This is a genomic window from Echinicola vietnamensis DSM 17526, from assembly GCF_000325705.1.
Lineage (GTDB): Bacteria > Bacteroidota > Bacteroidia > Cytophagales > Cyclobacteriaceae > Echinicola > Echinicola vietnamensis.
This window is the reverse complement of sequence record NC_019904.1, coordinates 356184-471526: the sequence shown is the minus strand read 5'-3', so window position 1 is coordinate 471526 and position 115343 is coordinate 356184. Positions and strand designations below refer to the sequence as shown.

Here is a 115343-nt window from a genome sequence, read left to right as displayed (position 1 = left end):
ATTGTTTAAACTTAACTAGAGCATTATGATCAATATTCAAAAAGACGAGCTTATCATAGAATTGATCCGTCAAGATCTAAAGCATAACCAGCTGATAAAAGGCTTGGATATTTTAGACTTGGATGCTGGCCATCGCCATCATCTAGGGATTATGGATTTGGTTAAGCGGCTAATGGAAGTACCAGCGATTTTGGAGAATGATTTTTTAGATACCTATATGGGCTATATGGATAGATGTCTAGAATATCCTATTTCCAGTTTAGGCGAAGAGTTAAGTAAGTTGGCGGAGGAGTGTTTTAATGATGTGAATAAAATTGGGGTTGACCAAAAAAAATAGCAATTTTTTATTTCTATTTTGTATGTAAAATATCACCATCAAGTTCACAATTTAAGTTATTAAAATCGACCTTGATTTTTATGTTAGGGTCGAACTTACTTGTGTTGGTATGTTTTATTATGATTTGATCAGTTGGGTTCATTTTGGTTTTATATGGGTTATGCCTATATTTTCTTTCAGGGTTTGGGACCAGCTCTAAAAAACTGAGTTCTTTCCAAAACAATAATTTTAGTTTGTCTCCAATTATCATATCAAGCGCCCTGTCCCCAATAAATCTTGGGCTAATCTTTTTTTGATAAATGTATGGTCGAATTACCTCGATTAATTTCTTCAGTTTACTCACATTGTTTACTTCACCTAGTTGGTAAAGTTTTGAAAAGATTATTCTTGTGTCATTATTCATTTTTTTTATGTTTTTTTAATTCTTACGTAAAAATTGCGAATCTGTTAAGGTTGTGTTTAAAAAACACTCATTTTTCCGTAGTTTTAAGCTTTTCAAAAGACGACTCACCATGGCACTTCTTATAGGGTGGCAAAGGAGTATATAAAAACATTTTATTACCTATTTAGATTAATGATCACTGGAGAATTAAAATCACAAGTAGATAAAATTTGGAATTCCTTCTGGACGGGAGGGGTGGCTAATCCACTGACTGTCATAGAACAATTGACTTACCTCATCTTTATCCGTAGGCTGGATGAGATGGAGACATTGGAAGAAAAAAAGGCCAATCAAATGGGGATTGATAAGCAGTTGGAGTTTTTCAATGCTGATCAGCAAAAATTCCGATGGAGTCATTTCAAAGATAAGGATCCAGAAACGATGTTCAATCTGTTCACTCGACCTGATTCCAATGGTCTGACAGTTTTTGAGCATATGAAGCAAATGGATAAGAAAGCGGGTGCTTTTGCGGAATTTATGAAGGGGGCCACTTTCATGATTCCTACTCCCAGATTGCTTGACCAGGTGGTGCAGATGATTGATAAAATCAATATGCAGGATCGGGATACAAAAGGAGATCTCTATGAATATTTATTATCCAAAATTGCCACTGCTGGTACCAATGGGCAATTCCGAACACCACGTCATATTATCCGCATGATGGTGGACATGATGCAGCCTCAACAAGAAGATACCATTTGTGATCCTTCTGCAGGATCGGCTGGTTTTCTCGTTTCTGCAGCCGAATACATGTATCAAAATCACCAAGATTGGTTTTTGGATGCAAAATTCAGAAAGCACTTTCACAACCAAATGTTTACTGGGGTGGAATTTGATGCGACCATGCTTCGAATAGGAGCAATGAATTTGCAACTTCATGGGATAGAAAGCCCCAGGCTGATCGGGAAGGATGCGCTGAGTGAAGCCAATGAGGATCAAACTAATTTATATTCGCTTATCCTGGCCAATCCTCCTTTCAAGGGAAGTTTGGATTATGATGTGGTGGAAAGTTCCTTGCTGAGCGTGACCAAAACCAAAAAGACCGAGCTGCTTTTCATCTCTCTGATTTTACGCATGCTAAAAGTTGGAGGAAGGGCAGCTGTGATTGTTCCCGATGGGGTGCTCTTTGGTTCTTCCAAAGCGCATAAAGAACTTCGGAGAACCTTGGTAGAGGAACAGAAGCTCGATGCCGTTATTTCCATGCCTTCGGGAGTATTCAAACCCTATGCAGGGGTGAGTACGGCGGTACTGATCTTCACTAAAACCAATAGTGGTGGCACCGATCAGGTTTGGTTTTACGATATGCAGGCAGATGGTTTTAGTCTGGATGATAAGCGTACGCCCCTATTGAGTAAAAATGAAACGGTAGAGGAGGAGATAGAGAATGCCCTGGGGCATGGTATCGCTGCTGAGGAAAGTGCACCTTATGGGCAAAAGTCAACTGAGGAAGCACATGCCAACAACAATATTCCGGATATTCAGAATCGCTGGCAAAATAGAGATCAGGAAGCTGGTCGTGCCCGTACCGATCAAAGCTTTTTAGTTACTAGATCAGAAATTGCTGAAAATGACTATGATCTAAGCATTAACCGCTACAAAGAGATTGTTTATGAAGAGGTTGAATATGAGAAGCCGGAAGCGATTATTGAAAGTATCAACTCTTTAGATGAGGAAAGAAAGTCATTATTACAGGAATTGAAAACACTTCTAAAAAGTTAATATGAAATCTGTTGAACTAGGTGAAATTTTTGATATTACCTCTAGTAAGAGAGTTTTTCAAAGTGAATGGAAAGATAAAGGAATCCCATTTTTTCGAGCAAGAGAGATTGTGAAAATTTCTAAATATGGTTTCGTAGATAATGAATTATTCATCTCAGAGGAGATGTATGAAGATTATAAATCTAAATATGGTGTTCCAAAAGAGGATGATATTTTAATTACTGGTGTGGGAACTCTTGGAATCACATATAAAGTAAAAAAAGGTGATAAATTTTATTTCAAAGATGGGAACATTATTTGGTTTAAAAAGAAGTCTGATGTTGATAGTAAATTTGTTCAGTACTGTTTTCAGTCTCAAGAAGTTTTGCGACAGGTTCAAAGCGGTGCAAATGGAGCTACGGTTGGTACTTTTACAATAGAGAAAGCCAAAAAGACTAAGATCCCCCTCCCTCCGTTAGCCACGCAAAAGAAGATCGCAGCCATCTTGGATGCAGCGGATGCCCACCGCCAAAAAACCAAGCAGCTTCTCGCCAAATACGATGAATTGGCTCAAAGTATTTTCTTGGATATGTTTGGGGATCCGGTGACCAATCCGAAGGGGTGGAAAAAAAGGACCTTAGATAAACTGCTAACTCGGAAAACTCAAAATGGTCATTATGCTCCAAAAGATGTTTATTCAGAAGAAGGAGTTCAGATGGTGCATATGTCAGATGCTTTTTATCAGATTTTAGAACCTGGAGAGTTTAAGAGAGTATTGGTTTCTGATGGACTCAGGAAAAAATATGAAATAAATGACTCTGATATTTTAGTTGCTAGAAGATCCTTGAATTATGAAGGAGCCGCAAAACCATGTATGGTGCCAAAATATTCTGAACCTCTAATTTATGAGTCTTCATTGATTAGGTTGACTCCTGATCAAAAAGTATTAACTCCAATTTATTTGTTTTATTTCTTGAATAATGATCGAGCAAGAGGGGCATATGTATTAAAGCATGTAACCAAGTCAACAATTTCTGGAATTAATAATAAAGGTCTTAATGCAGTGGAAATTGTTTTGCCCCCAATAGAATTGCAGAAACAATTTTTAAATATTGTAAAGGTTATTGAAATGGAAAAAGTAATAGCAAAGCAAAGTCTTGAAAAAGCAGAAGAGCTTTTCCAAGGTCTATTACAAAAAGCCTTTAAAGGAGAGTTGGTGGAATAAAAAATGAGCAACTTCCAGTTTATATCGACCGAATTCCCCGAGATAGCCAATCGGGCCATCAAGGCAGAGCAGTTTGCCTTGACCAGTCCCGTGGAATCGTGCTTCAATGCCCGTGCCGCATTGGAATTGGGCGTGAACTGGATGTTTGAAAATGATGCTGACCTCGAGTGGCCGTTTGATAAGAAGTTGGCAAGTCTCATGCATGAACCTGGTTTTAAAGAAATCTTTGATTCCTATGGTGACCTGTATAGAGAACTGCATCTTATTCGAAGAATCGGAAATAATGCCGTCCACAATCAGCGGATCAAACAGGAGGATTCGATTCATTTGTTAAAGTGCCTATTCCGCTTCGGTGTCTTCTTGATGGCTGCTTATGGGGAGGAAGAAGTACGGGTTCCGGATTTTAATGATTCACTGATTCCTACCGGTGATGAACTTAAAAAGTCCAGAAAGGAGATTGATCTGCTGCGGGAAAAGTTGGCGCAACTTGAGCAGGAAAATGAGAAAAAGCGTGCTGAATTAGCAGAAAAAGAGGCCGCTAATGATTTGTTGCGAATTACCCACGAGAAACAACATGAGCAACTAAAAGAACAGCGGAAGGCCCGGGAGGCAGAAGCCATACCCAAGGCTTTACCTAGACCTCCATCTGAAGCATTTACGCGCAAATTATACATTGATTCCGCATTGAAGGATGCCGGCTGGACTAGACTTCGGGAAGGATATGAGTTGGAGTTTGAAGTAAGCGGCATGCCTTTATCCACCAACCCTTCAGGAGTAGGTTTCGTGGATTATGTGCTCTGGAGTGACAATGGGTTGCCATTGGCCGTTGTAGAGGCGAAAAAGACAACCGCAAATTCTAGCAAAGGAAGACACCAGGCTTCGCTCTATGCAGATTGTCTAGAAAAGAAATTCAAGCAACGTCCATTGATCTACTATACCAATGGATTTGACTTTTACCTTTGGGATGACCTGTTTGCTCCTGATCGAAAGGTGAGCGGATTCATGACCAAAGACCAGCTGGAACTTGCGATTCGAAGGAGAAAAGAGCGAAAAGATTTAAGGGATTTCAAAGTGAATCTTGCCATCACCGGTCGGCCATATCAGACAGAAGCGATCCAGCGAGTTGCTGAAAACCTATCGGTGATCAAAGATGGGAAGATCAAACAACGTCATCGAAAGAGTTTGTTGATCATGGCCACAGGTAGTGGAAAGACCAGAACTTCAGCTTCGATAGTTGACATGATGGTGAAGTGCAACTGGGCAAAGCGAATCCTTTTTTTAGCAGATCGAAATGCCTTGGTGACTCAGGCAAAAAATGCGTTTACGGAACACCTTCCAGACCTGACCAGTATTGATTTGACCAAAGAAAAGGAAAATGATTCCACCCGATTGGTTTTTTCAACCTATCCTACCATGATGAATCAAATCGACCAAGCTAGAGATGGGGAAGGTCGATTTTATGGTGTTGGACATTTTGATTTAATCATTATTGACGAGGCTCACCGATCTGTCTATCAAAAGTACAGGGCAATTTTCCAGTATTTTGATGCTTTTATTTTAGGATTGACTGCTACTCCAAAGAAAGATGTGGATCATAATACCTATGAGCTATTTGAAATCGAAGACGATAATCCCACGTTTGCCTATGAATTGGATCAGGCCGTAAATGATAGTTTCCTGGTGCCACCTCGGGCGATCAGCGTTCCGTTGAAATTCATGCGAGAAGGCATTAAATATTCGGAATTGTCTGAGAAAGAGAAGTTAGAATATGAGGAGAAGTTCGGGGATCCCAGTAATGAGGAAGCAGAAGACGGCATTGATAAAAGCCAATTGTACAAATGGCTATTCAACTCCAATACCGTAGATCAGGTATTGAATCATTTGATGACTTCGGGAATCAAAGTGGATGGAGGAGACAAAATTGGGAAGACCATCATTTTTGCCAAGAACCATAAGCATGCCGTTTATATCGAAGAGCGGTTCAATAAAAACTATCCAGAGTATTCAGGGAAGTTTTGCAGGGTCATTGACAATCAGACCGAGAAAGCCCAGGATATTCTAGAGCGCTTTGTTTTGGACAAAGAAGAAAAGGAGCCACAAATAGCCATTTCAGTGGACATGATGGATACCGGAGTGGATGCGCCAAGAGTAGTGAACTTGGTTTTCTTCAAGCCTGTTAGATCAGTCGCGAAATTTTGGCAAATGATTGGCCGGGGGACTCGATTAAGGCCAAATTTATTTGGTCCCGGCCAGCATAAAGACAGTTTTTTGATTTTTGACTACTGCGAAAACTTTGAGTTTTTCGAAGTCAATCCAGAAGAGAGCAAGGGTAGCTTAGGGCTATCCTTGACACAGCAAGCATTCCAATTGAGACTAGACTTGGCATTAGCTCTGAGAGAATCCAATAGCAAAGAGGAAAATGAATTTGCAGAGGAGTTGATAAGTTTACTTCATTCTCAAGTTGCAGCACTTAATCAGGAACGATTTGTAGTCCGACATCACTTGGAATTTGCAGTAAAGTTCAAGCAAAAAGATCAATGGGCAGATCTAGGCCCTTCGAAACTGCAGGAAATCGGAACTCATATTGTCCCGCTCATTTTGTCGGAGGACGATGATGATGTGTCTGCTAGAAGATTTGATGTGCTGATGCTGAATTTCCAACTGGCATTGAAAGGGGGAAGAATGACGAGTAGGTATCAGAACAAAATTAGTGGAGCTTGTAAAGTGCTGGAGCGAAAAGGTAATATACCTGTGGTAAGTGCAGGAATGCCTATGATCAAGAAAGTGCTTGGAGGCTTCCTACAACATGCCAATGTAGTTGACTTGGAAGATGTACGAGAATCACTTCGGGAATTGATGCAGTTTCTTGATGCGGTAGATCAGCCTTTAGTTGAAACGCATTTCCAGGATTATCTGGATCTTACAAAAATAGAAGAAAAGAGCTTGGTGAAAGAAGCCCCTTTGGAGCCCTATAGAAGACGAGTGGAGCGGTATATAAATGACCATAAGGATCATTTGGTCATTAGCAAAATCAAAACCAACCAACCTATTACGGAAGCCGAACTAGCACAATTGCAAGAGATTTTCTTTAATGCGGATGAGGTAGGTTCGAAAGAGGAATTTGAAAAAGAAGGTAAGGGTAAACCCTTAGGTCTATTTATACGGGAATTGGTTGGTTTGGAAAAAGAAGCTGTTCAATCAGCTTTTGCGGAGTTTATCCAAGCTCAAAACCTAAACGCGGAGCAGATCAAGTTTGTGGATTTGATCATTGGTTACCTGACTCAAAATGGAGTGATAGACAAAAGAGCCTTGTTTGAATCACCGTTTAAAGATATCAATGATAGCGGACCTTTTGGGCTATTTGATGACGCACAGGTTACCAAGATCATTAGCATTTTGGATAGGATTAATGGGGGTGTTGATGTGGGGTGACTTCTGTTTAATTGAAACTAGAATGGAATACTTACATTTTTAAAAGATGAAGAGAAAAGCGATATCGCAACCTGTACAAAAAAAACTATTTGCGCTTTCAGGAAATGAATGCAGTTTTCCAGGTTGTAACGAACGTCTTTTTAATCTAGAGGAGAAAGTATTTCTCGGAGAAATGTGCCATATCAGAGCAGTAAGTGCTACTGGTCCTCGGTATGATTCGAACTATCCTAAGAATGATGTGGACTCATTTGAAAATTTGCTTGTAATGTGTCCAAATCATCATACGACAATTGACGAAAATATCGAAAAATATACCGTAGAAGTTCTGCTTAACATGAAATCGGAGCATGAAAGAAAAAACTATGAGTTAGTAGGGGAACATATTGGGGGAAATCAAATAGGTGAGATTAATTCTAAAATTCTAGAAATGTTTGAGGCAATTGATAAATTTAAATTATCAAATGATCAAACTATTGATCAAACCGACCAACTGCCTAAAAAGATTACTTACCCAGCTCCTCAAAATTATATTCATCGATATGTTCGCCCCACTCGTGGTGATATTTTAGAGTTTGGGGTTGAATCTAAATCACTTCCAAATCTAATTCTTGAGGAAAAGAGGCTGACAATTTTAGGTGTGGGTGGTTCAGGAAAAAGTATTGAATTGGATCAGTTGGCATATCTACATTCTAATCAGGAATCTGATCTTTTTCCAGTAAAGATTAGGTTAAATATTCTTTCTACCCAAGATCTTGAGGAACTTTTGAGGCTTGAGTTTCCTGAAATTGATCAAGTACCGCAATCCCGCCTTTTAATCCTTTTGGATGCATTGGATGAGGTCCATTCTTCATACATAGATGTAGCTTCCACTAAAATTGAAATATTAAGTAAAAAGTACCGGGATTCTAAAATTGTGGTGTCATGTAGAAATAATTTCTATATCATTGAATCCAATAAAAGAAAGGCTAAACTTGATGGATTTAGCTCCTATTTAATTCAGCCATTAGACTTCTCCTCTATTTATTATTATTTACAGAATAAGATAGATGTTCCAACTGAGAAGTTTATTTTCAATATTAGAAAGAGGAAGTTTTATGACTTGCTTTATTCTCCATTCTTTTTGGTGTATATAGTCGAAATTTTCGAAACAAAAAAAGAATACCCTTCATCAATAAAGTCTGTTTTTGAATATTTGATACAACAGCGAATTGAAAAAGATTACGAAAAATATGCTAATTCTGGGATAAACATCGAAGATTATTCTTACCGCATAAGCCAGGAAATAAAGGGATTAGCAATAATTGCCGAATGTCTTGGAAGAAACTATTTAGATGATAAAACTGAAGTTCAAAGACTCATTAGAGACCATGATTTTTTGGAGGTCATTAAGCGAACCTTTCTATTTAATAAATCTAATGAAGGGTTGCGTTGGGAATTTGAGCATAATAACTTTCAGGAGTTTTTAGCAGCACAATTTTTATCCGAACTAAGCTTCGAAGAAATTCAGGGATTTATATCCTTTAGACCTGATTTTAATAAAGTTAAACCGGCTTGGTTAAATACTCTTTCTTTTCTTTTTAGCCTTATAGATCCGGAAGATGAAAAACACGATAAATTAGTTGACTGGATTATTAAAGTTGAGCCAGATGTTTTGGTTCGATTCGAAAAGGATAAACTTGAATTAGGGTTAAGAGAAAGGCTATTTCGAGAAATTTATGAGGACTTTGAGTCCAAACAAATCATCATCCGAAATGAGAAATTTGAATCTGATGATTTAGCGAACTTTGTTTCCGATAGTAAGAAAATCGTTGAATTCCTTATTCAGAAAATCAAGCAATCCAATGATAGACTTGTGATTACTGAGGCAGTTCGAATTTTACATTATTTTGAGCAAATTGGGGAATATTTAATAGAAATCCGTGAAGAAATAAAAAGAATTATTATTAGTACTGATTTTTCAGAAGAAATTAAATATGAATGTTTTAATGCCCTATCCAAACTTAAAATCAATGATGATCTATTAACAGATTTAATCCTTGAAAATAATGACCTGGAATCTAGTCAGTACATTAGAGCGGGTTTTTATAGGTATTTGGAGACTTCAAGTCAACCTGAAAGATATATCAAAATAATCCTGCGGGGTATTGAAATTTTAGAGAATATAGGAGTTACAGTTAATGGTATTCCGAATAGAGGTAAGCCTTTTCTATCAGACGAAAAATATATTCTAAAAAGGCTTTTTGATAGAATTAACACGAGTGAAAATGTTATCCCCATCATAAAATGGGCATATGAATTAGATTCGCCTACTTCCTTACATTCTGAGTTTTTTGAGTTCGTAAAAGATTTATTGGCTAAAGCGGCTGAGGATTACAAAAACAATCATGAAATTTTTGATCATGTTTTGGAATTACTAAGATCATTCTCACACCGCTATTATAAGGAGGTGGGAGGTTATTTTCGTAAATTCTTTAATGATACCGACACCACCGCTAAAGCATTTAAGTGCCTTTATACAGATTGGTTGATTGAGGAGGATAGAGGTTTTGATTTGACTTATGGAATGGCTATTGTTTGCGATGAGGTATGTTTAAATTTTATAGTTGGTGAAATAAATTCTGGAAATTTTAAGGATCCAAAAACTTGGCAATTCAGAAATATACTTGGAGTGGATGGTAGCAGAGAAGTGTATGATCTGTATCAAGAAGAATTGTTGAAAATTGATCCCGAAAAGTATGCAATTAAAGTAATAGACTATCAAGCAAAGAGACAGTCTAGGCGAAAAAGAGATGTAGAATTGTTGTTCTCTAAAAAAGAATTCCTTTCAGAGGTGACCAATATTTTTAAGGAAGAAGGTGAGATCAAGTTTATAAAAGATGATTTATATGATTGGAAAAGAAGGAATTTCAATGATGAAGAAATGACAAACAATATTGTTGTTGAAACTTTAAGGGATTTTGCCAGAAATAAAGAATTCGTTAAATTAACTGAAATAGAAGATTTGGTTAATAATAGTTTCAGATGGCGATGGTTCCAAATTCATAATATAGTACAGTATGATAAGGGGATAGAAAAATTTGAATTTACTCCTGATGTCACCAGATTTATTTTCACATGGGTGGAAGATGAGTTAAAGACTGCGAACTTTAAAACCGCAATAGAGCACAGAAATAATAACTCTTATAGTTACCGGTATGTAGAACTATATATATCCTATTTAATTCAACGCTTTGATATTGAAGTGTCTCCGCCAATCTTGTTAGACTTACTCAATTTAGAATGTTTTTTGTTGCCAGGTAAAATCAACAAGGTAAACTTAAAAGGAGATGAGAGGGAGCCAGATACTTTTGATTATGTTGTTGAAAAATTGGGGTTTGAAAAAGTTAGTGAAAGAGCCCTAAATAATTTAAGGAATAGCGTTATGGTTCCTGTTGTCAGACAAAGCCATATTAAATTTTGTCATGATTTTAAAGTTCGAGAAGCTGCCCCAATGATTCTAGATGAAATTCTGAATGATAATTGGGAAGGTTATTATCAGCGTGAATTTATAACTAAGTATATAGAACTGAGCTCAGATTTAGACTTGCTTCTTGACATTTTTGAGGTATTACCTCAGGAGTCGCAAATTCATGCTTCGAGGTTGATGGCGGAAGCAGGATATTTGGAATTAAAAGAAACTTTGGAAAGGGAAATCTTAAATGGAGATGATGAAGAAGCGAAACTGATGTTTATACAGAATCTCGAGATTCTAAATGAAAGTGTTGCGTTTGAATATGAAAAAGAATGGATATTAAGAAATAAAAGAATTCCTGACAGACATGGGAAATCAATCAATTTGAAGTCAGCTCCAATAGATGGTTTAATTGAAATTTTAGAAGATTCGATCAAGTTTAATTATGGCTCAGGAATGTGGTCTAGCCGAAATGATTATTTAAGCGCACTGATAGAAAAAGGAGCGCAGCATGAGGTAAGTTATTTGATGGTCCGAGATAAGATAAAGAAATGGCTTCAGGAATATGACAACGTGAAATTCCTTCATTATCAACTTCAAAACCTTGAACAAAAATACTATTCAAATATTCCCCAAACTTTGACCTTTGAAGAGGCGGTCCAACTAGTTCGTCAATATCAGTCTCCAAAGTTGTAGTAGGAAGCTAACTGATGGAGCTGAGGGCGGTACCAGAGAAGATTATATCGGGGAATATAGAGATTAACCTTTGGGCAAGTTTATTCGAAGCATTAAAGCCTTGGATACCCAGGCTGCCCAAAAGGCCTTTAGCGAATTCATCCAGTCAGGCAATCATAAGGTCGACCAGATCATCTTTATCAATAATATCACCAAGTTCGTCACCATACCAACGGAATAATCGATAAAAAGATGCTCTTTTGAGCCACCCTTTATCGACCTAAACGAACAGGGGGTATTATGTGTATTTGATGGTGCTGATGCTTATAAAATCATTGATGAGGAGGATTATATCCACAAGAAAATGATATTTGAAATCGATAAAAAATATTAATGCTTTTAGGAGCTCATATATGTGTGGAAAATAGTAAGGCCAACTTGTGAAAGTCAGCCTTTTATCTATTTAATCTAAAAAGATTTTTTTGAAAGTATTGCTTCTAAATAGTCTTTTCCTAATTCCTTTTCCCTGTAAGAGTGTAAAGAAACTACCTTTGTGCATTTTTCTTTCTTTTCTTTAATGTCAAATTCAATTAACATTTGAGAATTTGTACAATTAGTTATGTTATTCTTCTTTTTCATTATTTTCAAAGAATTTCAAATCATTGAGTACATGAGTCGTTTGATGCTCTAAAACATCTAAGGCCTGCAAAGTTAATCTATTTTTTGGTTTTAATGTGTTTAATTTTGGCTTGATTAAATCTCCATTAGAATTTTTTCTCTCAAGCTTTTTAGTGAAAAATTCTAAAAATCTTCTTGGAGCTACTCCATCATATATTAGAATTCTAACTTTTTTATCATCCTTTTCATCCTCAGTTATTGCATCTTCATGGAGTTTGGTACATAAACTTTTTATATATGGTTCAATATAATAAACTTCTTTTATTCCGGCAACAATAATATGTCTTGCACAATTGTGACATGGATAAGTAGTACAGAAAAGCTTGCCATTAACCATCCTATTACTACTTATTTGAGATCCTGAAATAATTGCATGCATTTCCGCATGAACAGATCTTGAAAATTCTAATAAATCTTTAATTTTAGATTTACGGATTACATTTTCAAGATTGTTTTGTTGTTTAGCTGAAAGATCTAATCCCGATCTGTTAAGCTCATCTGCAATGGCTTTTGCTAATTGATCTTTTTCTTTATCATTACTGCAAACTCCTGAAAGGAAACATCTATGGTCGATAGAACTCCCCTCGTTATACAATCCTCCTCCATATTTTGGAACATCATTCCATCCTTTAGCAATTATTTCACCTTTTTCATCGGTGATACTTGCTCCTACTTGACGAGATAAGCATGAGGAATTCCCTGCAACTGATTTAGCTATATACATAGCTTGTTCGTGTGGCAATGGAGTTACTACTTTGCTGTTAAAAATCAAGTGCAAATATCTTTCTATTTTTTCTTTAATTTCTTCTTTATTAGCGGAAGATACTCTAAAGAAAAAGTCTGACTCAATAAAAGTTTCTCTTACATTTTGACCATTTTGTCTATTTTCGAACTCATCTTTGTCGATAAGTTCTATAGCTTCGTTGTGGGAAAGCTCATTTCCCTTTAGTTTCTCAATTCTTTCTTCCCTGGAGGAAAAGATGCTAAAAGAGTAAAAAATACTTCTGTAAATTTTTCTAAACAAATATAGTTCTTCTAAATTTTTAAGAGAATCAATTACATAACAGACTCTATTGCCTTTAAGTTTTTCCGAATAATTTCCATTCTTTACTTCACTGGGGGATATGTTACATCTTTCATACCTGTCACGGTTTATTTCTTGTATTGCTAGATCCGCAAGTATGGATCTAGTGTATTCTTCTCTTAGTCTATTTCCCTCATTTATTTTGTGTAATAAATCTGAATATTTTTGAGTTTTACCAGTAAGGCTTTTACTTGGTCCAAATTGGTGTTTTATTATTAAATCGCTTAATTTAATTGTTTTTACTTCATACCCATATACATATGATAATGTGTTTTTTAATTCTTCAATAACTTCAATTTTAAGAGAACCAATTGGGGAACAAACTCCAAGAACGATTTCTTCGGTTTCAGTATTCTCCACCTTTTCTCTAGAGGTAATACCTTTTTGTTTATCTTTATTTTCTTCTAAATCATCTTGAATCTTCAGAGCAGGTTGTCCCATAATATTAATTTAGATTGTTACAATCTTTAAAAATAGCTGAATTATTGAAATAATTTTGCGATAAACTAAGAAAAAAAGACCTGTTAGAACAGAATGGGATGTTTTAAAAATAAAAACATCCATTGATGCTTAAGTTGTTTTTTGATAAATCAATGTTAAGTAGACTATTATAGATCAAGCGGAAAAGTTGGGGGGTATTTGAATACCGATTACTTTTGAGGAAAAAGAAAGACAGTGAACAAGGACTTTTTAGGTTTGTTTTTGCCAGCAGGCATACTGGAATATTTTGAGATCAGTTCGATAGATAATAGGCAGGATGCCTATTACATCGGTCTGGATGAAAATAATATCTTTCCGGAAGAGTATTCATCCCATAATCTGGAGTCAAAAGGGTTTTATGAAGCTTCAACGGTACAGGATTTTCCCATCCGTGGAAAGGCCTGCTACCTGAAGGTCAGGCGCCGCAGGTGGAAGGCAGTGGCCAGATAGTTTCCCGTAACTGGGGACTAGTGGCAAAGGGAACGCGAATGACCAGGGAATTCGCGTCTTTTTTAAAAGCACTGCATAGATTCCAGGCCGGTAAGCTGTAAAGGCCTCGGGGAATATTATCGCCTGAACGGCAAACTCCTGGAAGAACTATATGTGAGCCATTTGAGCGATTATACCAGCTGGGACCAACTTGACCATGCCGAAGACCATATCGTATTCCCCGACAACATCGGAACAAATATCAGTATAGATGAGACCTCCCTTTCGCAGGGAGAACTCTACACGGTGGTCACCAACAAAGCCGGTAAGGGCCGGAAAGGAACTTTGATAGCCATGATCAAAGGTACTGACAGTGAAACGGTCAAGAAGGTGCTTCGCCGCAAAATCCCGTTCCAAAAACGCAGAATGGTAAAAGAGGTGACCCTGGACATGGCTGCCAGTATGGGGCAGATTGTCCGCGGGACCTTTACGGCAGCTACCCTGGTGACCGACCGCTTCCATGTACAGCAACTCGCCTACGATGCGGTACAGGAAATGCGGATCGCCTACCGTTGGGAGGCCCTGGGCCGTGAAAATACCGAAATGGAATTGGCCAAGAAAGTGGGACGGCCCTTTGTTCCCGATCGTTTGGAAAACGGGGACACCCACAAACAGCTCCTGGCCAGGAGCCGTTACCTGTTGTTCAAAAACAAGGGCAAATGGACTCCTTCCCAAATCTGGAGGGCTGAACTGCTTTTCCGCTACTATCCTTCATTAAAGCAGGCTTATGAACTGGCACAAAGCTCGGGGCATATCTACCATACCGTCAAGGACAAGGGAGCGGGCTTTACAAGACTTGCCAAATGGTACAATGAAATTGAAAAGGCAGGATTTAATAGTTTCAATACCGTCTCCAGGACTGTCCAGCAACATTACCAGACCATCCTCAACTATTTTGAAAGCAGAAGCACCAATGCTTCAGCAGAATCCTTTAATGCAAAGATCAAGGCATTTAGAAGCCAGTTCAGAGGCGTTAGAAACGTAGCCTTCTTCCTGTACAGACTATCTAAAATCTATGCTTGAATTCCAAGCCCCCCAGAAATATTGCTTGATCCACTATTATTAATTTATCGCTACTAAAATCGCTACTAAATTAAAAACAAAAACCCTAACTCACTACTTTTAAGCGAGTTAGGGTTTGTTTGTGCAGAGGAGGAGGAAAATGAACCTACTATTTAGTGTTTTGCACTAATTGATGTAAGTTGCATTAAATCAGTTGTTTGTGTATGTTTGGTGTGAATATTTGACAAGCTGTGATAGTCTAAATTTGGCTTTCGGGACCCTGAAAAGGACCCTGAAAAGGACCCTGAAAAAGACCCTGACTTTTCGACTAACTCCTTGATATGAAAAACTATACCAAATGGAAGCATCATTAAGATTTACGCTTAGGAAGGACTTGATCAACAAAAGAGGTGAAATGCCGATTTCCCTTATAATTGCATTGAATGGCCAGAAAAGAAAGATATCTACTGGTATATCAATAATTCCTGAATTGTGGTCTGAGGCGGCTAGAAATATTATGCCCCTGACTTTAAAGCAAAGGAATCAATTAGAAAAGACCCACGGAGATTTAGTCCCTCCGAAAGCAGTACTTATCAAGTACGAGTCTGAACTAAACGAGCTTAAATTCAAGATTCAAAAAATTGAGGAAGAATTTAGATTCTCTGGGGTTCCCTATAGTGCATCAAAAATAGTAGATAGTTACAAGGAGTCCAATGAAGAGAAGGTGGAGAAACCTGAGCCGGAGGGTTTGGTTTATGATTTTATTGATCAATATATCCAGGATAATGAATTGATCAGGGCTAAAGGCAGTTTGGTGGTGTATAAATCCCTGCGAAAGCACCTAAAAAATTTCCAGAAGAAATCCAGAAAGAAAATCCGGTTCGAGAACATGGATTATATTTTCATGCAAGCCTTTCAAAATTACTTGGTAGGATGGAAAGAAGTGAATAATAAAACGGGAAGGGTGACCACTCTTAACAATGTTTCCATTGGTAAACAACTAAGTACCCTAAAGACCTTTTTAAGTTATGCCAGGAGAAGGGGTATCAAAGTACATGATGGCTACAAAGAGTTTACCATTAAGAAAGAAAGGCTTGAAGTAATTGCCCTTAACCAAAGGGAGTTTGATGCACTGTATAATTTGGACTTGGGAAAGCATAAACGACTACAGCAGGTGAAGGATATTTTCATTTTTAGCTGTGCCACGGGTTACCGATATTCTGATTTGAGGCAGTTGAGAAGAGAGCATATCAAGGGAGATGAGATACGCCTGACCATTACCAAAACCAAAGAACCTTCAGTAGTGCCTCTGAATAGGTATTCTAGGGAAATCTTAGCTAAATATGAGGAACGCGTAGAACCGTTACCCATCATATCCAACCAAAAGTTCAATAACTATGTAAAGGAGCTATGTAAGCTTGCTGGCATTGACGAGCCTGTAGAAATCATCAGGTACAGGGGAGCAAAAAGAGATGCGAAAGTGTTCCCCAAGTATGAATTGATAAGTGCCCATACCGGGCGAAAAACTTTTGTGACATTGTCTTTGGCCAAAGGGATTCCGGCCGAAGTTGTGATGAAAATTACCGGGCATTCTGATTATAAGAGTTTTAAACGTTATATTGAAGTGGATGAACAGCGCAAAAGAGATGAAATGACGAAAGCTTGGAGCTAACTAATGTTTTTGATATGCATAATTTTAATAAAGGGATTGGGCTTAAAGGATACATTTTTGGAGAGTTATTTTTACATTATGATGGCCGACCCGGGGTGGAAAGAATTTGGATTTACAGATTTGGGTTTGATATCTTCCAAAAAGAGGATGTTCTACGATCCTGGTACCCAAAGTTGTGTGGATTTAGGCTGGTTTTTTTACCACTTCTTATTTTTTCCTTGCTTATAGGGGCTTTTGGATTGGTGTTTTATGCGTTGGCTCAATTGGATATACCAGCATGGTCCTATCTTTTTGTGTTCCTTGGTGTATTCATATGTCCGGTAGCATTTTTAATGGTTTTAATGTTTGGAAAGTCTGCAAAGAATTTGGTAGAGACGGTCTCGTTTTTCAAGTATCTAAGAGCTGGAAATAACCTAAGTAGATTCTTGTTACTGGATTTAGACGATATGGAAGGATTTGAGGAATTATATGGTGAATTTTTGAGCCCCGTTTATAGGGGCGATTTCAAGAGGGATAAAGCAAATGAGAATACGCTTAGACAGAAATTAGTATACCTTCATTTGTTGACCTATGAATTCAATAATCTTCATGGTTTGGTTCAATATGTAGCAGACCACAGTGAGAATAAATGGGGTACCGAAAAAATATATCGAGTGTTGCAGGAGATACTGGGTGCCAATAAGGACAATATCAGAAAGGCCCAAGGAAGGATCCATCAGCACCTTGATGAATTTGGTGAGGGTGTTTATAACAAGGATGGAGAGAAAACTAGAGAATGCCTGGAAATTGCTAAAGCCTTCTTCTCATGCACGGATAAAAATTATGCTAATGGTGTTAATATGCCTCTGATAATTGAAAGAATTGACAATATGCTGGAAAAATATGGAAATGAGTTATGAGTGAATATCTTATGCTGGGGAAGAATAGTTTAGAACTGTGTATTGGCCGAAAATCACGTTCTAAATTTTTCTTAAACATTACCTAAACAATTAAATGGAAAAGCAAATAGAAATTTATCAAGGAATCGACGGGGAAACTCAGATTGAAGTTAATTTTCAGGATGACACGGTGTGGTTAAACCAAAAACAAATGGGAGAGTTATTTGCCAAAGATACAGATACCATTGGTTTACATTTAAAAAATATTTTTAGTGAGAAGGAACTTGATGAAAACTCAACTACCGAGGATTTCTCGGTAGTTCGTCAAGAGGGAAAACGCAATGTAAGAAGAACCATAAAATTTTATAATCTTGATGCAATAATCTCTGTAGGATATAGGGTCAACTCCAAAAGAGGCGTCCAGTTTCGGCAATGGGCTACCACCAGATTGAAGGACTATCTAATTAAAGGGTATGCCATTAATGAAAAAAGACTAGCACAAAAGCAACAAGAGGTTCAGACCTTGAAAAATGGGATTCGGATATTAAGCAGGGCAATTGAAGAAAAAATAGATGATACCAACTTCCAATGGCTAGGCCAGTTTGCGAAAGGATTGGAGTTATTGGATGATTATGACCACGAGAATCTTGATCAAAAGGGGGTAAGCAATATTCAAGCTATTTATCCAACAATGTCCGAGTACCAAGAGGTTATTGAAATGATGAAAGCAGATTTTGATTCATCCGTTTTTGGAAAGGAAAAGGATGCTTCTTTCCAAAGTGCCGTTGCCCAGATTGCAAAAGGATTTGGAGATGAAGACTTCTATCCGACGCTAGAGGAAAAGGCTTCCACATTGTTATACTTGATTGTTAAAAATCATGGGTTTGTTGATGGGAATAAGAGAATTGCAGCAGCGTGTTTTTTACTGTTCTTGGAGAAAAATGGACTTCTACAAAACGAACAAGGACAATTAATCATCAGTAATGAAGCGATGGCCAGTTTGACTTTATTTATTGCGTCCAGTAAGCCGGAAGAGGTTGATGTAGTGAAAAGGCTTGTGGTGAGTGTATTAAATAGAAATGGGGAGAGGGATCGCTAATCTAAAGGTATTATTATCATAATTGTAGTAATAATCCAACCCCTAAAAAGTTGTATGGAGGGGGCTTAAGCATTTCATTACTTATATTAAATAAAATGGCTGAGACGGCATAAAACTTACATTTAATCTCTTAGGGTCAAATTCCCCGAGGCTTGCCTCGTTTTACTATCTTGTGACTCGATGTTTCAAGATAGTAAGTATATCCATAAGAGTCATAATGTTTCAGTTTTGCTGTATCAAGTGGTTTGCGCAGCAAAATATAGACATATAGTGTTCAACAATGAGGTTGATAAAATTCTGTCATCGACCTGTGAACAGATAGAACTAAGATATGAGATTAAATTTCTAGAAATCGGTACAGATGCTGACCATGTACACTTTCTGATCCAATCGGTTCCAACGTATAGTATAACCAAGATAGTGAGAACGATAAAGAGTTTAGTGGCTCGAGAGGTGTTTAAAGAATGCCCTGAGGTGAAAAAGCAGCTCTGGGGTGGGGATTTTTGGGGAAAGCATATTTTGTCAATACGATAGGCCAACATGGAACTGAGTAAAAGATCGATAATTACGTAAAGAATCAAGGGCTGCAAAAAAGAACACAAAAAACTGAAGACCAATTATCAACTAAAAATATTCGACTGACCAACAATGCCTCGTGGGCTTTCCCCGAGGATTATTTACTTGATGTTGTATCAGACTAGACTTTTGATTAGTTCTCGTGATTCAATCATGACGGCGATAATCGCTGTTATATTTATTGGTAGCAAACTGAGTATTTCAAGCTATATTATGGCGGTGCTCTGAGGTAAAGTATGTCTCGTTTTGAAATAATGACAGGATTTCAAATAACACCTAAATTCTTTTATGATTTGTGGATTTGATCTATCTAATGCATTTAGATGCTTCGGAAATAAGCATGGTCTAAGGGATAGAACTCTGAAAGTTTGAGGCTATTATCCTAATTTGAATTATATACAACATCCTATTTTGATTCATTGTTGTCCGGTAAACCCGGATATTAGTTAAATTCAATTTTCAACCTCTTGATTACAAAGTGGTTATTTATTTTTCGTCAGGGGCAAGCCCCCCTCATCTCAGGGAACAGTGTGTTTTGATTTTTCAAAATATCTTCTTGTATGATGGCTCTCCAGCTTCCTTCCGGATCCTCCAGGAACCTATACAAGCTGATATAATTCATTAATTGCTGTCTGACCAGGGATACCAAGTTGGAGAAAGCCCATTTCCTTTTGACCTGGCTTTTGATCAAGGTCAAAAGGAGATTGGCCAACATGGCCGACCATATCTGTATTTCTATGGCATTTTCATTGTCGCCCAAGAAGTACTTTAAAGGGAAGTTCTGCTTAAGCTGTTTGAATAATAGCTCTATCTGCCAGCGTCTTTTATAGATGAGTGCTATCTTCTCTGCTGCCATCTCAAAATTATTGGTAATGAACTCAAACAGGCGTTCACTTTTGCTGTCCCAATAGGCTATTCTCCTGGAACGGTGCTCCTGTTGCTTGTTCTTGCCATATCGTAAGATGATTTCTTCATCCTTGAGTACTCCGGAATCTGCCTGATCAGGAATATTAAACTCCTTTCGGGCCTGATAGACAGCATTGTCTTTTAACCTGGTCACATACCATATCCCGCTTTCGGTCAGGACCTCATATTTTCCATAATCCACATATCCCTTATCAAAAGTGATGATAGAGCCCCCGGGCAGGTTGAAAACCTCATTCAGGAAGGTATGGTCATGTCGGACAGCCGCACTGTAACGGACAAGATAAGGAACATGGTCACTCGCCCTGATGATGGTGTGGGCCTTAATACCTCCTTTCTTTTTGCCCGTTTTCGGGTTCCTGCCTACTCCCTTGAGAATATCCTTGAACAGACTAATGGTGGTAGAATCCATAATATAGAGCCTCTTCATATCAGCATCCTTCAACCGGCTGTCCGTTAAACTGTCACCATGCCTTTGGTACACACTCATGTATATATCGGCGAACACATCGCTCACACGTCGTTTGTTGGCTTCTGATAACGTACTCCGCCTTACCACATAGTTCAGACCCAAATGGGCCAATCTATGGGCATTGGCCAACAAACCGACAAGTGTCTCACGAATGGAATGATAGCCCTCAAATGCTACAAACAGCATTACTATCAAGTGGTTATAAGTCGTGAACTTCTTCACATAACGCTCCGCATTATGCCTGCGGGCTATCTCCCTTACCTCCCCCTTGTCAATGAACTTTATTAACTGATTGAATATCGGCTGTCCGCTAAAATTACTACTTTTGCCCATGGCTTAACTTTTTTGTGTCGTAACTCAAAAGTAGCCACAATGGGCTGGTTCAGCAATGGACTGGCCCTCTTTCATTTATTTTTTACCGGACACCAATGATTTTGATTATATTCTTTACTTTCGTAGTCAGGCAATCCGAAAAAAAATGTTAAGTTAGTGCGGTAGCATTTTGAAAATATCGATAACATGAAACCAAAATTCATATCTATAAGTGAAGATATCATTGAGAAAATAAAATCTGGAGAATTACAACCAGGAGATAGGGTGCCCTCTGAGAATGAACTGATAAAACAATATGAAGTAAGCAACACTACTGCCCGCAAAAGTCTTCTGGAAATTGAATCTAGAGGTTGGGCCCAGCGAATAAAAGGAAAGGGGACTTTTGTTTTGAACAGGACCGAAGATCATCATATCCTTCGCACCCTAGGTTCTATTGATTCTACTCGGCGGGGCTTCAATGAAAGTTTGAAGGCAGAAGGATTTAATCCGAAAAACATCGTATTAGAAAAAACAATATTACAGCACGGTGTATCCTCTGAAATAAGTGGAAAGCATTATATCATGGAAGGCCCTATCCTCAAAATACATCAAGTGCGCTACGCCGACGATATTATACTTAAAGATGAAATTAAATACATCTCTCTCAAGCTTTGTCCTAAGATCAATATGATGTCTACCGAGATTTCATATTTCAAGATTTACGAAGACAAATACAATCTTAAGATCTCAGATATTAAACAAAACCTTAGCACAATGATCCTTATGCCGCAAGCCGAGGAAAATAATTTTGAAGTATCGGATCCTTTGCCGGCATTTGTGCTTGACAGTGTAGTTTTGTGTTGTTCTGATACAGTTGTTGAAATCGAAAAATCCTACTATCGTGGAGACAAGTATAAATTTGCCATTGTCGCCAATCCCGAATATTATGGAAATTCAGTTAATACTGAAAGAAAAATATAAAGGTAAAGAATAAATAATTTATTTTTTAATAGATTTTCTTAGTGCGTTAAGTTTGGTTTTTTTCTATACTCGATTTGAGTATTGGACCATATCAGGATAATAAATATCCCATGTTTACAACTTTATAGTTGGCTGTTTCTCTTTCACGAAAAAATATGTTAAAATATTTGCTTTTATTAAACTATACTTCTATTATTGAGCAATATACTTAGTGCGTTAAGATTATGAAGGGAAAAATTAGATGGTTTATTCTGGCCTTGGTATTTGTGGCTACAGGTCTTAGTTTCCTCGACAGACAAGTATTGTCAATGACCATTATTAAGATACAGGAAGAACTGAACATTACTGATGTACAATACGGAGTGATCAACACGGGTTTCCTTATTAGTTACGCTTTGATGTTTACCATCGCGGGCCGATTGATTGATAAAATTGGGGCAAAGCTTGGTCTTACACTTTCTGTAGCAATATGGTCAATAGCTAGTGTGCTGCATGGGGTAATGAGTGGCTTTTATCACTTACTCATGTTCAGGTTTTTGCTTGGAGTGGGAGAAGGAGGGTGTTTTCCAGGAGCGGCAAAAACTGTTTATGAATGGTTCGGAAAAAGAGAGCGCGCACTGGCGAATGGGATTGCCATTGGTGGTTCTGCAATCGGCGCAGTAGTGGCTCCGCCACTTACCATTATTATTTCCGGTAACTATGGTTGGCGATGGGCTTTTATTATTCCAGGAGTGTTCGGCGTTCTGTGGGTGTTGGTATGGGGGACAATTTCATGGAGAAAAAAGCGAGCCGACAAACAGCAGCGAGAGGTAAATGTTCCACTCAAACGGGCAGAAGGAATATCATTTCTTGAGATCATCAAAAACAGATCGGCACGAGTCTTTGTTTTAATGCGTCTATTATTGGATCCAGTATTCTATTTTCTCATGTTCTGGGTGCCCAAGTATTTGAGTGAGGAACGTGGACTGTCCTTTGATAGGATCGGGGAGCTTTTCTGGATACCATTCATGGCTCTGGGCATTTCTAATATCATAGGGGGGTGGATATCCGATACATTGATTGCGAAGAACCTTTCGGTAAATGCTGCCCGTAAATGGGTGATGGGAATTGCTGCCCTGCTCACGCTGATTGCACCTTTTATTACCCGAGTGTCGTCGGTGGAACTGGCTGTTGGGTTCATGGCAATTATGATGCTTGCCCATGGTTTCTGGATCACCAACTATGTCACAGCTATCTCTGATATATTTGGAAAATATGCGACCTCAACGGTAGTGGGACTGTCTGGAACTGCCGGAGCAATAGCTGGAATGCTGGTAAATCCAATAATCGGAATGGTCGTGCAAAAGTATTCCTATGCCCCTCTGTGGTGGGTTGCAGGGATCATGTACCCGCTTGCTTTTATCATTATGGTCATGTTTATTCCTAACTTGAATCCGATAACAGTCCGGCATTCTATTAAAGTAAAAGCATAAGAAGTTTTGTAATATTTAACTTAGTGCGTTAACATTGAATTTTATTATTGAAGCTATGAAACATTTCTACAAACTATTCTTTCTGATGCTGTTCTTCATATGGGCATCAGACGGATTTGCCCAGGAAATTATCCTGAAGGGTACAGTCGCCGACGGTGAAAGCGAAGAAGGCCTTCCTGGCGTAAGTATTTTGTTAAAAGGAACCACTATCGGTACTGTAACGGATGCCATGGGGAACTACAATATAAAAGTACCTGATAGTACCGGGACACTTATATTTTCATTTATAGGGTACCGTACACAGGAAATACCCATCGACGGCCGGGCAGTCATGGATATAGTCATGGAGCTGGATGTTGCCTCTCTTAGTGAGGTAGTAGTGGTAGGCTACGGGACAACAACCAAAAAAGACCTGACAGGCTCCATTGAAACCGTTGAGATTGAAGACGTACAAAAAGCACCTGTCAAGTCTTTTGATGAGGCACTGGCCGGAAGGGTAGCAGGGGTGATGGTTTCAGGTAATGACGGTCAGCCTGGCTCAAATAATAATATAATCATCCGGGGTGTCGGTTCCATCACCGGTTCTACCGCACCACTATATGTAGTTGACGGTTTTCCTATGGAAGATTCCTATGCTAATACGTTGAATATAAATGATATAGAGTCAATGACGGTGCTCAAGGATGCCTCTGCAACAGCAATTTACGGTGCACGTGGAGCCAACGGTGTTATCATTATTACCACCAAGAGAGGAAAGCAGGGAGCTCCGGAGATTTCATACAATATGTACTACGGGATTTCACAAAACCCAAAGCCCATCAAGCTGATGGATGCTTACCAATTCGTAAAGTACCAAAGCGAGTTGAATCCTGAAGTTGCCGACAAAATTTATTTCACGAATGGAAAATCGCTAGAAGACTATCGCAACGTCGAAAGTATCGATCTGCAGGATCAGATTTACCAAAATGCTCCCATCCTTAATCATGACATTTCCATTCGGGGTGGAAACGGCAAAACGAACTATTCTCTTTCCGGAAATATACTCAACCAAGATGGTATAGCTGTCAATTCAGGCTTCAGACGTTACTCAGGAAGGATTACCTTAGATCAGGAGGTCAACAAAAAAATTAACGTTGGAGCAGATATAGTCTACAGCAGCGAGAAGACACACGGAGCTATCATGACCCAGTCTTCTTCCAATTCCCTAACTTACGGAAATTTGAGCCTGATGGCTGCGGTATGGGGATTCCGTCCGGTGGCCGGAGAAAATGAAAATGTAATGGATGAACTATTTGATCCTACCATTCCTTCTACGGATTTCAGGGTAAACCCGATATTATCGGCAAAGAACGAACATCGCATAACGGCAGTTAATAGCTTTAGAGCCAACGGGTTCCTTGAATATGCGATTGTTCCTGAACTTACCCTAAAATTGGCCGGTGGAATTAATAATATTATGGTTAGAAGGGAGGGGTTTTTCAACTCGTTAACAACTGCCGGAAACGATAGAAGAGATCAGAAGCAAAACGGATTCATTTATTTCCGACCGGTAAGCAACTGGAACAATACCAACACCCTTACTTTCAAGAAAACCTACAACAATATTCATAGCCTCAATGCAGTGGTCGGAACGGTGGTACAAAAGCAGGGGGATGGGAATTACGGATTTTCGGCCATTCAAGTCTTAAATGAAGGTACGGCAATAGATGGCCTAGATGAAGCTGCTGAGAATTTTGGGACTTCGGGCAGTTCGAGCTGGGGGCTAGCATCTTTTCTTGGTCGGTTGAATTATAGCTATAAATCGAAATACATGCTTACTTCATCGGTGAGGTATGATGGATCATCAAAGTTTGCACCTGGAAACCGTTGGGGATTTTTCCCTTCTGCAGCTCTGGCATGGCGTATGTCGGAGGAGAATTTGCTTAAGGGGATCAGCTTTATCTCAGATGCCAAATTGAGGTTGAGCCATGGTGCTACTGGGAACAACCGGGTATCAGATTTTGCCTATTTGTCCACGCTTTCCATTCCAAGATCGGGTGGATACTCATTTAACAATGGAAAACCGACTAGGGGAGCTTTGCTTGAAAATTATGGCAATCCAAATCTTAAATGGGAAACTACCGTGCAAACGGACATAGGGTATGACCTAGAAGTATTGGAAGGCAGGGTGGAGATTACCTTGGATGTTTACCGTAAAATGACCAAAAATGTCCTGCTGAATGCCGATCTGCCTTATTCTACGGGTTTAACGAATATTTATAATTCGGCTTCAGCGTATAAGAATATAGGTAAGATCAGGAACGAGGGGCTGGAGTTTACACTGAATACAATCAACATTCATAAAGATGATTTCGAGTGGAGAACTAATTTCAACATCAGCTTCAACCAAAATGAAGTGATGGAGCTGAACGAAGGGCAGACGTCGCTGCTCGAAAACGTAAGGTTCGATCAGTATTTCAGTAACACACATCCTTACATTGCGCAGGTAGGGCAGCCCATCGGGCAAATGTATGGCCTCATATGGGACGGCGTGTACCAGTATGAAGATTTTGACCAGGTGTTGGGGGAATACGTGCTGAAGGATAATATTCCTTCCAACGGTCAACCCCGCACAAATATTCAGCCGGGCGACATCAAATACCGCGACATCAACGGAGATCTTGTAGTAAATGAAATGGATTTCGCGGTGATAGGAAGAGGAAATCCTATACACACGGGCGGTTTCAACAACAATTTCAATTACAAAGGTTTTGATTTGAATATTTTCTTCCAGTGGTCGTATGGCAATGACATTATCAACGCCAACCGGTTATTTTTTGAAGGAAACGCAAGAAACCTGATCTCGCTGAATCAGTATGCGACCTATGAAGACCGTTGGACTCCGGAAAACCCGACTAATGAGCATTTCAGAACGGCAGGAAAAAAAGATACCTGGTATACTAGCAGGGTTGTAGAAGATGGTTCGTTCCTGAGACTGAAAACAGTTTCTTTGGGATATAACTTCAACGACAGGGTGCTGAACAAGATCAGGTTAAAAAGCCTGAGACTTTATGCATCAGCGCAAAACTTGTATACTTGGACCAACTACTCAGGTTCAAATCCGGATGTTTCCACCAGACATTCAGCGCTAACGCCCGGATTTGACTTCGCCTCTTATCCACTGGCAAGAACACTTACCGTCGGACTATCCACTACATTCTAATTTTTAAATAGAAAAGTCATGAGCTATAAATCATATATTTTCATTTTCCTCCTAGGGATACTTGGCACGTCGTGCGAAGATTTCCTCAGCACGGAGCCTACCAATTTTATTGCGCCCGAATACTCCACTATAGCGGAGCTCGAAACCGGTCTGGCGGGTGTGTACGATGTACTGGGGAGCCAAGCTACCTATGGCGATGTAATTCCCTACTGGCTAAATGTGAGCACTGATATTGGGTACACTAACACCGGTCAGCTCAATACCACGGCGTACATTTATACCGCTACAGATGCGCAGATCACCAATCTTTGGAAAACCCTTTACCAGGGCATTTACAGGGCAAACCTGGTGCTGGCCAAGGTAGACAATCCTGAGCTGGATGAGGAAGCCAGAAATAGGATCAAAGGCCAAGCTCTGTTCCTTAGGGGTTATTATTATTTTTTGCTGGTAAAAAACTATGGCAGCGTACCTATGCTGCTTACAGACAAGCCAGACATCAGTAATGTAAACATTCCAAGATCACCGGTGGAGGATGTTTACACACAAATACTGCAGGATATGAAGGAGGCAGAGAGTCTGGTGGAGGAGGCGGAGCACTTGAGCGGAGGAGGGAGAATTTCCCGCTCGACTGTCCAAGGTATCCTTGCTCGCGTGTGTTTAACGATGGCCGGCCATCCGCTGAAAGACGAATCTAGGTATGCCGAAGCACTTGAGTGGGCCCAGAAAGTGCAGAAATCGAAAATGCATGAGCTGAACCCAGACTATTCGAATGTTTTCATCAGGTACGCCAGAGATGAGTATGACATCAAGGAAAGCATTTGGGAGGTTGAGTTCTATGGACTGTTGTCTTCGGGTTCCCAGGAGTATACCTACTATATCGGAGCACGGGGAGGTATAAGAAGCGGCGACGAGCAAATCGGATACAGTGGTGGTGCCGTGCTGGCTACCAAATGGCTGTTTGATTTGTATGAAATCGATGAAGGAAGTACCGAAACGCCGAAAGAATCTCCTGATTTGCGTAGAGACTGGAACATAGCTCCTTTTACTTATGTAGGCGTGCCCGGTGTACAGACCTACAATCCGGATTTGTGGAGAAGAACCATGGGTAAATGGAGGAGAGAATATGAGACGCTCACACCAAAAGACAGAGTGGTTTCCGCACAGAATTTCCCGATACTCCGGTATTCAGATGTGCTGTTGATGATCGCTGAGGCTGAAAATGAAGTAAACGGTCCTACAGATGTAGCTTATGAGGCCATCAACCAGGTGAGAAGAAGAGCTTACGGCCTGCTGCTTCCGGCTCCTCCCAATCCTGATGTGAATGCGGATCTGCCTCCAGGCCTGAGCAAGGAAGAGTTTTTTCAGGCGATTGTAGACGAGCGCGCAAGGGAGTTTTGTTTCGAAGCTTCCAGAAGGTCCGATTATATCCGTTGGGGTACTTTTGTCGATCGGATGAAGGAATACAAGGACTGGGCTCTGGCCAACGGCGCCGTTCAGGGGCACGTACTGGCCCAAACCAATATTTCCGAACGGAATTATCTACTGCCCATTCCTACAGCAGAAATGGCTTTAAACAAAGCACTTACTCAAAATCCAGGTTATTAAAAGATTATAGTTATGAAGTTTGTATATTTAATAGTACCGTTGATTTCCATCTTATCATCCTGTGAAAGCCTAATAGAAGTGGATACTCCCGACTTTGACGTAATGCTGGAGAAAGGACTTACTTATAATGTGGGCGATACGGTAAAATTCGCATTTACAGGATATGCTGGAAATATTACTTTTTACTCCGGTTTGCCGGGATCTGATTACGAATTCCGTGAGAGAAAAGAAATTGATGGTGGTGTTCCGCAGATTGAGCTCGTAACACAGTACGGTGGCGGCGGTACACAAATCAATTCCCTGAGACTGATGGTAACGACAGATCTGATGTCAATGGATTCCGCCGGAGTGGTCAATGCTAATTGGACGGACATTTCCGATAAAGCGGACATTGCTCCCAACACCACGATAACTCCTTCCGGTGTATTGGATCTCAGTGAATATGTTGAGTCCGGGAAGCCGTTGTTTTTTGGGTTTAAATTCGTGGGAGAAACTAGCGCTACACATTTACCCGGCAACTGGATCATCCACGATTTTGTGGCAAATACGGTTATGGACGATGGGAGTGCGTTGCCGGTAGTGACGATGCCTACAGCAAGCTGGTCTACGTTTAGCATTCTCAACGATGCCTCTAAATGGATCTTCAGAAACAACAATACCCAAGCCTACATTATCGGTGGTGGGTACAACGCGCCGCCAAGCGAAGACTGGATGATCACCAAAGGACTGAACTTCACCAAGGTTCCACCGGATACTGGCCTGCCTATTCAGAATATAGGCTCGAATGCGCTGAAAGGGTATGAATTTGTATATAATACTCCGGGTACATACACAGTGACATTCATCGGATCAAACTACACAGTAGATGACCATAAAGAGGTGATCAGGCAGTTTACGATCGCGGTCGAAGAGGAATAATGCAAGGGTACTATATGGTAAAGTTCATCCAGGTCGCTTTTTTTCGCTTGCAGGAAAGTCATCTAAAAAAAACAAACTGGGTGTTTTAAAAAATACCATAACTAATATGGAATGAAATAGGAATGTAGAATAAGACTTAGTGCGTTAACAATATAAAAATATCTTAAACAAAGAATTATGAATGAACTACTAAAAAGGGAACAGGTTGTCATGAACGGACAGGTGGTAAGAAGGGAGGAAACTGTTCCCAGAATAGGTGTTTTTGGGGTCGGATACTTCAAATACTGGGAGCAATTCGACGGTCTTTTAGAAGATTTGCTGGAAAAGCAAAACGTATTTGTAGAGAAATTAAAGAGAAATAAAGTAGATACAATAGAATTTGGGTTGGTCGACGACGCAAAAAGCGCTTATGACCTGGTGCCAAAGCTTAAAGCTGCCAATCTGGATCTTATCTTTTGCGACATGCTTACTTATGCCACGTCCAGTACATTTGGTGTCATCATCAAAAATCTCGATGTACCTATCGTATTGGTGGCCTTGCAGCCGGATAAAGCGATGGACTATTCAAAGGCTTCAACCTACATGCAGCTTTACAACGACGATGTTTGCTCGCTGCCGGAGTTTACTGGTGTTGCAGTAAGAATGGGGAAAAAAATTCCTGATGTCATCATTGGTACCCTGCACGATGATCCTCAGTCGGAACAGGAGATCAGAGAATACTGCAACATTGCGAGGGTTTTACATGGATTGAAAACAACACGCATCGGTCATATAGGACATCCTATTGAAGCTATGCTCGATATGCACTCTGATTCCACTATGCTCACAGCGCATTTTGGGGTGCACGTTGTGCAATGCGAGCCCCACGAGATCGTTTCCAAATACCAGAAAGAGGTAAATGAACGGGAAATAAAGAGTGAAGAACAGCGCATCCTCGCATTTTTTGACACGCCCGATCCGGTTTCCGATCCGATTTCCGAAAAACTTAAACCGGAAGACCTTGAGGTTGCGGCAAGGGTATCGGTAGCGTTGAAAAAATTTGTGGAAGAAAAGGAACTGGATGGACTTGCCTATTATTACAATGGAGAGGAAAACAGCGACACCCAACTGGTAATGTCCAACCTTATCGTTGGCAACTCCTTGCTGACGAGTGCCGGCTTCCCCATGTGTGGTGAATCTGACCTGAAATGCTGCCTGGCCATGTTCATTATGGACAGGCTCGGCATCGGCGGAAGCTTCGCGGAATTTCACCCGGTAGATTTTAAGGAGAACTTCATATTGGTAGGGCACGACGGCCCGCATAATATTTCCATTGCAGAAGGTAAACCAGTGTTAAGAAGTTTGAAGAAATACCATGGCAAGCCGGGCTTTGGTGCCGGAGTGGAGTTTAAGATCAAAGAAGGCCCTATTACCATGCTGAGTATCACTTCCACGTATGAGGGAAAGTTCAAGTTTGTGATAGCTGAAGGAGAATCGGTGGAAGGCCCTATCCCGCCCACCGGAAACACGAACACCCGGGGTTACTTCAAGCCGGATGTAAGGACGTTTCTCACGAAGTGGGTGAAGGAAGGGCCCACCCATCATTTCGCTTTGGGAGTTGGTCACCATGCGCAGACGATCCGGAAGATCGGCGAGTATTTAAACATTGAAGCGGTAATAGTTGAATAGCATATTGTGAAGACGAAAGCAGTTCTTAAGGCTGAACCGACCTCATCTTTAAGGCAGGCTTTCCTTCCTACATCAAATTACTTAAACATGAACACAGTTCGCATCTTTATTTTCCTTGTCCTTACCATATTTGCCGGCAATTTAGTCGCAGGCCATGGCGATGCGGAAAAACCCTTGCAAAAGCTGTTTTTCCTCGATTTTGAAAAAGGCTTTTCGCCCAATGCAATGGGAGAAAACAACCCCTTGAACAAAAATTTTCCCGAACTGATCTCAGGAGTCGGCGGCAGTGCAGCCTTTTTTGAAGGCGGAAAAGTGTTACAATATCCTTCACCCAAAAACCTGAATAAAGAAGAAGGTACGATCAGCTTCTGGCTGAAGCCCGGAGACGAAATGCCGAAGCAGGGGCCGCTGACGCTATTTGCGGAAAACGGGCCGAAAGATGCAGGCGAAAACAGTTTCCGGATCGAGCTCTTTCCAAACCGTTTTATCCGTTTCAGCCTGAAGGACTCCAGGGATTCCTACATTTATTATCACAAGATTGGCGCCTGGAAAAGAAATGAATGGCATCACCTGGCCATCACCTGGAATGTGAAGAAAGGTGCTTTTATCTACGTAGACGGAAAAGCCGTGTCTACCGGGTGGATGCCCCAATGGGAAGCCAAAGTTTACGACAGTTTCTTTATCGGTGCAGGTAACGCCAACGGAGAAGAGGCATCACAGGTTGCCATCGACGAGTTTACCATTTACAATCGCGAACTTACAGAAGAGGAGGCAGGAAAAGAATTTCTTAAATATGGCCATTTCTCTGCCCAAATTTTGTTTAAAGATCCTTTTATTCAGGCAGGAAAAGAGAATATATTAATCGCAGAACTGGTCAACCCCACGGATCATCCGGTTGTGCTGAAGAACATCGTATGCATGCTCACCGATAACAAGGGCAACGAACTATTTAACGCTGGCCTGGGAGAGCAGTCGCTGGAGAAATTGAGTCACAAAACCCTACAGATCCCGATGAAAACAGATAAAAGCGGTACTTTCTCTTTTTCCCTCACATACCTTGAGAATAACGAAAGGAAGCGAGCCGTTACACCTCTTCATGTCTATGAAAGTAGAGAAAAGGCTGTAACGCAGGATTGGAGTGTTCAAATGGTATCTCACATAAAAGCAGCTGAAAAAGAACCCATAGCGGAAACCGGCGGAACCCTTGTTTGCGAAGCATCTTTTGGCAAATACCGGGAGGCGGGAAGCCACTTCAACGACCGGTTTGCGATGGATTTTGAAGTGGAGGCAGTGGGAGAGCCTCACCTGGCAATCGTGACTTATCCGGATGATAAACCGCGAACCATGGAAATTATGCTGCAACATTTCAATGGCGCCATAGACTTTCAATCGCATACCGGCGTCTTAACCGGTGAAGAATATCCGGTTACGAATGCTACTAAAGAATTTGAGATCGTGTTTTGGCCTCGTTCCAAAAAACAGGCATTTGTCTTTATGACTGCGGAAAAGAAGTATCCGGCGGCAGTGAAAGACATCAAAATTTATAAGATTGATAAATTTAAAGTCGCATCGGCTGAGAGCAATTTCCGTGGGAGCGTACCTTTCCGCAGTAGCGGATTGTATTATGAAGACCCTGTGTTGTTTCACAACTTCGGAACGGGAAGAGACCTTCAGGGATTCGTTACCGCTACCGATCGCCTGGTGCAATACCTGAATTCTCTGGGGCAGACGGAGTTTGAGTATCCACTGGGGTGGTATGCAGGGCCGTTATATGGAACGTCGGTCGAACCTTTCCAGCCAGACATCGATGGCGCACAAGGCGGTCAACGTCCTCATCCCGATGGCTACCCCGCATATCTGATAAATCGCCTGGGCGAGCAAAACATAAAATTTACGGCAGGTTTGCACATCCATACCCTGCCCAGCTTAAATAAATATGCATTGGCAGACTGGGAGAGAATCGACCACGGGGAAGAAACAGTTATCAACATCAACAAAGACGGAAAACTGTGGTACGGATACTGGCATGGCAACGACCCCAACTTCAATGCTGCAGATCCACGGGTCATGCATGCCGTAGATACCATTGTCATGGAAATCGCGGAGCGCTACGCGAAGGAACCTGCTTTTGATGGAATTTCCCTTGTTATGGCTAAACCAAAGCTTTTCACCTTTGGTTCGCTGGCTTCTGGTTATAACGATTCCAACCTGCAGCGCTTTCAAAAAGCTTCCGGTATTAAAATTCCCGGTTACGTTCCCGGCGATTCCAGCCGGTTCCGGAAAAGCTATGAATGGCTGATGGAAAATGCTGAAGCTAAAAAAGCCTGGATCGACTGGCGGTGCCAAATCTTATATGAACATTATGCTGCCATGGGCAGAAAATTGGCAGTTTATCGTCCGGATTTAAAGCTCAAGCTCAATATATTTGTCCACTTGATGCATAACCAGCGACTGGCAGACTACCTCAATGAACCGCCGGTAGAAGTTATGCGTGAAATGGGCATTGATCCTGCGCGGTATAAAAACGAAAAGAACATTGTCATTAATCATACGCTGGTGCCGGCAGATCTTAGGTGGAAGCGTTCTCATTATCCTCCCGCCATCCCCAATATAGACCGCACGATAATGACCGCTCCGGAGATGGTGACTTCCATGCAGGGCCTGGAAAACGTCCGCGTTACGATCCACGATCGTTATTGGGAAGACGCGGTAGGGCGGGAAAAACCAATGGAAGGCCTCACCGCAATGGGGGTAAGTGAAATGGTTTGGAGGGCATCAACCTTAAATGCCACCGGCTTTCACAGTCTGGAGCCGTATGTAATTGCGCTCAATCACCTCGATGCTGCGAGCATTGTGAAAGGAGGCTACGTGGTAGGTACTTTCGGCATGGAAAAAGAGCTGTCGGAATTTTCGAAAGCCCTTCAGGCTTTGCCGGCAACAAAATTTGAAGATATTCCAAGTCTTGCCGATCCGGTTCGGGTGAGGAAAAAGGTAGTGGACGGGAAGCTGTATCTCTATGTGCTGAATACTATTCCCGCTCCCGCAGAGATCAGCCTGAAATTAAAAGAACCGGGAGAACTACGGGAACCCGCGACAAATGAGGTTTATGCAAAGTCAAAAACATTAAACCTGAAGTTGAAACCCTACGACCTGCGGGTATTCGTCAGCTCGTCGGCCACCCAGGATATTGCCGGTGGTAAAGTAAAAGTGGATAAAGAGTGGCTGACCAGTCTTGAAAAGTCACTGACAGATATGGAAAACCAGGCAGAAAAACAGGAGAAGCTCTTCCGGAAGCACAAGCCTTATCTCGAGCTGGCAAGGGAACACTGGAGCAAAAAACATTTCTCGCGCGTGTACTTCCTATTGCAGGAGGGTTGGGGAGAACAAGAGGCTACAGCGGAGAAATAAGCGCATTTTCGAAGAATCATGAATCAATTAAGTTAATTAGAAGAAGGCAAAGACCACAGGACTAATGGCAGGGAAATGACGAGAAATGGTCGTTCTTCTCCAGATGATTTAGTATTTAGTTCCAACCCAAAATAACCTAATGTATGTTTAGAAAATCAGCTTTACTCATCAGTTTGGCACTGCTGACGGTCTTTTACGTTTGCAGGGCCCAAAGCACAAGCGATGTGGTCCTTAAGGACGGAGATAAAGTCAACTTTATCGGTAACAGCATCACCCATGCAGGTGAATTTCACAACTTCATCCTGCTTTATTATGCTACTCGTTTCCCGGAGGCGAATGTTACCTTTTACAACTCCGGCATCTGGGGCGACAATGCCAACAGTTTTCTTCGCCGAATGGATGAAGACATTCTTAACAAACCCGCCCATTATTCGGTGGTAATGGCCGGTATGAACGACGTAAACCGGGCGCTGTATGCGGCCGCAAACCAGGGAGATCCCGAAATTGAAGCAAAAAAGCAACGGGCTCTCAGCGACTATCGCGGCTACATGGAGCTCGTGATCCAGCGTCTCCAGGAGGCAAAAACGGAAGTAATTTTACAAAAGCCATCCATCTACGACCAAACGGGCGATTTGCCCGCTGAAAACATGTATGGGGTAAACGATGCATTACAGCAATGTGCCGTGATCGTTGACGAACTGGCCGCGGAATACAACCTGATGGTGGTAGATTACTGGACCATACTTAATACCCTGAATCAGCAGGTGCAGGCAAGCGATCCAAAAGCTACATTGATCAGCAACGACAGGATACACCCCGACACCCCCGGAAATTTCATTATGGCCTACCAGTTTCTGAAGGATACCGGGGTGCCGCGCACTGTGGCCGGCATTAACATCAGCGACGGAAAACTCAAACAGTCCAAGAACTGCAAGATCGACGACTTTCAGGCTTCAGATAGTTTAATTACCTTTTCTTATCTGGCCAACAGTCTTCCATTTCCGGTCGCTCCGGAGGCAGAGCCGGCCCTGGAATTGGTCCCTTTCATGCAGGAGCTCAATGCGGAAACCCTGAGGGTAAAAAAATTGCCCATTGGTGATTATGCATTGACGATCGACGACGTCTTCGTTGCTAACTATTCCAGTGAGGAGCTGGCGGCCGGAGTGAATCTGGCCCTTGAAAAAAATATGCCTCAATATAAACAGGCAGAGCAGGTAAGGGTACAAACGGTTCTCTACCGTTCGCTTCAGCGAAAGCTGCGCGACATTAAAAGAGTAGAGATCAACTACCTCCCCGATTCTATAAAAAATGGCACTTTTGAAGACATTAAAAACTATATAGAAACCCTAAAGAACGCGAATGATCCAAAATATACGCACAACAAAAATCTTTTTGACAATTATCTGATCAACAAGCCTGAGGAAAATGATATTGAGCAACAACTGCTCGCTGTAAACAACCAGATATATTCCATCAATAAGCCTGTCACACGGAAATTCCGCCTCAGCGCCGGTGCAATGACCGATCCTGACGCAGATATTACCCATGTCTGGGAATTTGAGGAGCCGGTGGTGAGCAACAAAGTAGAAGGGTGGACCATTGTCAACTATGGCAGCCCTGGCACCAGCAATGGAATTCTCAATCTTACAGGCATTCAGACCTACAACCACATCCGATACGATGTTCCTGCCGGTAATGCCATCGATCCTACTCAAAGCAAAACGGCCATTATCCGGTTGAAAAACGGTACGGAAGACACCAAAGCGCGATTTTATTGGTGGGGAAGCCAAGCTACCGCCGCATTTATTGAGTTCGATATTTCCGCCAATGATACTGAATTCAAAGAATACAAAATAGATTTAAGCAGGGATTCTCGATGGGATGGAACTATCAGCATTATCCGTTTTGATGTGCCTAGTCCGTTGCGTTCTTCCTCTTTCAGCAAGACCATCGACATTGATTATGTGAAAATGTCGGAAGAAGTTCTGGCGGAACCCGAACCCGAGCCGGTACAACCTATGGCGCCCCTGATCCCGTCGCCCTTTGGAGTAAATCTGGCCGGAGCGGAGTTTGGAAAAAACATGCCGGGTGTATATGGATCGGACTATACCTATCCTACAAGCGAAGAGCTCGATTATTTCAAATCCAAAGGTTTGAACCTGATAAGACTACCCTTTAAGTGGGAGCGAATTCAACATCAGCTCAACGGAACGCTTAATGTTGAGGAGTTGAACAGAATTAAAACCTTTGTAACTGCTGCTCGGGCCAGGGGAATGTGGGTATTGCTGGATATGCACAATTATGGCCGTAGGAAAATTGATACCACGGAGTATATCATCGGCGATCCGATTTTACCGGTTTCAGCAGCTGCGGATGTCTGGCGAAAACTTGCTGACGAATTTAAAACGAGTGAAAACATCTGGGGCTATGGCATCATGAATGAACCCCACGACATGTTGCCCAGTACCCCCTGGACTGAAATTGCCCAGGCGATCATTACGGAGATCAGAAGCGTGGATTCCACCACCACAATTGTGGTGGCCGGAGATAGCTGGAGTTCTGCGGAAAGGTGGCCTTCGGCGAGCGATAATCTGAAAAACCTCGAGGATCCTTCCGACAATCTGATCTTTGAAGGGCATGTCTATTTTGATGACGACGCTTCAGGAAAATATGATCAGAGTTATGACGATGAAGGGGCAGATCCAAACATAGGCATTACCCGGACAGCCCCATTCGTCAACTGGGTGAAACAAAACGGTTTCAGAGGGTTTATTGGAGAATATGGTGTGCCTGACGACGATCCACGGTGGTTGGTTACGCTCGACAACATGCTGGCATATCTAAAGGAAAATTGTGTCAACGGCACCTACTGGGCAGCGGGTCCTTGGTGGGGAAGCTACCGGCTGGCAGTAGAGCCTATAGGCGGCTCCGAACGGCCGCAGATGGCGGTACTGGAGCAATACAAAACAGCCAACTCGGAATGTGTGGCAGAGACAGACCCGCAAACGCACATTTGGGAGTTTAACGGAACGGTAGAAAACAACCGGATCGATGGCTGGACGATCGTTAATTACACGAACGCCAATTCCGCAGACGGAATTTTAAACCTGACGGTCTCGCAAACCTACCAGCATATCAAATACGATGTTCCTGCCAGCAACGCAATAGATCCCACCCACAGTAGGTATGCGGTAATTCGGTTAAAGAACGAGACCCCTGAAACCAAAGCCAGGTTTTACTGGTGGGGGCCGGTTGGCGACAATGTAGCCAATTTTATCGAATTCGACATTTCGGCTAATGACGCCGATTATAAAGAATACGTAGTCGATCTGAGCCAAAATACGGCCTGGACCGGCAAGAGCAATATCCGTATCATCCGTTTCGATGTTCCGGCTTTGGCGGGCGCCGCCTCTTTAGGTGAAAATGTACGCATAGACCAGGTGAAATTGCTTTCCTCGCTTCCGCAAATTCAGACTTATACCTGGCATTTTGACGAACCGGTGGTAAACAACAAGGTAGAGGGCTGGAATATTGTGAATTATACGAATGCCAGCACCTCCAACAGTGTACTTTCGCTCACAACTGCGCAAACCTACAACAACATCCGGTTTGATGTGCCGGTTGCGGAACCGATAGATCCTAGTGTTTACAAATATGCCACCATTAAAATGAAAAACGGAACTGGTGATTCGAAAGCCAGATTTTATTGGTGGGGGCCAGTAGGTGACAATGTTGCCCATTTTGTTGAGTTCGATATTTTAGCAAACGATACAGATTATAAGGAATATACCGTGGACCTGAGCCAGGAAGCGTCATGGACGGGAAACAGCCATATTAGGATTATCCGGTTCGATGTGCCCAGCCCGGTGAGTCAGGCTTCTTTTGGTAATGTGGTAGAGATAGATTGTATCACCCTGTCACCGGACAACCCGAAGATCGCTCAGGACAGTGTGCTTTTGAATCCTGTGATTACGGCGATGTTCGATGACAGCACGGAAAGCAAACTGACAGTTTACAAAAATGAAGGAAGAAACATGTCCATGGCCGTAGAGGTTCCGGAAGATACCCAGGGTAGGATTACGGTTACTGATATGTTTGGTAAAAAGCTTGCGGACGAATCTCGCTCTTTTACAAAAGGGCAACAAGCTGTTGAAATAGGGATAGAAGGTAGTCTTCCCGGATTTTATATTGTCACCTTTTATAACAACAAGAGAAAAGAAAAGGTTAGTAAAAAGTTCATGATACGATTACAATAAAGTTATGTTATCAATAAAGAATAGAAAAAAAATCTTAGGATGGGGTTGGATAACTCTTTGCTTTGCGGTATTGTCACATCAGCTCGCCGCGCAACCTACTGTCCGCGGCAGGGTAACCGACGCTATTGAAGGAGAGCCGCTCATTGGGGCCACCATAGTGCAGAAAGGAACCACGAATGGCACGGTCTCAGATGATTCAGGAGAATTCAGCATCTCCGTTCCCGCGAATGCCACTCTGATCTTTTCGTATATCGGATACCTTAGCAAGGAGGTACAGATCGGGAACCAGACTACCGTGGATGTTGCGTTGGAGGAAGATCTTAAGAGCCTGGAAGGAGTGGTGGTGGTTGGGTATGGAACGCAGAAAAAAAGCGATCTTACCGGTGCCGTAGGTACCATTTCCGGAAAGGAGCTTTTATCCATACCTTCTCCAAGTTTCGATCAGATGATGCAGGGAAAAATTGCGGGAACACAGATCACCCAAACAACAGGAGCTCCTGGCGGTAATGTAAACATTGTCATCAGGGGTGTTAGCTCGATTACCGGTGGCAACCAACCGCTGTATGTGATTGACGGTTTTGCCATGGGCGCAGGCGGATCAGGTTCGGATGTCAGCAGTTTCAATGGGAATTCATTTTCCTCCGGGGGGATGGCACAAAACACGGCCAGCAAGATAAATCCCCTGACCAATATAAACCCTGCGGATATCGAATCCATAGAGATACTGAAAGATGCTTCAGCAACAGCCATTTACGGATCCAGGGGGGCAAATGGAGTGGTCATTATTACCACGAAGAGAGGAAAGCAGGGACAATCTAAAATTAACTTCGATGCTAGCAATGGCGTACAAATGATAGCCAATAAGCTGGACATGCTAAATGCCCGCCAATTTGCTGAATTTGTGGCTGATGGAAGGGATAATGCCTGGGTGCTTTCGGGTGGCAACGCTTCAGATCCCAATGAAGTAAGATCTGCCGGTACAAGAGTAAAACCTGAATTCCGAAACCCGGAAGCCATCACCGTAAACACCAACTGGCAGGATGTTATTTTCCGTCCGTCGGTTGTCCAAAGTTACCAGCTTTCGGCTAGTGGAGGTAAGGAAGGGGTTGACTATTATGTTTCCGGTGGATACTTTAATCAGGAGGGAATCATTAAAGGATCGGATTTTAAGAAATTCAACCTGCGATCCAATATTGACGCTTACCTTACCAAAAGGCTCAAGCTGGGGATTTCTATAGCTGGATCGCATTCCTGGGGTAAGTTTGCCAGAGCGGAGGGGCATCTGGGCCAGCGCGGACTAATATCGGCAGCATTGGCCAGCTCCCCAGCGCTTTCGGTTTATGATAAAAACGGAAACTATACTTCAGAGCTGCTGGACCCGTTGGGCGTGCCGGTGGAAAATCCACTGTTGATCATTGATGAGTTTAGTGACACGCGCAGTTCTACCAATGTATTTACCAACAACTATCTGGAATATGAAATTGTCGAAGGCTTAACGCTTAAATCTTCCATAGGGATAAACTACATAGCCGACCATACCAGGCTATGGAAATCTTCTGAAATTGGTGAATGGGGTGCCAAGACCAGTTTGGCCACAGCGGGTGTTCACCAAAGAACAAATCTGAATTGGTTAAACGAAAATGTGCTTAACTACCGTCGATCGATCAATGGAGTTCACGATGTGGATGCCATTGTCGGTTTCACTGCGCAAAAAGACAAAACGGATTGGTTACAGGCAGGCGCCACTGATTTTCCCACCGACCATATCGAATACCTCGCAGGAGGAAACGTAAACGCCGGAACCAACTATGTTTCGGAATGGTCCATGCTTTCTTTGTTGGCCAGGGTAAACTATACTTACAAAGGGAAATACCTGGTTACCGGTACCGTGCGCCGCGACGGAAGCTCGAGGTTTGGCCCCAATAACCGATGGGGTACATTCCCTTCATTTTCGGTGGGGTACCGGATATCTGAAGAGCCTTTTATGCAATCTGTCACCTTTATCGATAATCTGAAAATAAGGGCCAGCTACGGAGTTTCTGGAAATAACCTTATCGGAAATTATGCGCACATCGGGTTGTTGGGCACTACGCGGTATGTTTCAAGCAACCAGGCAGCCCTAGGGATCATTCCCCAAAGCCTGGCAAATGAAAACCTCACCTGGGAAAGATCGCTGCAAACCAACATCGGGCTGGATGTCGCTTTGTTCGACAATCGCCTCACACTTTCTGTTGATGCCTATAAAAATCATAAAAAAGATCTGCTGCTTAACGCCTCTTTGCCAGCGATTTCAGGGTTTTCAGCGTCCACCCAAAACATTGGCGAGCTGGAAAACAAAGGGTTGGAATTCACATTGGATGCCGTTGTCGTCAACACAGGGAATTTCTCTTGGAACTCCAATTTCAATATCGGGGTAAACAAAAATAAAGTGTTGGTACTCAATTCAGATAATGCCAGAATTGAAAATTCTGCCTACCAGTTTACAGAAGTAGGAAGGCCGATTTCCAGCTTTTACATGCTGCATGCTATTGGTGTATTTCAGGATTGGGACGATGTGGATGCCCATCCGAAACAACATCCCGACGTGCAACCGGGAGACCTGAAGTTTGAAGACGTCAACGGTGATGGGGTGATCACCAACGACGACAAAACCTTTGTAGGCGATCCCTGGCCCGACTATACCTTTGGGTTCAATAACCGGTTGGAGTATGACAATTTCGCACTCAGCATAAGTGTGACGGGGTCTCAGGGCAATGACGTGTACTTCCAGGGCGGCGAGATCATCCTCAATGCGGCAGGCGTACAAAATCAATTGGCCGTTACCGATGAGCGTTGGAAATCTTTGGACGACCCCGGCAACGGTTTCACGCCCCGTGCCATCAGGAGTGATTACGCGAAAGGGATAAGCTCCAATTCGCGGTATTTGTTTGACGGATCTTATGTCAGGATCAAGAACATTAATCTTTCCTATACATTTCAGCGGCAAACATTGGAAAAAATTAACCTCTCCGGACTGTCTGTGTACGGAGATATCTCCAATGTCTATACCTTCACAGACTATCCCGGCTATGACCCGGAGGCCAGCTCTACCGGCGACAACATTGCAGCCAGCGGTATAGATTATTTCTCCTATCCCATACCGAGGATATTCACTTTAGGACTGAGGGTGTCATTTTAACCACAAAATATTAAGATCATGAAGAATTACATATTCATACTGCTCCTCTTGCTTGCCTTCACTTCCTGCGCAGATTTCCTGGAGCTGGAGCCGGAAAACCAGATCAATGACAAGAATTATTACCTTACGGAAAATGATTTTGAAACCTCGATGTTGGGAATATACGCCTCTTTCAAAGGCCTGTATACGTCCGAGATGTTTTATATCGGTGAGCTGACGTCAGACAATGCGGAGATTTCCATTTCTTCATCGTCTGCAGCCGAAGTGGAATTTGACGAAATGATCATCACTTCCGAAAACCCGATCATTGAAAATGCGTGGAACAAGGCGCTTTATACAGTTGCCCGGTGCAATGTGATCATCAACCGGCTGAATACGGCTAACATTGATCAGGAAGTAAACGACCGGATAATGGGCGAGGCGAGGTTCATCAGGGCTTTCTGCTATTTCTTCCTCGTGCAGACTTTTGGGAAAGCTCCCGTTGCCGACGTGGAATTTCGTAGTCCGGAAGAAATTTATGCCTCTGATCTTTCGCTGAAATCCAAGGAGGAGGTCTACACGATGATCGAAATCGACTTGAAGGATGCGGAATCGTTGTTGCCGGAAGCCATGAATCCCGACAAAGGATACGTCTCGGTCGGTACGGTGAAAACGCTCCTGGGAAAAGTTTATCTTACCCAAAAGAAGTACGATCTGGCCGCACCAAAGCTTAAGGAAGTGATCGATTCCAAGGATTATTCTCTGGTAGACGATTACAAAAGCCTGTTTTCCGCGGGCAACGAAAATCTTTCTGAATCAATTTTTGAACTGAAATTTATATCCGGAGATAACCTGGGCAATCAATATTCAGTGTTGTTTACACCGGCCACGGTAGGCTTGTTGGCCAACAACCAGCAGGGCTCCGGCAGGATCAATCCGACACTCGATCTGATGAATGCCTATGAAGAAGGAGAGAGAAAAAGAGCATCCGTAGGCGATACGATCGCCCCGGCTTCAGAAGAGAAATTTTACGCTCGTCACGGGTTGAAATTTGTGGACCTGAACTTGGAAAATCCCCGGGATGGTTCTATCAATTTTACGGTTTTGAGGTATGCCGATGTTTTGCTGATGTACGCCGAAGCGCTCAATGAGCAGGGCAAGCCGGAAGATGCCGAAGAATATATAAATGCGGTGAGGGACAGGGTTGATTTATCACCGCACCTTGGGCTTAGCCAGGAAGACATGCGGGAAGCGATAGCACACGAACGAAGGGTGGAGCTGGCTTTTGAGGCCCACCGCTGGTTTGACCTGGTGCGGACAGCGCGCGCGCAGGAAGAGATCGACGACTACTTTAAAAATAAAGGTGTAAATTTCTCAGTAAAAGATCACGAGTTGATAATGCCAATCCCGCAAAGGGAAATTGAGATCAATCCTGAAATGAAACAGAACCCCGGATATTAATCAGTTAATGATATGTTCCTCACCGGGATCAAATCCCGATGAGGAAGATTTTTAGAGAGCAGATAAATTTAAGATTACATATGTTTAAAAGTAAAATTTTAGTGTTGATTTCGCTGCTGCTGGTACTGGAGGGATGCAGCGGCATTTCTAATAAAACACCCGGGCAGGATCCTCGTCCGTTGGTGGAAACATCATTAAAAGGAAAACCGTTCCACAACATTACACTGGAAGCCTCTTTGAAGCCTTTCAAGCAAAACGATGAAGCCTACTTTAAAAAAGTAGCGTCGGAAATGTTTACCCAGTGGCATTCTTTGCTCAGGCACGCCGATACCGTTTCGGTGATGCTCTGGACGGCAGATGGCTCGGAAATACTCGATTATTCGGGAGATCTCAACCAGCCGCTGGAATGGTCCAAATATATCGGAAATCCAAACACAGAACATGAAGTGGGCTCCGGTCCTAAAGAGCTGTCGCTTCACGAGCGGGCCTATTTGTACATGGAAAATCCGCCGGATTTTACCTACAAAGATCTTAAACTTATTGTCAATACACTGAAAGAAACAGGAGAGGCGATTACCGGAAAGCCAGTGAGGATCGGGGCTACTTTCGATCCCGGGCCTGAATTTGCCAAATCGCCTTTCAAGTATGAAAAGCATCCGGAAATACTGGAAGGCAGTGCTATGGGGCACAAATCATTTGTGTTTAGCTATGCTACGCTGAATGCCGATGACGCTGCATACGCTGGGTTTCCGAACGGTATCCCCGGGGGTACGCCTTTTGGCACTTTCTTTGGCCGCCAGAGCCAGCATTTCCTGTCAGACCTGGATTTTGATTATATCTGGTTCAGCAATGGATTCGGGTTTGGCATGGAGCCCTGGGCGTCTACAGGAACTATTTTCACCGGTACTGGTTTCAATGCGGATAAGCTGGAAGATACCCGCAAAAAGATCATCGACTTCTGGAGCCTGTTTCGCAAGGAATGTTCTGGTTTCAGGATTGAAACCCGCGGCACAAACCTCTCCACAGGGGTCGACCTGGCCAAGGACGGCGTTGACCTAAAGGCCATTTATGAAGGTGATTTCAACATACTGCCGCCGCCCAATTCTCCCTGGGCGGCGCTCGACGGCGATTTCGGACTGGAGCTGGTCGGATACCTGTCGCGAATGGCAGAGCTGCCCGATGACCGTTATATTTTCCGGTACTATACACACGATCCCTGGTGGCTCAACAGCCCATGGCTTGATCGCTATGGCCGTGAGCCTCACGATATTTACCTGCCCATGTCGGTGGCCCGCATCAACGGGAAGGGAGAAGTGGCGCTACCCACACATTTGAACTTTTTAACGATAGATGATTCTTATGGGAATATGCCCACCCAGGTTCCGGACGAGGTAATACCGCATATCCTGAAAGCCAGGTACGATGCCCCCACGGCTCCGGGTCCCCTGGTCTGGGTATATCCCTTTGAAGAATACCATCAGTGGGCACGTATGCAGCCAGATCGCCTGTCAGAAATTTACTATGGCGATTGGTTTATCCGCCAGGCCATCAACAATGGGTTGCCACTGAATACAGTGATCTCCACCGGAAATTTTAAGTCTGCTTTACAAAATCAGCCGGATCTATTCGACGAATCGGTGCTGATGACCATTGTTCCCGATGCCGGATCGGAGTATGAAAAACAATTGATGGAATTTGTGAAAAGTGGTGGAAAAGTGATCATCTATGGGCCGTCGGATCGTGCAGGCGAGGAGTTTCTTTCGCTAGTTAATCTCAGGAATGATGACCCGCTGGAGGGAGAGTTTAGCATTACAGGGAATTATGAAAACGATATTTTGAAAAAGAAATATCCGAAAACGATCCGGCACGACGCCTTGTTTTCAGGCGGCGGTTTGAGAAGCCAGGTAAAAGACCGGAAGGATCCTTACACGCGTGTTTTGGTAAAAATGTCGCAGGGAAATCATTCGCGCGATGCGCTCTGGGTGAGGCAGCATCCCGGTTGGAAAGACGGGAAGGTCATTTATTTGCGCGGCACAAATTCCAGCCATTTTGAAGGGGAGCGGTTGCTGGAGCCCGACGATCCCGCAAAATATTTCACCGGGCCTTCTTATTTGCGCTATGCGCTCAAAGAGTGCGGGTTGGAATATGCCGTGGACAAACGCGATCCTGCGGTAAAAAGTCCGGTGCTGAGCATTTCGCGCAGCAACAATGGGTTTTTCTTTGCCGGATACGTGCCGAACACTACGGTGGATCACCGGTTTAAATTTGGTCAGGGAGCGCCAGTGTTGTTGGGCTACGACACGGAATTGCAAGACGGTTTTGCGACCTATTCTTTTCCTACGGCCTGGAATCGCGAGTGTCGCGTATTTGTGGAACAGCAAAATGGAATAGTATCCTGTAAAGAAATGCATTCGGGCGAACTGGGAATTACCCGGAGGTTGCAGGTTTCGGGACTTGAAAATGCGACTGTAAGGATATATCCCGACGAAGGAATTTCAGAAGATGAGATCAATTTCTACCTGAATAGCGGATATCCCTGGAAAACAGGAAAGATATCTTCTAAAAAAGGAGAAAAAGAGTTTGGTAACAGTTATGTAGTGGAAGGAGTGACCGGCGAGCTGGTGGTATCCTGGTAAATAATTTTAAAATGAGAGTTATAATTTTTGCATTTTCGATTTTCATGATGTCCACATGTTCCGTGGCGCAGAACCAGAAAGTGGCAGATACCGCCACCTATCTTTCAGACCTTAAAAAAGAGCTGACCACCCGCTGGCCCAATAACAGAACGATCAACCTGGTCTTTCACGGGCATTCTGTGCCGGCGGGTTATTGGCACAATTCTGAAGTGCACACCCTTGATTCTTACCCTAATATTGTACTTGCTAAAGTAAAACAAATGTATCCGCATGCCGTGGTGAATGTCATCGTGACGGCCATTGGCGGGGAGTATTCCGAAAAAGGGCAGCCGCGGGTCACCACTGATGTGCTGCCTCATAAACCCGATGTGCTGTTTATCGATTACGCGCTGAACGATCTGGGCATTGGTCTGGAAAGGGCCGGAGTGGCCTGGGAAAAGATGATCGGGGAAGCATTGGAAGCAAACTTAAAGGTGATCCTCGTTACGCCGTCTCCCGACCAGCGGCACGATATGCTGGCGCCGGGCAATCAGCTGGAGCAGCATGCGGAGCAGATCAGAAAACTGGCGGCCAAATATGGCGTCGGCCTGGCAGATCCGTTTGCGGAGTTTCAAAAGAAGGCTCGTGAAGAAGGAGATATTAAGGCCTATATGTCGCATGTAAATCATCCCAATCGCCGGGGGCACGAACTGATCGCCAGTGAAATTGTAAAATGGTTTTGAATGTGTCGGGAGCAGCAAAATTGGCTTCAAAATTTGCTGCTTCTGTCACCATCAACAAGAAATACCAACATGTAGTTTTCGAAGGATGGACTAACGCCATGTATTCCGGCCTTGAATCGAATACGTTCAAATGTTAGCATTTTAATTCACAGACTTGATCTTTCCAGAGGGATCCCTTCGGGGTTTGTTCCTTTTTTATCGAGAAAAAAGGAAAGCCTGTCGGGTTTGCGGACAAACGATAAATAGCAACTTACATCTTCTCTTAATCAGTAGATTCTAAATATTAAAAAATGAAATTTTCTAATCATATTAAATACTCAACCCTTTTACTTCTCTCTTCTTTCCTCACTATAAATCTATCCTGTACAACAGATAAACACCCCAGGCTGGGCGAAAGCCCGGTACAGGAAGTTATAGATGCTATGACCATAGAAGAAAAATCGCTGATGGTGACCGGCGCCAAAAGGAGGGAGGTAGTGCCAGTGCCCCTGCCGGGAAGAAAACAGAAAAATATAACAGCAGTGGGCGGTTACACCTATCCGTTTGTTCATTTGGGCATCCCTTCCATTATGCTGTCGGATGGCCCTGCAGGACTGCGCATAGCCCCACGCCGGCCGAACGATCCGGAAACCTACTATTGCACGGCATTTCCCGTGGGGACCTTGGTAGCGTCCAGCTGGGATCCGCAGTTGGTGGAAAAAGTGGGGAACGCTATGGGCCATGAAGCGCTGGAATACGGCGTGGATATTTTGCTGTCGCCAGCCATGAACATTCACCGCGACCCGCTGGGAGGGCGAAGTTTTGAATACTATTCCGAAGACCCGCTGATTTCCGGAAAAATGGGAGCCGCGTTGGTACGGGGTATACAATCGCAGGGAATTGGCACGGCCATCAAACATTTTGTAGCGAATAACCAGGAAACAAACAGGAGAACCATAGATGCGGTTGTAAGCGAAAGGGCGCTGCGGGAAATTTATCTGCGGGGTTTTGAAATAGCCGTGAAAGAAGGTGATCCCTGGACGGTAATGTCGTCCTATAATAAAGTCAACGGCACCTATACGCCGCAGAGCGAAGAATTGCTGGAAATCATTTTGCGAAAAGAATGGGGATTTGATGGATTTGTACTTACCGATTGGTACGGCGGTGATGATCCGGTGGAGCAAATGAAAGCCGGCAACGACCTGCTGATGCCGGGGTTGCAGGACTGGTCAGATGCCATCGCCGAAGCGCTGGAAAACGGCAGTCTTGAGAAGGAGTTGGTGGACCGGAATATCGCTCGGATTTTGGATGTAATCACCCGAACTTCTACTTATAAAGATTATCCTTACTCTAATAAACCAAATTTTAAAGAAAGTATAAAAATTGCCCGTGAAGCTGCAGGAGAATCCATGGTGTTGTTAAAAAATGATGCTGACATCCTGCCATTAAAGCCGGATATTAAAAAGGTGGCACCTTTCGGAAATTATTCCTACAAACTGACCGTAGGGGGCACGGGCAGCGGAATGGTCAACAACGAGTACAGCATATCCTTAGCTCAGGGACTGGAAAATGCGGGTTACGAAATTGATGCAGCGCTTCACGAAAAATACACCGATTACCTGAAAAAAGGAAAACCACAAAACCTTGAAGCGGATAGTTTGATCACCGCCATGCCAAAACCCGACAGCATTCTGGGCGAATTGCCGCTGGATGCGAGCCTGATCCGGCAGAATGCGGAGGAATCCGATATCGCCATGGTGAGCATAATGCGGGTATTTGGCGAAGGAGGAGACCGGAAGCTGGAAACTTTTTACCTGACGGAAGAGGAAAAGAACCTGCTGAAGAACGTATCTGAAGCATTTAGAGCAAAAGGAAAGAAAGTGGTGGTAGTGCTGAATATTGGCGGAGTAATTGAGACTGCAAGTTGGAGAGAACTGGCGGATGCGATATTGCTGGCCTGGCAACCGGGGCAGGAGGGTGGCAATGCTATGGCGGATATCCTCACCGGGAAAGTAAATCCTTCCGGAAAATTAGCGACAACTTTTCCCCTGGATTACCCTGACGTTCCCACTACGAAGAATTTTCCCGGCACACCTGCCGAAAATCCGGAGAAGGTGGTGCACGAGGAGGGGATTTACGTAGGCTATCGCTATTACGATTCGTTTGCGGTTAATCCCGCTTATGAATTTGGGTTTGGATTGTCTTACACCGATTTTTCTTACGACAACCTGAAACTGGGTTCAGAAACTTTTGAAAATGAAATTGAAGTAACGGCAGATATCAAAAACACAGGCAACAAGGCGGGACGGGAAGTGGTGCAGTTGTATCTGGCTGCCCCCGGCAAAGCTATGGACAAGCCAGTGAAAGAATTGAAGAATTTTGCAAAAACGAAATTATTGGCGCCCGGCGAATCGCAAACCATTACTTTCGTGCTGGATGCACGCTCGCTTGCTTCTTTCGTTTCGGAACGAAGTGCCTGGATAGCAGAAGCCGGAAAATATACCGTCCATGTGGGGGCTTCTTCCAGAGATATCAGGAAATCTGCCGGTTTCGATCTTGAAAAAGAACTGACGGTGGAAAAAGTGCACAAAGTGCTTGTTCCGCAGGAAAAAATATCGGAGTTCAAAAGGAAATAAAGAAAATTTGTAAGCAATCATTGATGATCAACAGGTTTATGAAAACGTTATTTTTCACCTTTTCGGCCCTTCTTCTTTCTCTTTGCAGTCTCGCCCAATCGGACCTGAGGGTGAGCGACAATGGCCGCTTTCTTGTCTACCAGGATGGGACACCTTTTTTCTATCTTGGCGACACGGCCTGGGAACTTTTCCACCGGCTGAACAGGGGAGAGGCTTACCTGTACCTGAAAGACCGAGCTGGCAAAGGATTTACGGTAATTCAGGCGGTAGTGCTTGCCGAGCATAACGGACTGGAAGAACCAAACGCCTACGGAGAGCTTCCTTTGACTGACAATGATCCCGCAAAGCCCAACGAAGCGTATTTCAAGCACGTGGATTTTGTCATTGAAAAGGCGGCTGAGCTGAATTTGCACATTGCGCTGTTGCCCACCTGGGGAGATAAAGTCTTCAAAAACAAGTGGGGTGTAGGTCCTGAAATTTTTAATCCGGAAAATGCTTATAAATATGGCAGGTTCATCGGCAACCGGTACAAGCACAATCGCAATATCATTTGGGTAATAGGCGGGGATAGAAATCCCAGAGAAGACAGCGACGATGTAGAGATCTGGCGGGCGATGGCCAGAGGGATTGTGGAAACTGTGGGCGGAAATGACAAGGCATTAATGACATTTCACCCGCAGACCGCGTCGTCGACCTGGTTTCATGAAGACGAATGGCTGGACTTTAATATGCTCCAGACCAGCCATTGTGCCGACACAAAAGTATGGGAAAAGATAAGCCACGACTACAACCTGAAGCCAGTAAAACCTACGATGGATGGAGAACCGATGTATGAAGAGATCCCTGTCTGCTTTGATCTGGAAAAAAATGGTTACTCCGATCCGAACGATGTAAGAAGAAAGGCTTATCTCAGCTTATTCGCAGGAGCACACGGTCATACTTATGGGTGCAACAACGTCTGGCAAATGTATGCCCCAGAGCGCAAACGCCACATTTCCGCTACCAGACCCTGGTATGAATCGCTGGATCTGCCTGGTGCCAGTTCTATGACTTTTGTAAGAAAGCTGATGGAGTCGCGCCCGATGCTGGACCGCATACCTGATCCATCTATGATCGTGAGCAGTTCTGATCATTACCGGGAGCGCGTTATGGCTACACGAGGAAACGACTACGCCTTTATCTATTCCTCTTCAGGACATCCCTTTGAAGTTGTCATGGGCAGAATATCGGGAAAAAGAGTAAAGGCCAGTTGGTACAACCCCAGAACCGGCGAAACAACCATCGCCGGAGTTTACAAAAACAAAGGCGTTAGAAAATTCACTCCACCTTCTCAGGGCAACGAGCACGATTGGGTGCTGATCATGGACGATGTAAAAAGGGCTTATTAAAAAAGTCAAATTCGACCCGTACTCACAGGATAAGAACTTAAGGTGGCTATTATTCGTTGGGGCAGAGTTTCTCTACTCGTGACCTTTCATTCGGTCCGTGGTAAGGTGCAGTGAAAACACGGGTCAAGGTTTGAAAATGATCAAATAATAAATTTTGTTTATATTAATTAATGGAAAATAGAGGACTTTATGAAGAACTTTGATATCAAAATCGATGAAGGTTCAAGAGTTCCTAAATATCAACAAGTAGCCAATAGAATTTATTCTCTTATTTACATTGAAGAAATATCCAATGGGGATAAACTTCCTTCAATAAACGAGTTGAGTGAGCGGTTATATCTATCAAGGGACACAATTGAGAAGGCCTATAATTGGCTCCGGAAGAAAGGCGTAGTGATGGCTGAACCTTCAAAAGGTTACTATGTGAATAAAAAGAAAGTCCTACATCAAGTGGGGAAAATACTCTATTTAGTCAATAAAGTAAGTCCTTATAAATTAGAGGTTTTTAAAACAATGCAGGAAGCTCTAAATAAAGATTATGATATTGAATTTCGTCTCTTTTTTAATGATGTCCATATATTTATGGACCAATTAGGAACTTCATTCGAAAACTATGATTATGTAGTGGTTATACCATTATTTCATGTTCCTAAGAAAGAACATTATGGGCTACCTAAACAAATCCTTGAACGTATAGAAAATATCCCAAGGGAAAAGTTGATTGTTTTAGAAAAGAAAATTCCTGATCTAAAAGAAAATTATAGTTGCATCTATCAGGATTTTGAAAAGGATATCAATTTGGCCCTTACTCAAGCGATTAATGAAATCAAGCGATATGGAAAGATCAATCTTATATACCCAAAAAGCTATTTTCATAGCTATCCCATAGAAGTGAAACAAGGCTTTATCACTTTTTGTAAAAAAAATGATTTGGCTTTCGAAGTGTTTGATGTCTCATCTCTGGATAGTTGTTTTAGTGCTGGCCAGGCTTATGTCGTGATTAGTGAAAATGATTTTTTAGAAGTTATGATTCGAGTAAAATCAAAAAAATATGCCTTGGGGCTAGACATAGGTGTAATCAGTTATAATGATACTCCAATTAAAAAATTGTTTAATGTTTCGGTATTGTCAACAGACTTTAAAAAAATGGGAGAGTTAGCAGCAAGATGTGTTTCTGAAAGAAAAATTATTCAATATAAAAATGACTTTTCTTTTATAAAGAGGAGCTCTATATGAAGATTGATTTAGTTTTCCCTTCATTATTTGGTCCAAAAGTTTAATTTATAAAGGCATTTTAGGAAGCCCTACTTTTTGTTGTGGGCATGGCTTCGTTTACAAATGCACTAATAGGTAAAAAAGTTTAGAATTCAATGTTAAGAGTAGATACTTATAGGACAATTTCAAAAGATTAGGGGCATAATTTATTCATTAATCAGATACAAAGTTAGCTTTCGGGCTGCTGTAGCGTGCCAAGAGCGTTCGGCATAAACACTGGGCTGCCCGCTAGGCCTTCATTTATTCCGTTGCCACTTGGCCTTGATTGCCCTCAAGCTGGGATGGTATCCAAATTAATTTCTAACCTTAAATTGAAATGTTATGGATACCCAAAGCAAAAACATCGTTTCCAACAAAGTAGCCGAAATCGTCCTTTGTTACCGGCCCAAAGTCAAGCTCTCCCAAGTCCCTAAAATCACCTCTTCCAAAGAAGCCTATGATGTCCTTTTGGAAAACTGGGATAAGTCAAAACTGCAGTTCGTAGAACAGTTTAAAGTGATGTTGCTTAATCGTTCCAACAGGGTTCTTGGAGTCGTTGATGTCTCGACGGGCGGAACCTCTGGAACTGTTGCTGATCCAAAAATCATTTTTGCAGCTGCGGTAAAATCGAATAGCTCAGGAATGATTTTGGTCCACAACCATCCTTCTGGAAATAGATTCCCAAGTAATGCCGATAACAATTTGACTGAACGAATGGTCAAACTGGGTAAATTGATGGAATTGCCGGTTCTGGATCATATAATTGTTACCAGTGAATCCTATTATTCCTATGCTGATGAAGGAGGGCTTTAATGGCCCTTTTTTTTCGTGTCATGAATTCTCTTTCCAAAATTTTAATACCATCTGTTCAAAAAACTTAAAGGGAACTTTCAAAAGAGGATCAAGCATGAGATAGGGATCTAGGTAGAAACCTAACTTTTTTGAAAACTTGGGTATACCCGGATTAACTACCCAAAAGATAGTTTTGGCAAGTTTGGAGTGTAATCAAACAGTTATGCCATGAACGATGTAATCTTAACACAAATTGAAAAGGAGGTATTGGTAGATGAAATCGCCGATGCGGTTGCCTCTCGGCTTTCGGACGTTTTACCTGCTCAAGAGCCGGATGATGAATTGATCCAAATCCCTGAAGTTATGAAGCTTTTGGGTAGGTCCCGAACGACGATCAATAATTGGCGAAAGGAAGGGTTTTTAAAGGAGCATGTCTTTAATACCAGGGTTTATTTCAAAAAGTCGGAGGTCATGAATGCGGGCAGGCAAAAGAACGGCTTTAAAAAATAGAAATTCAGGGTACTTCCTACTTCAAAGATTATAGCTATTAGATAGGATGGGCAACTAATAAGAAAATTAATAAAGCCTACCACACCCGCACTGGTAGTATCCGTAGTAATCATGTTTTACATTTTCACCATTTAACAACCTTACCATGAACATCAAACAAGCAAGTGAGCTTTCCATTATTGGTTTTCTGGAAAAGCTTGGCATCAAACCATCAAAGATTTCAGGGGACAGTTATTTCTATCATTCCCCATACAGGAAAGAAAACACACCTTCCTTTAAGGTCAGTGCCTCCAAGAATCTATGGATTGATTTTGGGGACAATAATTATGGCGGAAAGGTCCTTGATCTGGTCATGAAATTGAAACCGGGCATTTCGGTTTCCGATGCCCTTCATTACATCGAAGATATTACTGGTAACTCTTTTTCTTTTCACCCACAGGAACCCATGGAAAAGGAACAGGATCCAAAATGACCATCCGGTCGGTAAAAGCCATTGGAAGCAATCCGACCTTAACGGACTACCTTCTTCACCGGAAGGTAAGTGTCGAGACCGCATCCAGATTCTGTATGGAAGTGTATTATTCCATAGGGGACAAAAAGTATTTCGGGATCGGAAATAGGAACGAGAACGGCTGGGCCATTCGGAATGCCTATTGGAAAGGAAGCAGTGCCCAGGGTATTAGCTACTATCCAGGAGAAGGCAACAACCTTCATATGTTCGAAGGAATTTTTGACCTGCTCAGTTTCTACGAGCGCAACCAAAAAGAAGTGAAGCCAGATGACTTCTTAGTTCTCAATTCCCTGTCTAATATGGATGCGGCAAAGAAGATTTTGGCAGGATTTCCACGGGTCAACCTTTACCTTGACAACGATATACAAGGCAAGGCCTGGACAAAAAGATTGTTGAAAGACTTCAGCCAATGCACTGACCAATCGGGCAACTATTTGGGGCATAAGGATCTAAACGATTACCATCGAAAGTCAAAAAGCGTTGGCATGCGAAGGTAGGAACGTTTTACAAGTCGGAGCGAAGCAAGCCATGTTTTGGTCAGACCAAAACGGCTTGCTTCGCTCCGCTCAGGCTGAAATTCACTCCGTTCATTTCACTCATGGGAAGACCAAAGAAACCCGCAGACCAGAAGAGAAATATAAAGTTTACTTTCCGGATGACCGAAGAAGAGGTCCGGCTGCTGGGGAGTTTATGCGAGGTGGCAGCGATGCCGGCCGCTGACGTGGTCAGGGCTTGCGTGTTCAAAAACAGGTTGCCCAAGGCGAAGGTCCCCAAACTGGACAAACAGACTTATGTGGAGCTCAAAAGAATTGGTAATAATATCAACCAGATAGCCAAACAACTCAATTCAAAATTTGAGGTGCCAGCGGACAGGATGAAGGCAATTGACGCCATCTCTACAAAACTGGACCAGGTCATCAAACTGCTGCTTCATGATCGCTAAACAGTCCATCGGCAAAAACTTTATGGGAGCACTGGATTATAATCTCAAAAAGATGCTGACCAGTGATGAAAGCAAACGGGCGGAAGTACTGGAAACCAACTTCACCAGTTTGGACAGGGAAATGGTAAAGAAAGAAGTAGAGCTGATGAAGAGTATGAATCCCAGGCTAAAACGGAACACTTATCATGTCAGTCTAAGCTTTGGCAAGGAGGAAAAAATATCAAATGATAAAATGTTGGCCATAGGCAATGAATACCTGAAAGGCATGGGATTCGATGACAATGCCTATTTTATTTTCAGACATCATGATGCCGACCATCCCCATTGCCATTTGTTGGCACTGAGAAACCGATTTGATGGAACCGTGGTCTCAGATAGCAACAATTATAGAAGAAGTGAAAGCCTGGTGCGAAAACTGGAAAAGAAATATGGATTGCAGCAAGTAAAGAGCAGCAAGGAGGCCAAAGTCAAGGCGCCCAATAAGGATGAAATCGAAATGGTAATGAGAACCGGTAAACCCTCAAAGAAAATGGTGCTACAGCAAATAATATCAGAGGCCTTAAAGCGGACCAATACCATTGAGGATTTTATCCATCAAGTAGAGGCTTCAGGAGCCAACCTGTTGTTCAACCAGGCCAGTACCGGCAGGGTATCAGGAGTAGCCTATTGCTATGATGGTTTCAAGGCCAAAGGACAATCCTTGGGTAACCAATTCAAATGGAAGAACATCGCAAATACCTTACACTATGAGCAAACTAGAGATCGCCAAGCAATTGGCCAGGCAAACGCAAGAACAACATCAAAATACCCAAGAGGGCTATCAGGAAATGATGAAAAAACAACTCGAGTTCATGGGGTACATTCCCAAGATGCAGGACAGTCTCCTGCACATCAGCAGAAAGCAGGACAGACTGAACGATCAGATCGAGACCAATTATCAGTGCGGGATCAAAATGAATTCCAAACTCGAGGTGATAAAGATGGAGCTTCAATACCAGCACGAACAGCAACAAAAGATCGAAAAGAAATTTACCTTAGTCATCAAATTGTTGGTGGTACCATTGATATTCTTGATCTGCTGCTTAGGCCTGTTCCTGATACTGGGGAGGTAGGTCAAATTCCTAAGAAGAAAAAAAAGAGACGGAAAAAGGGTAGAAGTATTTAAATTAGTAATTTTAGGTAATGGTTTACATAATTAACGAGGGTAAATTAGATCATTTTTTTACCCTTGTTTTAATAACCAGTGTAAACTCAACCTTCGTTTAAGCTCCCTAATAAGACCATATAACTCCCGCATAAAACCTAACAATCCGCTTGATGTTGGCAAAAGTTCAGACCATGCATTGTAGCCTAGAATTTCTCCAAAACGGAAAAATCCTCCTTCCTCGTGTTTTTCTCAAACCACCTTTTATACCAGAATTCTAGATACATATGCTTATTTTTCCAGAATAGCTCTTGGTCTTCTTCATTCATTTTATCGGTGGTGTTAATGAGTGTTCTGACAGCTTTTAATTCCTTAAACATCTTTTTGATTTCTTTTTTAGAATAAGAGGGTTGACCAAACTGAGCCGTCAGAAAGTATTTCTGAGCAGATTTGGCTTGCTTGTTGGTAGCATCCTTATTTCCATAACATACCATCCACATAAAATCCATTAAGATGTCTTCTGGCTTTACTTTTAGAATGGCACATAGTAACCGGAAGTTACTGGGGATAAATAGGTCCAACTTTCTCCAGCGGGAAGAATACATGTTTCCTATCTCAGTGTATTTTTTGTATTTGTCAACTACAATCACTTTAGATTTTTTCTTTTTCATGGCAGTACATTTTATGTTACGCCATTTAAGGTCGGGTCTGATGATGGGATGAAGTATTCTTGAGGGGGATATTTTAGAATTGGAAAAGTAGAGATTACTTAGGGGCTAAATAAAATCATTTACCTCCAATCAAACGTTCTAACCTAGCCATCATTTCATCTTTTTCCTTCAACATCCTCTCGTATAGCGCAATTTTTTCTTCATGAAGTTGAAGCAATTTGTCAATTGGGTTAACATTAAATGTAGGGGTGTGCCCAGTATTTAAAAATGATCCTTCATTAAAAGTGTTCGAAATAATATTCACCGCTTGCTCCTCATCAAAATTTTGGATGGCCTCAACAGGAATATGAAGGATTTCTGCTACCTCCTTTAGAATATTTTCCTCTATGCTCTCTTTTTGCTCTAGTAGGCTGATTTTCTTTTGGGACCAGTCTTCTCCCAGTTCGTGGGCCAAGGCGTCTTGCTTGATGCCCAGCATTTCCCTAAAGCGTTTGATGTTGCGTCCCTGATGGATATTTCGTGCAGCTGAATTGGTCATAACTCTTGGCTATTAAAAAACTAAAAGACAAGTTAAGGAAATTGGTGGAATTTGGGAAATGGTTTTTATAAATGGTGGTTAGGTGAATCAAGGAATATTTTATTCCTGTAGGAATAGTTTAGAATTGGGAGGGTGGATAAATTGTATTATTGCAGTTCTTAATTTTGAGGATGATACCTTTAAAATAGGTTCGCCTTAGTTTAGAAAGAATAACTTGGGCCTATTATTAATTTGGTAAAACAAACAAATATGCTGGTCCGCCTTGCAGATATTGGGTGTTAAGAAATTAAAGAAGAGGGTAAGCAGAAAGGCAGGCATGCCTGTCTGCCGCCAAAGGTAGATTTGACGAATTGCCGATTAAAAAGTTGGCTGGCAGTTTTACAGGAGGAGTTTGCCTGCATGAGGGAAGGCTTTAATTTTAACCCAATAGATGTATAGCGGCGGGGTTTTTTGGTTACTTTTTTTACCTGAAGAAAAAAAGTAACAAAGAATGCATTGATTATAACAGAGTAATTATGCTATCACAAATAAAGTCAACTAGGATAAAGCGTCATTTAGAACTACTTAATATTTAGATATGAGTGATCCAAGCCAGTTTAAAGAAGCGCTCCTTGATAATCAATCAATAGGACATAATATGATGACCTTTAGAAAACTGAGGAGTCTTAAGGCCATGGAGCTGGCTTTTCATTTAGGAATCAGCGAGGCCGCCTATACCAAATATGAACGTGGAGAAACCAAAATCACGGTGGACCTGATTAAAAAATATGCCGATTATGTGCAGGTTGATCCCATTCATATTTTGACCATAAGGCCAGGGCAACTGATTGAGTATTTTGATGAACTCGAAAAAAGGAAAGTTCTCATGGATGGTAGCCAGTTTGATACCTTAATCGAGATACTCCGAGAACTCAAAGACAGCAATGATACTTTAAAAAGCCTGATAAAGGAGGCTATTGTTTAAACTTAATAAGAACATTATGATCAATATTCAAAATGACGAGCTTATCAGAGAATTGATCCGTCAAGATCTCAAGCATAACCAGCTGGTTAAGGGCTTGGATAATTTGGACTTGGATGCCGGCCATCGACATCATCTGGGTATTATGGATTTGGTCAAGCGGCTGATGGAAGTACCAGAGCATTTGGAGAATGATTTTTTAGATACTTATATGGGCTATATGGATAGATGCCTGGATTATCCTATTTCCAGTTTAGGTGAAGAGTTGAGGGTGTTGGCGGAGGAGGGTTATGAGGGGTTGAACAAGCTGTTTTATTTGAAAAGTCAAAGTGAAAATGACCAGTAAATATAATTCAAATAACTTTTTACCTACCAAATTTTGTGAGAAGTTGAGGTGGATTTAAAAGGCTTCATCTTCGCTGATAGAAATTCCTTTGTAGTACAAAAACTATTTACTGTTTTATTAAGATCCCAGATAAATGATGGGTTTTGTTATTTCTCTTTAAGTTTGATTGAAAGCGGAAGAACCATCAATTAAAAATTCATATAACAAATACAGTTTTCGTTTATTCTGTTGAATCAGTCAATTATTTATTAAGCGTTAAAAAAGCTTGAAATATGAAAAAGGCCAATGTGACACGTTTAATTTTCATGGTATTTTTTATATTTGACTAATTCTGACAAGTCTCAGAAATAATAATAGATTTGTAAAGGATTTTAGAACCTAAATCTGTATCCTATGACCTATTTGGGAAGAAGAATTCGTGAGCTAAGAGAAGCTAAAGGTTTTCTACTTAGACAAGTAGCGGCCTATATTGAAGCGGATACAGCTTTGGTCAGTAAACTGGAGCGAGGGGAGAGAAAGGCTCAAAAGAATCAGCTAAAAAAAATCGCAGCTTTTTTGGAGGTAGATGAAAAAGAACTGGAACTGCTTTGGTTGGCTGATAAGATTATAGATGATATTGACCAAGAGCCACAAGGTTTGAATGCCTTAAATTTTGTACAAGGGGAATTGGCCAAGTAATTATTTTCCTTGTTTGACTTGACCTTTTTGATTGCGTGATTATGATTGACAAGAAAACCCTTTCTGAACGTGATATTTGTACCAAATTCATCACACCTGCCATAGAAAAGGCGGGTTGGGACAAGACCACTCAGTTACTTGAAGAAGTATCATTTACAGATGGTAAAATCTATGTTAGGGGAAGGCTTACCGCAAGGGGAAAAAGAAAAAGAGCAGATTATATCCTATACTACAAACCCAATATCCCTATTGCAATTGTTGAGGCCAAGGACAATAGACATTCAGTAAGGGCAGGACTGCAACAAGCTTTGGACTATGCCGAAATCCTGGATATACCATGTGTTTTTAGTAGCAATGGTGACGGGTTTGTTTTCCATGACCGGACGGCCACTGACGGAAATATTGAGACAGAACTTGATATTGATAGCTTTCCAAGTCCTGAAGAACTTTTAAAAAAGTACAAACAATACAAAGGAATCCATACAAGCGAGGCTCAAGAAGTAGCATTACAGGATTACTATTTTGACGGAAGTGGTAGGTCACCTAGATATTATCAACAAATTGCTGTAAACCGAACGGTAGAGGCGGTTGCAAATGGACAAGGAAGGATTTTACTGGTCATGGCAACCGGAACGGGAAAGACTTACACGGCTTTTCAGATCATCCACCGACTTTGGAAAAGTAGGGCAAAGAAGAGAATTCTGTTTTTAGCAGACAGAACAGCCCTAATAGATCAAACCAGAAGGGGGGATTTCAAACATTTCAAAGACAAGATGACCATCATCAAAAAAAAGGTGGTGAGCAGGGCAGATGGAAAGGAAGAGCTTGTAAGTAATAATAAGAGGGGAATAGATACAGAGGATAAGGCCTATGAAGTGTTCCTGGGCCTTTATCAGGGATTGACAAATGCCAGCGATATAGAAGATGCGTATAAGGATTTTTCACCTGAATTCTTCGATCTCATAGTCATAGATGAGTGCCATAGAGGAAGTGCCAAAGAGGACAGTGCCTGGCGGGAGATACTTCGCTATTTCAATAAAGCGACCCATATTGGTTTGACAGCTACTCCCAAAGAAACCAAAGAGGTATCCAATATTGAATATTTTGGAGATCCGATTTATACCTATTCCCTTAAACAAGGGATTGATGATGGTTTTTTGGCTCCTTATCGGGTGGTTCGGGTCAACCTGAACGTTGATGCTGAAGGCTGGCGGCCGGAGCAAGGGAAAAAGGATAAGGATGGCAAGGAAGTGGAAGACCGTGTATATAACCGGAAGGACTTTGATAAAACACTGGTCATCGATGAGCGAACCCAAACAGTGGCTAGAAAGCTTACTGAGTTTTTGAAAGGTTATGACCGATTTGCCAAGACCATTGTTTTTTGTTCGGACATTGATCATGCTGAGCGGATGCGATTTGCCCTATCCAATCTGAATGCTGATTTAGTGGCCAAGAACCACAAGTATATCATGCAGATTACGGGAGACAATGATGAAGGGAAAAGAGAGCTTGACAACTTTATCAATCCAGAAGAAACATATCCCGTGATAGCCACTACATCCGAATTAATGACCACCGGAGTGGATGCCCAAACTTGTAGGGTTATCGTATTGGATGCGGAAATCAAATCCATGACCAAGTTTAAGCAAATAGTAGGAAGAGGAACCAGGATCAATGAGGAATTTGGCAAAATGTTTTTTACTATTCTGGATTTTCGAAATGTTACTGATCTTTTTGCCGACAAGGACTTTGATGGAGACCCTATAAGAGTAAAACCTGTTTCAGAGGATACCGATTTGACCAATATCGTTGATGAAGAACAAAGCATTGACAGCCTGATCATAGACGAGGAGACAGGGGAAGAGATAGAAATCGGAACAAAGATTCGCTATCCCGAACCGCAGACAAGAACCAGCAAAGTCAATGAGCCCCGTCAGAAAGTGTACGTGAATGGGGTGGATGTATCGGTGTTGATCAGCCGTGAAATGTATTTTGACACCAATGGAAAGCCCATTACCACCAGCCTAAAAGACCATACCAAAGAATTGATCAAAGGTCAGTACGCATCCTTGGATGATTTCCTAGCTCGATGGAACAGTACGGACAAAAAAGAAATCATCATCAAGGAACTGGAAGAACAAGGTGTTTTGGTGGAAGCTTTGCGAGATGCAGTAAACAGGGAGGTTGATCTTTTTGATCTTATATGCCATGTTGCTTTTGAGCAGCCCCCACTCACACGTAAGGAACGTGCCAATAATGTTAAAAAGCGGGATTATTTCACTAAATATGGTGACCAAGCCAGGAAAGTCTTAGAGACGCTTTTGGACAAGTATGCAGACGAAGGAGTGACCAATATTGAGAGCATGGATATCCTCAAGGTCAAACCGCTTACGGATTACGGTTCCCCCTTGGAGATTATCAAGCAGTTTGGAAGCAAAGCCAAATATTTAGAAGCCGTAAAAGAATTGGAACAAGAATTATATAATACAGGAGCTTAATGAGTTCGGAAATACTAATTTACCAAACAGAAGACGGGCAGACCAAAATTCAAACCCGATTAGAGAATGAAACCGTTTGGCTGACCCAAGAACAAATCAGTGACCTTTTTCAGCGGGACAGAAGTGTGATCACCAAGCACATAGGGAATGTTTTTAAAGAAGGAGAATTGGACGAAAAAAGCAATGTGCAGATTTTGCACATTAGTGGTTCAGACCGTCCAGTTAAGTTCTATAACCTGGATGTCATCATTTCTGTGGGATACAGGGTGAAATCTCATCGGGGTGTTCAGTTTAGAAAATGGGCCACCTCGAGAATCAAAGAGTACATCGTTAAGGGATTTACCATGAATGACGAGCTCCTAAAAGAGGCCGGAGGTGGTAACTACTTTGATGAACTTCTTGCCAGAATTCGGGACATTAGATCTTCCGAGAAGGTGTTTTGGAGAAAGGTTCTGGATATCTATGCTACCAGTATAGACTACGATCCCAACACCGAAATTTCTACCACTTTTTTCAAAACGGTACAAAATAAAATGCACTGGGCTGCACATGGAAACACAGCGGCAGAAGTAATTTACAAAAGGATAGATGCCGGTAAAAAAAATCTTGGGCTTACTAATTTTAAGGGGGCAAAGCCCACAAAAAAGGAGACCGAGGTAGCCAAGAATTACCTGAACGAGCAGGAATTGGAAATTCTAAACAGGATCGTTACGGCTTACCTCGAAATGGCAGAATTACAGGCGATGAACCGAAAGCCCATGTATATGAAGGACTGGGTATCCAGGCTGGATGATTTTTTGACCATGACTGGGAATGAAATATTGACCCATGCGGGTAAGATCAGCCATCAAAAGGCACTGGGTAAAGCCCATTCGGAGTATGAGAAGTTCAAAGAAAAAACTAAAAATGAGCTTTCTCAAGTCGAGAAAGATTTTATTGAAAATATTGACAAGACTGCCAAGCAGCTAAAAAACAAGAAGAAATAAATGGCCAACTTAAAAGGAATATTAGATAGCATCCGCAAGATCATGTGGCAGGACACCGGACTGAATGGTGATGCACAGCGCATTGAACAGTTGGGGTGGATGCTGTTTCTGAAAATTTTCTCCGATAAGGACAAGGAGCTGGAAGTCATTAAGGACGATTACGAAAGCCCTATTCCTGCTGAGTTTCACTGGGACGAATGGGCTGGGGATGATGAAGGGATTACGGGTGATGAATTACAGGCTTTTGTGGATCAGAAACTCTTTCCTACACTTCGAAACCTAAAGGTGGGAATGAGCGAAGACCTGGCCAACCAAAGGGCACTATTGGTACGTGAGGTGTTTGAGGGCAATAACAATTACATGAAAAGCGGGATCAATCTCCGCAAGGTATTGAACAAGCTCAATGAAATAGACTTCAATATTGCCAAAGACCGCCACGCATTTGGCGAACTCTATGAAACCATTTTGAAGGAACTGCAAAGTGCGGGTAAAAGCGGGGAATTCTACACACCAAGAGCCATTACGGAGTTTATCTGTGAAATGATGAATCCACAATTGGGGGAAAAGATTTTAGACCCTAGCTGTGGAACAGGTGGTTACTTGACAGCAGCTATTGAACATTTGAAAAGCCAGGCCAATAGTGTAGCAGAAAGGGAGAGTATAGCAAAGAACGTGTTTGGATGGGAGTACAAGCCGCTTCCTTATTTGCTGGCCACTACCAACCTGATTTTGCATGATATGGAGGTGCCCAATATCACTTTCCGTGATAGTTTGGATCAGCCACTGAGCAATTATACCGAAAAAAACAGGGTTAACGTGATCCTGGCCAACCCTCCTTTTGGCGGTATCGTGGCCAATAATAACGAAAATAATTTTCCGCAGAATTTTAAGACCAAGGAAAGTGCCGACCTGTTTTTGGTGCTGATGGTGCATTTACTGAAGCAGGGTGGTAGAGCTGGGATTGTATTGCCTGATGGTTCCTTGACAGGGGATGGTGTAAAGCAAAGGGTACGTGAAAAACTGCTTACCGATTGTAATCTGCACACCATCATCCGATTACCCAATTCCGTGTTTAAGCCTTATGCTACTGTGGCAACGAATTTATTGTTCTTTACCAAAGGTGAGCCGACCAAAGAGATATGGTATTATGAGCATCGCTTGCCGGAAGGGCAAAAAAGCTATAGTAAAACAAAACCACTTCAAGTAAAGGAATTTGACCCCATTAAAAAATGGTGGAATGATCGACAGGAAAGCGAGGTGAGTTGGAAGGTGGATATTCAGACTGTTAAGGACAGAAATTATGATTTAGATATTAAGAACCCTACCAAGCAGGAAGAAGAAATCGAACATTCAAGTTCTGAATTAATGACCATGTTGGATGATTCTTTTGATAGAAGCCATGAACTACTAAGTCATATAAGATCTGCGATAAAATGAGTTGGACGAAGAAGACATTAGGAGAGCTTTGTAATATTCAAAAAGGCAAAATTGGAATTCAAAAAGCTGTTCCAGGTAAATATCCTTTAGTGGTAACAGCGGAAGAACGGCTTTCACATAATGAATTCCATTTTGAGGGGAATGCAGTTATCATTCCTCTGGTTTCATCAACAGGACATGGTCACAAAAGCTTAAAGCGGATACATTTTCAATCCGGAAAGTTTGCCGTGGGCAACATTCTCTGTGCAGTAATTCCAAATGATGAAGATATTCTTAGGGCAGATTTTCTATTTCGATATCTAGATCTGAATCGAGAAAATGAATTGGTGAGTAGAATGAAAGGTATGGCCAATGTGACCTTACCATTGAAAGAAATTGCCAAAATTGAAATTCCTGTTCCACCTATTGAGGTTCAAATAGAATTTGTAGAACAATATGGGATTCTAGAGGCTAAAAGCAAAAATCTTAGTGATGAACTCACACACCAACTTGATTTGGTGAAGCAACTCCGTCAAGCCTTTTTGCGGGAAGCCATGCAAGGTAAATTGGTGCCACAAGATCCAAATGAAGAACCTGCTTCGGTGCTTTTGGAGAAGATCAAGATGGAAAAAGAAAGGTTGATTAGGGAGAAGAAACTAAAAAAAGGGAAAGCATCAAGTCAATCGGTTTCAAAAGCTAATGAATGGGAAATACCAAATTCATGGGTGCCAATTAAGGTTGGCGATATTTTTTTTGTAACTAAACTTGCGGGTTTTGAATTTACTAAATACATTAATTTCAAGACGATTGGAGAAATTCCTGTGGTCCGTGCTCAAAATGTTCGACCGTTCGAATTAGATAAAACAAACCTACTATTTATCGATAAGGAAACAAGTCTTCTATTAGGGAGGTGTGCTTTGACAAAAGAATCCCTATTGGTGACTTTTATAGGCGCTGGTATTGGTGATGTTGCAAGGTTCAGGGAGAAAGAAAGGTGGCATTTAGCTCCCAATGTTTCTAAATTAGAGCCATTCGAGGAATGTGAAGATTTTTACAATTTAAAATTCTTGAACTATTTTCTTAGCTCACCTTATGGAAGAAATGAAATTTTTAAGCATGTTAAAGCAACAGCGCAGCCCAGTTTGTCAATGGGCACAATTCGAGACATAGATGTTCCCATCCCCCCGCTTTCTGAACAACAACGGATAGTCGCCAAGCTAGATAAGTTGATGGGGTATTGTGATCAGTTGGAGGCCAGTATCATGGAAAGCCAAGTGCAGAATGAATTGCTTTTGCAGCAGGTTTTGAGGGAGGCATTGGAGCCAAATGAAAGGGAGGTGGTGTAATGAAAACAAAAGAGGAAGAAAATCAATGGAAGGAATATAGGCTGTATATTTTAGAGCAGAAAAGTAAAAGTGAGGATGATTTTGAGAAATACATAACATTTATAAGCTCTGGGGCACTTGGTCTTACGGTCACTTTTATTGATAAAATTAGTCCTTTAAAGGAGTCTGTTTACGTTTGGACCATTATTCTTGGCTGGGGGCTGTTTGCACTGACGCTGTTTTTAAATTTATTCTCCCATTACCTGTCGAGTAGATACAACGAAAAAACAATCAATGAAATCGATATGGATATCGATTATTCTATGCTGTTGGAGAATATCGATAAAAGAAATCATTGGTGTCCGGTAAAAAATAAATGAAAGAGGGCCAGTCCATTGCTGAACCAGCCCATTGTGGCTACTTTTGAGTTACGACACAAAAAAGTTAAGCCATGGGCAAAAGTAGTAATTTTAGCGGACAGCCGATATTCAATCAGTTAATAAAGTTCATTGACAAGGGGGAGGTAAGGGAGATAGCCCGCAGGCATAATGCGGAGCGTTATGTGAAGAAGTTCACGACTTATAACCACTTGATAGTAATGCTGTTTGTAGCATTTGAGGGCTATCATTCCATTCGTGAGACACTTGTCGGTTTGTTGGCCAATGCCCATAGATTGGCCCATTTGGGTCTGAACTATGTGGTAAGGCGGAGTACGTTATCAGAAGCCAACAAACGACGTGTGAGCGATGTGTTCGCCGATATATACATGAGTGTGTACCAAAGGCATGGTGACAGTTTAACGGACAGCCGGTTGAAGGATGCTGATATGAAGAGGCTCTATATTATGGATTCTACCACCATTAGTCTGTTCAAGGATATTCTCAAGGGAGTAGGCAGGAACCCTAAAACGGGCAAAAAGAAAGGAGGTATTAAGGCCCACACCATCATCAGGGCGAGTGACCATGTTCCTTATCTTGTCCGTTACAGTGCGGCTGTCCGACATGACCATACCTTCCTGGATGAGGTTTTCAACCTGCCCGGGGGCTCTATCATCACTTTTGATAAGGGATATGTGGATTATGGAAAATATGAGGTCCTGACCGAAAGCGGGATATGGTATGTGACCAGGTTAAAAGACAATGCTGTCTATCAGGCCCGAAAGGAGTTTAATATTCCTGATCAGGCAGATTCCGGAGTACTCAAGGATGAAGAAATCATCTTACGATATGGCAAGAACAAGCAACAGGAGCACCGTTCCAGGAGAATAGCCTATTGGGACAGCAAAAGTGAACGCCCGTTTGAGTTCATTACCAATAATTTTGAGATGGCAGCAGAGAAGATAGCACTCATCTATAAAAGACGCTGGCAGATAGAGCTATTATTCAAACAGCTTAAGCAGAACTTCCCTTTAAAGTACTTCTTGGGCGACAATGAAAATGCCATAGAAATACAGATATGGTCGGCCATGTTGGCCAATCTCCTTTTGACCTTGATCAAAAGCCAGGTCAAAAGGAAATGGGCTTTCTCCAACTTGGTATCCCTGGTCAGACAGCAATTAATGAATTATATCAGCTTGTATAGGTTCCTGGAGGATCCGGAAGGAAGCTGGAGAGCCATCATACAAGAAGATATTTTGAAAAATCAAAACACACTGTTCCCTGAGATGAGGGGGGCTTGCCCCTGACGAAAAATAAATAACCACTTTGTAATCAAGAGGTTGAAAATTGAATTTAACTAATATCCGGGTTTACCGGACAACAATGAAAAGAAATGAAAAAATTTCATGCTTAAATATTTCATCTATTATTTCTTTAGGCACTGGGATTTTGTTCGTACTAATTTTCTCATCACTAAATGCTTATTATAATGGCTAAACAAAAACCGAATCCCGCCACTCCCCCACCAAGTAGAGAAGGTAATAAAGGAAGGACCACCCCAAAACCCTCAATAAGGCCAAACCCTGTCCCATCTAAAAAATAAGGCAGTTGTTTAAACATTGGAAATTGAATCCTTTTAATTGTGAAGATAGAAGCATTTTGAAGAATATGTTTAAAACTAAACTTTATGGAGGACAAAAATAGATTCATTTTAAAAGGGAAAGCAGTAGATAGGTATTTTGATTTAAATGACTCCCTAATGGAGTTTCATAAGCTCTTTACCTACGAGAGCAAAGATGATAGAACCATTGCTATTTTGGGAGGAACGTTTTTAGAAATGATTTTAGAGCATATTCTGTATGCTTTCTTCCCAGAAGATGAAAAAGAAGTAGAGGAAATGATGCTTTTCAATCAACCCTTAGGAAATTTTAGTGGTAAAATCAAGATGTGCTATTGCCTTGGACTGATCGATAAAGTCATAAAAGATGATCTGAATCTGGTGAGAAAAATAAGAAATGAATTCGCCCATAATTTATATGCATCCTTCGAGAATGATAAATTAAAATCCTGGTGTTTAGCCTTAAAATGGCATAGGGTTCTAATTTCTTCTACCCCTCCATTAGAAGCAAATGCAAGAGATTATTTCCGAGTAGGGGTAAATAGTCTGATCATGCATTTGAATGGCTGTGTATCAATTGCAAGGGCTGAAAAACGTACTATTAAAAATGACTTTTGAGATTATTAAAATGCGAATTTGTTAATATGACTTAATGGTTAATAGCTCCAAAATCTTTTAAATATGATCAAAGGACGACATTCAACTCCAGCAGAAATGCTTATGGAGTCTTTAGATGAATTATTGTTTGCTGTTAAATACTGTGTCACTTATAAAAAAAGTGACCGTAAATTATGGGTAGAACCACATGCGCTGGGAGGTATTTTGGGTTTCCCTGCAACCACATTGCTTTTTACCATTGTTGATACTATAGGTAGTTATTGCGATAACTTAGAAGTTGAAATAGATGGTAAAAAAAGAAAAATAAGACCCGGTGATGTCAAATCTCATTATTATATTCTTAATAGTGAATATTTCAATCTAAACTTATCTTATAATGATATTTTGCAATTATATAGATATGCTAGGAGTACCTTGTCTCATAATTCCATAATAGGTAAAGAAATTCTACTCCATCCTAGGGGGGCTAAACCATTTATTAAAGTTAATTCTCAAAGTGGAAAGGGACGCTATACTATTTATATATTGAGCTTTTATGAAGCTTGTATGACAGCAGTGGCATTGTTTAAAGAAGATATTAATGATATTGTCCCTTCCTCAGAAAATGGAAGAGGCTTTAAAAGTTGAGATTGAGGGGTTAGAGTGGTGTATCAAGATGGTTTTCATGATTTGGTAGGGATCTAAGTCAGATTCATCGAATAACCGGAATCAATTGTTCTGTATTTCCAAACAATTGAAGATATAAAAAAATACCGGGTATTTATTTATTGTTGTTTTTAGGTTGTTGGCACTCTAATAGGTGATCAAATACCGAATAAATCTTGGGAGGAAAAAAACTTAATTTTTTTTCGGGACCCTGAAAAGGACCCTGAATTAAAAACAAAAACCCTAACTCATTGCTTTTAAGCGAGTTAGGGTTTGTTTGTGCAGAGGAGGAGGGATTCGAACCCCCGGTACCTCGCGGTACAACGGTTTTCAAGACCGCCGCAATCGACCACTCTGCCACTCCTCTATAGGTGTTGAGGTTTTCAAGATGACATTAAATCGATACTTTCTGCCATCCTGCCTGCCGTTAGGTAGGTCCTCTGGATCTGTTGCGTTATGTTTGTAGGACAATTGTGTTTGTCTTACGGTTTGCAAAGGTACTACTTCTTGTGAAATTCACAATGGTTTTGGAAATTAAAATTTGTTCTTTGCAGTAACTTGCTGGCTTGTTGGGGACTAATTTTTGGCGGGGTGTTTCTTTTTTATGGCTTTGGCCAAGCTTACATTGATCTCAAAACAGCCCAAAATGATAAATGAGGTGATCAGTATCCAGAGCATGAGCGCGATCATCGTACCAATGGAGCCGTAGAGTTTGTTATACGAAGCGAAGTTGTTGAGGTAAAAAGAAAATAGGTAAAAGGCCAGTGTGATCAACAGGCCGGCGGTAATGGATCCTGCGGAAAAAAAATGAAACCGGTCATGGACGGCGGGGGCAAAGTGGAAGATAAAGGAGGTGGCCAACATGAACAGAAAGAGGAGTACAAAAAAACGCAAGCCAGCCACCAGCAGGTAAAGGATATAGCTGCTGCTGGAGACCACGCCATAGTCCGTGAGCAAGGAGAGCGCTTTGTTTCCGAATATCATCACCAGTACAGCTGCACAAAGGTTGAGCACCAGAAAGACAATGATCATCACCGCGATCAGCCGGGTTTGGATAAATCCCCTGTTTTCACGCGTCTTGTAGCAGGCGTTGAAGGCACTAATCAAGGAGACAATGCCATTGGTGGACAGGTATAATGCCATAAAGAAGCCCACTGACAGCATGCCCTGTCGGGGGCGGTTGATGATGTCCTGTACCGTGGCTTCGGTACCTTCGTAAAGCGGGGCCGGGAGGACCTCTTTTACCAAAAACAGGATGTTTTCGGGGGTGACTTCCGGAAAGAACACTTCGATAAAGGGCAGCAGGTTAAGCAAGAACAAGATCAGCGGAAAGAGGGCGATCGTGAAGTTAAATGCCACGGCACTGGCCCGGTCATCGATCTCGTCCTTTTGGATCTGATGGATGAAAATTTTTCCTACATCATAGAGGTTCTGATCTGGATTTTTTAAATGGACATGGCGAAGCTTTTGAGCATATCCATCCAGCGCTTGCAATATGTGATGCACCTTTTTTTTGACCATTCGTGCTGTTGGCTAAAAGTAAGCGTTTAATAAATCTAACAAATTCGCCGGAGGTCTGCACGGTCGGTGGTCGTCTTTTTTGAGAAAGGTAAGCACGGTATGGCCTTTATGGATCAGTTCCTGGCCTTCATTCGTGATTTCATAATCAAACCTGATCTTTACCCCCGGCATTTCCTTAATGGTCGTTTTGATCGTCAATAGTTCATCGTATCGCCCAGGCCTGATGTACTTGCTGTAGCTTTCTAGTACAGGCATCATGATGCCCTGGTCTTCCATATCCTTGTACGAAAAACCAATTTGCCGTAGGGATTCTACACGGGCCACCTCAAAATACATGGCGTAATTGCCATAGTAGACATATCCCATTTGATCTGTCTCGGCATATCGTACTCTTACTTGGGTTTCTGCAGTAAACATAGGCTAGTAGACATTTGCTTTGTTAAGCGCGTTTTGGTATTTCCGAGCTTGGATCAGGTGGTCGCGGAGGTTGGTAGAAAAAACATGATAGCCCGAAAAGTCCTCTTTTGCGCAGAAATATAAGTAATCGTGGTGCGCGTAATTCAATACGGCATCCAGCGAGGAGATGTCAGGGAGGTTAATAGGACCGGGAGGCAGCCCGGTGTGAAGATACGTGTTGTATGGACTGTCGATTTCTTTGTGGACGTTGAGCACGCGCTTTATGCTGAAATCACCCAAGGCAAATACCAAAGTAGGATCCGCCTGAAGGGGGATATTACGTTCTAGCCTGTTGATGTACACGCCAGCGATGGTTGGTCGTTCGTCCTTTTTGGCTGTTTCGGCCTGCACGATGGATGCCAAGGTGGACACTTCGATTCTGCTCATGCCGAGGGAATCTGCCTTGGCTATCCGTGGCTTGGTCCAAAATTTATTGTACTCTCTGTACATCCGGTCAAAGAGTTGCTCAGGGCTAGTGTCCCAATACACCTCGTAGGTGTTGGGGATAAACATGCTCATGATGGTCTCTTCGTTAAAATCAAATTTGCGGATATAGACACTGTCCTGCAGCAGGGCCAGGAATTGGTCTTGGGAGATTTCCAGGTTCTTTGAGATTTTTTCCGAAAGGTCTTCCTTGGTTCGGATGTTATTGAACGTGAGGTCGATCGGGGTTTGCCGCCCAGACCGAAGGAGCGTAACGAGCTCTTTGTTCGATAGTTTTGGTGGAATGATATACCGACCGGGTTTGACATTTTCCTGATATTTCAGCATTTTGGCTACGAAGCTGAAGGAGATCACATCGGTGATGATGTTGTGCTCGGAAAGGCTGTCAGAAACCTGTTGGAAGGTGGCATTGCTGGGGATTTTTAGCTCTGCGGGAACATCTGATTCCGTGAGGGTGTTTGGACTGAAGAAGACTTGATAAAAATAAAACGCAAATGAGCTTACCAATACGGATATGGCGATCATTGCGATCATGTAATACTTTTGATTCTTTTTTGTGATCATGGTTAATTTATCGAGGCATTTCCTAGCTAGGCACAAAAATAGGGAAATGATATGAGTGAAGATACTTATTCATACACAAATGTACGCAACTGGTAAAAAGTGTTAGTTGTTTGGTGCTAAATTTGATACATTGACATCTATAACAGTCTAAACTGAAATTTATTTTATGGCCGCTTCTTTTATCAAAATCTATCCTGAAAACCCCAATCCGCGCGAGGTAAACCGAGTGGTGGAAGTACTTCGGCGGGGTGGTGTGGTCATTTATCCTACGGATACCATTTACGGGATTGGATGTGATATTTACAATCAAAAGGCCATAGAAAGGATTTGCCTGATCAAGGGTGTAAAGCCCCAGAAGCAGAATTTCTCCTTTATCTGCTATGATCTCAGCAATATATCCGAATATACACGGGTGGTCAGTACGCCAGTGTTCAAGGTGATGAAGAAAGCCCTTCCCGGACCGTTTACCTTTATTTTGGATGCCAATAACAAGGTGCCCAAATTACTGCACAGTAAAAAGAAAACTGTCGGGATACGCATCCCGGACCATAGTATTCCACGTATATTGGTTAAAGAACTAGGCCAGCCCATTGTCACGACTTCCATCAGGGATGAAGATGATGTGCTGGAGTACAGCACTGATCCTGAACTGATTTATGAAAAATACAAGGATCTGGTGGATGTCGTCATTGACGGGGGCTATGGCAATAATGTTGCCTCTACAGTCGTCGATTGTACAGGGGATGAGATCGAAATCCTCCGGCAAGGCCAAGGGGATTTGGAAGAGATGCTTTAGGTGGGGAGGTAAACAGGAATAGCCCAAAGTTTTGACTATTTTTGGGCATGGAAAAGAAAGTGATTTGTGCGGATTTGTTTTACCTGCCTCCCATAGAGTTCTTTGTGGCAATAGCTGACGCCGATCAGCTTATCATCGCGGGGGATGATCGTTATCAAAAGCAGACTTACCGTAATCGGGCACATGTACGCCTGGCGAATAAAGTAGAGAGTTTGAGCATACCGGTTATAGGAGGGAATAAAAAGGTCCACTACCGGGACGTAAAAATAGATTATAAGCAAAAATGGAAAAATATTCACCTACGAGGAATCCGTAGTGCATACGGAAAAGCACCTTTTTTTGAATATTTCTTTCCATATTTTGAAGCGATTTATGAAAAAAACATTGACAATTTGTACAGTTTGAATTTGGAACTACTGACACTTTGTCTGAAATTAATGAAGGTGAAAACCAAGGTATCCATTGGGACAAAAGAGGAAGATTATTCTACCTGTGAGGACCTGAGGAGAATTATAGTGGCAAAGGAGCCGTTTGAGCAAAGAAATATTTATGAACCGTATCCATATGTTCAGCTCTTTGGCTCAGACTTTGTACCTAACTTAAGCATTATCGATTTGTTGTTTTGTGAGGGGCCGCTGGCCAATGAAATAATCTCACAATCGAAAAAAAAGAAATGAACAATCTGCAAAAGGATTGTGTTTTTAAAACAAATTCGGTAAAATTATATAGAGAATTATTAACAATTCAGAAAGGAACTAAATGGAAGCAAAATTTTCAAATAGAGTCAAGGAGGTGATTTCTCTAAGTCGTGAAGAAGCTTTGCGCTTGGGTCACGATTATATAGGGACAGAACATCTCTTGCTGGGCATGATCCGTGAAGGAGAAGGTGTCGCTGTTTCCATATTGAAGAAATTAGGAGTGCCTTTGGATGAGCTTCGTAACTCCGTGGAGCGTGCGGTGAAAGGGACGGCCAATCACAACGTGAAGAATTTGGCCAATATCCCCCTGACCAGGCAATCTGAAAAAGTGCTGAAAATTACTTATTTGGAAGCTAAGATATTTAAAAGCCAACTTATCGGAACAGAGCACCTGTTGCTCTCCATCCTCAGGGATGAAGACAACATCGCTACCCAGATCCTGCATAAATTCGATACGACCTACGATACGGTGAAGGAAATGCTGGAATTCCAAACCGATCAGACGCCCCGCTCTGGAGCTGAGGCGGATGATACGGATGAGGAGAGTAGCAAGCTCTTTGGTAGCTCCGGTGGTTCTTCCGGAGGGGGAGGCAAAGGCTCTACCGAGAAGTCCAGGACACCCGTGCTGGATAACTTTGGCCGGGACCTTACCCGAATGGCAGAAGATGACAAGCTGGATCCCATCATCGGTAGGGAAAAAGAAATCGAGCGGGTGGCGCAGATCCTGTCCAGGAGGAAGAAAAACAACCCTATCCTGATCGGTGAACCCGGTGTGGGTAAAACGGCCATTGCCGAAGGACTGGCACTGAGAATAGTTCAAAAGAAAGTTTCCCGCGTGCTGTTTAATAAGCGCGTAGTGACGCTTGATTTGGCATCATTGGTGGCCGGTACCAAGTACCGTGGCCAGTTTGAGGAGCGGATGAAAGCAGTGATGAATGAACTGGAGAAATCTCCAAACGTTATCCTTTTCATCGATGAGCTGCACACCATCGTGGGAGCCGGAGGAGCCAGTGGTTCGCTGGATGCTTCCAACATGTTCAAACCTGCCCTTGCAAGGGGTGAAATCCAATGCATCGGAGCCACTACCTTGGATGAGTACCGTCAATACATCGAAAAAGATGGTGCCCTGGCCAGAAGGTTCCAGATGGTCATGGTGGATGCTACCACTCCTGAGGAGACTGTACAAATCTTGAATAACATTAAGGACAAATACGAGGATCACCACAATGTGAATTACACCCCTGAGGCGATCGATGCTTGTGTGAAATTGTCCGATAGATATATTTCTGACCGCTTCCTGCCAGACAAGGCCATCGATATCTTGGATGAGGCTGGTGCCCGCGTGCACATCAATAATATCCATGTGCCGGATGAAATCCTGAAATTGGAAGAAGAGGTAGAAAACATCAAGGTAGAGAAAAACCGTGTGGTGAAAAGCCAAAAGTATGAAGAGGCTGCGCAGCTAAGGGATCGGGAGAAAAAACTCCTTGAGCAACTGGAGAATGCAAAAGCCAAGTGGGAAGAAGAAAGCAAAACCAAACGTTACACGGTAGAAGAAGATAACGTGGCCGAAGTGATTGCCATGATGACTGGAATCCCTGCCAAGCGAATTGCCCAAAAAGAAGGCAACAAGCTGCTCAATATGGGAATAGAACTTCAAGACAAGGTCATCGGGCAAAACGATGCCATCAAGAAGCTTACCAAGGCCATTCAGCGTACCCGAGTAGGGTTAAAGGATCCTAAAAAACCCATTGGTTCATTTGTTTTCCTAGGCCCTACAGGAGTGGGCAAAACAGAATTGGCCAAGACTTTGGCTACCTACTTGTTTGACAAGGAAGATTCCTTGGTGAGGATAGACATGTCTGAGTACATGGAGAAATTCAGCGTATCCCGTTTGGTGGGAGCACCTCCCGGCTATGTAGGCTATGAAGAAGGTGGGCAGTTGACCGAAAAGGTCCGACGAAAGCCGTATTCTGTGGTCTTGCTGGACGAGATCGAAAAAGCGCACCCTGACGTCTTCAATTTACTACTTCAAGTGCTTGACGATGGGATCTTGACAGACGGTCTTGGAAGGCGTGTGGATTTCAGAAATACCGTGATCATCATGACGTCCAATATCGGAGTGAGAGACTTGAAGGACTTCGGTGCCGGTATCGGTTTTGCCTCCAAGGCAAAACAGGAGAATATGGACGAAGTCATGAAATCTACCATCCAAAGTGCCTTGAAAAAGGCATTCAGCCCAGAGTTCTTGAACAGGCTGGATGACGTGGTGGTGTTTAACTCCCTTAACAAGGATGATATCCATAAAATCATTGATATCACCTTGGAGAAACTGTTTAGCCGGATCACTGAACTGGGCTATAAGATTGAACTGAGCGATAAGGCTAAGGATTTCTTGGCCGATAAAGGTTATGATCAGCAATATGGCGCCAGACCATTGAACAGGGCGATACAGAAGTATTTGGAAGATGCCATTGCAGAGGAAATTCTCAAGGGAGATCTTTCCGAAGGGGATGTGATCAAAGCTGATTATCCCGGTAAAGGAGATGAGTTGAATATTTCTGTTAAGAAAAAGGAAAAAGCAGATTAGATTTTAATAGACGGTTTATTTTTAAAGTGGCTCCAATTGGGGCCACTTTTTTTTTGATCTAGTAAAAAGTGGATGAATCATGGAGCAATTCCTATTTCTACTTGATTCCTGTTTTTATAGTATTGGGGCCTTGATTGACCATTTTATTCCAATGGGTTACATCATCGAGACGTTTACATAATTTAACATGTCATTTACCTGACAGCGAGTGGATTTGGTCTCCTTTTTGTTAATTTTGGGTGATGAAATTTATGTTCCAGGTTATATTGAAACTTACCTTTCTGGTGTCGCTGATGCCTTATCTGCTATCGGAGAAGATATACAGCAAGTACCATGTGCGGATCAATCCTCAGGTGGTGGATTCGATCTATTCCAGTGGAAAGGAAATGGGAGAAGTAAATCGAAAGTTTTTGGATGAAGCCAGTGGGTTGGCGGTAAGCAAAACCCATGATAATGTGCTGTACGCACACAATGACAGCGGAGGGAAACCCATCATTTATAAGCTGGACGCTACTGGAGCCTTGACCGGCAAGATCATTTTGGACAGCACCTATAACCGTGACTGGGAGGATATGGCAGTGGGGCCTGATGCAGCGGGCGAAAAGTCCTATGTGTATGTCGGCGAAATTGGTGATAATGACGGCAAATACCCATCCATCGGCTTGCTGAGATTTGAGGAGCCTACGGTCGATAGTGTAGACATTCATGTACAGCCTCAAACCATCAAATTGACGTACCCGGATGGCCCCAAGGATGCTGAGACATTGATGGTCGATCCTTGGAATGGGGATGTCTATATCGTCAGTAAGCGTGACTCCAGTAATATGCTGTACCGAGTTCCAGCTCAAAAGCTAGAGGAGCAGGAAGCGGTGCTAGAGCCTGTAGGCAAACTCCCCATCACCATGTCCGTAGCAGGTGATATTTCGCCGGACGGCAAAGAAATTATCATCAAAAACTATTGGGTAATCTATTACTGGACACGAGAAGAAGGAGAGTCCTTATGGGAAGCCCTTTCGAGAAAACCAGTCCAGTTGCCATATGTGCCCGAGCCGCAAGGGGAAGCCCTAGCCTTTTCAAAAAACGGCAGCAGCTTTTTTTCCCTTAGTGAAGAGAGGTTTCGAATAAAGCCAGTGCTTTATCAATATTATAAAAAATAGCAGGGCTTGGTGAACGGTAGTTTGTACCTTGCCAAAAGGTTATCAATAACGGGATCATCATGTGTGCACAAACTACTTCTACCATCCTAATGGTCCGTCCGGCAGCTTTTGGCTTTAATCCGGAAACGGCCCTAGACAATAGTTACCAGCAAGAGGATGCCAGGAGCACAGCTGAAATCCAACAGGTGGCTGAACAAGAATTTGACGATGTTGTGGCCTTGCTCCGAAAGAAGGGCGTTCGCGTAATTGTCGCTCAGGACAGCCCCCTTCCCGTAAAACCTGATGCGGTTTTTCCGAATAATTGGTTCAGCACGCACGAAGATGGCAGATTGTTATGGTATCCGATGCTTTCCCCGGTGAGAAGGAAGGAAAGGAGAAAAGACCTGGTAGACATATTGGGCGTCGAAGGTTTTAGGGTCGATGAACTTGTAGATTTTACTTTTTTTGAGGATGCGCAGCAGTTTTTGGAAAGTACCGGCAGTATGGTGCTGGACAGGGAGCATAAAATCGCGTATGCTTGTCTTTCTGAACGCACCCATCCGGAGCCGCTTCACTATTTTGAGCGGTTAATGGACTATCAGGTGGTAAGTTTTCGTGCGGTCCATTCCTCTTCTAAAATCCCCGTTTACCATACGAATGTCATGATGCATGTTGGCAGCCAGCTTGCGGTGGTCTGTCTGGACAGCATTGTGGGTAAATCTGTCAAGCAATGGGTAAAGGAGTCCTTGGAAGGTTCGGGGAAAAAGGTGGTGCCCATCACCATTCCCCAGAAATTTGCCTTTGCCGGCAATATGTTGGAGGTGGACGGTGAAAACGGGAAAAAAATCACCGTGATGTCCGAAACAGCATATCAAAGCCTTAAGCAAGGCCAGCGGCAGGTGATCGAGAAGTATACAGAGGTGGTTGTTGCTAAAATTCCTACCATTGAAAAGGTCGGGGGAGGAGGCGTTAGGTGTATGATGGCAGAGATTTTTTTACCAAAACAAACGGGGCAGCACCCTTAAGTTTCATGTTTCTCCTGTGGTAATTTCCCAATCCATTAGTAAGGAGTGGGAAGAGCAGAATGATAAGAACAGGCATTAAAAAAGTACGGCGAGCCCGTTTTTTCAAAACAGGATCGCTGTACATCATATGTCCGTCTAAGGATCGATCTTCTTTTATGCGTTAAATACCAGTATAGTTAAAAGGTGTAATGCCCTTCAATTCTGCTTTAACATCATCAGAAACATTCAAGGTCTCAATAAAATCCTGAATGGATTCTTGGGTAATGTGCGTGTTGGTACGGGTGAGATCCTTGAGCGCTTCATAAGGTTTGGGGTATCCTTCTCTTCTAAGGATGGTTTGAATGGCTTCTGCCACTACGGCCCAATTGTCCTCTAAATCCGCATCGATGGCAGCTTTGTTAAGTTCAAGTTTGCCCAAGCCTTTTTTGAGGGATTCGAAGGAAATCAGCATATGGGCCAAAGGCACTCCGATTACCCGCAAAACCGTGCTGTCCGTCAGGTCACGTTGCAGACGGCTAATGGGAAGTTTGGCGGCCAAGTGCTCCAATAGGGCATTGGCAATGCCAAGGTTGCCTTCAGCATTTTCAAAGTCGATGGGGTTGACCTTGTGTGGCATGGCAGAAGAGCCGACTTCCCCCGCTTTGATTTTTTGCTTGAAGTAATTCATGCTGACGTATTGCCAAACGTCCTTGGAAAGGTCCAGCAGGATGGTATTGATGCGTTTCAGCCCATCAAATGTGGCCGCCAGGTTATCGTAATGTTCGATTTGGGTGGTAGGAAAGCTTCGCTCCAAGCCAAGGTGATTTTGCACAAAGTTGTTGGCAAAAGCATTCCATTCTTGGTTGGGATAGGCCACCTTATGGGCATTCATATTGCCTGTGGCACCACCGAATTTGGCCGAGTAAGGGACTTGCTGCAGCAGGTTCAGCTGGTTCTCCAACCGCGTGACAAAAACTTGGAATTCCTTTCCCAATCGTGTGGGAGAAGCAGGTTGGCCATGGGTTTTGGCCAGCATGGAAATGTCCTTCCACTCTTCTACTTGGCTGTGGAGTTTGGAAATGACTTCTACCAACACCGGTAGCATCACACGTTCCATTCCTCCTTTCAGCATGAGGGGCGTCGCGGTATTGTTGATGTCCTGAGATGTCAAGCCAAAATGGATGAATTCTTTTTGTGCTTCCAGCCCCAGTTTGTCAAAAGCCTCTTTAAGGAAATATTCGACCGCTTTTACATCGTGGTTAGTGGTCTTTTCGATTTCTTTGATGGCCGCTGCATCTTCTTCCGAAAAGTCGTCAACGATCGCCCGTAGCTTTGGGAAAATATCTTTCGAGATGCCGGTGAGCTGAGGTAAGGGAAGTTCACACAGGGCAATGAAATATTCCACTTCCACCTTTACCCGGTATTTGATAAGGGCAAATTCAGAAAAGTAAGCTCTCAAGGGAGCGGTTTTGCTTCCGTATCTTCCGTCTACTGAGGATACTGCTGTCAGCGTATTTAAATTCATGGTGATGCTTTTTTGAAATTGTATGACGATGCAAAAATAAATGTTTAATGCTTAAAAGCCCTTTAATTTGATGGTAATTTCAAGCGGGATAGGTTTTATGAAAAAAGTAACGTCGATTGAGGTGCCTTTTTCATCTGATTCAAGGTCAATGGTGGGCATTTCTCCGGTGATGCCTTGGAACCGGCTCCTGAGCACGGCCGAAAGGCCGAGGTGGCATGCATAAAAAAAGGCTGCCCTTTGAGCAGCCTCTTAAAAATCAAACGTGTTGGTTTAGCAATATTTTAATAATTGGGGTAATTTCTGATAACCTGAATGCTGAGGTTTTTTTCTGATGTTGCCCCGCTTTCCGGATTGACATAACCTCTTACGATGACGGTATATACCCGCTCAGCACGGAGGTCAAGGTCTTCTGCAGTGAGGCTGATCTCTCCGGTACCTTCCACGGTGAAGGTGGTCAGGTCAGCATCGATCTCCACAAAATCAGTGACACTCTTGAAAGCTTCTCCATCAAAAAGAGGAGTTTCTTCATCATTGATATACAGGTCCAGTGCCGGAGCGTCTGGAGACAGGTTTACCAGTCGGACGAGAGCCTTGTCCGCTGCGGGGGAATCCCAGTCATCTTCGGCTTGTACGATCCCCATATCGGCATCCTCCCCATCAATAAAGAAAAAAGAGTACACTTGATTTTCTTCAAGGGTCACCGTCGTATCCAATAATGAATTATTGGCATTTCTGTTTTTGAAAGAAAGGGTTCTTTCTCCGGTATAGAAATTACCATAGTTGAAATAATCAGTGTACTTAAAGTCGTAAGTACTGTAGGGAGGCTTGCTGACGCCATCTGCATAAATGGTCACTGCTCCAGTTTCGGGAGATCCATGATAAAAGGATACATAGGCTAGCGGACCGTCATAGTAATCGATTTCGTCGTCATCCAAGCAGCTGGTGATCAAAAGGGGTGAAAGCGCAAGGAAAAGAAGTCCTAGACTTTTTTTCCATTTGGTAAGGAAATTGGTTTTGTTTAATCGCGTTAACATAATCACGTTGGTTTAATCTATTTTACTCTCTTTCTGATAAACAGGTTTTGTTCTCGAAACGTAAGCATCTGCAAAAACGCTACACCAGAAGAAAAATATTTTTAAGGGCTATAGTTTCTTCCTGAAAGTTGAACCTCTTTTGGTGGTGTGTAGTTTAAAAAGGGATTTTACTTGGGGATTAAAATGGTTTTTAAAAAATCGGTCTTAATTTTGATGCCTGAAAGGATGCGTGTTTCATTTACGACATAAAACAATGATATTCAATTTATTCAAAAAGCATAAAGGAGAGAAGAAGAGGGGTAGTCAGTATTTATCCCTGAAAGTTCGTGAAGTGGTAAGGGAAACACCCGATGCAGTCACGATTTATTTTGAGCAGCCAGAGCCTTATTTGGAGTATAAGCCGGGACAGTTCCTGACCTTGATCCTGGACATCAATGGCAAGGAAGAACGCCGCTCCTACAGCCTATGTACCTCGCCGTATGTGGATCCGCATCCGGGGATCACAGTGAAGCGGATAGCAGGTGGCGTGGTCTCCAATTACCTCAATGAATCCATAAAGCCGGGAAAGACCATCGAGGTGATGAAGCCCATGGGACATTTTACGGCAGACTTCCATTCCAAAAATAAAAATCACTTTATCATGATCGCGGGAGGAAGTGGCATTACTCCGATCATGGGCATTGCTAAATCAGTCCTGATCAATGAACCCGAGTCCAAGGTGACGCTGATCTACTGCAACCGTTCGGAAGAGCAGGTGATTTTTGACCAGGCCATCCAAAAGCTCGTAAACGAGCAAAAAAGACGTTTTGAAGTGGTCCACACCCTTTCCAGGCCTTCCGGTGATTGGTCGGGCTTGCAGGGGAGATTGGACGAGCAAATGATCGAGCAAGTGCTGGAAGAAAAGCATTTTGCTGCAGCCGATAAGGAATTGTATTATTTATGTGGACCTGAGGGATTGATGGAGGCCAGTGTAGAGGCCTTGTTAAAGTTGGACGTGCCGCATGAAAACATCCATCGGGAAAGCTTTTATACCTCTTCTTCTGAAGAAGCAGAAAAGGAGGCGGAGACGGATGCTGCTGACCAACCTGCCCTGACCAGATCGGTGACCATTGACCTGGAAGGGGAAGAACACACCTTTGAGGTGCCACCAGGCAAAACCATACTGGAAGCAGGCTTGGATGAGGGCTATGACATGCCTTACAGTTGCCAAAGTGGTCTCTGCACTGCATGTCGCGGACGACTGTCCAGTGGAGAGGTGAAGATGGAGCAGGATGCCGGGCTTTCGGATGGAGAAAAGAAAGACGGCTACATCCTGTGCTGTGTGTCGTACCCTAAGAGCGGAGATGTAAAAGTAGATATCGGATAAGGGAGTAAGCATGAAACAGAAATATTGGATATTGGAGCGTAATGTGTTGATATTGATAGCGATTCCGCTTCCTGTATTTGCCTTTGCATACCTTTACACTACGAGCGGTAACATGGAACTTTCCATTCCATCCTTTCCCGCATGGCTGAATGGCGTGGTGTTGGCGGCCATCATCGTGTTACTTGCCTTCAGCTATGTGAGGTTTAACCGTGGGATGAAAACCATAAAGGGGCGTGACATCCCGATAGAGGACAAGGTTCAGGAGTATGGGCGACTGACGATGGCCCGCTTTTGGCAGTTGTTCATAGCGGGATTTTTATGTGCCTTTGGCCTGATCGTTTATGAGAATCCCGGATTTACGGTTGCCTATGCCGTCACGTTGATTTTGACCTCCTTGGCCAAGCCTACCCCTGACAGGATTATCCGTTTACTACGGCTTAAGGGTGAGGATAGAGAGGCCGTAGAAGGCCTGAAAGTTCGGGAAGGATAAAAAAATGGCGCCAAGGAAAAGGTGTCTTTCATCTTTTCCTTGGCGCCATTGAGGGAGCAATCCATATGCTGGGGGCTTCCCTAAAAGGAGGTATTAAAACTATTTGAGCCACAGCTGAAAAAAAGGATGAGCACAGCTTGGCAATGCCTTAGGCACTGATCTGTTCTTGTCAGCCTTCATCCGTGACCGAATAGAAGCCAACGGGGGAAAGCCATAAATTTAGCCATCGAAATAGCCTAGCCCCCAACTTTTCCGCCTGATCTCTGTTTACTTTATGATCACACGAAGTTGGCCGACTTACTCGATGGAGATCATGCCCGAGCCAATTTTTCCGGTGATGGTATAAGGGGCTTGATTGTTAATGACCAAGTGGTCGCTGGAATTACTCCCACCTACTTTTACCATGCCGCTGCCAGCCCTCAAGTCGTAATTATACTTGTCCAAATCTGCTTGGGCCTTGATGTGAAAGGCTCCCGAATTGCCATTAAAGCTGGTGTTTGGCCCAAACCCTACCTTTTTTGCTTTTACATGCCCAGAGGAAAGTTTCATGCTGCCTATGGTAGAGACGTCTTCGAGTGAAGCACTTCCGGAAGTCACGCTGATATTTACTTCACCTGCGATGTGTTCGGCTTCTACTTTTCCACTGCTAGAGCTGATGTCCGTATTGCCTTTGATGTATTCGAGGGATGCCATGCCACTGCTGACCTTGCAGAGCACATTTCCGGTGACACGGCTGACAGATATTTTTCCAGAGGAAGCCTTGATGTCCAAGTCGCCGGTAAGGTCTTCTGCTTCGATTATTCCAGAACTGGCTTTTAGGTAAATTTTGTCAGATTTAACCATGCGGACATGCATCTTTCCTGAAGAGTTGACCGCACTAAATTCGATCTCTTCCGGTCCTGTAATGTGTACATATCGTCTGCCTCTATGGTTGTTTTTCCAGCTGTTGGGAGGCGTTTGATAGGAGATTTTGAGGGTGTTCCCAATGGTCACAAAGACCAGGTTTTTGCCGGCTTCTTCGTCATTCCCCAAATCTGCTATTACCTCGATCTGATCTTGACCAGGATTTCCTTCATAGGAAATTTCGATGCTGCCGCCTTCGATATCCAGCTTATGGATGTTTTCGAAAGTCTTTTCGATTTTCGTTTGACCGAGGGCCACCGTACTCGCTGCCAAAAAAAGATAGGCAGCGAGTGTAATATGGGTTAGGAAGTGTTTCATGGTTTTATGTTTAGCGTGTTGGATTATAAATTAGAAAACGAGGCCGAAGGTAATGGGGTGGAGGGACGTTTCAGATGGGCCTTTTCCATCTTGGTAGAGTTCGTTCAGGTCGTAAGTAGAGAAGAACGTCACACGCCCAATGCCGATTTCGCCCCGGATACCGTAGCGGATATTGTTGAGGTAGATACCGGTATTTAATTTGTCTTTGTGCCTTCCGGAGCCTCCTAATTCACGATAGACATATTTGCTCCTGCCTCCTACACGGTAGCCAAAATATGGGCCGGCAGCAATTTTCAGTCCTTTGTTGCCATTGTCGTTCATGCGGCCAAAATCCACTTTTAGCAGTGTCATCGCCGTGAGGTACGAGGCAGAAACCTTACTTTTGAAGCCATCCACGTCGGTGCGTTGGATGAAGTCGATGCCTTGGTCACCGCGAACGGCCTGATAATCCCGGTTTTCAAATTTGAAATTGTACCACTGCACCCCGAGGCCAAAATCCCAGTAAAAACCTTTGGACAAACGCTGGCTGGCCATCAGGTTAAGGCCTACATTCCAGCTGCCCCAGCCTTTGACTGCATAGGGTTGGTCAGACGTCGGGAACCCGCCGCCTTCCCTGAGGTAGTTGTTGATGCCCAGGTCCACATTAAAATAAGTCCGGAAACTGGGTTCCTTTTTTTTGGTCTTTTCCACGCGAACCTTGGTCGTGGGACCGGATTCGTCTACGATCACTTTGATCCTTCCTACGGAGACGGCCGTTTCGGCACCGCCTTCTTCCACTTTGACGATTTCTTTGCTATGGCCATCTTTGTCGCGGATTTCCACGACGGTAAGGTCGCCTGTGTCCTCGTCCAGTTCCAGGTCCAGTTCATCAATGATCTGATTGACGTCCAGGATTTTTAATTTTTCGAAATCCTCCTTGTTGTCGACCAGGATGACGATTTTTCCAGAATGGCCGTATTCTACGATAATGCTATCCTTTGCAGCCGTAAAAGTACTGTCAGTTCCTCCAGAGGCAAAGGAAGCGTGTGCTAAGGCCATTAAAAACAAGGCCAATAGGTATCTTTTCATCATGCGTTGAGTTAAGGTTTTTGCTTATTTACTTTCATTTTTGGTGATCAATGCAGCAAAGAGATTGTTTTTTGCATCCTGCAGGTCTGCATATCCTTGGTCTACTTTGCCCAATAGGCCCCCTAGTGTATTGATTTTGTCGCCGATTTCTTCGACTAGTTTTTCTTTTTTGGGCTTTTCACTGATCCCGCTGGACTTGATGCTCACCTTATAGGAAACCTTCTCCTCTTTGGCAGGAGCAGCGTTGTTTTCGGCAATTAATTCACCCATGTCCGGTGTCGGCACTTCCAGTTGTGGCAAGGGCGGAACAGTGGTTTTTGTTGTTGGATGGTTTAGGTCTTCTTCTGTGGCTTTTGCTGCTGGAAGGACGTTTTGGGCCGGCTGTTCCGAAGCATTGGCCGTGTTTTTCGGTTTCTTTTGCTGAATAGCTGGCTTCGTTTTTTCCTTGCTTTCTGCCTTTGGCTCTTCCTTGACAGGGGGCGTCGCCTCTGCTAAAGGGGCTTGTTCTGTAGTCTTTGGTACAGCGATGGATTTAGGACTTTTGTTCGCTTCCACCGGTTTGGGAGTGGTGTTTTCAGCGACTGCAGGCGCTTGGGGATGTTCTGATGGCAGGTACTGCCAGAGCAGGTAGGTAAGGCCCAAGACAGCGATTAACATGGCTGCTACACGCATCCATACTCCTTTTTTAGGCGACTTGGCAGGCCCAAGCTGGGATTCCAGACGCTCCCAAGCCAAACCGCTTGGTTTCTCCTGATGTTTCCCCAATTTCTTGCGAAACAATTCGTCTATGGGATGTTGCTGCTTATCCATTGATTCTCCTTTCTTTTAATTGTAACTGGGCGATTTTTTGTTTTAGCATGGCCCTGGCCCTGCTGAGTTGGGATTTGGAGGTGTTTTCCGAAATCCCCAAAAGATCACTGATCTCTGCATGGCTGTATCCTTCGATGGCATACAGGTTAAAAACCGTCTGGTAGCCTAGCGGCAATGCGTGGATCATTTCGAGGAGCTCGTTTGCTTCCATGTCCACAAATTCGTATTGAGGCAGGCTTTTTTCCAGTTCATGGTCCAAGTTTACTTCCATGGACAGTTTTTGGTTTTTTCTAAGCGTCAGCAGTGATTGGGTGACGATGATGCGTTTCATCCAGCCCTCAAAACTGCCTTTGGCTTCATACTGATCCAATTTTTCAAATATCTTCATAAACCCTTCGATCATCACGTCTTCTGCGAGGTCATGGTCTTTGATATAACGGCGGCATATGATCAGAAACTTTCCCGAATATTGATCATACAGGTGCTTCTGGGCATTGCGATTTCCCTTGAGGCACCCTTGTATGATGGCGGATTCAGTGGTAAAGGTTTTTCTGATAAACATGCTTTTTTGCGTTCCCTCGAATGTATTCGATCTAAAGTTTCTGCAACTTCACCTGGCCTGCTCACTGGCAATAGCCGGGTTTCAATAAGGTAGATACAAGTTAAGGAAAAAGGGTTGCATGGGTGGGCGATTTTTTTTTTCGTATTTACCAGAAATAGCGCTATAGGCTGCAAATGAGTGTGGGGACTGAAAAATACTTAGGGCCAAAGGGCAGGATAAAAAAGCAATAAGGTCAAAGGGAAAGAGATTGCTTGGAGAAGGAAGGGTTCCTACTATTCGCGCTGGGGAAGCGCTCCAGCGCGAATAGTAGGGGAGGATGTTGCTAACATCATGCTAATATGGGGTGTCCATAAGCAGGGATGAAACCATATGATAAAGCTTAATGGCTTAGTAAGCAGCTTTGTAGTTTATCAGGATCTGGATGTCGTTCCATTGATTTTCTTTAACTTCTACCGGATGAATATAGCTGTCCAGGTCATAGGTGCTGGCAAAATACCCATTTTCTTCCACGGTGAAAATGGAATAGGCACCTGGGGCAAGACCAATGGCAAAACTTCCGTCTTCTTCTGTTTCAATTTCGGCGATCATGGGCGTTTCAATGTCCTTAAAAAGATGATCGCCCATGGTGGCTTGGTTGATATGGGTCCGCTCATAAATGCGGATGGTTCTTTTTACCTTTTTTCTTTCAGGTTTTGTGGATGTTTCCTGATGGCCATCGGTGATGGTGGGCATTTGATTGCCCTCGATCCAATAGACTTGGCCGACGATTCCTTGTGTGTCCACCCGCTGGGCTTTGCAGCCAAATAGGAGCACGGCCATGAAGGTGGTGATGACGAGGGAAATGGAGGATGTTGCTTGCTTGGTTTTCATGGTTGAAGGTTTCTGGTGATTGCTTATGGGGAGTGAACACATTTTATGCCAAATCAGATTCCTTGGAACAGTTCAAAGGATTCCAAATAGTCCGGAACAATGGTATTCCAGCCAAATGTTTCTTTTAAGGTGTGGGCAAAGGCAGCGGAGACTTCTTGCTCACCGTGAACGACGAAGGTTAATTTGGGCTTTTCAGCTATACAATCTGCCCAGCGCAACAATTCGTCTTGATCTGCATGGGCACTCAATCCATCAATATAATGGATGGAAGCCTTGGCTGGGACGTCTATGCCATACATCCGTACCCGCTCTTCCCCGTCCAATAGCTTCCTTCCTCTCGTGCCTTTTGCTTGATAGCCGACGAAGATGATGCTGTCATTCTCGTTGGGCAATCGGTTATAGAGGTGGTGCAGGATCCTTCCACCGGTGGCCATGCCACTGGCGGAAATGATAATGGCATCTCCTCGGATATTGTTTAAGGACATGGAGGCTTCTTGGCTCTGATAATAGTGGAGATTTTTATGGGAAAAAGGGTTGGTGCCATCTTCTTGAAGGGAAGGGCCAAGCCGGTGGTAGGCCAAGTGGTCTTTATAGAGTTTTGTCACATCGATGGCCATCGGGCTGTCCACATAAATCGGAATCTGAGGGATCATGCCTTTTTGTTGCAGCTTATACAGGTAATAGAGGACCAGCTGAGTCCTGCCCACAGCAAAAGCGGGAATGACGGCCACACCTCCTTTCTGATAGGTCTCGTTAATGGCGCCAGCCAGCAATTTTTCCGGACCATTCGTCTCATGGGAGCGGTTGCCGTAAGTAGATTCAATAAAGAGGATATCTGCCTTTGGAAGGCCGATCGGTGGATTCAGCAAGGGGTCTGTATAGCGACCAAGGTCCCCGGAAAAGACAATCGTTTTGGTCTGGTGGTTACCGCGCACTTGAATTTTGAGAATGGCTGCACCAAGGATATGGCCAGCATTATAAGCTGTCAATGTGGCCTTCGGGGTCAGGCTGATGGGCTGGTCAAAACTGATCGGAGAGAGCTGGTCAAATACCTCCTCGGCATCCTCCATGGTGTAGAGGGGACTGGGGTCTTCGTGTTTGGAGAATCCCTTTCTTTTGGCATATTCGGCTTCTTCTTCCTGAAGCTTTCCCGCGTCCAACAAGAGTGTCTTCACCAAGTCCATCGTAGGTTCAGTGAGCAAAATAGGGCCTTTGAACCCTTCTTTTACCAATTTGGGCAAGTAACCCGAATGGTCGATGTGCGCATGGGTCAGCAAAACCATGTCAATGGCTGCTGCGGAAATGGGAAAGGGGTCCCAATTGCGCTTGCGCAATTCCTTGATCCCTTGAAAAAGTCCACAATCAATTAATATCTTGGTTTTGTCGATTTCCAACAAATACCGGGAGCCGGTCACTGTTTGGGCGCCGCCTAAAAATTTAACCCTGATGTCCATAACGGTTTATTGTTTGTAAAATATAGAAGGATAAAAAGAAAAAGGCAAGTGAGATGGCTCACTTGCCTTTTTAAAAAGAATTAAATTTTACGCTACCAACCGTTACTTTTTCAAGAAGAAGGCATCTTTAAATTTCACACGGGAAAGGCTGTCGGTGGCGCTTTGCTTGTGTTCGTCACTGCAGGTGAGACACAACAGCCCCTCTTCATTAAAGACCCAATAGTTATGTCGGGTGACATCTTTGAGTTTGTAGCCGTTGGCGTAAATGGTGCTTCTGAGAATCGATATCATCGACTTGTCCATCACAAATGGTCGGTTGTAGGGGATGTGCAAGATTTGATGTAGGTTTTGGCCCCTGAATTTAGCCATGTTCGCAAATTCCAACGTCCTGGAAAACGTAAGGACCGAATCCTCTAAGGAGTAATCATATTGGATGGCCTTTGCATTTTCGATGGCATCTGTTCTGGAGCTGCCTTGTGACCTGAATTCTTGCACCAAGCGAATGGTGCTGTCTGCGGTTCCTTTCAACTGGACATGTACCAGATCAAAGTCGTCCATCGCCTGCTCTCGCTCACCACCTTCGAGGACCATTACGCTCCCTTGAGGGGTCAAGACAGCTTCAGTAGTGAACTTTCCTTCATCTTTGAACTCTGCAATGGTTTTGGGGATTTGGAACGCACAGACCATGATGCTCAGCAACCAAATACCAAAGGAAACCAGCCCAAACCTCGATTCGATCAGGCTTCTTCTGATGATCACGCTGATCCCAAGTAAGGTCAGGATGAGGCCAGGAATGAACACTACCACGCTGACGGCGATTCCCAGCCAAATAGGCAATAACTCTGAAATCATTTCGACAGGCATATTTTCGATCATATAACCGAGGCTGTCATTATTGAACAGTTCAAAATAGGCCCCTAAGAATGCCAAAGGAACGAGTGTGATGACAAGACCGATGAAGAAGATCAACAACCCAAAAGCCACCCTGATCACATCGAGCATAAACCTACCGAAGGGGCCCAGAGCCTTTCCCAGGCCATTGATCAGGTCCCCCAGAAACCGGAATGGTGCCAACCAAGCTTTTTGGTTTTTAGGTTGGATAGGGGGTTCTGGAATTTGGCGGTTTTCAATAATGGTGCTTTCTATGGTGCTTAAGGTGATTTCACCTCCTTTCATCTTGATCCGTTCGGTGATGGATTTGGCAATTGGCGTGATGATCCATAGGATCAGGTAGATTACCAGACCTGCACCACCGGCAAAGATCAATCCTACAAAGGCCAACCGCGCCCAAAGGACTTCGATCTTGAAATAAGCGGCCAGTCCACTGCTGACCCCTCCGATGACCCTGTCGTCAGGGTTTCGGTAGAGTTTTTTGATCTTCTTGTCCTCAGGTTCTTCGTAAGAAACCGGCAGAATGATCCACAGGACGATATATGCCAGTACCGCCCACCATCCCAGGCTAAGGGAAATGTTCCAGTCCCATGGGAAGAAATCAAAATTGCGCAGCGAAAACTCTCCGCTGAACAGTAGCAGGATGGCGACCAATCGCGTCCATAGCGGGTCAATGGCCAGGTAATGGGCCAAGCCGGCACATACACCCCCGAGAATTTTGCTGCGTTCCAGTCTGGTGAGCTTTTTATAGCCTTTTCCAGCTTCCTGGTCAGGAGGCGTGATGTATTTATAAAACTCACTTTCTTGGTTTTCGGTGTCTTGCTGCGTTTCCGTCTCCGATGCTTTTTCTTCTTCCACTGCCTTGAAATCAGCAATGGTTCCCATCTTTTCGATGAGACGGTCCACGTTTTCGGCAGTGATGACCTGCTTGTTGTTTTTCAGATTGCTGAGGAAAATCTCGGCAATACGGTTTTCAATGTCCTTGATAATCTCCTGGTTGTCCTCGTAATGCGAGAAGTGTTTGTTTATAGACTCCAGGTATTTTTTAAGATGGTCATAACCGTCTTCCTCAATATGGAAGAGGATGCCGCTGATATTTATGCTTATTGTCTTTTTCATGGCCTTATTTTTTCGAGGTGATTAATGTGGTAGAAGTGACCAGATCATTCCAGGTGCCGCTGAGCTGGTCGAGAAATTGACTTCCCTCAGGGGTGATGGAATAATATTTTCTGGGTGGCCCAGACTCCGACTCCACCCATTTGTATGAAACCAATGCGGCTGTTTTTAGCCGGTTGAGCAGTGGATAGAGCGTGCCTTCTACGACAATTAATTTTGCTTCTGTCAGTTCTTCGATCATATCCGAGGCATATACTTCCCCCCGAGAGATGATATGCAGGATACAGAATTCCAGGATTCCTTTCCGCATTTGTATTTGTGTGTTGGATGCTTTCATCAATGCTTCTTTTTTAGTGTAGATGAAACCAGGGTGATTCATGTACATCGTTTGCTGTTTTCCCTGCTGTTCGATTCATTTCCCTAATCCTATGCCGAAAAATAATACCAAAGTTACAACAGCTACCTTGTATAACATAAAACTGGGTAAACAAAGGATGTTTTTAATATATAAGATTTGGCATTTTGCCCTATTATGGCGCGCTGGAGCGGGTTTGGTACATGTTTTTGATGGATGGAAATTTTTTTGAATTTTTTTTCGACTAATTTTTTGGTACATATATCCTTTTCCGCAATGTATATTTAGTGAACAGGATTTGTTCGGTAATGAACAGTATTGAAAATTATAATGAGCACTTATAATTTAAATATGAGTTGTTCGTTTATCTAAATTATTTTTTACTTTGCATCCGTGGAAAAATTGGAACTCACTGCATGTAAACACTTTTTAATTGGCTTGGTTCTGCTATTGGCCAATGTAGATGTAGTGGCTCAAGGAATTACGCCAAAGTACTCCAACGAATTTATGAATATCGGCGTGGGCGCCCGGGCTTTGGGGATGGGAGGAGCACAAGTATCAGCTGTGAAGGATGTGACAGCGGCGTATTGGAATCCGGCTGCCCTGTTGGCCATAGAGCATAAGTATGAATTTTCGCTGATGCATGCGGAATATTTTGCCGGTATTGCCAAATACGACTACGCAGGGTTTTCTACCAACATAGAAGAAGACAATCAAGTGGCCATTTCACTGGTCAGGTTTGGTGTGGATGATATTCCTGATACCCGCTTTTTATATGATGCCAATGGCGCATTAAATTATGATAATATCCAGTTTTTTAATGCTGCGGATTATGCATTGACCCTTTCTTATGCACGGGATTTCAGCGATGTTTTCAAGGCAGGGATCAATACCAAGATTATCCACCGGAACGTCGGGAAGTTTGCCAAAGCCTGGGGTTTTGGGTTTGATGTAGGAGGGATTTTTTTGGCGGATACTTGGCAAATTGGGGTGATGCTAAGAGATGTCACGACGACCTTTAACGCCTGGTCGCATAATGCCGAAATGGTGCGGGAGATATATGCCCAGACAGATAATGAGCTGCCGCAAAACAGCATTGAGCTGACCTTGCCACAGGCGGTGTTGAGCCTCTCCAAGACGCTCGAAGTGCAGGAGCATTTCACGGCTCAGGCGGTGGTGGACTTGAACATGACCTTCGATGGGCGGCGAAACACCGTGATCAGCACTTCGGTGGTGAGCATCGACCCCAAGGTGGGCATGGAGATCGGATACAAACAAGTGGCTTACCTGAGAGGGGGCGTCAGTAATTTCCAATACATCAAGGATTTTGATGGGGCGGAATCCCTTGCCCTGAAGCCAAGCTTTGGGCTGGGGGTTTTTCTGAATGAAAAAGCCTATATCGATTATGCATTGACTGATATCGGTGCGGTGTCCGAAACACCCTACTCCCATGTGTTTAGCCTTAAGGTTAGTTTAGAGCCCTTGGGGGAAGGATTCCGATTGCATAAAGGATGGGGACAAAACTAAGACCAATGAAAAAAGCAGGTTTCCTATATCTTTTGTTGATGGTTTGGGCGTTGGGTGCAAAAGGGCAGACCGAATGGATCGACTATGCCCAGACCTATTATAAAATACCGACCACCACAGACGGCATTTATAGGATAGGCTTTGCGGCGCTTTCAGCATCCGGGATGAATCCGTCTGGCGTGGATCCCCGCACTTTTAGGTTGTACCATCGTGGCGAAGAGGTGGCCATTTATGTGCATGGACAGGAAGATGGGCGCTTTGACCAAGGTGATTATGTGGAATTTATCGGGGAGCGGAATGACGGGACGTCCGACAGGCCATTGTATCCGCAGCCGGACCAGATGGCCAATCCCCTCTACAATAACCATAGCGATGCCACCGTGTTTTTCCTCACGGCTACGCCTGGTCAGAATGGAAAGCGGATGGCCACGGCAGATTTCAGCACCCCGGCTGACAACCTGGTCAATTATGAAACTACCGTCACCCAAATTTTTGCGGACCAATATTCCCTCGGCCAAACCTACACCTTGGGAATCCATTTGGGGATTTACGATAAAGGGCAGGGATGGACAGGGCCAATCATCACCCGTGGCAATGTGCACGATGTCGTCTTTAAGGACCTCGGGACGGCAGCGGCAGGATTTTCGGCATCAGCCAAGTTGGGGATGGTGGGCAGGTCTGGTGTGGAGCATTTGGTAGAAGTGTATGTGGGCGCCAGTCAAGATGCTTTGCGTAAAGTGGGAGAGGTGACCATTGACGGTTATTCCTATGCCGAATACACAGCGCGCTTACAGGCTTCTGATATTGGTTCTGATGGTCGAATGGTGGTAAGATTGGCACCTATTGGGACCACAGGGTCCAATGACAACATCTCGGTCAGTTATACTGCGCTCACCTATCAAAAAGAAAAAGTTTTAGGAGATTTTGACCAGGAGCGGATAGGGCTGGAAGCAGGATCCTATCAAATGCGCTTAGAGCAGATCAGTGAGGATTACCTGGCTTATGATGTGACCAATCCATACCAGCCCCTACGGCTTAATGTCCAAGAAAATGGGGCGAATGCCACTGTTCAGATGGGGAATGCAGCCCAGAAAGCGGAAGTGCTGGTGCAGGCGACGAGGGAGGTGACCGAACCCACAGTGCTCGATCGGGTAAGGTTCCGTGATTTATTGGGCGTGGCAGCCGACTACCTCATCCTCACCCATGCAAGCCTTCAGCAGGCTACGGCCTCCAATACAGATCCCGTGGCTGCTTATGCCACTTACCGGGAATCTGCTGCGGGAGGAGGACATCAGACACTGACCTTTACAGCAGAGGAATTGTACAATCAGTTTAACTATGGTGAAAAGTCCCCTTTGGCGGTAAAGACATTTTTGCGCCAGTATGCAGCCCGCCATGATCCAGCGTATCTTTTGCTCATGGGAAGGGCTTACGGCATGTACAATTCTACCAGCTCGGGGGGAGAGCGGTATTATTACAGGGATCGCCCGGAGCTGTTTTCGATTCAGGACCTGGTGCCTACTTACGGCTACCCCTACAATGACAACCGCTTTGTGGTAGGCCTGGATGGAGGAGACTCCCTGGCCGAAACCATTGCCGTGGGAAGGATTCCGGCAAGGGTACCGGAAGAGATCAATTACTATTTGGACAAGGTCAAGGAGAAGGAAGCGCTGGGGACTTCAGCTGCTTGGCAGAAAGACATGGTCCATCTGAGCGGGGGGCTTTCGGCTTTTGAGCTGGAGCGCTACTATAATTTTGTACGGGGATTCGAAAACATTGCCGAAGGCCCTTATTTTGGCGCGGATGTCACCACCTATCGTAAACGCAGCAATACCGAAGTCGAGCTGATCAATATCTCTGATAAGGTCAATGAGGGAGTGAGTATGGTGACCTTTTTTGGCCATGCCGCGACTTCCACGACGGACATTGACATTGGCTTTGTGAGCCAAGACGAGCTGGGCTATCACAATAAAGGCAAATATCCCGTCCTTCTGCTCAATGGCTGCGATGCGGGGAATTCCTTTGGCGGGGCCTATACTTTTGGAGAAGACTGGATTCTGACCCCTGACCGGGGAGCGTCCAATTTTATGGCGCATGCCAGTATTGGTGTGGACGTGTTTCTGCGCAGGTATTCGGAGTCTTTCTACCATGCAGCCTTTGCCGATTCTGCGATGATCTACCAGCCCATTGGCAAGGTGAAGCTGGCAGGGGATAAGCGGTTTTTTGAACGGTATGGCACCTCGGCCATCAACCAGTCGCATGCCAATCAAATGATCATGCTGGGCGATCCTGCGGTGCGTATTTTTCCTGCCAAGGAAGCGGATTATTCCTTAAACCCTGATGAGGTAACCCTCGGTACTGTCGACGGTGAGCAGGTCACCTCCTTGGCAGATACGTTGGAATTGGCGTTTGTGATCAAAAACCTGGGAATCGTCAATCAAGATACACTGGACTATAAAATCACCCGCCAGCTCCCGGACGGGACGATGGTAAACTACGATAACCAGCAATTGACACCGGTATTTTACCGTGATACGGTGAAGTTTGCGGTGCCAAATGTCGGGTTGGTGGCAGCAGGAGACAATGTCTTTACCATCTCGCTGAACACTGAAAGGGCCATTCCCGAGATCACGTATGCCAATAATACCATTGTCGTCAATAAGTTTATCCCTTCCAGCGGAACGCAAAACCTAAGTCCACTGGACTATGCGATCCATCAAGAGGGTTCGGTCGAGTTGATCGCTCAGGTGCCGGGAAAGGCCGAAGAGGATAGGACCATTGTCTTTCAAATGGATGTTTTACCAGATTTCAGTTCGGCCTGGCGCAAAGAACAGCGAGTGACCACACGGGGTATCGCACGGTGGCGACAAAGCATCAGTGACCAGATCAATGCCACCGATACGGTGACCTTTTATTGGCGGACCAAATTCCTGGAGCAGCGGGAAGGGGAAAGCGGGGCTTGGACGAGGAGCAGCTTTTCATACATCCCGAACGGTCCAGAGGGTTGGATTCAGCGGGAGTTTGCCCAGCTTGCGGAAGATCACCTCGATAAGCTTATGATCAATGAAGCCGTCGGGCAATGGGAGTATTTGGGCACCCAGCGCGAGGTGGAGGTGTTTACTTTTGGGCCAGAAACCGAAGGGCTCAGTTACGGTCAAGTGCAGGTCGAATTGGATGGGATTCCCTATAATCAGGACCTGTTCCAGCGTCGATGCACCAATAATTCCTTTGGGCTGATGGCCTTTGACCAGCGGAGCTTGGCCCCTTATTTGGTGATTCCCTTGACCAATTTTGACGTGCTGGATCCGAAGAGCTGTGGGAAGACTCCGCAGATCATCCAGAATATCAGAAGCGGCTGGATTAACGAAGAGGGACAGTCCATGCTGTTGAATTATATCGATGGGCTGAAGGACGGGGATTATGTATTGATTTTTTCGGTAGGTCAAATGAATTTCGAGGATTGGCCTGATGCTGCTTTTTTGAAGATGCGGGAAATTGGCGCCAATGAAGCCACTTTGCGGAATTTAAAAAATGGAGATCCCTATATCCTTTTTGGCAGAAAGGGGATGGCGCCCGGTGAGGCTGTCGAGGTCTTGGCGGACAAAACCTCGGAAGTGCCAGCAGCGGCCCAATCCATCAGCTTTTCTACACAGATGAACGGGTTTTATGACCAAGGAAGCGTAGCCACTCGCCGCGTAGGTCCCGCGTCTTCTTGGGCGGCTTTTTATAACCAAACGCAGTCGGCAGCCAATGCGGGGACGGAGCAATTTGCTTTTGATGTCATTGGGGTATCTGAGGAAGGGGCGGAAACCTTGCTTTTTGAAAATGTGGTGGATGGCGAAGTGAGGCTGGAAGAGATCAATGCCGGTTTGTATCCCTTCTTGCGGTTGGTGTACAGGCTGGAGGAGTCAGCGACGCGCATTCCCCGGCAATTAGCACAATGGCAGGTGAATTATACGGGTGTTCCCGAAGGAGTATTGCTGGTGGAAAATACCGAGAAGGTGCTCAAACTGCAGGAAGGAGAGCAGGCGAATGTGGCGTTTGAATTTGTGAACATTTCCAACTATGATTTTACCGATTCCCTGACAGTTCGGTGGTCATGGCAGAATAAACAGCACAACACCATAGAGGAGTTTGAAAAGAAAATTCCTGCTGTGAAAGCCGGGGAATCGTATGCTTTTGACATTGATTTTGATACTTTTGGTAAGGCCGGAAAGAATTCCCTGAACGTGACGGTAAACCCCAGGGAATATCTGGAGCAATCCTACAAAAATAACGTGTTGGATTTGGCGGATTATGTGGTAGTGGCAGCAGATGATCAAGATCCCGTGCTGGACGTGAGTTTTGACGGGGTTTATATCATGGACGGGGACATCGTATCCCCGAATGTCCTGATCTCGGCTTTGGTGAAAGATGAAAACGAAACGTTGCTAAAGCAAGATACCACGGGAGTGGAAGTTTATCTGAAAAGGGATTGTGAAACCTGCGTCTTTGAGCGAGTGGCCTTCAGCAACCCTTCCCTGAAATGGTTTGAGGCCAGTGAAAATACCGATTTTAAGGTGGAGTATCAGCCGGGTCCGCTGGAGGATGGGGTGTACACCTTGCGGATCAATGCCGAGGATGCCAGCGGTAACAAAGCCGGAGAGAAACCTTACGAGGTGACCTTTGAGGTGATCAATGAATCTACCATTACCCATTTTTACCCCTATCCCAATCCTTTCAGTACAAGTGTGCGATTTGTATTTACCGTTACGGGTGCTGTGCCGCCGGATGAAATCAAAATCCAGATCATGACGGTGACAGGAAAAGTGGTGCGCGAGATCTTGCAAGAGGAACTCGGCCCTGTCAAGATTGGGAACAATATTTCCGAATATGCTTGGGATGGCAAGGACGAGTTTGGCGACCAGTTGGCAAATGGGGTGTACATTTATCGGGTATTGGTACGGAAGGATGGACAGTTTGTCGAGCATCGTGCCACTGCTGGTGACAAAGCCTTTAAGAAAGGATATGGTAAAATGTACTTGCTTCGGTAAAGGGAAAAGGGTGCTCATGGCGGTTTTGATCCCAATGTCGGGTAAATGTCGGGTCAAATCCGGTGGTTTTCCGGGCAATCTATGAAGAATAAATTCCAATTTGCGATGGTCAATCAAACACTATTAACAATGAAACAACCGGAATTGGGAAAACTGATCCAGCAACACCGCCTGTCCAAGGGAATGACCCAAGAAGAACTGGTGGAGCGCTGCAATATCAATGTCCGAACCATCCAGCGCATTGAGGCGGGAGAGGTGACGCCGCGTGCTTTTACCGTGAAAACCATCATGGAAGTGCTGCAAATCCAAATGCCCACCAAGGATCCCGAAATGCCCCGCTCAGCAGTAGGGTCTATTTTCTCCACCGTCGATAGGCGCCAATTATGGTGGACTGGCATCGCGGGAGTAATCTATTTTTTGGTGTCTTCGTATGAGGTGTTTTGGAACATCGTTTTGATGGCAGATGCTGGCATGCAGCAGCCTGAATATTTCACTTTGCTTAAGGCCGTTGTGCTGCTCTCCTATGCTGCATTTGCCTATGGCTTTTACCTGATCGGTCAGCGCACAAACAACAAAGTCCTCCAATTTGGGGTGGTGTTTCTGATCCTGGTCAATGCGGGAATTATTGGTGCAGACATCTATTCCGGTAAGGTGGTGGGAGCAGAAGATATGTGGGTTGGAGTATTTGAAGTAGTGGCTTTTGGGGTTTCGCTTGTTCCATTTTCTATCGGGTTGGTGCAGTCCAAGAGGTCTTTCGGTCAGCATTATCAAATTGTAGGGGTTTTAGGGTTGATTACTGCTGTGATGTTTGTGACGGTGATTTTTACGTTGCTAGGGACACTGACTTGGGCGGTTTTTGATATCGCCTGCATTTATCTGCTGTTTCGGCAAGCGCAAGGGGTAGAAATGCCGAAACAAGAAATGGAAAGTGGGCCGTTCAGCATGCGGTAGTATGCTGCCTTCCGGCGCTGATTGGACGGTTTCAGCTTTCTTTTGTGGCGTTTAATGGCTATTATTAGCGTACATTAACAATGACCCTTTTTTATGAGAAGATTTTTGCTTGTGCTGATGGTCAGTGCAATGAGCCTTCCTGTTTTTTGCCAATCCCCAAAAGGATCCGCATCGCTCTACAATGATTTAAGCGACAAGCTGAAGAAGGAGCAAATCATGAATGCCCTCCCGCTTTCATTGAAAATGTACCGGATTTATGTCCCTTATTTTTGGGATGCACATCATCGAGTGCTGAGTAAACGGCTGATAGAAGATGACTATGGCATAAAAGTCTTGGGCTTTTTGAAAGTCCTTATTTCTAAAGGCAATACGGAAATCAAGGAGATGCTTACCCCGCTGTACCTCTGGGGGAAGGTGCGGTATAGCACCGATTCTGTCCAGGTGAATGAAAATTTTTCGGATTTGGCCGAGTACCTGGAGGAAGGGACAGGGTTTGCAAATTCCAAAGCGGAGACCTATATGTTGATGACCCTGCAGGAGCTGGAACAGAAGCCTTTTGTTTCAAAGGAGCGGCAGCAGCAAGCGCTGGAAAAAGTCATTTCGAATCTGGAAGCCTGCGCGTGCTTGACATCCACGAAAATGGAAGAGGTCAACTGGAGCGAACGGGCTTGGAGTCGTTATTTGCTGGCTCAGGCTTATCATTACCGCTTCGAGCATTTTGATAAAAATCCCGAATATATGGCCTTGGCTGCCGAATATAGTCCGGATGTAAGGGATGTGATCGAAAAGCAGGCGTTTTTGCCAGATGCGTTGATGTTTACAGGGCAGATAGAGCTGTTGAAATACCGTATTGCCTATTGTTCTTGGTTGGATGAGGACGGAAACCATGAAGAAGCATTAGAGGAAATGGCGGCCATTGCCTTTGCCTATCCCTCGGAAGGCAATATGAAATTCCTGATCGACTATTATGCGAATTATGGCGGAGAGCAGGGCTTTCCAATCTTTTGGCAGGCTTATATCAACAGCAAAGGAACAGAAGTGCCCAACCTTAAACTTCGCTTTTCCAAGTACCATAAGGTTAATTTGAAAGAAAAAAGTAACAAATGGTTGATGTTTGACTTTTGGGGGGGCTGGTGTCCACCCTGTGTCAAGGAAATGCCCCAAGTACAGGCTTTTTACCATGAGAACCTCACAAGGGGCGGTGTGCCAAAGCTCATGTTCTACTCGCTATCTTTTATGTCGGAAGACCTTTCTCAGTTTATGGAGGAGAATGACTATACCTTCCCGGTTGAAGAAATTGATCGCGGGGCGTTGGAAGCATTTGGCGTGTCCAACTTCCCTACCAAGGTGCTGGTCACACCAGAGCGGAAATTTATCATTATCCCGCATGGGTTAGACTGGAAGTTGTATGTGGAAAATTACGTAATGCTGTAGGGGTTAGCCAAGAAATTAGGGGCGTTCAATGATTGGGCTTTGCCGCCTTTGGCCACGGATAGGATGCCCAAGTCATTGCAATCTGTGTTTCTCCAATTGATTCTGTGGCTTAGAATGAAGTGAATCTGCTAAGTGGCATAGTGGGAGTTGAACGATGGATTTCCTCTATCCGCACGAATGGGTTTTAGCGGGAAGTTGTGGGGGATAGTGAAGGCAATGCTGCTAAAACGCGAAACATTTGCTGGGCAAAATTACCATGGGCTTCACCCATGGCTATGAATGTGCCGCCCCCTTTGGGGCTGGCATTCGAGTTTACCTCATACACTATACCACGGATCAAGCAATATTTCTGAGGGCGATTTTCTTAAAAGGATGGCATTTATAAATGGACTGGATGAATTCAAGCTTTGCCGAGAAATCCTCTTCGTAGCCAAAGGCATGGGCATCGTAAATTTTTAAATTAGGATAAGCCGTGGATAAAAGATGTGAACGTAGATTTGCAATGCCTCAAGGATCCTATCCGTGTTTATCAGTGTTCATCCGTGGCCAAATTGCAATCAAAAGTAGCGAATAACATATTTCCCATCAAAACAGGCTAACCCCATCCTTTCTGCTTGATCCGTTAAAAAGATGGTTTTCCTCCATCCACACGAAAGGGTTTTAGCGGGAATTTATGGGGGATAGTGAAGGCAATGCTGCTAAAACGGGAAACATTTGCTGGGCAAAATCACCATGGGCTTCACCCGTGGCTAAGAATGTGCCGCCCCTTTGGGGCTGGCATTCGAGTTTACCTCATACACCATACCACGGATCAAGCAATATTTCTGAGGGCAGCTTTATTTAAAAGGATACTATTTCATTTATGAACTGGATGAATTCAAGTTTTGACGAAAGACCCACTTCGTAGCCAAAGGCATGGGCATCGTAAATTTTTAAATTAGGTTAAGCCGCGGATAAAAGATGTGAACATAGGTTTGCAATGCTCCAAGTATCCTATCCGTGTTTATCAGTGTTCATCCGTGACCAAATGGCAATCAAATGTAGCAAATAACATCTTTACCTCCCGAAAAATCCTTGTTCCCTAGAAATTTCGCTTGATTTCCTTTTAGCCCAAAAACGACAAAACCCCTTCAAATTTTCATCTGAAGGGGTTTCTAGTACCTTGGGCCGGAGTCGAACCGGCACGAGTGTTACCTCATTGGTGTTTGAGACCAACGCGTCTACCAATTCCGCCACCAAGGCTTGATAGTTTTTCACTATGCTTTTTTCCAGTTCCGTTCCGAACGGGATGCAAATATGAGCAAAGATTTATTGCTATGCAATATCTGAACCCTACTAATTTGAAATTTTTTATGGGGATAAAACGTCTTTCTTTCTAATCGTCTAGTGATCAAGGGGTTGTTTTTGGTGATTTTTTATTCCTCCTCACGGATAAAATTGATCACCACAGGACTGTCGTATTTTAATCCCAGCAAATCCCCTCCGTGACCATGGTTTATGCCGATTTCCAAAAAGTCCAGGCTGTTAAAAAGGGCAAAACAGTCACCGGGCTCCACGCTGTCATAGGAGGCATGAAATTCGGTCAGTACTTCCCGGCTAAATTCTAGGGTGAATTTTCCGGGGTTTAACTGGTTAAAGACACTTTTGGGAATATTGGTGATCAAATTGCCGTATCCGTCCATGCGCAGCACATGGCCGACGATTTGCTTTTTGGTGGCTTTGATCTGTCGGGGCATCATCTTTCGGATAGATTGCAGCGGTCCTCCAAAATCATGGATTGCTGCGCCGCTGGCTACTTTGGCCGCAATGGGCGCCAAGATGTCCTTGGCGGGGAAGGTGCTGTCCTTGATATGGATATCGGCAAATTTCACCACAATGCCTGGATCATAATCAGCCAGCATGCTGAGGACACCGTTATTGGGACCCACGAAGATATGTTCTTCCAGTTTAATGCCGATGTAGCCATCGGTCATGCTGCTGGTACTGTTAAGGGCTACCAAGTGAATGGTGCCTTTTGGGAATTCCTTATAGACAGACCTCAGGACAAAAGCCGCATGCGCAATGTCATAGGTTTCAATTTGGTGGGTGATGTCGACGATGTGCAGCTGCGGGTTGATGGATAACATCTTGGCTTTGACGGCAGGTACATAATAATCGCTATCCCCAAAATCTGACAGGAATGTTACTAAGGCCATAGAACGAAGTCAATTAAAATTTTGTACTTTTGTAAAGTATAAACAAAAATAGAAATTTTATTCTTGCAAGAATAATCTGACAACCCTAAATACACATTAACGGATTGGTAGAAAAGGTAATTACTTTAGAAAATATTCCGCTTTTGGATTTTCTTGGCACTGAGAATGAGAATATCCGCCAGATTGCTGCGGCATTTCCCAAAAGCAAAATTGTTTCGCGCGGAAATGAAATTCGCATCCAGGGCAGGGCTCCTGAGATTATCCGGATCAATGATGTGCTCAACATGCTCTTGCAGCATTTTAACAGGTTTGGTCAGGTCACCCCGGAAAATGTCAAGGAATACATTGAGCTGGAAGGGGTGCCTTTTGAGGAAGACCCAAAGAATGACATCATTGTTTACGGAAACAAGGGTTTGGCCATTAAGCCGAAATCCACTAATCAGCGGAAGCTGGTGGATGCTGCTTTTAAGAATGACCTGGTGTTTGCGCTCGGGCCTGCCGGGACCGGTAAGACTTACATTGCAGTGGCCTTAGCGGTGCGGGCATTGAAAAACAGAGAGGTCAAGCGGATCATCATCACCAGGCCTGCCGTAGAAGCTGGCGAAAACCTGGGCTTTTTGCCCGGTGATTTGCAGGAAAAGCTGGATCCTTACCTGCGGCCGATTTATGATGCCTTGGGCGATATGGTGCCGGCAGAGAAATTGAAATTTTATCAGGAAAACCGGGTGATCGAAATTGCTCCACTAGCCTACATGCGGGGCCGGACGCTGAATGATGCCTTTGTCCTGCTGGATGAAGCCCAAAACACCACCAGGGAGCAGATCAAGATGTTTTTGACCCGTATGGGGCCCAATTCAAAAGTGATCATCAATGGTGATCAAAGTCAGGTGGACCTGCCGTCCAAGCAAAAATCTGGCTTACGTGAAGCATTACGGGTGCTCAAGGATGTAAAGGGCATTGGCTTGGTCAATCTCAGCGGGAAAGATGTCATCCGACACAAACTGGTAAAATCCATTATTGAAGCATATGATCGGGACGATCAGCATAAGGAAGCGTTTAAAAATGAGCAAAATAACCGTCAGAAAGGTAACGGATAAGTCCACCCTGGACAAGGTGTTTGGCATTAGACAAGAAGTTTTTGTAGTTGGCCAGCAGGTACCGCCAGCAGAAGAATACGATGAATTCGAGGAGACGTCGATCCACTTTCTAGCCCTGCTGGATGATGTGCCCGCAGGAACGGCACGATGGCGATTTACCGATAAAGGCATCAAATTGGAGCGCTTTGCCGTCTTGGAAGAAGCACGGGGAAAAGGTGTGGGACAGGCATTGGTGAAGGCTACGTTGGAGGATATTGCCGCCAGTGAAGGGACGACTGGCCAATGCATCTATCTCCATGCCCAGCTGCATGCGGTTCCCCTGTATGCCAAGTTTGGTTTTGAAAAAGTAGGCGACATTTTTTCAGAATGTGACATCCTGCACTATAAAATGGAGCGATATTTGTGATAGGTTTATCATTATTTGTATTGCAAGTTAAATTTTACCAAGTTTTTGTTATTAGTACCAATTATTAGAATTAATTACGTTATGAAAAAGCTATTACTTATTGTTCTCTTTTCAGGCATGATGATGGGGGCTTATGCCCAAACCGATTACAACCCCAACGAAATCAAATTGAACATTTTAAATACCATCGTTCAAGGCTCTGTAGAAATCGGTTATGAGCGGTTTGTGGACAGTGACCAATCGATTGGTGTGGAATACCTGATCAATGACCGTTTTGGCTATAATGGTCAGGGGGACGGAAAAAAATACAATACGAGCAGTTTGTTGCTTTCGTACAATTTTTACTTCCTGAACAACGATCCAGAGCAGGGCAATATCTATGTTTACCCGTTCTTTAAGTACCGTTTTGGTGATTTTACCGAACCTGCTGACGGAGGTGGGGTTTTGGTTACTGACATGAACAGCGGCATGATCGGGATTGGCGCAGGATACAAATGGGTGCAGCGTGACAAATTTGCGATTGCTCCTTACGTAAACATTGCCAGGGGCTTTAGCGAAGAGGTGAATGACAGGTTTGCAGCCGTGGAAGTAAATGCTGGTGTGAGCATCGGATATCGATTTTAATTGGCAGCATCCTAACTAAACGTTTTTACAAAAAAAAGGCTTTCTCAAAGGGAAGCCTTTTTTTGTTACTTGCTTTTTATCGGATTTTTATTAGTTTATAAGTTGATCTTTTTCAATTCTTTATGAGGTTTAATGAATTCCCTTTTTTGAGATACGTCCTGTTTTTTGCCGCGGGAATATGGTGCTATATGGTTTTGGGGAGTAGGGTTCCGGATGAGGTGCTTTGGGGGGCGATGGCAGCGGTCCTGTTACTGTATTTGATTTTTGCGGTTCTTAATGGGAAGAACAAGCGTTTTACCTTCCGGAGCTTGTTTCCCTTTCTGGCTTACCTGCTGCTGGTGATGTCCGGTTATGCTTTTAGCAGCCTAAAAGATGCAAATAACCAAGCAGATCACCTTCTGCGTCACTCCAAAATTCAGGGCTATATGGGGGAAGTGCTGGGAGTGGATGAGCAAAAGACCAGTACGTTTGGGAATGAACTGGCGGTTAGGTATGTGTGGACCGATGAAGGCTATGAAAAGGCCCACGGGAAGGTATTGGTCTATCATCGGTTGGAAACTCCCTTGCGGCCGGGTGAAGTGGTCTGGGTGGAAGGTGCGCCGCAGCGGGTCGCTCCACCCAAAAACCCGAATGGATTTGATTACCGGGAATTTATGGCGCGAAAGCAAGTTTACCATCAGCATTTTGTCGGGAAAGCACTGACGAGGTTGGGAACGGTGGATAGGCTTTCAGTCGCCGAGCCGTTGCTATTGTTGCGGGAAAGGTTAGGGCTTTTGTTGGAAAGGACTTTTGGGGACGATCATGCGGTAGAAGTTGGCAAAGCCCTCCTGCTTGGACAAAAGGCCAATTTGGGCGAAGCGGTGAGTGAAGCGTATGTCACCGCAGGAGCCATGCATGTGTTGGCCGTTTCTGGCTTACATGTGGGCATTATCTATGGTTTTTTCCTGCTGTTTTTTAAACCGGCCCAGCTTCCACGGATGAAGCGGATCGTATACTTGGGCCTCGTGGTGCTGCTGATATGGGTCTATGCATTGCTGACCGGGATGTCACCTTCCGTGATGCGGGCAGCGACGATGTTTACGGTGCTTTCATTGGCACAAATGCAATCCAGAAGCCCTTCTGTTTTCAATACATTGGCGATTTCGGCATTGTTGCTGATGCTGTTCAATCCCTATATTATTTTTGAAGTGGGTTTTCAGCTTTCCTATGCAGCGATGTTTGGGATTCTGGTCCTGCAGCCGGCCATTGTGTCCATTTGGCTGCCCCAAAATAAAGTGATGTATTACCTCTGGGAAATCACTTCGGTCAGCATCGCGGCACAAGTGGCGACTTTCCCCTTGTCCGTGTATTACTTTCACGTCTTTCCCAACTATTTTTTATTATCCAATTTGTGGGTCATCCCTTGTGCCTTTATGGTGATGGCCGTCGGGTTGCCGTTTTTGCTGCTGTCCATGATCGGCTGGGCATGGTGGCCTTTGGGCCGGTTGTTGGAGCTTTTGCTACAGCTGATGAATGGGGGTGTTTTTTTATTCGATGCCCTTCCATTTGCCCAAACGGAAGGCCTTTACCTGAACGTGATCACCGTGTTTGCCATGTGGGGCTTGGTGGTGTGCCTTTACTTGTGGCTGAAGGAACGAAAAAAGGCCTATGCCTATGGAGCGCTAGTCGTCGTGATGGGCCTCATCGGGACGAGTTGGTGGACCCGCTTTGCCGCTCCTTCACAGCAGGAATTATATGTTTATAGCTTGGGAGAAGGTGTCGCGGTGGACTATCATTCTTCCAGGCTATCAGGCAGCTTTCAATACGGAGTCGCTGAAAAAGACCTTCATTACCAAGTGGATCCCCACAGACTGGCCACGAATATGCAAGGAGACTTTCCGTTGAAATTTACCCAAGAAGGTAGCAAAACACGGGTTTACCTGCCCAATGGTTGCTTGGTGACGGCACGTGAAGGAAAAATATGGCTAAGCGCAAATACAGGTGTCTCGGCTGCTTATTTCGACGGCGACGGGTGGGTGCAAACGCCAGAGGAGATGAGGTGGTCCACCAAAAACGGGGCCTTAAGACTTATTTTCGAGTGAGTGAATTGATTTTTTTGGAAGAACAGCTTGCACGCCCTATCTTCATTTAACCAACGCCCCAAACTATGGAAGAGCATGTGAAATTTGAACAAAAAGGCCGGATAGGCTATGTGATCTTGTCGCGGCCAGAAAAGCGAAATGCGCTGAATGCGGCCATGGTCAGTGGCCTCCAAGCGGCACTGGATAGGTGCGAGGCCATAGAAACGGTAAAGGTGGTCATCATCAAAGCAGAAGGGAAGGTGTTCTGCTCGGGGGCTGACTTGCAAGATATCGAGCGGATGCAGGACAATACCTTTGACGAGAATTTAGCGGATAGTGAGGGGCTCAAGAAGCTGTTTTTACGACTGTATACTTTCCCTAAGGTGGTCATTGCCCAAGTGCAGGGCCATGCCTTGGCGGGGGGCTGTGGCTTAGTGTCGGTGTGTGATTTTGCGTATGCCGTGCCCACGGCCAAACTCGGCTACACAGAAGTGCGGATCGGCTTTGTGCCGGCCATGGTTTTGGTGTTTTTGGTGAGGAAATTGGGCGAAGGAAAGGCCAAGGAGCTTTTGCTCACAGGGGAATTGCTGGTAGCGCCTGCCGCCAAGGAAATAGGGTTGATTCAGGAGGTGTTTGAACCAGCGGCGTTGGATGGAGCGGTGCAGGAGATTGCGGAGCGCCTTATCAGCCAAAACTCCGGAGAGTCCATGGCCCTGACCAAAAAGATGATCGCGGCAGTTCAGGATCTGCCCTTGGAGGAGGCGTTGGAGTATGCGGCAAGGATGAATGCAAAAGCCCGTGAGACGGAGGATTGCAAGCGGGGAATAGCGGCATTTTTGGGGAAGAAAAAAATCGAATGGTAAGTTGAAAACGAAGGCGCTTTCGGTATTAAAAAAGGTGTTTGGGTATGATGATTTCAGGCCCATGCAGTTGGATATTGTCCTCTCGGTAGCAGCTGGCAAGGATACCTTGGCGCTATTGCCTACCGGTGGAGGAAAATCCATTTGCTTCCAAGTGCCGGCGCTGATGCAAGAAGGCATCTGTGTGGTGGTGAGCCCTTTGATTGCATTGATGAAAGATCAGGTGGACAATTTGCGGAAGCGGGGCGTATTGGCCACGGCCATTTATTCGGGGATGCGGAAGCGGGAAATCGATACCACGCTGGACAATTGCATTTATGGGAACTATAAGTTTTTGTACGTCTCTCCAGAGCGCTTGAAATCGGATCTTTTTATCGAGCGGTTTAAGCGGATGAAGGTCAATATGGTGGCGATCGATGAGGCGCACTGCATATCCCAGTGGGGCTATGATTTCAGGCCGCCATATTTGGAAATCGCTGCTTTGCGGGAATACCACCCGGACACTCCTTTTATCGCCCTTACAGCCTCAGCGACCCTACAGGTGAAGCAAGATATTTTGGAGAAGTTGGCATTACGTGATCCGGCGGTTTTTGTGAAGTCTTTTGCCCGTAAAAACCTGTCATATGCCGTCAGGAAAGCGGAGAATAAGTTGGAAAAAGCCATCGAAATCCTACAAAAGGTGGGCGGGTCAGCCATTGTTTATGTGCGAAGCAGAAAGGCTACCAAAGAGCTGGCTCAGGCGCTTTACCGATTGGGGATTTCTGCGACCTTTTACCACGCCGGCCTGGACAAACAATTGCGCGAGCAGCGCCAGATGGAGTGGAAAAATAATAAGGTAAGGGTAATGGTGGCCACCAATGCCTTTGGAATGGGAATCGATAAGCCAGATGTGCGGGTGGTCATCCATGTGGACCTTCCGGAAAACCTTGAAAATTACTATCAGGAAGCAGGACGGGCTGGCCGGGACGAATGGAAGGCTTTTGCGGTGTTGCTGTATCAAGACAAAGACCTGGAGGTACTGGTGGAGCGCGCAGAGCAATCCTATCCTCCCATTGACTTTATCAAGCGCGTATACCAAAGCCTGGCCAATTATTACCGCATTGCCGTGGGCAGTAGCTTGATGGTCAGTTATGATTTTGACATCATTGCGTTTACCAATACCTATCACCTGGATTTACTGATGACCTATAATGCCCTGAAGATCCTTCAGGAAGAAGCATTGGTGGAGTTGAGTGAAGGGTATTATAGTCCCAGTACCTTTCATTTTCTGATTGGACAAAGCCGGCTGTACGAATACCAGATTGCCCATGCGGCCTTGGATCCAGTGATCAAAGTGCTGCTGAGGATGTATGGTGGAGAGCTCTTTTCCGAGTATTTGAAAATCAGGGAAGATAAGCTCGCCACTGTGCTCAACATTCCGGAACGAGAGGTTGTCAAGCTGCTGGAGCGGATGGATAATTTGGACATTGCTGCCTACAACAAGAAAAAAGACCAGCCACAGGTGACCTTTCTGACCCACCGGTATGATGCGGGACGCCTTCCGCTAAATACCAAAAGGATTGCGGAGCGAAGGGATACCAGCGTGGAAAAAGCCAAGGCGATGGTGGCTTATGTGACCAATACCACCATGTGCCGTACCCGGCAGCTCTTGGCATATTTCGGGGAAGTGTCAGACACTTCTTGTGGTGTATGCGATGTTTGTCTGGAAAAGAAGAAAGCGGCCAACGCTCCAAATTACCAAGAAGAGGTCCGTGAGAAGCTTTTGCAAACTTTAGCGGATGGAGATGCGTTTACCTATCAGGACCTTCTGGCCAAAGCCAATCTGTCCAGTACGGATCCCTATGCCACCAAGCTCTTGAGGGTCATGGAAGATGAAGGCGAAATCGTCAGCTTGGCTGATGGCAGGATAAAAATCAAGAATGAATGAAGTTTGTAGATGAGATTTTGAAAAGGCTGTTTTCGGATAAGAATACGGCCATGACACATAAGGAGAATTTTGTACAGGAAGAAGGAGAAGTGGAGGCACTGTTGCAGTGGATGGATTCGGTGGACGGAAAAGAGGTTTTTGAACTGATTTATAACAACTATCACCTTCAAAAAAGTGGACAGGAAACCACGCCGGAGCTGCAGGTTTTTAGGTCTCCATATGCCAATGGAATAGCGATTTCGTACGATTTACCGCTAAATTCCAAAACTTTTTCCCGACTTTTCTTTGCTTTTGGCCAGCGAATTGTAGATTTAGGGTATGAAAGGGTGAGTTTGGACCGGACCATTCAAGAGAAAGCTTCCGGGGTAAACACCATCGAAAAACAATACCTAAAGCCCAAAGCAACCTTCTCGGCAGCACGTACCGACCAACTTTTTGGGAATGTTGCTATCGAAAAAGTGTCGGTAAATCACAAGCCTCAGATGATCAAGATTTTGGTGACCGTCTATTCGGATAGACTTTATACCAAGGCGCGTTCATTTGATTCCTTTATAGAAGCAATATTTAATCCGCAGTAATCATCCTATGAATAGAGAAGAATTAGCAAAAGCACTGAAAAGTTATCGGACACCATTTGAAGAGGAGCAGTTGTTTGTTCAGCAATTTATCGAGCTGACCGATGATCCATTGGCCTTTCATCGGGATCGAAAAGAAGGACATTTTACTGCATCTGCTTGGATTGTCAATAAAACACGGACCCACGCCCTGCTTACCCATCATCGGAAGTTGAATCGCTGGCTACAGCTCGGCGGCCATGCTGACGGCAACGAGAACCTGCTGGAGGTGGCCATGAACGAAGCCCGTGAAGAGAGTGGCCTGATTTCGCTTAAGCTGGTGGATCGAGGGATTTTTGATATTGACAAGCACATCATTCCTGCCAATGCCAAAGACCCGCAGCATTTTCACTACGATGTACGGTTCTTGATCGAGGCAGCCATGGATGAGCCGCTGACCATCAGTGAAGAGAGCAAGGACTTGGCTTGGGTAAAATATGAAACCATTCCAGACGTGGTCAAGGCCAACGATTCCATATTGAGAATGCTGGAGAAGACCAGCAAATCTGAAGTGGTGTGTTAGCATCCTTATCTTGCGAAATCCGTGAATGGGAAATGGGGCAGGAAAGCCTTAAAGTCGTCCAAGCTTTTCTTTTTTACCCATGATGATTGTCTTTCTGTCAAAGATCGGATTAATAAGCTGTCAAATTGCCTATAATTCGTATCTTTGTCTGAAAAATTACCAAAAGTGAAAAAGCTATTTATTCTTCCTTTAATGGCCGTGCTGCTATGGAGTTGCTCCCCCTCTGAGCAGGAATTATACGATGCCGGCATAAAGGAAATGAGATTGGAGAAATTTAATGAGGCGATTACCTATTTTGACCGGGTGATCGAACAAAATCCAGACCATACAGAAGCCCATAATGCCAAAGGAGTAGCATTTTTTGAACAGGGAAAATGGGATGAGGCCATCAAGCATTTTAAGGTGGCCATGGAGAAAGATTCTACTTCTTACAAACCTTATTTAAATCTCGGAAATGCTTACTTGGAGAAGAAAGCGTTTAAGGATGCTGTGATCAATTATAATATGGCCAGCTCCTTGGATCCCAACCAGACAGATATCTATTATAACCGTGGGTTGGCACTATTGGGGATGGAAGCCTATGAAGATGCGATCTTGGATTTTGACAATGCCCTTCAAGTGGACCCGAATCAGGCCTTGGTGCATTTTAACCGTGCAAAAGCCCTGATAGGGAATAATAATCCACTGGAGGCAATCAATGCCCTGAAGCGGTCTGTGGCCATCGACAATACCAACGGGGCTGCTTTTTACCTGCTGGGGGTTACGGAGATGAGTGCCTTGAGTGAAAAAGAGGAAGGGTGCATGCACCTTAAGACCGCACTTGGCTTAGGCTATGCGGATGCTAAAGAATGGATCGATGAATTTTGTGATACCGAATCGGAATCTTAATGACTACAATCGGAAAGGACATCAAGAAGGCCAAAGCACTTTTGGAAAAGGGTGAGCTGGTAGGGATTCCTACGGAGACCGTTTATGGATTGGCTGGAAATGCCTTGGATGCAGCAGCAGTAAGTAAAATCTTCGAAACCAAAAATCGGCCGAGTTTTGATCCGCTGATTGTGCATACTGGCAGTATCGAACAGATCAGCGCGTACACGACCGGCATTCCGGAAGAGCTGGAAGTGCTTGCCGATGCCTTCTGGCCAGGGCCGTTGACCTTGCTCCTTCCGAAAAAAAGTATTGTGCCCGACCTGGTGACCAGTGGACTGGATCAGGTGGCCGTGCGGGTTCCCAGTCATCCCTTGACCCGTGAGTTGCTGTTGTCGTTGGATTTTCCACTGGCCGCACCAAGTGCCAATCCTTTTGGCTATATTAGCCCTACCTGTGCCAGCCACGTGGTGGATCAGTTGGAAGGAAAGATCGATTATGTGTTGGATGGCGGTAATTGTGAAGTGGGCTTGGAGAGTACGATAGTGGGCGTGGAAGAAGGGCAGATTACCATCTACCGTTTGGGAGGAATTGAGGTGGCAGATATCAAAAAAGTAGTGGGAAATGTGCTGATTTTGCCACAGTCCAGCAGCAATCCAAAGTCTCCCGGAATGCTCAAGAGCCACTATGCACCCCGCATTCCCTTTATCGTAGGGGACCTGGAGCAGCTGGTGCCGCATTATTTGGAAAAGAATGAGCGGTTTGGCGTGCTGAGCTTTACCAAAACGTTTGAGGGCGTCCCTGCTGAGCATCAGCGGGTGTTGAGTGCAGCAGGAGATTTTAAGGAAGCCGCACAGCAGTTGTTTGCCGCGATGCGTTATTTGGATAAGCAGGATGTAAGTGTGATCTTGTCAGGAGAAATGCCCGAAAGAGGACTTGGAAAAGCGGTGAACGACCGATTGAGAAGGGCCGCGGCACGATAGTCAAGAGGCTGTGACCAAAATGAAAGGTATAGAGAAATTGGCTTTTAGGCCCTTGAGAGACTGTCTCAAAAGTTCTCGTCATTGCGATCCTATGGATATCGGAAGAAGCAATCTCGTCATACGTGCAATGAAAGCACATCGAGATCACTTCACTTCGTTCGTGATGACGGATTATTTATTTATGAGACAGCATCTTTCTTTTAAAGAATTTAAAGAAATAAATCATATAAAACCTATTTAACCATGAACAGTAGGATAAAATCTGTTGACAACCTTAGTTTTGAAGGTAAAAGAGCGTTGGTACGGGTAGACTTTAACGTGCCCTTGAACGCTAATTTTGAAGTTACTGATGACACGCGAATCCAAGCCGCTTTGCCGACCATTAACAAGATCTTGAATGATGGGGGAGCGGTCATTTTGATGTCTCACTTGGGCCGGCCAAAAGGAGGTCCCGATGAAAAATTTTCATTAAAGCATATCCTGCTGGATTTGGAGAAAGCACTGGATCGTCCGGTGAAGTTTGCTCCGGACTGCATTGGTGAAGAAGCCGTGCAAGTAGCAGCAGCTCTGAAAGGAGGAGAAGTCTTGCTTTTGGAAAACCTTCGTTTTTATGATGAAGAAACAAAAGGTGATGCTGGGTTTGCCAAAAAACTTGCGGCAATGGGTGATATTTACGTGAACGATGCCTTTGGTACCGCGCACCGTGCCCATGCTTCTACCGCCATTGTGGCTGAAAACTTTAACGATAAAGTGTGTGGCTACTTGATGCTTTCCGAACTTGAAAATGCTGATAAAGTTCTTGGTAATCCTGTAAGGCCATTGACGGCGATTATGGGCGGAGCCAAAATTTCTGATAAGATCTTGATCATCGAAAAACTTCTTGACAAGGTGGATAACCTGATCATTGGCGGAGGCATGTCCTATACCTTTGCCAAGGCCAAAGGCGGAAGCATCGGGGATTCCTTATTGGAAGCCGACAAGATGGACCTCACCAAGGAGCTGGAAGCAAAGGCCAAAGCCAATGGCGTAAACCTTTACCTGCCCGTGGACAATATCACTTCCAAGGAATTTGCCAATGATGCCGAGCAAGGAAAAGCCAAAAGTGGCGAAATTCCTGACGGCTGGATGGGATTGGACATCGGAGAGGAAACAAGGAAGATTTTTGCAGATGTGATCAAAAACTCCAAAACCATCCTTTGGAACGGTCCAATGGGCGTTTTTGAGATGGAAAGCTTTGACAAAGGTACCAAAGCAGTAGCCGAAGCAGTGGTGGCAGCGACGAAAGAAGGTGCCTTCAGCTTGATCGGTGGAGGGGATTCTGCCGCCGCGGTAAACAAGTTTGGCTTTGGCGAAGAAGTATCCTTTGTATCCACTGGTGGCGGTGCGCTACTTGAATACATGGAAGGAAAAGAATTGCCAGGTGTGAAGGCGCTAGAGCCTTGATCACTTTATTTTGATATGAATCCAAAAAGCTACTTCGTATGAGGTAGCTTTTTTTTTGATCCGGATGGGCTTCAGGCCTTATCCCTGATCAAACAGAAAAGATCGGAGTAGCCTATTTCGATGGCTTTATCATCCTTTCCGTTAATATCTTACCTCCACCGGTACCACACCGGCACGGATCATGTCCAGTTGTCGGGCGGCCTTTTTGGAAACGTCGATGATGCGTCCTCGGACAAACGGCCCCCGGTCGTTGATGCGGACCTTGACGGTTTTGCCATTGCGCAGGTTTTTGACTTTTACCACCGTCCCGAAGGGCAATGATCGGTGGGCTGCGGTCATTTTTCCTGAGCGGTAGCGTTCTCCACTTGCCGTTTTGCGGCCATTGAACTTGTCGGCATAATAACTGGCCTGGCCCTTTTCCACGCGACTGGATGCGGACCTTGTAGCCGCACATGAGCTAAACAGGAACAACAGAATGCTCCAAAGCAATACTTGTTTCTTCATATAGGAATTGTGCTACTGGTGAAAGTATGAGGAAAACATAATTGACCGGTAAAGGTTAAACCCGGTTTAAATGAAATTTACCCTTCGGTTTTACCAACAGCCAATTTTACAACCTTCCAACCTTCCAACTTTCCAACCTTCCAACTTTCAAACCTGTTACCTAACGAAGATCCATTCATTTTCCTTGCTCTGGGGTTCAGAAAATTCATAGCCTTCCCGGTTAAATAGCTTCAACTGAGCCGGATCGGTGATTTTGTTTTTGATGATATAATCCGCCATCATGCCCCTGGCCTGCTTCGCAAAAATGCCGATGACCTTGTATTTGCCTTCCCGGTACTCCTTGAAGTTGACATGGATCAAGGGGGATTTGAGGGCTTTTTTGTCCACGGCTTTGGCGTATTCCTGGGAGGCCAAATTGATCACTGGCTGACCGTCTGCGGCCTTGTTGATGGCCTTGGAGATTTTGGTTCCCCAGTATTCGTAGAGGTTTTTGCCCTTTTTATTCTCCAGCCCAATGCCCATTTCCAGGCGGTAAGGCTGAATCAGGTCCATGGGCTTGAGGAGCCCATAAAGTCCGGAAAGGATGCGCAGATGGTCTTGGGCAAAGGCCAGGTCCTCTTCCGAATAATCGTCCACTTCCATGCTGCGGTACACATCCCCCTTGAAGGCCAAAAGGGCCTGCTTGGCATTTTCAGTGGTAAAGTCCTTGCTGAAATGATGGTATCTTTCTTCGTTTAGCTCGGCGATATTATCACTGACTTTCATCAGTTGCTTGATGTCACCGGCGGACTTTTTCTTCATGATGCTGACCAAGGCCTTGATGTCGGTTTTAAAATCCGGCTGCGTGGCCAGCGAAATGTCTGTAGTACTCATGTCCAGCGTCTTTGCTGGAGAAATCAATGCGATCATATTTATTCTATTACAACAATAGCTTTTTTAATGGTTTGCTCCACTCCTTGAGCATTGCTTTTTAACTTAATTACCACCGGATAGGTTCCGACAGGGACTTTTTTGTCATTGACTTTTCCGTCCCAAGGACAGAAGGGAGCATTTTCCGGGATGTTTTCTTGGATGCAGTGAAAGATCAGCTCGCCCCAGCGATTGTAGATCAACACAGAAATCTCATCGACGAAGTCATTGACATACACCACGAAATTCCGCTCTGGATCACCGGGGATGATGGCGTCCGGCGTGGTGACCTTCAGCCCACAATCCTCTATTACCTCAAAGGTAACGGCAAAGGAGCACGCTGCCGCATCGGTAACGATCAAGGTGTAGTCGCCCTCCTCTGTCGGAGTGAAGGTAGGATCGGTGCTCATCAGTTGGTCTTCTCGCCACCATTCGTAGGCCGTCCAGTTGCCTTCAGGTTCCAAGGTTTCCGTGACGCCTTCCGCGGCACAGATGGTGTAGCTTTCGGCCAGTTGCGGCGGTTCGGCATCGGAGTTGAGCACGGTGATTTCGTCGGAGCCCACGGTGCATTCCTGGCCATTGGTGGAATTGATCAGCTGCACTTGGTATTGCCCTGCTTGGGTGACCGTTATGGTGGAAGAACCGTCAAATTCGGGCATCCTGATGTTAATGCCGTTTTGGTCTGTCCTGAACCAGGCCACTGCTATATTGGCGGATGCTGGTGCTTCAAAATCAGCTCGGATAGTTCCCTCCGGATTGTCAGAACAAATGCCCGCCTCCAAGGTCAGCTCCACGGGGACATTGCGGACGATGACCGGGACATCAAATTCTATCCACGGTGCGGGGCAGCCTGTGCCCGTCTTGGGCTGTACATCCAAGGTGTAGGCGCCTTCGCGCGTAGGCGTAAAGATCCTTTCCCGACCGATGATTTCCCCTTGCGGAAAAGTCCTCCAAAGGTAAACATAATCAGCTTCATCAAATCCCGGTGCAATCACCGCCTCATACCGCAGTCCCGTTTCACAATCATAAAAAGGACCTTCCAGCTCATAGTCCACTTGGCCCGTCAAGGTCAGGTCCATTTCCCGGGTCCGAGGGCAGTCCACCCCGTTCGGATCTTCTCCCCGAACCAAGTAAAGGCCTTCTTGGTCCAGCGGGTACAGGCCGTTGGG

General features: G+C 44.0%; 88 protein-coding genes, 2 tRNA genes and 1 pseudogene (1 of these 91 only partly in view). 66 read left to right on the top strand and 25 right to left on the bottom strand.

All coding sequences use genetic code 11. The features are described from left to right. Positions 1-25: 25 nt before the first annotated feature. Positions 26-337: a hypothetical protein gene (locus ECHVI_RS02085; protein WP_015264279.1), complete on the top strand. Its 312-nt coding sequence runs from the start codon at positions 26-28 to the stop codon at positions 335-337. Between the two features lie 13 nt (positions 338-350). Here ECHVI_RS02085 and ECHVI_RS02080 read toward each other — a convergent pair whose 3' ends face one another. Continuing rightward, positions 351-740, bottom strand: coding sequence for a hypothetical protein (locus tag ECHVI_RS02080; protein ID WP_015264278.1), 390 nt, complete (start codon positions 738-740; stop codon positions 351-353). A gap of 171 nt (positions 741-911) precedes the next feature. On the opposite strand from ECHVI_RS02080, the gene ECHVI_RS02075 reads away from it, so the two are divergent. The 5 genes from ECHVI_RS02075 to ECHVI_RS23575 all read left to right on the top strand — a co-directional run bounded on the left by ECHVI_RS02075 (position 912) and on the right by ECHVI_RS23575 (position 11501). Next, entirely contained in the window at positions 912-2498 is a 1587-nt protein-coding gene (locus ECHVI_RS02075) for a type I restriction-modification system subunit M (RefSeq protein WP_015264277.1), read from the top strand. A 1-nt stretch (position 2499) separates the two neighbouring features. Then, positions 2500-3702, top strand: coding sequence for a restriction endonuclease subunit S (locus ECHVI_RS22855; RefSeq protein ID WP_015264276.1), 1203 nt, complete (start codon positions 2500-2502; stop codon positions 3700-3702). A 3-nt stretch (positions 3703-3705) separates the two neighbouring features. Next, entirely contained in the window at positions 3706-7134 is a 3429-nt protein-coding gene (locus ECHVI_RS02065; RefSeq protein ID WP_015264275.1) for a DEAD/DEAH box helicase family protein, read from the top strand. Between the two features lie 46 nt (positions 7135-7180). Then, on the top strand, positions 7181-11281 hold the full coding sequence (locus ECHVI_RS02060) for an NACHT domain-containing protein (protein ID WP_015264274.1): 4101 nt from the start codon (positions 7181-7183) through the stop codon (positions 11279-11281). 70 nt (positions 11282-11351) lie between these two features. After that, positions 11352-11501: a hypothetical protein gene (locus tag ECHVI_RS23575; RefSeq protein WP_157501166.1), complete on the top strand. Its 150-nt coding sequence runs from the start codon at positions 11352-11354 to the stop codon at positions 11499-11501. 227 nt (positions 11502-11728) lie between these two features. On the opposite strand, the gene ECHVI_RS23810 is transcribed toward ECHVI_RS23575, so the two are convergent. Next, complete coding sequence (locus ECHVI_RS23810) at positions 11729-11899, bottom strand: hypothetical protein (RefSeq protein WP_169316416.1); 171 nt, start codon at positions 11897-11899, stop codon at positions 11729-11731. Next, positions 11883-13463 (bottom strand): anti-phage dCTP deaminase, encoded by a 1581-nt coding sequence (locus tag ECHVI_RS02055; RefSeq protein WP_015264272.1) that lies wholly within the window; start codon positions 13461-13463, stop codon positions 11883-11885. The genes ECHVI_RS23810 and ECHVI_RS02055 overlap by 17 nt, the downstream gene beginning before the upstream one ends. Positions 13464-13697: 234 nt before the next feature. Between ECHVI_RS02055 and ECHVI_RS02050 the strand changes: the two genes are divergently transcribed. The 6 genes and pseudogenes from ECHVI_RS02050 (at position 13698) to tnpA (ending at position 19284) form a co-directional block, all read left to right on the top strand. After that, entirely contained in the window at positions 13698-13952 is a 255-nt protein-coding gene (locus ECHVI_RS02050) for an ISAon1 family transposase N-terminal region protein (RefSeq protein ID WP_015264271.1), read from the top strand. 75 nt (positions 13953-14027) lie between these two features. Further along, positions 14028-15014, top strand: coding sequence for an ISAon1 family transposase (locus ECHVI_RS02045; RefSeq protein WP_157501594.1), 987 nt, complete (start codon positions 14028-14030; stop codon positions 15012-15014). A gap of 337 nt (positions 15015-15351) precedes the next feature. Next, positions 15352-16665, top strand: coding sequence for a site-specific integrase (locus ECHVI_RS02040; RefSeq protein ID WP_015264269.1), 1314 nt, complete (start codon positions 15352-15354; stop codon positions 16663-16665). Positions 16666-16679: 14 nt separating this feature from the next. Continuing rightward, on the top strand, positions 16680-17564 hold the full coding sequence (locus ECHVI_RS02035) for a hypothetical protein (RefSeq protein ID WP_015264268.1): 885 nt from the start codon (positions 16680-16682) through the stop codon (positions 17562-17564). 94 nt (positions 17565-17658) lie between these two features. Next, positions 17659-18642, top strand: a complete 984-nt coding sequence (locus tag ECHVI_RS02030; RefSeq protein ID WP_015264267.1) for a virulence RhuM family protein/type II toxin-antitoxin system death-on-curing family toxin — start codon at positions 17659-17661, stop codon at positions 18640-18642. A gap of 180 nt (positions 18643-18822) precedes the next feature. Next, positions 18823-19284, top strand: a pseudogene (tnpA, locus tag ECHVI_RS02025) (IS200/IS605 family transposase). Positions 19285-19714: 430 nt separating this feature from the next. Here tnpA and ECHVI_RS02020 read toward each other — a convergent pair. After that, positions 19715-20947 carry an IS4 family transposase gene (locus ECHVI_RS02020; protein WP_015264266.1) on the bottom strand — a complete coding sequence of 411 codons (1233 nt, stop codon included), beginning with the start codon at positions 20945-20947 and terminating at the stop codon, positions 19715-19717. Between the two features lie 186 nt (positions 20948-21133). Between ECHVI_RS02020 and ECHVI_RS02015 the strand changes: the two genes are divergently transcribed. The 21 genes from ECHVI_RS02015 to ECHVI_RS01915 all read left to right on the top strand — a co-directional run bounded on the left by ECHVI_RS02015 (position 21134) and on the right by ECHVI_RS01915 (position 55590). Further along, positions 21134-21907 (top strand): GntR family transcriptional regulator, encoded by a 774-nt coding sequence (locus ECHVI_RS02015; protein ID WP_015264265.1) that lies wholly within the window; start codon positions 21134-21136, stop codon positions 21905-21907. Between the two features lie 224 nt (positions 21908-22131). Next, positions 22132-23379, top strand: coding sequence for an MFS transporter (locus ECHVI_RS02010; protein ID WP_015264264.1), 1248 nt, complete (start codon positions 22132-22134; stop codon positions 23377-23379). Positions 23380-23434: 55 nt separating this feature from the next. After that, positions 23435-26581: a SusC/RagA family TonB-linked outer membrane protein gene (locus tag ECHVI_RS02005; RefSeq protein ID WP_217189911.1), complete on the top strand. Its 3147-nt coding sequence runs from the start codon at positions 23435-23437 to the stop codon at positions 26579-26581. Positions 26582-26599: 18 nt separating this feature from the next. Further along, positions 26600-28186: a RagB/SusD family nutrient uptake outer membrane protein gene (locus ECHVI_RS02000; RefSeq protein ID WP_015264262.1), complete on the top strand. Its 1587-nt coding sequence runs from the start codon at positions 26600-26602 to the stop codon at positions 28184-28186. A 12-nt stretch (positions 28187-28198) separates the two neighbouring features. Beyond that, positions 28199-29104 carry a DUF5017 domain-containing protein gene (locus tag ECHVI_RS01995; RefSeq protein WP_015264261.1) on the top strand — a complete coding sequence of 302 codons (906 nt, stop codon included), beginning with the start codon at positions 28199-28201 and terminating at the stop codon, positions 29102-29104. 177 nt (positions 29105-29281) lie between these two features. Next, positions 29282-30772: an L-fucose/L-arabinose isomerase family protein gene (locus ECHVI_RS01990; RefSeq protein WP_015264260.1), complete on the top strand. Its 1491-nt coding sequence runs from the start codon at positions 29282-29284 to the stop codon at positions 30770-30772. Between the two features lie 87 nt (positions 30773-30859). After that, positions 30860-34180, top strand: a complete 3321-nt coding sequence (locus ECHVI_RS01985; protein ID WP_015264259.1) for a LamG-like jellyroll fold domain-containing protein — start codon at positions 30860-30862, stop codon at positions 34178-34180. Between the two features lie 143 nt (positions 34181-34323). Beyond that, complete coding sequence (locus ECHVI_RS22850; RefSeq protein WP_015264258.1) at positions 34324-38436, top strand: cellulase family glycosylhydrolase; 4113 nt, start codon at positions 34324-34326, stop codon at positions 38434-38436. A 70-nt stretch (positions 38437-38506) separates the two neighbouring features. After that, positions 38507-41614 carry a SusC/RagA family TonB-linked outer membrane protein gene (locus ECHVI_RS01975; RefSeq protein ID WP_157501163.1) on the top strand — a complete coding sequence of 1036 codons (3108 nt, stop codon included), beginning with the start codon at positions 38507-38509 and terminating at the stop codon, positions 41612-41614. A gap of 18 nt (positions 41615-41632) precedes the next feature. Beyond that, positions 41633-43054, top strand: a complete 1422-nt coding sequence (locus ECHVI_RS01970) for a RagB/SusD family nutrient uptake outer membrane protein (protein ID WP_015264256.1) — start codon at positions 41633-41635, stop codon at positions 43052-43054. An 80-nt stretch (positions 43055-43134) separates the two neighbouring features. Then, a complete protein-coding gene (locus tag ECHVI_RS01965; protein ID WP_015264255.1) occupies positions 43135-45690 on the top strand; it encodes a hypothetical protein in 2556 nt (851 codons plus the stop codon). Between the two features lie 11 nt (positions 45691-45701). After that, positions 45702-46412: an SGNH/GDSL hydrolase family protein gene (locus ECHVI_RS01960; protein WP_015264254.1), complete on the top strand. Its 711-nt coding sequence runs from the start codon at positions 45702-45704 to the stop codon at positions 46410-46412. Positions 46413-46702: 290 nt separating this feature from the next. Further along, positions 46703-49027, top strand: coding sequence for a glycoside hydrolase family 3 C-terminal domain-containing protein (locus tag ECHVI_RS01955; RefSeq protein ID WP_015264253.1), 2325 nt, complete (start codon positions 46703-46705; stop codon positions 49025-49027). Positions 49028-49065: 38 nt separating this feature from the next. Then, positions 49066-50415, top strand: a complete 1350-nt coding sequence (locus ECHVI_RS01950) for a glycoside hydrolase family 140 protein (RefSeq protein ID WP_157501160.1) — start codon at positions 49066-49068, stop codon at positions 50413-50415. 189 nt (positions 50416-50604) lie between these two features. Beyond that, positions 50605-51651 carry a GntR family transcriptional regulator gene (locus tag ECHVI_RS01945; RefSeq protein WP_015264251.1) on the top strand — a complete coding sequence of 349 codons (1047 nt, stop codon included), beginning with the start codon at positions 50605-50607 and terminating at the stop codon, positions 51649-51651. Between the two features lie 360 nt (positions 51652-52011). Continuing rightward, the gene (locus ECHVI_RS01940) at positions 52012-52482 is read left to right on the top strand and encodes a JAB domain-containing protein (RefSeq protein WP_015264250.1); all 471 of its coding nucleotides are present in this window, start codon (positions 52012-52014) and stop codon (positions 52480-52482) included. A gap of 207 nt (positions 52483-52689) precedes the next feature. Continuing rightward, positions 52690-52971: a helix-turn-helix transcriptional regulator gene (locus ECHVI_RS01935; protein ID WP_015264249.1), complete on the top strand. Its 282-nt coding sequence runs from the start codon at positions 52690-52692 to the stop codon at positions 52969-52971. Positions 52972-53116: 145 nt separating this feature from the next. Next, the gene (locus ECHVI_RS24005) at positions 53117-53443 is read left to right on the top strand and encodes a CHC2 zinc finger domain-containing protein (protein ID WP_041738255.1); all 327 of its coding nucleotides are present in this window, start codon (positions 53117-53119) and stop codon (positions 53441-53443) included. Continuing rightward, positions 53440-53979, top strand: a complete 540-nt coding sequence (locus tag ECHVI_RS24000) for a toprim domain-containing protein (RefSeq protein WP_041738254.1) — start codon at positions 53440-53442, stop codon at positions 53977-53979. Before ECHVI_RS24005 ends, ECHVI_RS24000 begins: the two co-directional genes overlap by 4 nt. A gap of 101 nt (positions 53980-54080) precedes the next feature. Further along, a complete protein-coding gene (gene mobC / locus ECHVI_RS01920; RefSeq protein WP_015264247.1) occupies positions 54081-54425 on the top strand; it encodes a plasmid mobilization relaxosome protein MobC in 345 nt (114 codons plus the stop codon). Then, entirely contained in the window at positions 54415-55590 is a 1176-nt protein-coding gene (locus tag ECHVI_RS01915) for a relaxase/mobilization nuclease domain-containing protein (protein ID WP_015264246.1), read from the top strand. The genes mobC and ECHVI_RS01915 overlap by 11 nt, the downstream gene beginning before the upstream one ends. Positions 55591-55775: 185 nt before the next feature. Here the strand turns inward: ECHVI_RS01915 and ECHVI_RS01910 are convergent, their stop codons facing one another. Together ECHVI_RS01910 and ECHVI_RS01905 are read right to left on the bottom strand one after the other, a co-directional pair. Further along, complete coding sequence (locus ECHVI_RS01910) at positions 55776-56240, bottom strand: hypothetical protein (protein ID WP_015264245.1); 465 nt, start codon at positions 56238-56240, stop codon at positions 55776-55778. Between the two features lie 115 nt (positions 56241-56355). Beyond that, on the bottom strand, positions 56356-56778 hold the full coding sequence (locus ECHVI_RS01905; protein ID WP_015264244.1) for a helix-turn-helix transcriptional regulator: 423 nt from the start codon (positions 56776-56778) through the stop codon (positions 56356-56358). A gap of 577 nt (positions 56779-57355) precedes the next feature. On the opposite strand from ECHVI_RS01905, the gene ECHVI_RS01900 reads away from it, so the two are divergent. The 11 genes from ECHVI_RS01900 to ECHVI_RS01845 all read left to right on the top strand — a co-directional run bounded on the left by ECHVI_RS01900 (position 57356) and on the right by ECHVI_RS01845 (position 68228). Beyond that, complete coding sequence (locus ECHVI_RS01900) at positions 57356-57742, top strand: helix-turn-helix domain-containing protein (protein WP_015264243.1); 387 nt, start codon at positions 57356-57358, stop codon at positions 57740-57742. Between the two features lie 16 nt (positions 57743-57758). Next, on the top strand, positions 57759-58085 hold the full coding sequence (locus ECHVI_RS01895) for a hypothetical protein (RefSeq protein WP_015264242.1): 327 nt from the start codon (positions 57759-57761) through the stop codon (positions 58083-58085). 393 nt (positions 58086-58478) lie between these two features. Continuing rightward, complete coding sequence (locus ECHVI_RS01890) at positions 58479-58763, top strand: helix-turn-helix domain-containing protein (RefSeq protein WP_015264241.1); 285 nt, start codon at positions 58479-58481, stop codon at positions 58761-58763. A 41-nt stretch (positions 58764-58804) separates the two neighbouring features. Then, positions 58805-61261 carry an EcoAI/FtnUII family type I restriction enzme subunit R gene (gene hsdR, locus ECHVI_RS01885; protein ID WP_015264240.1) on the top strand — a complete coding sequence of 819 codons (2457 nt, stop codon included), beginning with the start codon at positions 58805-58807 and terminating at the stop codon, positions 61259-61261. After that, positions 61261-62247 (top strand): virulence RhuM family protein, encoded by a 987-nt coding sequence (gene rhuM / locus ECHVI_RS01880; protein WP_015264239.1) that lies wholly within the window; start codon positions 61261-61263, stop codon positions 62245-62247. Before hsdR ends, rhuM begins: the two co-directional genes overlap by 1 nt. Next, the gene (locus ECHVI_RS01875; RefSeq protein ID WP_015264238.1) at positions 62248-63684 is read left to right on the top strand and encodes a class I SAM-dependent DNA methyltransferase; all 1437 of its coding nucleotides are present in this window, start codon (positions 62248-62250) and stop codon (positions 63682-63684) included. It begins immediately after the preceding gene. Then, entirely contained in the window at positions 63681-65009 is a 1329-nt protein-coding gene (locus ECHVI_RS22845) for a restriction endonuclease subunit S (RefSeq protein ID WP_015264237.1), read from the top strand. The genes ECHVI_RS01875 and ECHVI_RS22845 overlap by 4 nt, the downstream gene beginning before the upstream one ends. After that, a complete protein-coding gene (locus ECHVI_RS01865; protein ID WP_015264236.1) occupies positions 65009-65368 on the top strand; it encodes a hypothetical protein in 360 nt (119 codons plus the stop codon). Before ECHVI_RS22845 ends, ECHVI_RS01865 begins: the two co-directional genes overlap by 1 nt. A gap of 71 nt (positions 65369-65439) precedes the next feature. Next, positions 65440-66672, top strand: a complete 1233-nt coding sequence (locus ECHVI_RS01860; protein ID WP_015264235.1) for an IS4 family transposase — start codon at positions 65440-65442, stop codon at positions 66670-66672. Positions 66673-67052: 380 nt separating this feature from the next. Further along, positions 67053-67601 carry a hypothetical protein gene (locus ECHVI_RS22840; RefSeq protein ID WP_015264233.1) on the top strand — a complete coding sequence of 183 codons (549 nt, stop codon included), beginning with the start codon at positions 67053-67055 and terminating at the stop codon, positions 67599-67601. A 63-nt stretch (positions 67602-67664) separates the two neighbouring features. Next, positions 67665-68228, top strand: a complete 564-nt coding sequence (locus ECHVI_RS01845; RefSeq protein WP_015264232.1) for a hypothetical protein — start codon at positions 67665-67667, stop codon at positions 68226-68228. 300 nt (positions 68229-68528) lie between these two features. Here the strand turns inward: ECHVI_RS01845 and ECHVI_RS01840 are convergent. The 4 genes from ECHVI_RS01840 to mltG all read right to left on the bottom strand — a co-directional run bounded on the left by ECHVI_RS01840 (position 68529) and on the right by mltG (position 71231). After that, positions 68529-68613, bottom strand: a tRNA-Ser gene (locus ECHVI_RS01840). A 209-nt stretch (positions 68614-68822) separates the two neighbouring features. Continuing rightward, complete coding sequence (locus ECHVI_RS01835; RefSeq protein ID WP_015264231.1) at positions 68823-69767, bottom strand: YihY/virulence factor BrkB family protein; 945 nt, start codon at positions 69765-69767, stop codon at positions 68823-68825. Positions 69768-69779: 12 nt separating this feature from the next. Continuing rightward, positions 69780-70184 (bottom strand): acyl-CoA thioesterase, encoded by a 405-nt coding sequence (locus ECHVI_RS01830; protein ID WP_015264230.1) that lies wholly within the window; start codon positions 70182-70184, stop codon positions 69780-69782. 3 nt (positions 70185-70187) lie between these two features. Then, positions 70188-71231 carry an endolytic transglycosylase MltG gene (gene mltG / locus ECHVI_RS01825; RefSeq protein ID WP_015264229.1) on the bottom strand — a complete coding sequence of 348 codons (1044 nt, stop codon included), beginning with the start codon at positions 71229-71231 and terminating at the stop codon, positions 70188-70190. Positions 71232-71397: 166 nt separating this feature from the next. Here mltG and ECHVI_RS01820 point away from each other — a divergent pair, with 166 nt between their 5' ends. From ECHVI_RS01820 to ctlX, 5 genes are all read left to right on the top strand, one after another. Then, positions 71398-72027 (top strand): L-threonylcarbamoyladenylate synthase, encoded by a 630-nt coding sequence (locus ECHVI_RS01820; RefSeq protein ID WP_015264228.1) that lies wholly within the window; start codon positions 71398-71400, stop codon positions 72025-72027. A gap of 47 nt (positions 72028-72074) precedes the next feature. Continuing rightward, positions 72075-72704: a WbqC family protein gene (locus ECHVI_RS01815; protein WP_015264227.1), complete on the top strand. Its 630-nt coding sequence runs from the start codon at positions 72075-72077 to the stop codon at positions 72702-72704. An 82-nt stretch (positions 72705-72786) separates the two neighbouring features. Further along, positions 72787-75315, top strand: a complete 2529-nt coding sequence (locus ECHVI_RS01810) for an ATP-dependent Clp protease ATP-binding subunit (protein WP_015264226.1) — start codon at positions 72787-72789, stop codon at positions 75313-75315. A gap of 242 nt (positions 75316-75557) precedes the next feature. Further along, positions 75558-76472 carry a hypothetical protein gene (locus tag ECHVI_RS01805; RefSeq protein WP_015264224.1) on the top strand — a complete coding sequence of 305 codons (915 nt, stop codon included), beginning with the start codon at positions 75558-75560 and terminating at the stop codon, positions 76470-76472. A gap of 59 nt (positions 76473-76531) precedes the next feature. After that, positions 76532-77476, top strand: coding sequence for a citrulline utilization hydrolase CtlX (gene ctlX, locus ECHVI_RS01800; RefSeq protein ID WP_015264223.1), 945 nt, complete (start codon positions 76532-76534; stop codon positions 77474-77476). 160 nt (positions 77477-77636) lie between these two features. On the opposite strand, the gene purB is transcribed toward ctlX, so the two are convergent. Then, positions 77637-78980 carry an adenylosuccinate lyase gene (gene purB / locus ECHVI_RS01795; protein ID WP_015264222.1) on the bottom strand — a complete coding sequence of 448 codons (1344 nt, stop codon included), beginning with the start codon at positions 78978-78980 and terminating at the stop codon, positions 77637-77639. Between the two features lie 281 nt (positions 78981-79261). Continuing rightward, positions 79262-80014, bottom strand: a complete 753-nt coding sequence (locus ECHVI_RS01790; RefSeq protein WP_015264221.1) for a DUF4397 domain-containing protein — start codon at positions 80012-80014, stop codon at positions 79262-79264. 253 nt (positions 80015-80267) lie between these two features. Here ECHVI_RS01790 and ECHVI_RS01785 point away from each other — a divergent pair, with 253 nt between their 5' ends. Together ECHVI_RS01785 and ECHVI_RS01780 are read left to right on the top strand one after the other, a co-directional pair. Next, positions 80268-81380 carry a ferredoxin--NADP reductase gene (locus ECHVI_RS01785; protein WP_015264220.1) on the top strand — a complete coding sequence of 371 codons (1113 nt, stop codon included), beginning with the start codon at positions 80268-80270 and terminating at the stop codon, positions 81378-81380. Between the two features lie 10 nt (positions 81381-81390). Then, positions 81391-81870 carry a hypothetical protein gene (locus tag ECHVI_RS01780; RefSeq protein ID WP_015264219.1) on the top strand — a complete coding sequence of 160 codons (480 nt, stop codon included), beginning with the start codon at positions 81391-81393 and terminating at the stop codon, positions 81868-81870. A gap of 297 nt (positions 81871-82167) precedes the next feature. On the opposite strand, the gene ECHVI_RS01775 is transcribed toward ECHVI_RS01780, so the two are convergent. From ECHVI_RS01775 to ECHVI_RS01740, 8 genes are all read right to left on the bottom strand, one after another. Further along, positions 82168-83091 (bottom strand): DUF4097 family beta strand repeat-containing protein, encoded by a 924-nt coding sequence (locus ECHVI_RS01775; RefSeq protein ID WP_015264218.1) that lies wholly within the window; start codon positions 83089-83091, stop codon positions 82168-82170. Positions 83092-83121: 30 nt separating this feature from the next. Beyond that, complete coding sequence (locus ECHVI_RS01770) at positions 83122-84159, bottom strand: outer membrane beta-barrel protein (protein ID WP_015264217.1); 1038 nt, start codon at positions 84157-84159, stop codon at positions 83122-83124. Between the two features lie 24 nt (positions 84160-84183). Next, complete coding sequence (locus ECHVI_RS01765) at positions 84184-84969, bottom strand: hypothetical protein (RefSeq protein WP_015264216.1); 786 nt, start codon at positions 84967-84969, stop codon at positions 84184-84186. Next, the gene (locus ECHVI_RS01760) at positions 84962-85531 is read right to left on the bottom strand and encodes an RNA polymerase sigma factor (protein WP_015264215.1); all 570 of its coding nucleotides are present in this window, start codon (positions 85529-85531) and stop codon (positions 84962-84964) included. Before ECHVI_RS01760 ends, ECHVI_RS01765 begins: the two co-directional genes overlap by 8 nt. Positions 85532-85918: 387 nt before the next feature. Then, positions 85919-86401 carry a hypothetical protein gene (locus tag ECHVI_RS01755; RefSeq protein WP_015264214.1) on the bottom strand — a complete coding sequence of 161 codons (483 nt, stop codon included), beginning with the start codon at positions 86399-86401 and terminating at the stop codon, positions 85919-85921. Between the two features lie 53 nt (positions 86402-86454). Next, positions 86455-87855, bottom strand: coding sequence for an MBL fold metallo-hydrolase RNA specificity domain-containing protein (locus ECHVI_RS01750; RefSeq protein ID WP_015264213.1), 1401 nt, complete (start codon positions 87853-87855; stop codon positions 86455-86457). A gap of 102 nt (positions 87856-87957) precedes the next feature. Next, a complete protein-coding gene (locus ECHVI_RS01745) occupies positions 87958-89865 on the bottom strand; it encodes a PspC domain-containing protein (protein WP_015264212.1) in 1908 nt (635 codons plus the stop codon). Positions 89866-89869: 4 nt separating this feature from the next. Next, positions 89870-90199 carry a PadR family transcriptional regulator gene (locus ECHVI_RS01740; protein WP_015264211.1) on the bottom strand — a complete coding sequence of 110 codons (330 nt, stop codon included), beginning with the start codon at positions 90197-90199 and terminating at the stop codon, positions 89870-89872. A gap of 450 nt (positions 90200-90649) precedes the next feature. Between ECHVI_RS01740 and ECHVI_RS01735 the strand changes: the two genes are divergently transcribed. The 4 genes from ECHVI_RS01735 (at position 90650) to ECHVI_RS01720 (ending at position 99162) form a co-directional block, all read left to right on the top strand. After that, the gene (locus tag ECHVI_RS01735; RefSeq protein ID WP_483782860.1) at positions 90650-91744 is read left to right on the top strand and encodes a putative type IX sorting system protein PorV2; all 1095 of its coding nucleotides are present in this window, start codon (positions 90650-90652) and stop codon (positions 91742-91744) included. Between the two features lie 5 nt (positions 91745-91749). Beyond that, on the top strand, positions 91750-96777 hold the full coding sequence (gene porU2 / locus ECHVI_RS01730) for a putative type IX secretion system sortase PorU2 (protein ID WP_015264209.1): 5028 nt from the start codon (positions 91750-91752) through the stop codon (positions 96775-96777). 129 nt (positions 96778-96906) lie between these two features. Beyond that, complete coding sequence (locus ECHVI_RS01725) at positions 96907-97728, top strand: helix-turn-helix domain-containing protein (RefSeq protein WP_245553412.1); 822 nt, start codon at positions 96907-96909, stop codon at positions 97726-97728. 93 nt (positions 97729-97821) lie between these two features. Beyond that, positions 97822-99162 (top strand): TlpA family protein disulfide reductase, encoded by a 1341-nt coding sequence (locus ECHVI_RS01720; RefSeq protein ID WP_015264207.1) that lies wholly within the window; start codon positions 97822-97824, stop codon positions 99160-99162. Positions 99163-100320: 1158 nt separating this feature from the next. Here the strand turns inward: ECHVI_RS01720 and ECHVI_RS01715 are convergent. Both ECHVI_RS01715 and ECHVI_RS01710 read right to left on the bottom strand, forming a co-directional pair. After that, a tRNA-Leu gene (locus ECHVI_RS01715) sits at positions 100321-100404 on the bottom strand. Between the two features lie 173 nt (positions 100405-100577). Then, positions 100578-101357 (bottom strand): SAM hydrolase/SAM-dependent halogenase family protein, encoded by a 780-nt coding sequence (locus ECHVI_RS01710; RefSeq protein ID WP_015264206.1) that lies wholly within the window; start codon positions 101355-101357, stop codon positions 100578-100580. A 104-nt stretch (positions 101358-101461) separates the two neighbouring features. Here ECHVI_RS01710 and ECHVI_RS01705 point away from each other — a divergent pair, with 104 nt between their 5' ends. From ECHVI_RS01705 to ECHVI_RS01655, 11 genes are all read left to right on the top strand, one after another. After that, positions 101462-102454, top strand: a complete 993-nt coding sequence (locus tag ECHVI_RS01705; protein ID WP_015264205.1) for a PhoH family protein — start codon at positions 101462-101464, stop codon at positions 102452-102454. Beyond that, positions 102420-102860, top strand: a complete 441-nt coding sequence (locus ECHVI_RS01700) for a GNAT family N-acetyltransferase (protein WP_015264204.1) — start codon at positions 102420-102422, stop codon at positions 102858-102860. Before ECHVI_RS01705 ends, ECHVI_RS01700 begins: the two co-directional genes overlap by 35 nt. An 81-nt stretch (positions 102861-102941) precedes the next feature. Next, complete coding sequence (locus ECHVI_RS01695; RefSeq protein ID WP_015264203.1) at positions 102942-103484, top strand: hypothetical protein; 543 nt, start codon at positions 102942-102944, stop codon at positions 103482-103484. A 146-nt stretch (positions 103485-103630) separates the two neighbouring features. Next, a complete protein-coding gene (locus ECHVI_RS01690; RefSeq protein WP_169316415.1) occupies positions 103631-105565 on the top strand; it encodes a ComEC/Rec2 family competence protein in 1935 nt (644 codons plus the stop codon). 65 nt (positions 105566-105630) lie between these two features. After that, positions 105631-106407 carry an enoyl-CoA hydratase/isomerase family protein gene (locus tag ECHVI_RS01685; RefSeq protein WP_015264201.1) on the top strand — a complete coding sequence of 259 codons (777 nt, stop codon included), beginning with the start codon at positions 105631-105633 and terminating at the stop codon, positions 106405-106407. Between the two features lies 1 nt (position 106408). Continuing rightward, entirely contained in the window at positions 106409-108331 is a 1923-nt protein-coding gene (locus ECHVI_RS01680) for a RecQ family ATP-dependent DNA helicase (RefSeq protein WP_015264200.1), read from the top strand. Continuing rightward, a complete protein-coding gene (locus ECHVI_RS01675) occupies positions 108328-108909 on the top strand; it encodes a hypothetical protein (RefSeq protein ID WP_015264199.1) in 582 nt (193 codons plus the stop codon). The genes ECHVI_RS01680 and ECHVI_RS01675 overlap by 4 nt, the downstream gene beginning before the upstream one ends. A 7-nt stretch (positions 108910-108916) precedes the next feature. Then, complete coding sequence (locus ECHVI_RS01670) at positions 108917-109468, top strand: NUDIX hydrolase (RefSeq protein ID WP_015264198.1); 552 nt, start codon at positions 108917-108919, stop codon at positions 109466-109468. Between the two features lie 192 nt (positions 109469-109660). Then, positions 109661-110356 (top strand): tetratricopeptide repeat protein, encoded by a 696-nt coding sequence (locus ECHVI_RS01665; RefSeq protein ID WP_015264197.1) that lies wholly within the window; start codon positions 109661-109663, stop codon positions 110354-110356. After that, on the top strand, positions 110356-111318 hold the full coding sequence (locus ECHVI_RS01660) for an L-threonylcarbamoyladenylate synthase (RefSeq protein WP_015264196.1): 963 nt from the start codon (positions 110356-110358) through the stop codon (positions 111316-111318). The genes ECHVI_RS01665 and ECHVI_RS01660 overlap by 1 nt, the downstream gene beginning before the upstream one ends. Before the next feature lie 243 nt (positions 111319-111561). After that, a complete protein-coding gene (locus ECHVI_RS01655) occupies positions 111562-112761 on the top strand; it encodes a phosphoglycerate kinase (protein WP_015264195.1) in 1200 nt (399 codons plus the stop codon). A 141-nt stretch (positions 112762-112902) separates the two neighbouring features. On the opposite strand, the gene ECHVI_RS01650 is transcribed toward ECHVI_RS01655, so the two are convergent. The 3 genes from ECHVI_RS01650 to ECHVI_RS01640 form a co-directional block, all read right to left on the bottom strand. Continuing rightward, positions 112903-113265, bottom strand: coding sequence for a septal ring lytic transglycosylase RlpA family protein (locus tag ECHVI_RS01650; protein WP_015264194.1), 363 nt, complete (start codon positions 113263-113265; stop codon positions 112903-112905). Between the two features lie 156 nt (positions 113266-113421). Beyond that, positions 113422-114174, bottom strand: coding sequence for a peroxide stress protein YaaA (gene yaaA / locus ECHVI_RS01645; protein WP_015264193.1), 753 nt, complete (start codon positions 114172-114174; stop codon positions 113422-113424). Between the two features lie 2 nt (positions 114175-114176). Beyond that, positions 114177-115343: the final stretch of a T9SS type B sorting domain-containing protein gene (locus tag ECHVI_RS01640; RefSeq protein ID WP_015264192.1), read on the bottom strand. The gene runs 4464 nt beyond the window's last position; only the last 1167 of its 5631 coding nucleotides appear in the window; its start codon lies beyond the right edge, outside the window; the stop codon is at positions 114177-114179.

Excerpts from the sequence above, each read along its gene's own strand:
- ECHVI_RS01835 (WP_015264231.1), bottom strand. The coding sequence starts at position 69,767 with ATGGTCAAAAAAAAGGTGCATCACATATTGCAAGCGCTGGATGGATAT.
- ECHVI_RS01970 (WP_015264256.1), top strand. The coding sequence starts at position 41,633 with ATGAAGAATTACATATTCATACTGCTCCTCTTGCTTGCCTTCACTTCC.
- ECHVI_RS01770 (WP_015264217.1), bottom strand. The coding sequence starts at position 84,159 with ATGAAAAGATACCTATTGGCCTTGTTTTTAATGGCCTTAGCACACGCT.
- ECHVI_RS01895 (WP_015264242.1), top strand. The coding sequence starts at position 57,759 with ATGATCAATATTCAAAATGACGAGCTTATCAGAGAATTGATCCGTCAA.
- mltG (WP_015264229.1), bottom strand. The coding sequence starts at position 71,231 with ATGATCACAAAAAAGAATCAAAAGTATTACATGATCGCAATGATCGCC.
- ECHVI_RS01910 (WP_015264245.1), bottom strand. The coding sequence starts at position 56,240 with ATGAAAAAGAAAAAATCTAAAGTGATTGTAGTTGACAAATACAAAAAA.
- ECHVI_RS01935 (WP_015264249.1), top strand. The coding sequence starts at position 52,690 with ATGAACGATGTAATCTTAACACAAATTGAAAAGGAGGTATTGGTAGAT.
- ECHVI_RS01890 (WP_015264241.1), top strand. The coding sequence starts at position 58,479 with ATGACCTATTTGGGAAGAAGAATTCGTGAGCTAAGAGAAGCTAAAGGT.
- ECHVI_RS23810 (WP_169316416.1), bottom strand. The coding sequence starts at position 11,899 with ATGAAAAAGAAGAATAACATAACTAATTGTACAAATTCTCAAATGTTA.
- ECHVI_RS01775 (WP_015264218.1), bottom strand. The coding sequence starts at position 83,091 with ATGAAACACTTCCTAACCCATATTACACTCGCTGCCTATCTTTTTTTG.
- ECHVI_RS01865 (WP_015264236.1), top strand. The coding sequence starts at position 65,009 with ATGAAAACAAAAGAGGAAGAAAATCAATGGAAGGAATATAGGCTGTAT.
- ECHVI_RS02020 (WP_015264266.1), bottom strand. The coding sequence starts at position 20,947 with ATGGGCAAAAGTAGTAATTTTAGCGGACAGCCGATATTCAATCAGTTA.
- ECHVI_RS02065 (WP_015264275.1), top strand. The coding sequence starts at position 3,706 with ATGAGCAACTTCCAGTTTATATCGACCGAATTCCCCGAGATAGCCAAT.
- ECHVI_RS01820 (WP_015264228.1), top strand. The coding sequence starts at position 71,398 with ATGGCCGCTTCTTTTATCAAAATCTATCCTGAAAACCCCAATCCGCGC.
- ECHVI_RS01805 (WP_015264224.1), top strand. The coding sequence starts at position 75,558 with ATGAAATTTATGTTCCAGGTTATATTGAAACTTACCTTTCTGGTGTCG.
- ECHVI_RS01655 (WP_015264195.1), top strand. The coding sequence starts at position 111,562 with ATGAACAGTAGGATAAAATCTGTTGACAACCTTAGTTTTGAAGGTAAA.
- ECHVI_RS24005 (WP_041738255.1), top strand. The coding sequence starts at position 53,117 with ATGAACATCAAACAAGCAAGTGAGCTTTCCATTATTGGTTTTCTGGAA.
- ECHVI_RS01845 (WP_015264232.1), top strand. The coding sequence starts at position 67,665 with ATGATCAAAGGACGACATTCAACTCCAGCAGAAATGCTTATGGAGTCT.
- ECHVI_RS24000 (WP_041738254.1), top strand. The coding sequence starts at position 53,440 with ATGACCATCCGGTCGGTAAAAGCCATTGGAAGCAATCCGACCTTAACG.
- ECHVI_RS01965 (WP_015264255.1), top strand. The coding sequence starts at position 43,135 with ATGTTTAAAAGTAAAATTTTAGTGTTGATTTCGCTGCTGCTGGTACTG.
- purB (WP_015264222.1), bottom strand. The coding sequence starts at position 78,980 with ATGAATTTAAATACGCTGACAGCAGTATCCTCAGTAGACGGAAGATAC.
- ECHVI_RS01830 (WP_015264230.1), bottom strand. The coding sequence starts at position 70,184 with ATGTTTACTGCAGAAACCCAAGTAAGAGTACGATATGCCGAGACAGAT.
- rhuM (WP_015264239.1), top strand. The coding sequence starts at position 61,261 with ATGAGTTCGGAAATACTAATTTACCAAACAGAAGACGGGCAGACCAAA.
- ECHVI_RS01685 (WP_015264201.1), top strand. The coding sequence starts at position 105,631 with ATGGAAGAGCATGTGAAATTTGAACAAAAAGGCCGGATAGGCTATGTG.
- ECHVI_RS22840 (WP_015264233.1), top strand. The coding sequence starts at position 67,053 with ATGGAGGACAAAAATAGATTCATTTTAAAAGGGAAAGCAGTAGATAGG.
- ECHVI_RS01765 (WP_015264216.1), bottom strand. The coding sequence starts at position 84,969 with ATGGATAAGCAGCAACATCCCATAGACGAATTGTTTCGCAAGAAATTG.
- ECHVI_RS01815 (WP_015264227.1), top strand. The coding sequence starts at position 72,075 with ATGGAAAAGAAAGTGATTTGTGCGGATTTGTTTTACCTGCCTCCCATA.
- ECHVI_RS01780 (WP_015264219.1), top strand. The coding sequence starts at position 81,391 with ATGAAACAGAAATATTGGATATTGGAGCGTAATGTGTTGATATTGATA.
- ECHVI_RS01900 (WP_015264243.1), top strand. The coding sequence starts at position 57,356 with ATGAGTGATCCAAGCCAGTTTAAAGAAGCGCTCCTTGATAATCAATCA.
- ECHVI_RS01750 (WP_015264213.1), bottom strand. The coding sequence starts at position 87,855 with ATGGACATCAGGGTTAAATTTTTAGGCGGCGCCCAAACAGTGACCGGC.
- hsdR (WP_015264240.1), top strand. The coding sequence starts at position 58,805 with ATGATTGACAAGAAAACCCTTTCTGAACGTGATATTTGTACCAAATTC.
- ECHVI_RS02055 (WP_015264272.1), bottom strand. The coding sequence starts at position 13,463 with ATGGGACAACCTGCTCTGAAGATTCAAGATGATTTAGAAGAAAATAAA.
- ECHVI_RS01785 (WP_015264220.1), top strand. The coding sequence starts at position 80,268 with ATGATATTCAATTTATTCAAAAAGCATAAAGGAGAGAAGAAGAGGGGT.
- porU2 (WP_015264209.1), top strand. The coding sequence starts at position 91,750 with ATGAAAAAAGCAGGTTTCCTATATCTTTTGTTGATGGTTTGGGCGTTG.
- ctlX (WP_015264223.1), top strand. The coding sequence starts at position 76,532 with ATGTGTGCACAAACTACTTCTACCATCCTAATGGTCCGTCCGGCAGCT.
- ECHVI_RS01650 (WP_015264194.1), bottom strand. The coding sequence starts at position 113,265 with ATGAAGAAACAAGTATTGCTTTGGAGCATTCTGTTGTTCCTGTTTAGC.
- ECHVI_RS01710 (WP_015264206.1), bottom strand. The coding sequence starts at position 101,357 with ATGGCCTTAGTAACATTCCTGTCAGATTTTGGGGATAGCGATTATTAT.
- ECHVI_RS01945 (WP_015264251.1), top strand. The coding sequence starts at position 50,605 with ATGAAGAACTTTGATATCAAAATCGATGAAGGTTCAAGAGTTCCTAAA.
- ECHVI_RS01725 (WP_245553412.1), top strand. The coding sequence starts at position 96,907 with ATGAAACAACCGGAATTGGGAAAACTGATCCAGCAACACCGCCTGTCC.
- ECHVI_RS01745 (WP_015264212.1), bottom strand. The coding sequence starts at position 89,865 with ATGAAAAAGACAATAAGCATAAATATCAGCGGCATCCTCTTCCATATT.
- ECHVI_RS02010 (WP_015264264.1), top strand. The coding sequence starts at position 22,132 with ATGAAGGGAAAAATTAGATGGTTTATTCTGGCCTTGGTATTTGTGGCT.
- ECHVI_RS02005 (WP_217189911.1), top strand. The coding sequence starts at position 23,435 with ATGAAACATTTCTACAAACTATTCTTTCTGATGCTGTTCTTCATATGG.
- ECHVI_RS22855 (WP_015264276.1), top strand. The coding sequence starts at position 2,500 with ATGAAATCTGTTGAACTAGGTGAAATTTTTGATATTACCTCTAGTAAG.
- ECHVI_RS01760 (WP_015264215.1), bottom strand. The coding sequence starts at position 85,531 with ATGTTTATCAGAAAAACCTTTACCACTGAATCCGCCATCATACAAGGG.
- ECHVI_RS01990 (WP_015264260.1), top strand. The coding sequence starts at position 29,282 with ATGAATGAACTACTAAAAAGGGAACAGGTTGTCATGAACGGACAGGTG.
- ECHVI_RS02030 (WP_015264267.1), top strand. The coding sequence starts at position 17,659 with ATGGAAAAGCAAATAGAAATTTATCAAGGAATCGACGGGGAAACTCAG.
- ECHVI_RS01695 (WP_015264203.1), top strand. The coding sequence starts at position 102,942 with ATGAAAAAGCTATTACTTATTGTTCTCTTTTCAGGCATGATGATGGGG.
- ECHVI_RS01875 (WP_015264238.1), top strand. The coding sequence starts at position 62,248 with ATGGCCAACTTAAAAGGAATATTAGATAGCATCCGCAAGATCATGTGG.
- ECHVI_RS01955 (WP_015264253.1), top strand. The coding sequence starts at position 46,703 with ATGAAATTTTCTAATCATATTAAATACTCAACCCTTTTACTTCTCTCT.
- ECHVI_RS02075 (WP_015264277.1), top strand. The coding sequence starts at position 912 with ATGATCACTGGAGAATTAAAATCACAAGTAGATAAAATTTGGAATTCC.
- yaaA (WP_015264193.1), bottom strand. The coding sequence starts at position 114,174 with ATGATCGCATTGATTTCTCCAGCAAAGACGCTGGACATGAGTACTACA.
- ECHVI_RS22850 (WP_015264258.1), top strand. The coding sequence starts at position 34,324 with ATGTTTAGAAAATCAGCTTTACTCATCAGTTTGGCACTGCTGACGGTC.
- ECHVI_RS01810 (WP_015264226.1), top strand. The coding sequence starts at position 72,787 with ATGGAAGCAAAATTTTCAAATAGAGTCAAGGAGGTGATTTCTCTAAGT.
- ECHVI_RS22845 (WP_015264237.1), top strand. The coding sequence starts at position 63,681 with ATGAGTTGGACGAAGAAGACATTAGGAGAGCTTTGTAATATTCAAAAA.
- ECHVI_RS02035 (WP_015264268.1), top strand. The coding sequence starts at position 16,680 with ATGCATAATTTTAATAAAGGGATTGGGCTTAAAGGATACATTTTTGGA.
- ECHVI_RS02080 (WP_015264278.1), bottom strand. The coding sequence starts at position 740 with ATGAATAATGACACAAGAATAATCTTTTCAAAACTTTACCAACTAGGT.
- ECHVI_RS01950 (WP_157501160.1), top strand. The coding sequence starts at position 49,066 with ATGAAAACGTTATTTTTCACCTTTTCGGCCCTTCTTCTTTCTCTTTGC.
- ECHVI_RS01740 (WP_015264211.1), bottom strand. The coding sequence starts at position 90,199 with ATGAAAGCATCCAACACACAAATACAAATGCGGAAAGGAATCCTGGAA.
- ECHVI_RS01665 (WP_015264197.1), top strand. The coding sequence starts at position 109,661 with ATGGCCGTGCTGCTATGGAGTTGCTCCCCCTCTGAGCAGGAATTATAC.
- ECHVI_RS01860 (WP_015264235.1), top strand. The coding sequence starts at position 65,440 with ATGGGCAAAAGTAGTAATTTTAGCGGACAGCCGATATTCAATCAGTTA.
- ECHVI_RS01755 (WP_015264214.1), bottom strand. The coding sequence starts at position 86,401 with ATGAAAACCAAGCAAGCAACATCCTCCATTTCCCTCGTCATCACCACC.
- ECHVI_RS01720 (WP_015264207.1), top strand. The coding sequence starts at position 97,822 with ATGAGAAGATTTTTGCTTGTGCTGATGGTCAGTGCAATGAGCCTTCCT.
- ECHVI_RS01670 (WP_015264198.1), top strand. The coding sequence starts at position 108,917 with ATGAATAGAGAAGAATTAGCAAAAGCACTGAAAAGTTATCGGACACCA.
- ECHVI_RS02060 (WP_015264274.1), top strand. The coding sequence starts at position 7,181 with ATGAAGAGAAAAGCGATATCGCAACCTGTACAAAAAAAACTATTTGCG.
- ECHVI_RS02015 (WP_015264265.1), top strand. The coding sequence starts at position 21,134 with ATGAAACCAAAATTCATATCTATAAGTGAAGATATCATTGAGAAAATA.
- ECHVI_RS01995 (WP_015264261.1), top strand. The coding sequence starts at position 28,199 with ATGAAGTTTGTATATTTAATAGTACCGTTGATTTCCATCTTATCATCC.
- ECHVI_RS01985 (WP_015264259.1), top strand. The coding sequence starts at position 30,860 with ATGAACACAGTTCGCATCTTTATTTTCCTTGTCCTTACCATATTTGCC.
- ECHVI_RS01700 (WP_015264204.1), top strand. The coding sequence starts at position 102,420 with ATGAGCAAAATAACCGTCAGAAAGGTAACGGATAAGTCCACCCTGGAC.
- ECHVI_RS01940 (WP_015264250.1), top strand. The coding sequence starts at position 52,012 with ATGGATACCCAAAGCAAAAACATCGTTTCCAACAAAGTAGCCGAAATC.
- mobC (WP_015264247.1), top strand. The coding sequence starts at position 54,081 with ATGGGAAGACCAAAGAAACCCGCAGACCAGAAGAGAAATATAAAGTTT.
- ECHVI_RS01675 (WP_015264199.1), top strand. The coding sequence starts at position 108,328 with ATGAAGTTTGTAGATGAGATTTTGAAAAGGCTGTTTTCGGATAAGAAT.
- ECHVI_RS02085 (WP_015264279.1), top strand. The coding sequence starts at position 26 with ATGATCAATATTCAAAAAGACGAGCTTATCATAGAATTGATCCGTCAA.
- ECHVI_RS01915 (WP_015264246.1), top strand. The coding sequence starts at position 54,415 with ATGATCGCTAAACAGTCCATCGGCAAAAACTTTATGGGAGCACTGGAT.
- ECHVI_RS01905 (WP_015264244.1), bottom strand. The coding sequence starts at position 56,778 with ATGACCAATTCAGCTGCACGAAATATCCATCAGGGACGCAACATCAAA.
- ECHVI_RS01660 (WP_015264196.1), top strand. The coding sequence starts at position 110,356 with ATGACTACAATCGGAAAGGACATCAAGAAGGCCAAAGCACTTTTGGAA.
- ECHVI_RS01960 (WP_015264254.1), top strand. The coding sequence starts at position 45,702 with ATGAGAGTTATAATTTTTGCATTTTCGATTTTCATGATGTCCACATGT.
- ECHVI_RS02000 (WP_015264262.1), top strand. The coding sequence starts at position 26,600 with ATGAGCTATAAATCATATATTTTCATTTTCCTCCTAGGGATACTTGGC.
- ECHVI_RS01790 (WP_015264221.1), bottom strand. The coding sequence starts at position 80,014 with ATGTTAACGCGATTAAACAAAACCAATTTCCTTACCAAATGGAAAAAA.
- ECHVI_RS02040 (WP_015264269.1), top strand. The coding sequence starts at position 15,352 with ATGGAAGCATCATTAAGATTTACGCTTAGGAAGGACTTGATCAACAAA.